Below are 115,343 nucleotides of genomic sequence, written 5' to 3'. Positions count from 1 at the left end.
CCAGGCGCAGGTCATCGCGCAGCTGCGCCTGCACATCCAGCGCCAGCGCCAGGCCGAGGTCGCCGCTGAGATGGCGCTCGTGGAATTCGTCGAACAGGATCGCACCGACCTCTTCCAGCATCGGGTCGTCCTGCAGCATGCGGGTCAGGATGCCTTCGGTGACGACCTCGATGCGCGTGCGCGCCGAAACCTTGTTTTCGAAGCGGATGCGGTAGCCGACCGAGCCACCGACCTCCTCGCCCAGCTGCCGCGCCATGAACAGCGCGGCGCTGCGGGCGGCGACCCGCCGTGGTTCCAGCAGGATGATCTTGCGGCCCTGCAGCCACGGTGCGTCGAGCAGTGCCAGTGGCACCTGGGTGGTCTTGCCGGCACCGGGCGGGGCCTCCAGCACCAGTCGCTGCTGCGCGGCCAGGTGTTGCTGGATCTGCGGCAGCAGCGGGGAAATCGGGAAGAGCGGGGCGGTCATGTGCAAAGGATAAGGGGGCACGGCGGGCGCAGGTACAATGCGCGGGCACTTTTCCCCGCGATGACCATGCACCTGATCGATATCGGCGCCAACCTGACCCACGACTCCTTCGACCGCGACCGCGATGCCGTGCTGGACCGCGCGCGCCAGGCCGGCGTGGTGCAGATGGTCATCACCGGTGCCAGCCGCGAGCACTCGCCACTGGCCCTGCAGTTGGCCCAGCAGCACCCCGGCTTCCTGTACGCCACCGCCGGCGTGCACCCGCACCACGCGGTGGAATACACCGAGGAATGCGATGCCGAGATGCGCGCGCTGCACGCGCATCCGGAAGTGGTGGCGGTGGGGGAGTGCGGGCTGGACTACTTCCGTGACTTCTCGCCGCGCCCGGCGCAGCACCGCGCGTTCGAGCGCCAGCTGCAGCTGGCCGCGGACAACGGCAAGCCGCTGTTCCTGCACCAGCGCGACGCGCACGCCGATTTCATGGCACAGATGAAGAACTTCGAAGGCCGCATCGGCCCGGCGGTGGTGCATTGCTTCACCGGCGAACGCGATGAGCTGTTCGATTACCTGGACCAGGACTGGTACATCGGCATCACCGGTTGGCTGTGCGACGAACGCCGTGGCGCGCACCTGCGCGAACTGGTGAAGAGCATCCCGGCCAACCGCCTGATGATCGAGACCGACGCGCCGTACCTGCTGCCGCGCACGCTGAAGCCGATGCCGAAGGACCGGCGCAACGAGCCGATGTTCCTGTCGCACATCGTGGAAGAGCTGGCACGTGACCGTGGCGAGGACGTTGCGGTGACCGCGGCCAATGCCACGGCCGCCGCCCGCGCGTTCTTCCGCCTGCCCGACGCGGGTTGATGGTAGTGCCGGCCGCTGGCCGGCAGCACATCTTGATTGCCGGCCAGCGGCCGGCACTACCGGAGCAGGTCGCGCAGGCCCTCACGGTAGCTGGGGAACCTCGGCTCCCAGCCCAATGCTTCACGCGTGCCCCGGCTGTCGATGCGCTTGTTGCTTTCGTAGAAGCGCCGCAGCGTCGGGCTCAGTGCCGGGTCATCCCAGGCCACGGCGGGCGGCAGCGCAAACCCGCCCAGCTTCGCGGCGAAGGCCAGCACATCCTGCGGCGGTGCAGGCTCGTCGTCGCTGGGCAGGTAGAGACCCTGCCGGGCCGGTCGCCGCATTGCGGCGATGATGACGGTTGCCAGGTCATCCACGTGCAGTCGGTTGAACACCTGGCCCGGGCGAACCACGTGGCGCGCACGCCCCTGCGCCAACTGCACCAGCGCATTGCGACCCGGCCCGTACAGGCCGGGCAGGCGGAACACCGCCGAGGCGATGCTGCGTTGTCCGGCCAGTGCACGCCACTGTGCTTCCGCGAGCAGGCGCTGCACACCAGCCGCTTCAGTGGCGTCGGCCGCGCTGCGCTCGTCGATCCAACCGCCGGCGCGGTCGGCATACACCGAGGTCGACGACAGATAGCCGACCCAGCGCAATGCCGGGCTGGCCTGCAGCGCGGGCAGCAGCAGGCGCAGTGCCGGGTCGCCCTCCGCGTCGGGCGGCACGCTGCACAGCACGGCATCGGCCTGCGCGATCTCTTCGAGCAGGGCAGGTGACGGTGCGGTGTCAGCTCGAAGCGGGTGTCGCAGCAGGCCATCGTGCGGTGCCGCAGACGGGTCGCGCACCGTGCCGGCCACGCCTACGCCGTGCGCCTGCAGCTGCGCGGCCAGCACGCGTCCGCTCCAGCCCAGCCCGAGAATCAGTACCCGCGCGGGCAATGGGCTGGCCTGCAAGGCGGGACTCACGCGACCCGCAGTGCCTGGTAGGCCTGCAGGCTGCTGTAGGCAACCTGCAGCAGCAGGGCTTCCTGATCAGCCCTGCGCGCACGCACCAGCATGTCGCCAACAATCTGTTCGGCCTCCACCTGCTGGCCGGCCTCCAGATCACGCAGCATCGAGGCCTTCAACGCCGAGCCGGCCTGGGTCAGCGTGCCGCGCGCAGTGTCCTTCGCTGCCTCCGGAACCGGTTCACCGGCGGCTTCGGCGACGGCCAGGCACTCGTCGTAAAGGCCACGTACGATCGCCTCGCCATCATCGGTGGCGACGATGGTGCCGATATCCGCACGCAGCAGGCAGGTGGCTGCGGCCAGCGCGGTCAGGAAGGTGTACTTGATCCACTGTTCCTGGCCGATGCGCTCGCTGGCCAGGTGATCAAGGTTGGCCTTCGCGCAGACCGTAGCGAAGGCGCGCACGCGCGCGGAGATCGCGCCGCCGTCGCGCTCGCCGAAGGTGAGCTTGGCCGGCTTGCCCAGATGCAGCACCGCGCCATCGGGCGCCTTGGTGGCGCTGATGAAGCACAGGCCGCCGAGCACCGCGTCGCGGCCAAAGCGCAGGTCCAGTGCGTTGTAGTGGTGCAGGCCGTTGAGGATCGGCAGCACGGTGGTGTTCGCGCCGACTGCCGGGGCGATGGCATCGATCGAACTGTCCAGGTCGTAGGCCTTGCAGCTGAGGATGACCAGGTCGAAGGGCTTCTGCGCGGCCAGTGCGGGCAGTGCATCAGCCGTGACGTGCTGAACCGGGAAACGCGCATCACCCAGTGGGCTGCGGATGACCAGGCCATCATGGTCCAGCTGCGCGGCGCGCGCGGGGCGCACGAGGAAGGTCACGTCCACGCCGGCCTGGGCCAGGCGGCCACCGAAGTAACCGCCGGTACCGCCGGCGCCGAGGATCAGGATGCGCATTGCACGTTCACCGTTTTCTGGGGGAATCAGAACTGCGATTGTGCCGGAGATTGCAGGCAAAAAAGAGCCGAGCATAGGCTCGGCTCTACAGACTGCTGCATCCACGCATGGCGTGGATCTGGTGTTGCCGGCCAGCGGCCGGCACTACCACGCAGGTCTCAGCTGCGCATACCCACGCCACGGCGCAGCAGCCACAGGGCCAGCGCCGTCAGCACCACCACGAAACCGATCATCAGGCCGTAGGCCACCGGCAGCGGCACATCGCTGCTGCCCAGCAGGCCATAGCGGAACGCGTTGACCATGTAGAAGATCGGGTTCGCGTGCGTGGCCGCTTCGGCCCAGCCTGGCAGCAGCTTCACCGAATAGAACACGCCACCCAGGTAGGTCAGCGGGGTCAGGATGAAGGTCGGCACGATCGCCACGTCATCGAACTTCTTCGCATACACCGCATTGATGAATCCGGCCAGCGAGAAGATCGTCGCGCCGAGGATCACCGTGGTCAGCATCACGATCGGATGCGGGATTCGCACCGGGGTGAAGAACATCGCGATGATCAGCACGATCACGCCGACCATCAGGCCGCGCAGCACGGCACCGGCCACGTAGCCCCACAGGATCACCCAGTTCGGCATCGGGCTGACCAGCAGTTCTTCGACGTGGCGGCCGAACTTGGCACCGAAGAACGAGGAACTGATGTTGCCGTAGCTGTTCTGGATCACGCTCATCATCACCAGGCCCGGCACGATGAACTGCATGTAGGTGTAGCCGCCCATGTCACCCACGCGCGACCCGATCAGGTTGCCGAAGATGAGGAAGTACAGGGTCATGGTGATCGCCGGCGGCACCAGGGTCTGGCCCCAGATGCGCATGATGCGGGCGACTTCGCGGCGCACGATGGTCATCAGCGCGATGCGGTTGCGCTGGCCGTCGGTCAGCTCGGTGGTGCTCATGCAGGCTTCTCCATGTTGCCGGTGAGGCGCACGAACAGCTCCTCCAGGCGGTTGCTCTTGGTACGCATCGAACGCACGCGGATGCCGGACTCGTTCAGCGTAGCGAACACGCGGTTGAGGTCCATCGCGCGTGGCATGTCGATGTCCAGCGTGTGCGGGTCCGGCGCGGTCAGCGTCGCGCCCTCGATCACCGGCAGCTGCGCCGGCAGGTCACCGTCGATGTCCAGCAGGAAGCCTTCCACGTCCAGCTTGGCCAGCAGGGTGCGCATCGGCCCCTGCTCGACGATCTGGCCATGGTTGATGATCGCCAGGTGGCGGCACAGGTACTCGGCTTCTTCCAGGTAGTGCGTGGTGAGGATGATCGTGGTGCCGGCAGCGTTGATCTCCTTCAGCACGCGCCACATGTCGCGGCGGATCTCGATGTCCACGCCGGCGGTCGGCTCATCCAGGATCAGCAGGCGCGGGCGGGTCATCATCGCGCGGGCGATCATCAGCCGGCGCTTCATGCCGCCGGACAGCGTGCGGCTCATCACCTGGGCCTTTTCCCACAGGTGCGCGCGCTTCAGCTCTTCCTCGGCGCGCTGCTCGGCTTCCTCGCGCGGCACGCCGTAGAATCCGGCGTAGTTCACCAGGATGTCGAAGGGCTTTTCGAACAGGTTGAAATTGATCTCCTGCGGCACCAGCCCGATCAGGCGCATGGTGGCGCTGCGGTTGCGCACCAGGTCGCTGCCGAACACCTCCACCTGGCCCTCGCTGAGGTTGACCAGGGAGCTGATGATGCCGATCAGGGTCGACTTGCCCGCCCCGTTGGGGCCGAGCAGGGCGAAGAAGTCGCCCGGGGCCACTTCCAGGGAAACGCCCTTCAGGGCCTGGGTGCCGTTGTCATAAGTCTTGCGCAGGTCGCGCACGCGCAGGGCGGGCGCCGTATCGTTCTGGGATGCCAAGCTCGAAGCCTTCGCGCCCATGGGCTGGCGCTGGAGAGGGGCGGGGAGGGGCTATTATAGAAGACCCCGAGGGCTTGCCCCGGCTACACACTGTCCCGAAAAGTCGTGCCTGTTCAATTCCCCCTCAAGCTGGTCGGCTGCCGCATGCTGGCCCCGACCGTCGGCCACTACCAGTTCGTGCGTGACGATGGGCAGCCGCTGGATTTCCAGCCCGGCCAGTTCATCCAGGTCCATTTCAGCTACGCCGACGGCACCGAAACCAAGCGCAGCTACTCGCTGGCGACCATCCACGACCATGCGCTGGGCCCGGGCGAGGCGGTGGACATCGCGGTCAGTTTCGTGCCCGGTGGCGCCGCCACGGCCCTGTTCGAGGCGCTGGAGCAGGGCAGCCAGATCAGTGCGTCCGGCCCCTATGGCCGGTTCTGCCTGAATCCCGGTGACCACAACGCCCGTTACCTGCTGATCGCCACCGGTACCGGCGTTACCCCCTACCGCTCGATGCTGCCGCTGCTGGAGAAGGCCATAGCCGAACGCGGCGTGCAGATCGTGCTGCTGCAGGGCGCGCGCAGTCCGGGCGAGCTGCTGTACAGCGAAGATTTCTACAGCTTCGCCGAAAAGCACGCGAACTTCCGCTATGTTCCGTGCCTGTCGCGCGAACTGCCGGCCGAACCGCACCCGGATGTACAGCACGGCTACGTGCAGCAGGCGCTGGCCGGTTTCACGCCGGACCCGGCCACCGACATCGCCTACCTGTGCGGCAACCCGGACATGGTCGATGCCTGCGCCGAGCTGCTGAAGGCGGCCGGCCTGGGCAACCCGCAGATCCGCCGCGAGAAGTACGTCAGCAGCAAGTAGGCCCGGGTGGTGCCGGCCGTTGGCCGGCAACCCCATGAACCCCGGTAGTGCCGGCCGCTGGCCGGCACCCCCCGCAAACCGGAGGCGGCACCACGCCGCCCCCGGTGCCCGGCCTCAGTACGCGATCCAGGCATCACGCCAGGCAAAGCCGGTGCCCGGGCGATAGGCATCGGCGTTGATGTTGCACCACGCACCTTCCGGGAACGGACGGCAGGCGTACAGCTTGCCGTCGGTGCCCTTCACCACGGTCTCGCCAGGCTTGTAGCTGCCGAGGCCGGCCGGATACACGAAGTCGAAATCGCCACCCGGCGGATCGACCGGATCAACCGGGCCCGGAATCTGGGTTTCCAGTTCAAAGCGGTTGCCTGGCTTCAGGTAGACGCGGTTCTCGGTGGCGGACGCCACCGGCGTGATCACGCCGTTCTTCATCACGCCGACGCGGGCGTGCTGGGCACTGCCGTTGACCTTGCGGGCCAGCGCCATCGGCCACTGTGCCGGAGCGGTCTGGCCAGCAGCCAGGGTGATTTCCGGGCGCTCCAGATCGTTGCCGTTGGCATTGAACACGCGCAGGGTCAGCGTGGTGCCTGCCTCCAGCGCACCGCGGGCGGTGACCGGGCCGGCATCCTGCCACTGCGGCGGCGGAATCACGCCATTGCCGCCTTCGAATCGCACGTCCATGCAGGTGTAGAACGCTTCACCCGAATCCGAACGCTGCCAGGTGTTGTAGATGATGTGCTGGCCACTGCGCTTGGGCAGCGGGCAATCCAGCTTGTAGGTCTTGCCATCCACCGGCACGTTGCCCAGGGTGCAGAACTCCTGCAGGTCGGCCCAGCGCAGCGGGCTGCCCGGCTGCCAGCCCTCACGGGTGACATAGAACTTCCACTCGCGGGTGGCATGCGGGGCCGGGGCATAGAATTCGAAGGTGTAGCGGCCACGCGCGTCGGCGCGGATCGGCGTGGTCGGCCAGTCCGTGCGGTTCAGGTCGAGCCCGCGGTACTTGGGAATGCTGGCACTGCACAGCTCGCCGTCGCGCACCAGTTCACGATGGTTGCCATTGGCATTGCCGTGCGCAATCGCGCTCCAGTCGTAGAACGGCTGCGCGCCGCCAATGGCCTTGGCGGCGGCGCAGGCCGGGTTGGTCGGGTTTTCCGGATTGCCCTCGTGGCACTGCTTCACGCGGCTGAGCGGCTTGGTCATGGTGCCGTGGGCGAAGGCGCTGCCAGACAGGGCGAGGCCGGCAACGACGGACAGTGCGAGGACTGCCCGGTGGGACAGGTGCATGCAGAGACTCCTTTGCGAGGTGTGGGAAACCTCATGGAGTCTTCACATGCAGACGCGCCGTCAACATCGGACAAGTTTGAATTTGATGGCTGTCGTGCCTGATCTGCAGCGCCCTGCTCAAAACACTGCGGCCCAGGCAGAAGGCGGCACGATGCGCACCGCCTTCTACAACGGGTCAGTAGGGCACCCAAGCATCGCGCCATGCACTGCCCACACCGGGGCGATATGCCTCGGCATTGACGTTGCACCACGCCCCTTCCGGGAACGGGCGGCAGGCGTACAGCTTGCCGTCGGTGCCCTTTACCACGGTCTGGCCGGGGACGTAACTGCCAATGCCTGCGGGGTACACGTGGTCGAAATCACCGCCCGGCGACGGCGTGCCCGCGTCGGGCACCCGGGTGTCGAGCTGGAAGCGGTTGCCGTCCTTCAGGTACACACGGTTGTCGGTGGCCGAGGCCGCCGGCGTGATCACGCCGTTGCTGAGCACGCCCACGCGTGCGTGCTGCGCACTGGCATTGACCGTGCGTGCCAGCACCAGCGGCCACTGTGCGGCGGCAGTCTGGCCGCTGGCCAGCGTGGCTTCCACGCGTTCGACATCATTGCCGTTGGCATTGAACACGCGCAGCGCCAACGTGGTGCCGACCGGCAGCTCGCCGCGCGCGGTGACCGGGCCGGCATCCTGCCACTGCGTTGCCGGTGCCGTTCCGCCGCCGCCCTGGAAACGCACATCCATGCAGGTATAGAACGCCTCGGTCGAATCCGAGCGCTGCCAGGTGTTGTAGATCACATGCTGGCCGGTGCGCTGCGGCAACGTGCATTGCAGCTTGTAGGTGCCATCGGCCGACAGCGGTGTATTGCCCAGGGTGCAGAACTCCTGCAGGTCGGCCCAGCGCAGCGGGCTGCCCGGCTGCCAGCCTTCGCGGGTGACGAAGAAGCGCCAGTCACGGGTGGCGTGCGGCGCGGTCGCCTTGAACACGAAGGTGAACCTGCCATTGGCATCGGGCTGGATCGGCGTGGTCTGCCAGTCACTGCGGTTCACGTCCAGGCCGCGGAAGGTCGGGTTGTTGCCGCTGCACAGCTTGCCGTCGGGCACCACGGCCTGGTGGTTGCCGTTGGCATTGGCCTGGTTGATGCCGTTCCAGTCGTAGAACGCCTGCGAACCGCCGATGGCCTTGGCGGCGGCACAGGCCGGGTTGGTCGGGTTCTCGGGGTTGCCCTGGAAACAGGCGTAGACGCGGCTGACCGGCGTGGTCATGGTGCCGTGGGCGAACGCGTTGCCGGCCAGGGACAGGCCCGCAGCCACGAACGAGGTAGCCAGCAGCAGCGGTGTGGATCGGAATGACATGGCGCATCCTTGTGGTCGTCGAAAGGGAACGGTGACCGCAGGCGCTGCGCTGCGCAGTGGACTTCCGGCGGCACCACGGCGAGTATCGAGTCGCGATGCAGGCGACGGAACCATCGCAGTGCCGATCCGTGACTGCGCATGTGAAGCCCTTCCCGCAGGCTTCACGCAGGGCTGAACGGATGCGCTGGACGTCACGTGACCGGCGTGGCATCGATCACGTCATGGGGATCGCGCTACGCAGTCACGGTACCCACCCGATCTGCCTGGCACGAGAAACAGCCATGCGCCGCGTTGTGCAGCTGGACGAACGCCACCGACGGGTCGGCAAACAGTGCATCCAGGTGGTCGGCCACCTCGGTGCCCGCACAGACCTGGGCACCGCACATCAGCGCGGCGTGGTCATAGGCACGCATCGATATCATCCGGCGCTGCACATACGGGGGCACCTCGCCTGGCGGCAGGACGCAACGGGTCACGCCGCGCTGCACGAAGATCGGGCCGGCGGCGCGATACGGTGAATGCAGCGGCAGGTGGACGTGGGACAGCAGGAGCAGCTCGCTGCCAGGCGCGGGATCGCTCAGGCTGATCCGGCAGGGATGGCCGCCGTTGGCGCCGGCCCAGCGACGCTGGATGCCGAGCGCGGCGAGCGCGCTGTCACTCATCTCGAACAGGTGCAGGAAGGGGCGATGGTCGATGCCACCGAGGTACCACGTGTGCATGAGCGTCTCCTGGGTCTGCGGCGGATTCTGCGCGTGCGCCGGCGACCGTGCTCGCCGTTTTCAGACCCCGCATCGCCGCCGGGCCGGTGCACTGGCCCACGGGCCGCCGCCGATGCCGCCCTGTGCCGGCCAAGGCCGAGAGGCGGGACCGCCTGGTCTGCGCGCCGTTGGCTGCGGATTCGTCATTGCCCATCGCCGTCGGCGCGCTGCCCGTGTAAGTTGGGTCACATCTTCCGCGGCAGCCCGTCGTGGTCGACAGGAACGTCCTCCAGGGGAAACGAGCACGATGCAAAGACACCACCTCGCGCTGGCCGGGATGCTGGCCAGCCTGATGCTTGCCGGGTGCAGCCAGCCGACGCCGGCCGACGCCGGAAGCGCCAGCGATGCACCCAGCCGCCGCTTCGGCACGATCGACTTCCAGCCCTGCACACTGTCCACCGAAGGTGCCAGCGCCAACGTGGAGGCGCAGTGCGCCACCCTGCAGGTGCCAGAAGACCGGGCCCAGCCTGACGGTCGCCGGATCGGCCTGCGTGTCGCCTGGCTGGAATCGGGCAGCAGCGGCGCCAGCCAGCCCGACCCGGTGTTCTTCCTGGCCGGCGGCCCCGGCCAAGCGGCCAGCGAGGTGGCGGTCATCGTCGATACTGCACTGCGCCAGGTGCGCAAGCAGCGCGACGTGTTCCTGATCGACCAGCGCGGCACCGGCGGCTCCAACCCGCTCAGCTGCCTGGGCGCGGACGGCAAGCCGCTGCAGGTGGACGAGGATGCCGCGCCTTCCGAGGCATCGCTGCGCGATTACGCCCAGCGCTGCGCCGCATCGCTGCAGGGGCGTGCCGATGCGCGCTTCTACACCACCACCGAGGCGATCGCCGATCTGGATGCGGTGCGTGCGGCGCTCGGTGTGGACCAGCTCAACCTGGTTGGCGGCTCCTACGGTACCCGCGTGGCCCAGCGCTATGCCGGGGCCTATCCGCAGCACACCCGCAGCATCGTCATCGATGGCGTGGTACCGAACGAGCTGGTGGTCGGTGGCGACTTCGCGACCACCTTCGAGGATGCGATCGCCCTGCAGTCGGCGCAGTGCCGCAAGGATGCCGCGTGCAGCAAGCGTTTCCCGACCGATACCCGCGCGCAGCTGCGCAGCGTGGTCGACACCCTGCGCCGTGCACCGGTCTCGGTCGAGTATCGCGACCCGGGTACCAACGCACCCCGGCAGGATGTCCTGACCCCGGACAGCGTGGTCGGCCTTGCCTTCGCCTTCTCCTACGTGCCGCAGTATTCCTCGCTGCTGCCACTGGTGCTGGATGAAGCCGCACACGGGCGCTATGCCCCGTTGGCATCGCTGGCGCGCGGCGCGAACCGCAGCATGGATTTCCAGATCAACCGCGGCATGCAGTGGTCGGTGATCTGCAGCGAGGATGCGCCGCGCTACCACGCGCCGGCCGAGGATCCCGAGCGGCTGTTCGGCAACGAAGTGGCCAGTGCGTTCTTCGCGGCCTGCCCGGTGTGGCCGCACCGTCCGGCGCCGGCAACCGATGCCGTGCCGCTGCGCAGCGACGTGCCGACACTGCTGCTGTCTGGTGAGCTGGACCCGGTGACGCCGCCGCGTTACGCCGCACAGGTGCTCAAGGGCCTGCCCAACGGCCGTGCGCTGGTCGCCCGTGGCCAGGGCCATGGCACGTTGACCGCCGGCTGCATGCCGCGGCTGCTCGGCCAGTTCATCGACAAGACCGATGCCAAGGCGCTGGATGCCGGCTGCCTGGATACGCTGAGCTACGTGCCGGCGTTCACCTCGTTCAACGGATGGGAACCATGATCGTCGCCGACAACCTGCACAAGGCCTTCGATACCCGCACGGGCCGCATCCAGGCGGTCGCCAACGTCGGCTTCCGCGCCGGGGATGGGCTGATCACCGGCCTGCTCGGCCCCAACGGTGCCGGCAAGACCACCACCATGCGCATGCTGTACACACTGATGACGCCCGACCAGGGCAGCATCACTGTCGACGGCATCGATGCGGCGCGCAATCCGGTGGAGGTACGTCGCCACCTTGGCGTGCTGCCCGATGCGCGTGGCGTCTACAAGCGCCTGACCGCGCGCGAGAACATCGCCTACTTCGGCGAACTGCATGGCCTGTCGGCCGAGCGCATCCGCGAACGCATCGAGGTGCTGTCGCACGCGCTGGACATGGGGGACATCCTCGACCGGCAGACCGATGGTTTCTCGCAGGGCCAGCGCACCAAGACCGCGATTGCCCGCGCGCTGGTGCACGACCCGCGCAACGTCATCCTCGACGAACCGACCAACGGCCTGGATGTGATGACCACGCGCGCGCTGCGCCGCTTCCTGCTGGGCCTGCGCGAAGAGGGGCGCTGCGTGATCCTGTCCAGCCACATCATGCAGGAGGTGGGCGCGTTGTGTGACCACATCGTGATCATCGCCAAGGGCACGGTGATGGCTGCCGGCAGCGCCGACGAGCTGCGTGCGCAGGCCGGCGAAGCCAATCTTGAGGACGCGTTCGTGAAACTGATCGGCAGCGAAGAGGGCCTGCACGCATGAGCATGATGTCGACCCTGATGACGGTGATGCGCAAGGAACTGCGCGACCTGTCGCGTGACCGCCGCACGCTGCTGCTGACCCTGCTGTTCGGGCCGCTGCTGTACCCGGTGCTGCTGCTGGGCATGGGCAAGCTGGCCGAGAGCCGGGTACGCACCCAGATCGAAGAGCCGTTGCAGATCCCGACCATCGGCGCCGAAAACGCGCCGAACCTGGTGCGCTTCCTCGCCGCACAGGGCCTTAATGCCGCACCGGCACCGAAGGACCTGGCCGAGGCCATCCGCACCCAGGACATCGATGTGGCGCTGCGCATCAGCGATGATTTCGGCAAGGACTGGGCCGAGGGCAAGCCGGCGCTGGTGGAGGTGATCAAGGACAGCACGCGTCGCGCGGCTGAAGTACCCAGTGCGCGCCTGGAGGCGGCGCTGGCCACCTACAACGGCCAGGTCGGTGCACTGCGCCTGATGGCGCGTGGCATCGACGCACAGGTGGCACGCCCGCTGGACGTGGCGCGCCAGGACCTGGCCAGTGCCGAGGCCAAGCGCGGCATGATCCTGTCGATGCTGCTGCCGGTATTGCTGACGCTGACCTCGTTCATCGGTGGTGCATACCTGGTGATGGACGCCACCGCCGGCGAGCGCGAGCGGCAGTCGCTGGAACCCCTGCTGGCCACGCCGGGCTCGCGCAGCGCGATCGTCAGTGGCAAGATCGCCGCCGCCTGCGTGGTCGGTTTCGTGTCGCTGCTGCTGACCCTAGTCGCGTTCAAGGTGAGCGCGCAGATCGCACCCGGCAACATTGGCCGCCAGTTCAACATGAACGTCGGCTCGATGCTGCAGATGCTGCTGGTGATGTTGCCGATGCTGCTGATCGGTACCTCGCTGCTGACCTTCCTGTCGGCCGCAGCCAAGAGCATGAAGGAAGCGCAAAGCCACATGACCTGGCTGATGCTGCTGCCGATGCTGCCTGGCTATGCACTGGTAGCCTATCCGCTGAAGAGCGAGCTGTGGCAGTACGCCGTGCCGTTCCTGTCGCAGAACCAGATGCTGCTGAAGGTGATCCGCCACGAGATCATCACCCCGGCGGTCTGGGCGATCTACCTCGGCGCCAGCCTCGGCCTCGCCGCCGTGCTGTGGTTCGCCGCCGTGCGCCGCTACCACAACGAGCGCCTGGCGATCTCTGGCTGACTGCAGCTGGTAGCGCCAGGCCATGCCTGGCGGATGGGGAACGAGGCCCGGTCATTCCGGGCCTCGTTGTTCTCAGGTTCGCGTTGCCTGCCAAGCGGCGAAGCGCTGGGCGATCACCGGTGCCAGTCGGTCGAAGTTTTCCCAGGTATCGGCGACGTGGTACAGCGAAAGGACCTCGGCCCCCAACTGTTCCTCATAGTCTTCGAGATACTGGCCATTCTCGAGGTCGTAGTACGAAGCAGTGAACGTGTTGGCTTCATCACTGACCAGGTCATCGACGAATTTGCCGTCGCTGCATTGAAGCAGGAACAGGCCCGGCGTCGTTCTACGTTCCCGCAGCGCCTGCAGGTCTTCTTCTGCGTCCTCGGCGAGCTCTTCGCTTGCCATGCCCTGTAGCAGCAGCCATGCCAGGTACATGCCGATGTGAGTGGCGCCGGCCTCAGCCGGAAGATCCGAAGGGAAGTCACCCCCGGAATGCCAGCTGGCGTCGTCGTACTTCATCTGTTCTCCTCCTGATTCTAGAAAATAGCTTAGGTCGCGAGGGTAGACAGCGGGAGCGTCGAATGCGTCAGCCGCTGGTATACCGCGCAGGCGTCACCCCCATCTCGCGCTTGAACACGGTGATGAACGCGCTCGGGGTGTCGTAGCCCATCGACAGCGCAACGCTGATCACCGGCTCGCCCGCCAGCAGGCGTGGCAGCGACAGCAGCACGCGCAGGCGCTGCCGCCAATGGCCCAGGGTCATGCCTGTTTCGGCCCGCCACCGGCGGGCGAGGCTGCGGCCGGACAGTCCGTTGGCGGCGGCCCACGCTTCGACGCTGCGAAGGTCGTCCGGCGACCGTGCCAGCGCCGCCGCGATCCGCCGCAACCGTCGATCCTGCGGTTGTGGCAAGGCAAGCGGCAAAGGCGTGCTGGCGGCGATCTCATCGGTGATCACGCCGGCCAGGCGTGCCTGCGCGGCGTCCAGCGCCTGATGTGGCCAACTCAGTGCGCGCATCATCGCCGCCTGCAACAGCACGTTCGGCTGGAGAATGCGCGGCACGGCGGGCAGCTCCAGACAGGCTTCTGCGTTGAAGTACAGGCTCCAGCCATCGAATGCCTCTGCCCCTACCAGGGCGTGAGGCAGCAAGGGCGGTATCCAGGCAACATGCCCCGCCGGCAGCAACCAGTGCAGATCGCCGGCCTCGATCCGCAGCAGGCCGTGGTGGGCACCCAGCACTTGGCCGCGCACGTGCTGGTGGCGCGCGGTGCGGCGCCGTCCGGGCACCCGCAGCTGCGAGGCCAGGACGAGTGGACCGCCTTCGGCGTTCGCCAAAGCGGGGTCAATCAACGTGGGTGATGTCTGATCTGCCATATCCAATGGCAGTTATACGGCAGAAGTGCCAATGGCTGGGCGGCACACTGGACTCCCGATCCCACAGGAGCATCACCCATGCAGCCGCAGGACATCCTTCCCGACCATCAGAACGAGGTGCAGATGAACGGCCTCACCGTGCGCAAGGGCAGCGTCGGCGCCTTCCTCGCCAGCGTCCGTGACTGGCAGGACCCCGCCGGCGATGACGCCACCCGCGCCACCGCCGAAGCCGACCTGCGTGCGCTGCTGCCGGGCCTGCATGCGCTGGGCCTGTTCCAGGTGCTGGACGCGCGCGATCCGGAACTGCAGCGCCTGATCGACAGCCTCGCCTGAAACGAACACGGCCCGGACATGCCGGGCCGTGTCGTCATTGCGGGTCGGAAACGACTTAATCCCCTCCGTCCCCTTTTCGCGGTCAGCTGCCGCCCGGGGCGAACACCAGGGTGCGGCGGGTGGTGACCGGTGCGCTGACCGGCTCGAAGCGCCAACGCTTGACCGCGTTCATGGCCTCGCGATCGAAGACGCGCGATGGCGTTGCGCGCAGCACACGGGCGTTGGTCACCGAACCGTCGGTGCCGACGGTGATTTCCACCAGCACTTCGCCGGAGGTGCCTGCGCGCAGCGCCTCGGACGGATAGCGCGGCGCCGGGGTGCTGACCGGGCGCAGGTTCGGCGCCGCAGCGGCCGCCGGTGCGGCGGCCTGGCGTGCGGCGCTGGCCTGCTGGGCGGCAGCCTGCTGCTGCTTCTGCTCGGCGTCGCGGCGGGCCGCAGCCTGGCGCTCGGCTTCCTGGCGCTCGTTGTCGCGGCGGGCGGCGTCCTGCTGGGCAGCGATCTGCTTGGCTGCGTCGGCTTCCTTGGCACGCTGCTCGGCCAGGCGCTGCTGTTCGGTCTGCTGCTTGCTGCGGTCCTCGGCGTCCTTCTTCGCCTTCTCGGCTTCGGCCTCGGTGCGCTTGGCCGCGTTCTGCACGCCCTTGGCCAGCCCGTCCTTCAGGCGCGGCAACGCCGGCGCAGAGGCGTCCACCTTCTCGATCAGTGCCACCAGGCGCTGCGCTTCGGTGTAGTCCTCGCGGCCCAGGTGCTGTTCGGCGGCGATCAGGGTGTACGGCAGCAGGTCGGTCAGCGCGCTCTTCACCGAGGCGTCGTCCGGCGTCTTGTCGCGCAGGGCAAGGTAGTACTCGATGGCGTTGTCGCCGGCCGGCGCGTACATGCGGTTCTCGCGCAGGGCCTGGCTGGCCGACTCACGCAGCTGCTCGGTGCCCATCGACTGCACCTTGGCGGCGACCACCGGTGCGGCCGGTGCAGCGGCGGTGGGTGCGGCGGCCGGGGCCGGTGCGGCGGTTTCCTCCTTGCCCGAGCAGGCAGCCAGTGCCAGTGCCAGGGCAACCGGCAGCCACCGGCGCGCGGCGGTGATCGTTGAGACGTGCGACATCCTGCTCCCCTCTAGAAGACGACGTGACGTAAATCATTGATATGCATGGCCGGGACCAGCGGTCCGGGCGCGGCAGGGTGACGTTTCCCGACGCCACCGCCGGCAACGGCGAGGGTGCAATCTAGCATCCCGGCCGCCGCCGCGTACAAGAGCAGTGGCCGGGATGGGCAACGGCGGCCGTGCCGTTGCCGGCGCCGACCTCAGTGGTCGTGCGCCTTGTCGTGCGACTTGCTGTGGCCGTTGGACATCAGCTTGTCGGTCCAGGCGATGCCGATCGCCGACAGGATGAACACGCAGTGGATGATGGTCTGCCACAGCACGCCTTCCTGAGTCAGCATCGAGCAGCGGGCGACACCGATGTTGGCGGCGGCCACGCTCATCTGCTCCGGCGTGCACAGCGGGATGCCATTCAGTGCGCCACTGGCGATGAAGGTCTTCAGCAGGTGGATCGAGGAGATGCCGATGATCGCCATCGCCAGCTTCACCTTCAGCACGCTGGCATTGACGTGGCTCAGCCATTCCGGCTGGTCCGGGTGGCCTTCCAGGCGCAGGCGCGAGACGAAGGTCTCATAGCCGCCGACGATCACCATCACCAGCAGGTTGGAGATCATCACCACGTCGATCAGGCCCAGCACGATCAGCATGATCTGCTGCTCGCCCATCGACACCGAATGCGAGATCAGGTGCCACAGTTCCTTGCCGAACAGGAACACGTAGACGCACTGCGCCACGATCAGGCCCAGGTACAGCGGCAGCTGCAGCCAGCGCGAGGCGAAGATCAGCGTGGACAACGGGGAGAGCGGCGGGCGGTTTGCACTCATGCGGGGATGCTGCGTTTCGGGGGAGAGGCGAGGTTACCGGCCCGCCATGACGGTGCCAACCCAACTCACGCACTAGACTTCAGGTTCCTTTCCGCACCCCGAGCCGACGCCATGATCGACCTGTATTACTGGCCCACCCCGAACGGCCATAAAGTGACCCTGCTGCTGGAGGAAGCCGGCCTGGAGTACCGCATCCACCCGGTCAACATCGGCTCGGGTGACCAGTTCAAGCCAGAGTTCCTGGCCATTTCGCCCAACAACAAGATGCCGGCCATCGTCGACCACGCCCCGGTCGATGGCGGCGCCCCGCAGAGCGTGTTCGAGTCCGGCGCGATCCTGCTGTACCTGGCCGAGAAGACCGGCCGCTTCCTGCCCAGCGACCCGCGCGGCCGCATCACCACCCTGGAGTGGCTGTTCTGGCAGATGGCGGGCCTGGGTCCGATGAGTGGCCAGATGGGGCATTTCAATGTGTATGCCCCGGAAAAGATCCCGTATGCGATCGAGCGCTATGACAACGAGGTGCGCCGCCTGCACGGGGTGATGGACAAGCGCCTGGCCCAGCACGCCTTCCTGGCCGGCGACGCGTACACCATCGCCGACATGGCCAGCTACCCGTGGATCGGCGCCTACGACAAGCTGCCGGTGGACTTCGCCGCGTTCCCGAACCTCAAGCGCTGGCACGAGACCATCGCCGCGCGCCCGGCCACCCAGCGCGCCTATGCGCTGCGCCAGCAGGTGAACCCGAACGCCGGCAAGCCGCTCAGCGACGAAGAGCGCAAGCATCTGTTCGGCCAGCGCTGACCCCGGCATCTGAAGGTGGGTGCCGACCGTTGGTCGGCACTCGTCCGCACTGCTTATGGGCAGAAGGTCATGCTGCCTTCCCGCACGGGCTTGGTTAGGATGGGGCACGACCGTCCTGCGCCCCGCGTGGAGGCGGACCTGCCGTTTGCCGGGATCCTCCATGCGCCACCTGTTCGCTTCGCTTGCCCTCATGCTCGCCACCAGTACCGCCGCCCACGCCGAAAAGCTGACCCTGGAAGCCATCACCGGCCCCCTGCCGTTGTCCGGCCCGACCCTGATGAAGCCCAAGGTGGCGCCGGACGGTTCGCAGGTCAGCTTCCTGCGCGGCAAGGACAGCGACCGCAACCAGCTGGACCTGTGGACCTACGACATCGGCAGCGGCCAGACCCGCCTGCTGGTTGATTCCAAGGTCGTGCTGCCCGGCACCGAGACCCTCAGCGATGAGGAAAAGGCCCGACGCGAGCGCCAGCGCATCGCCGCGATGACCGGCATCGTCGATTACCAGTGGTCGCCGGACGCGCAGCGCCTGCTGTTCCCGTTGGGCGGCGAACTCTACCTGTACGACCTCAAGCAGCAGGGCCAGGCGGCCGTGCGCCAGCTGACCCACGGTGAAGGCTTCGCCACCGACGCCAAGCTGTCGCCCCAGGGCGGCTTCGTCAGCTTCATCCGCGGCCGCAACCTGTGGGTGATCGACCTGGCCAGTGGCAAGCAGCTGCAGCTGACCCGCGACGGCAGCACCACCATCGGCAACGGCGTGGCCGAGTTCGTCGCCGATGAGGAAATGGATCGCCACACCGGTTACTGGTGGGCGCCGGATGATTCGGCCATCGCCTTCGCCCGCATCGACGAGGCGCCGGTGCCGGTGCAGAAGCGCTACGAGGTCTATGCCGACCGCACCGACGTGATCGAACAGCGTTACCCGGCCGCCGGCGACGCCAACGTGCGCGTGCAGCTGGGCGTGATCGCACCGGCCGCCGATGCGCAGCCGCGCTGGATCGACCTGGGCAAGGAACAGGACATCTACCTGGCCCGCGTCGATTGGCGCGATGCGCAGCACCTGAGTTTCCAGCGCCAGTCGCGTGACCAGAAGCAGCTGGACCTGGTCGAAGTGGCGCTCGACTCCAACCGCCAGCGCGTGCTCGCCCACGAGACCAGCCCGACCTGGGTGCCGCTGCACAACAGCCTGCGCTTCCTTGAAGATGGCAGCGTGCTGTGGTCGTCCGAGCGCACCGGCTTCCAGCACCTGTACCGCATCGATGACAAGGGCAAGGCCACTGCGCTGACCCATGGCAACTGGCCGGTGGACGAACTGCTGGCGGTCGATGAGAAGGCCGGCAAGGCCTACTTCCGTGCTGGCATCGAGACCTCGCGCGAAAGCCAGATCTACGCGGTGTCGCTGCAGGGCGGTGAGCCGCAGCGCCTGTCGAAGGCGCCGGGCATGCACAGCGCCAGCTTCGCCCGCAATGCCAGCGTCTACGTGGACAGCTGGTCCAACAGCACCACGCCGCCGCAGATCGAACTGTTCCGCGCCAACGGCGAGAAGATCGCCACGCTGGTCGAGAACGACCTGACCGATCCCAAGCACCCGTATGCGCGCTACCGCGATGCGCAGCGCCCGGTCGAGTTCGGCACGTTGATGGCTGCCGACGGCAAGACCCCGTTGAACTACAGCCTGATCAAGCCGGCCGGCTTCGATCCGTCCAAGCGCTACCCGGTGGCGGTGTACGTCTACGGCGGCCCGGCCAGCCAGACCGTCACCGACAGCTGGCCCGGCCGCGGCGACCATCTGTTCAACCAGTACCTGGCCCAACAGGGCTACGTGGTGTTCTCGCTGGACAACCGCGGTACTCCGCGCCGTGGCCGCGACTTCGGTGGTGCGCTGTACGGGAAGCAGGGCACGGTGGAAGTGACCGACCAGCTGCGCGGCGTGGCCTGGCTGAAGCAGCAGCCGTGGGTGGACCCGGCGCGCATCGGCGTGCAGGGCTGGTCCAACGGCGGTTACATGACCCTGATGCTGCTGGCCAAGGCATCGAACCAGTACGCCTGTGGCGTGGCCGGCGCACCGGTCACCGATTGGGGCCTGTATGACAGCCACTACACCGAACGCTACATGGACCTGCCGGCGCGCAACGAAGCGGGGTACCGCGAAGCGCGCGTGCTGACCCATATCGACGGCCTGCGTTCGCCGTTGCTGCTGATCCACGGCATGGCCGATGACAACGTGCTGTTCACCAACTCGACCAGCCTGATGAGCGCGCTGCAGAAGCGCGGGCAGCCGTTCGAGCTGATGACCTATCCGGGTGCCAAGCATGGCCTGTCCGGCGCCGATGCCCTGCATCGCTACCGTGTGGCCGAAGCCTTCCTGGGACGCTGCCTGAAGCCCTGATGCACAAACGGGAAGGAGCCCGCCGATGACACTGCCGCCGCCGATTCCCACCCATGGCCCGAAGCCTGCCGGCTGGTGGTCCCGTCACTGGCGCTGGGCGATGCCGCTGGCCGTGCTGCTGGTGTTGGCCGGTGCCGGTGGCGTGGTGGCCTGGAGCGTGCTGCGCTGGAGCGAGGCGGCACGCGAAAGCCCACCGATGCGCGAGGCGATGCGCCGCGCCGGATGCAGCATCGAACTGGTGGAAGCCTTCGGCGAGCCGCTGCGTGCCGAATCGATGCCGCTGGGCAGCATGCAGACCGCGATCAATGGCCAGCGCGACGTCGGCCTGACCGTGGCCCTGGAAGGCCCGCGCGCGCACGGCCGGCTGTTCGTGAAGGGCACCCGCAGCGACGACGTCTGGGACTATCCGGTGATGTATGTGCTGGGCGAGAACAAGCAGACCTTCGACCTGACCGCGCTGGATGATGACGAGGCCGCGCAGGAATGCGAGCTGCAGGCCTGCCGCGAACGCGGCGAATGCCCGCTGGCCGCGGCGTTGTGACCTCCGGCCGATTGTCGCCACAGCGCTGAGCGCGTAGGGTGCGGGCAACCCTGTCCTGGAGTGCACCATGAAGCCGATCGCGTTGGCCGTTGCCCTGGCCCTGACTGCCGCCCCGCTGATGTCCGCACCGCCGGCGCTGGCGGCACCCGCCACCAAGGCCGCTACTCCGGCCAGCCCGGCCTGGGTGGCCCGCAGCAACGCATTGGCGCAGATCCTGCTCGATGCGCAGGGCCCGTTCCAGCCGGAAGAAACCGGCTTCTTCGGCGTGCCCGGCTATGACGACAAGGTGGCCGACCTCGGTGCGGACAACGGCAAGCGCTACCGCGCGGCGATGGCCAAGGCGCGCGACGAACTGAAGGCGAAGCTGGCCACCGAGCAGGATCCCAACGTCCGCCAGGACCTGGAGATCATGATCCACGCCGCCAACCAGAACATCGAAGGCAGTGAGCTCAACGAGAAGTACCTGCTGCCATGGAGTGACGCGCCGCAGACCATCTTCAGCGGCCTCAACCTGCTACTGTCCGACCAGGTGCCGGCCGAGCGCCGGGCCAAGGCGATCGACCGCCTCAAGGCCTACGCCGGGCTGCAGCCGGGTGGCACCGCGTTCACCACGCTGGCCCGCCAGCGTTACGAAGAGCGCTTGAAGGACGGCAGCCTGCTGCAGCCGACGAAGATCGAAGTACAGCAATCGCTGGACAACGTCGAGACGTACATCACCGGCATCGAGTCGCTGCTGAAGAAGTACCAGATCGCCGGCGCCGATGAAGCAATGAAGGCCCTGGCCGGGCAGATGAAGGACTACGCCGCCTGGACCCGCAAGGACGTGCTGCCGAAGGCACGCACCGATGCGCGCCTGCCGGCGCCGCTGTACGCCTACCAGCTCAAGCAGGTCGGCATCGATATCGACCCGAAGCTGCTGATGCAGCGCGCGCAGCTGGAGTTCATGGAAACCCGCTCGGCGATGCAGCAGCTGGCGCCGCTGGTGGTGAAGGACAAGGGCCTGAAGGTGGCCGATCCGAGCGACCCGGTGGCGGTGATCCGCGCGCTGAAGGCCGACAAGATCGCCGACGACCAGCTGGAAGGCCACTACCGCAAGGTGATCGATGCGATCGATCCGCTGATCCGCGAGCATGCCATCGTCGATGTACCCAAGCGCGCCATGCAGATGCGCCTGGGTTCGGCCGCCGAGAGCGCGGCCAGCCCGGCCCCGCATTTCCTGCCGGCGCCGCTGGTCAACAACACCGGGCAGCAGGGCACCTTCGTGCTGCCGCTGGGCAACCCGGCGGCGGGCCCGGGCGCACAATACGACGATTTCAACTTCGGTGCGGCGGCATGGACGCTGAGCGCGCATGAAGGCCGCCCCGGCCACGAGCTGCAGTTCACCGCGATGGTCGAGCGTGGTGTCTCGCTGGCACGCACCATGTTCGCGTTCAATTCGGTGAATGTTGAAGGCTGGGCCCTGTATGCCGAGGCCGAGATGGTGCCGTACGAGCCGCTGGACGGGCAGATGATCGCCCTGCAGTTCCGCCTGCTGCGGGCCGCACGCGCAATGCTTGACCCGATGCTCAACCTCGGCCTGACCGACCGCGCCAACGGCGAACGTGTGCTGATGGAGCAGGTCGGCCTGTCCAAGGCGATGGCCACCCAGGAACTGGACCGTTACATGGTGCGCATGCCGGGCCAGGCGGGCAGCTACTTCTATGGCTACACCCGCATCCTCGAACTGCGCATGCAGACCGAGCTGGCACTGGGCGCGAAGTTCGACCGCCTGGCGTTCAACAACTTCCTGCTCGACCAGGGCCTGCTGCCGCCGGACCAGCTGGCCGACGCGGTGAACAAGGTGTTCGTGCCGAAGTACAAGTGATGCCCGCGCCGGGGTCGGATCCCTTTCCGCAGGAAAGGGCTCTGACCCCGTGCGTCAATGTCCATCCACGCATGGCGTGGATCTACTGCATCACCGCTGCGGCGTGATCACTTGGGTCGGCAACCGTGCCGGCGGTTCCGGATTGGGTACCCAGATCGCCACGCCGGCGGCGCGCTTCTGCGTGGTCGGAATGCCGATGCCGACGCCACCGCCCACATGCGAGCCGAAGGTGCCGGCGCCCACCGACATGCCCACCGGTGAGCCGCTGCTGCCCACGCCCATCAGCACCACGCCATTGGCGCCCAGTGCCGCCGCTTCACGCTTCAGGCGTGCCACCGCAGCATCGGTCTGGCCCTGCGTGCCGAAGCCCACGGCAGATGCCGATTCCAGCTGCGCGATTTCCTGCGAGCCGGCCGGTGGCGTGGAATAGATCTGCACCAGTGCCGGATCGATCGGCGCGCGGGCGCGCCCCAGCATGACCTTGGAGGTGCTGGCACAACCGGCGGCGACCAGCAGGATGGCCGCCAGCGCGGCCCAACGGATGTTCATGGCACGACCCCTGTAGGACTGGTTGCGATCTTCGGTGGGCCACTCTGAATCGGCGCCAACACCCGGGCCCGGGCACCCACGGCAGCACGCTAGCACGCGTCGGGTGACAGCCCCGCCAACGGCAGTAGGCGGCGACCGCGTGAACGACTATGGTGGACAGACAGGAACCAACTGCGGGAGAGCGGAATGGGCGTGATCAGTCTGTTGTGGGGCGTACTGGCGCTGTTGTGGATGATCCTGGCGCTGATTCCGCTGCTTGGCTGGGGCAACTGGTTCCTGATCCCGTTCGCCGCCGTCGGCGCGGTGATCGCCGCGCTGGGCATCCTGTTTACCCACCCGACCAAGCGCGGTCGGGCCTGGGCCGGGCTGGTGCTGAACGGCATCGTGGTGGTGGTCGGCATCCTGCGCCTGGGCCTGGGCGGCGGCGTGATCTGAATCCCGGCACCCGGTGCGACCGGGCGTCGCAGGTACACGGCTGCTGGCCGGGCAGGGGCGTACAATGAGCGGCTGCGCGAGCCCCCCGCGTGCCTGTGATTCCGCGCCTGGCGCGGCTGCCCGATGATCATCCGACCCCGTCCCACGGCTGGCAACTGCTGTACATCCTGCGCGGCTCGATCGTCAAAGCGATCGCGCCGAAGGTGCTGGCCATCCTGATCCTGTCCATTGCCGTGGCGGCCGTGGTGGAACTGGCCCCGCCGACCGGCATCGAACGCGTGTCGGTCACGCCGTTCACCCTGCTCGGCCTGGTCCTGTCGATCTTCCTCAGCTTCCGCAACAGCGCCTGCTATGACCGCTGGTGGGAAGGCCGCAAGCTGTGGGGCCAGCTGGTCTACGAATCACGTTCGCTGGCCCGCCAGGTGCACCTGCTGCTGGCCGATGACAGCGGCCGCCGTCGCCGCATCGCGTACCTCACCACCGCGTTCGCCCATGCGCTGGCCGCGCGCCTGCGTGGACGCATCGTGGCCCTGGCCGCCTTGCCATGGCTGGACAAGCCGCAACGCGAGCAGCTGGGCCAGCGCGAGAACGTGCCGGATGCATTGCTGTCGATGATCGCTGCCGAGCTGGCCCAGGCGCTGCGCGCCGGCGAGCTCGATCCGATTCTCTACACCCAGCTGGAGGAGCGCCTGCACGCGATGTCGTCGATCCAGGCCGGCTGCGAGCGCATCCTCACCACGCCGCTGCCGTTCGCCTACACCCTGCTGCTGCATCGCTGCGCATGGATGTTCTGCGTGCTGCTGCCGTTCGGCCTGGCCAGTTCGCTGGGCTGGGGCACGCCGGTGCTGTCGGCGGTGCTGGCCTATGCCTTCTTCGGCCTGGACCAGCTGGGCGAAGAAATGGAAGACCCGTTCGGCCTGGAGCCGAACGACCTGCCGCTGGACGCGCTGGTGCGCACGATCGAGATCGACCAGCTCGACGCGCTCGGCGAACGCCCCTTGCCCGAACCCCTGCTGCCGCAGGGTTATCTGTTGCAATAGCCACTCCTCGGAGCCTGCCATGTCCCATCCGCTTTACCGCCCGCGCCGCATGCGCCACGACGAGTTTTCGCGCCGCCTGATGCGCGAGAACACGCTGACCACCGACGACCTGATCTACCCGGTGTTCGTGCACGAACTGGCGGGCCGCACCGCAGTGCCGTCGATGCCGGGCGTGGAGCGGCTGTCGATCGAAGAGCTGCTGAAGGTGGCCGAAGAAGCGCTGGAACTTGGCATTCCGGTGATCGACCTGTTCCCGGTGATCGACCCGTCGCTGAAGTCGCTGGACGCGTCGGCGGCGTGGGCCGAGGACGGCCTGGCGCAGCGTGCGATCCGCGCGCTGAAGTCGCGCTTCCCGGAACTGGGCGTGATGACCGACGTGGCGCTGGACCCGTACACCACCCACGGCCAGGACGGCATCATCGACGACAAGGGCTATGTGCTGAACGACATCACGGTCGAAGCGCTGGTCAAGCAGTCGGTGTCGCACGCCGAGGCCGGTGTGGACATCGTCTCGCCGTCGGACATGATGGACGGCCGCATTGGCGCGATCCGCCGTGCGCTGGATGCCGACAACCACATCAACGTGCGCATCATGGCCTACTCGGCCAAGTACGCCTCGGCGTTCTACGGCCCGTTCCGTGATGCGGTGGGCAGCGCGGCCAGCCTCGGCAAGGCCGACAAGAAGACCTACCAGATGGACCCGGCCAACGGCGACGAGGCCCTGCGCGAGATCGCGCTGGACCTGGAAGAGGGCGCCGACATGGTGATGGTCAAGCCGGGCATGCCGTACCTGGACCTGGTGCGCCGGGTGAAGGACACGTTCGGCGTGCCGACCTTCGCCTACCAGGTCAGTGGCGAGTACGCGATGATGAAGGCCGCCTTCGCCAACGGCTGGCTGGACGAGCGTGCCTGCGTGCTGGAGTCGCTGCTGGGCTTCAAGCGGGCCGGTGCCGATGGCGTGCTGACCTATTTCGCGCCGCAGGTGGCGCGATGGCTGCGCGAGCGCTGACAATAGCGCCACGATAGACGGAGGACTGCGGGATGGGACCCGAACTGGGATGGATGCAATGGCTGATCTGGGGCACCGGTGTCCTGGTGTTCGGTGCCATCATCGTCGGTGTCTTCATCGCCGCATGGCGCGCGGGCAAGCGCCCACCGGAGCAGCTCTCCGCCGCCCGCCACGTGGCCCGTGAGCAGGCCCTTCCGGACAGCGTGCAGGCCGAGCTGGCTGCGTTGAACCAGCGCAAGGACAACGGCCAGCTGAGCGAGATGGAGTACGAGCAGTTGCGCGCCAAGGTGCTGTCGCGCTGACGGGCAATGCCCGGGGTCGGATCCCTTTCCGCAGGAAAGGGCTCTGACCCCTTCGCGGGCGCCATCCACGCGCGGCGTGGATCTACCGCACGCACCCGGCCACCGCCGCCACCTTCGGCACCGCCAACCGGTACACGTCCACGCCACCGGCGCGCGGCGCCTTTGCCGCGCTGCTGGCCACCATCATCTCGCCGGGCCTGGCGTTGTCGATCACCGGCGTGCCGGTCCAGCCGCCGGCCTGGTTGAACGATAGTCCCAGCGGCTGCAGCGCCACACCGCTCCACGCACAGCCGCTGCTCCAGACCTGCGCGGTACTGCCGTGGCCGCGGCTGAACACCACGGCGCCGTCATGGCCCAGCCAGTCGCCGTCGGTCTCGTCGTCGGCGCTGTTCAGCGCGCTCAGTGCGGTGGCCGGGCCACGCAGGCCCTGCGCATCCAGCGTCGCTACGAACAGGTCCCAGCCGGCGCCATGGCCCTGCTGGCGGGCAAACAACAGCTGCTTGCCATCCGCGCTCAGGGCCGGTCCGCGCTCTTCCCGGCGCCCGCCGTCACCGCCCAGCGGCTGCGCTGGGCCCAGCCGGCCATCGGTGGCTAGCGCAGCGCGGTACAGCGCCAGCGCGCCCTCGCGGCCGGCCGCGAACAGCAGCCAGCGGCCATCACGGCTGAAGTAGGGATCACGGGCTTCACCGGCCACGCCGACCGGCAGTGCCTGTGCCTGCTGCCAACGACCGTCGACCACGCGTGCCTCCCAGAGGCCCCAGCCGGCTTCGTCGCGGCGGGCGAAAACGATGCGCTGGCCATCGGCGCTGATCGTGGCGCGACCCTCGTCTGCGCGGGTCGAGACCACGCCCATGCCTTCGATGCCGTACTCGTTCAACGCCATCGCCACGGGGGCAGAGAGTAGACTGGCGGCAAGCACCAGCAGGGGCGGGGTGATGCGCATCATCCGGTTCCATGCACGAACAGAGCATCAGTCTAGCCAGCTTGAGGATTCCATGACCGACCGTTACGCCGTCTTCGGACACCCCGTCGCCCATTCGAAGTCGCCGCAGATCCATGCGTCGTTCGGTCGCCAGGAAGGCATCGCCATCGACTATCGCGCGATCGACCTGGCCCCGGAGGCGTTCCTGGCCGGCCTGGAGGCCTTCGCTGCCGAGGGCGGTGTCGGTGCGAACGTCACCCTGCCGCACAAGGAAACCGCGTTCTCGGTGTGCACCACGCTGACCGCACGGGCGCGCCGCGCCGGATCGGTCAACACGCTGCTGCGCAAGGGCGACCGTTGGCACGGCGACACCACCGATGGCATCGGCCTGGTGCGCGACCTGACCGACCGCCACGGCCTGGACCTGCGCGGCCGTCGCGTGCTGATGATCGGTGCCGGTGGCTCGGCGCGCAGCGTCGCCCCGGCGCTGCTCGATGCCGGCATCACCGAACTGGTGGTGGTCAACCGCACGCCGGAACGTGCCGACGAGCTGATCGATGCCATGGGCGAACCGGGCCGCGCGATCAGCCGCTACTGGGAGGACCTGCGCGACCTGGGCGACTTTGAACTGATCGTCAACGCCACCTCGGCGGGCCGCGACCGCGATGTCGAGTTCAAGCTGCCGCTGTCGCTGGTCAACTCGATGACCACCGCCGTCGACCTGAACTACGGCGAGGCGGCGATCGCCTTCCTGGCATGGGCACGCGCGGCGAACTGCCGCAACACCGTGGATGGCCTGGGCATGCTGGTCGAACAGGCCGCCGAGAGCTTCCTGCAGTGGCACGGCGTACGCCCGCAGACCGACGAGGTCTACCAGGCGCTGCGCCAGGGCCCGGCTGTGTTGGCCGGCGAGGACTGATCGATGGACGGCACGACCTTGATGGTGACCGTGCTGAGCATGGTCGGTGTGCGCCTGCCGGTGCTGATCGCGCTGTGCGTCGGCCTGGTCTGGGTGGTCGGTGCGCCGCGCGATGCGACCCGCACCGGCGCCCTGGTCGGCCTGCTGCTGTTGCTGTTGACCAGCCTCGGTGGGATGGCGGCGGGCATCCTGCCGATGTGGATGGTCCGCAGTGGTGATTTCAGTGCCGTGTCGAGCCTGAGCGCCATCCTCGGCGTGCTGCATTTCGCGCTGGCAATGGTCGAGGCCATCGGCGTGGTGCTGCTGGTGTGGGCGCTGGTGCGCCTGCTGCGGCTGCGCGGCAACGCGGTGCAGTGACACCGCGGTGACGGCCCAGGGCCGTCGCCAGCAGCGTCCGGCGTGTTCATCCAGCCGCCGGGCGTCGCCGCTGCCCCGTTCAGGCAGCCAGCGGCGGCGGACATGGCCGGCCATGCGACAATGACCGGCCCGATCCAGCCACGGTAATTCCCGGCGTGACCGAAACCGTCGCCGCTCCGCGCACGCTCGATGACCCCTTGAAGGACGCGATCCGCAAGGCGTACACGACGCTGCAGGCCAATACTCCCGGCTTCTCCACCCGCCGCTCGCAGAGCCAGATGATCGGCGTGGTGTCACGCGCGCTGTCGAAGAGCGGCGGCGTTGGCGTGGTCGAGGCGCCGACCGGCGTCGGCAAGAGCCTGGGTTACCTCACTGCGGGCGTACCGATTGCGCTGGCCAGCAAGAAGAAGCTGGTGATCAGCACCGGCACCGTGGCGCTGCAGTCGCAGCTGGTCGAGCGCGATATCCCGAATTTCCTCAAGGCCACCGGCCTGGAAGCAACCGTGGCGCTGGCCAAGGGCCGTACCCGCTACCTGTGCACGCGTAACGCCGCCGAAGCACAGGGCGAGGGCTCGCAGGGCGGCATGTTCGAGGATGATGCACCACTGTTCGACCGGCCGCTGGCGCCGATCGAGATGGACATCGCCAAGCGCCTGACCGATGCCTTCACCGGCGGCAGCTGGGACGGCGATATCGACAATGCGCCGGAGACCATCAGTCCCGGCCTGCGCAGCCGCATCACCACGCCGGCCTCGGGCTGCGCCGGGCGCCGTTGTGCGTATTCGGCGCAGTGCGCGGTGCTGCGTTCACGCAACACCGTGCGCGATGCGCAGATCGTGGTCACCAACCACGCGCTGCTGCTGTCGGCGCTGTCGATCGGCGACAGCGACAACGGCCAGCCGTTGATCGCGCCGCCGTCGGACATGCTGCTGGTGCTGGACGAAGGCCATCACATCGGCAACGTGGCGATCGACCAGGGCGCGGCCAGCCTGGCGCTGGATGAAATGGCCAAGCGCACCGGGCGCCTGCAGATCCTGATTGCCGGTGCCTACCGCGCGGTTGACAAGGACCGCCTCGGCAACCTGCTGCCGAACGAAGCGATCGAGGTCGCCAGCAACGTCGCCAAGCAGCTGCGCGCGTTCCGCGATCACATCGAGCGGGTGTGGATGCCGGCGCCAGCGGATGAGGAGCCGATGTGGCGCGCGGCCAACGGCCGTTTGCCGGAGGCCTGGCGCGAGCCGATCGAGGCACTGGCCGACGAGACCCGCAGCCTCTACAACTGGGCGCATGCCGCCACCGCGCAGGTGGCCAAGGGCAAGCCGGACGACGCCGCGCGCGAGCGCCTGCAGCGCAACCTGGGCATGGCGCTGGAAATGATCGAGCAACAGTACAACCTGTGGCAGGCCTGGCGCCGCGAGGACAAGGACGGCGCGCCGCCGATGGCGCGCTGGGTCACCGCCACCCGCGACGGCGACCTGGTGCTGCACGGCTCGCCGGTATCGGCCGCGCACGTGCTGCGCAAGCTGCTGTGGGATGAGGTGGACTCGGTGGTGATGACCTCGGCGACGCTGACCGGCGGTGGCGATTTCCAGTCGCTGGCGATCGACAACGGCATTCCGGAAGAGGCCGAGATGGTCTCGCTGTCGTCGCCGTTCGACCTGCCCAACCAGGCCGAGCTGATCGTGCCCAGGTTCCCGGTCACCCCCGACGACCGCGAAGGCCATCCCCGCGAAGTGGCGCGCTACCTCGACACCGAGTTGGATTGGGCCAAGGGCTCGATGGTGCTGTTCACCTCGCGCTGGAAGATGGAAAAGGTGGCCGGGCTGATGCCGGCCGCGCGGCGCAAGCAGGTGCTGGTACAGGGCGAGATGTCCAAGACCCGGCTGATCGAAGAACACCTGCGCCGCGTCGCTGCCGGCGAAGGCTCGGTACTGTTCGGCCTGAACTCGTTCGGTGAAGGCCTCGACCTGCCCGGTGAAGCGTGCACCACGGTGGTGATCACCCAGGTGCCGTTCGCGGTGCCGACCGATCCGCAGACTGCCACCCTCAGCGAATGGTTCGAGGGCCGCGGGCTCAATGCGTTCAACCTGATCGCCATTCCGCACGCGCTGCGCACGTTGACCCAGTTCGCCGGCCGCCTGATCCGCACCTCCACCGACACCGGCCGCGTGATCATCCTCGATTCGCGGCTGCTGACCCGCCGCTACGGCAAGCGCATCATCGACGCGCTGCCGCCGTTCAAGCGCGTGATCGGCTGAGACGGGGTCGGATCCCTTCCGAAGGAAGGGCTCTGACCCGACCACGCCCTCTGTCGCTCAATCGCCCTCCGGATTCCGGCAGGCCTGGTTGCCCATCGCATTGTGGTAATCGCGATCAAAGCAGCGCAGGAAGCCATCGAGCACGTCCAGGTTGGGCGGCCACGGCACATCCACCTTCTGCCCGCCGGCGGTCGTGAAATGATAACGCCCATCCTTCAGCGCCTTGGCAATCTGCTCCGGCGCAGGAATCGCAATCAACCTTGCTCGCGCTTTCTCCAGCGCCGCACGATCACGCTGCAGGAAGGCGATCGTGCCGTCCACGTAGGCGTTCCAGTAACCGGGGTCGGTGGCGGTGGGCTTGTAGGTGCGCTGCATCAGCGCCACCGCCTCCGGGTACTGGCCCGCCTCCGCACGCATCTGGCTTTCATGCCACAGAATCATGGTGTTGCCCGCAGCCTTGGGCAGCACAGCATAGGCGGCGAGCAGATCAGCGGCTTCACGGTGGCAGCCACGGTCGGCCAGCGTGCGCCAGCCACCTTCCAGGTCCTGATCGAACGCATCCGGTTCCATCGCCAGCATCGCTGCACGGTCGTAGCTGCAGTCGGGTGCTTTGGGTGGTTCTGCTGACGTGCCCATGGCAGCGGCCAGTGCAAAGAAAAGCAACATCCTCTCAACCTCCGTGTTGATGACCTCCTGGCCACCATAACGGATCACGACGGGTAGTGCCGGCCGCTGGCCGGCAACCTCAATGATGTGGGACGCGGCGTGCAGATGCCGGCCAGCGGCCGGCACTACCGCGCAGGGATCAATCGCCGAGCAGGGCGGTGTTGCGTACGGCGCCCTTGTCGGCACTGGTGGCGAGCAGGGCGTAGGCCTTCAACGCGCTGGTGACCTTGCGCGGGCGCGGCGCACGCGGTTTCCAGCCGCGTGCATCGGCCTCGCTGCGGCGCTGGACCAGCGTGGCCTCATCCAGCAACAGGTCGATGCGGCGGGCCGGGATGTCGATGCGGATGCGGTCACCGTCTTCCACAAGCCCGATCGCGCCGCCACTGGCCGCTTCCGGCGAAACGTGGCCGATCGACAACCCCGAGGTGCCACCGGAAAAGCGGCCATCGGTGAGCAGCGCGCACTGCTTGCCCAGTCCCTTCGACTTCAGGTAGCTGGTCGGGTACAGCATCTCCTGCATGCCCGGGCCGCCCTTCGGCCCTTCGTAGCGGATCACCACCACCTCGCCCGGCTGCACCTCGTCGGCGAGGATGCCGGCGACGGCGGCGTCCTGGCTTTCGTAGACGCGTGCGGGGCCTTCGAACACATGGATCGATTCATCCACGCCGGCGGTTTTCACCACGCAGCCATCGACGGCCAGATTGCCTCGCAGCACAGCCAGGCCACCTTCCAGCGAATACGCATGTTGCAGCGAACGGATGCAGCCCTCGGCGCGGTCCAGGTCCAGCGCGGGCCAGCGCGTGGCCTGGCTGAAGGCCTCCTGGGTGGGGATGCCGGCCGGGCCGGCCTTGAAGAAGGTATGCAGGGTGTCGTTGTCGCTGCGCGCCACGTCCCAGCGTTCCAGCGCTTCGGCCAGGCTGGCGCTGTGCACGGTCGGCACTGTGGTATCGAGCAGGCCGGCGCGATCCAGTTCACCGAGGATGCCGAACACGCCGCCGGCGCGGTGCACGTCCTCGATGTGGTACTTCGGTGTGTTCGGCGCCACCTTGCACAGCTGCGGGACGCGTCGCGACAGCGCGTCGATGTGGGTCAGGTCGAAGTCGACCTCCGCTTCCTGCGCTGCGGCCAGCAGATGCAGGATGGTGTTGGTGGAGCCGCCCATGGCGATGTCCAGGGTCATCGCGTTGGCGAACGCGGCCTGGGTGGCGATCCCGCGCGGCAGCGCGCTCGGGTCCTCGCCGCCGTACCAGCGATGGCAGAGCTCGACGATCAGGCGGCCGGCGCGGCGGAACAGCGCCTCGCGGTCGGCATGGGTGGCCAGCGTAGTGCCGTTGCCGGGCAGCGACAGGCCCAGCGCTTCGGTCAGGCAGTTCATCGAGTTGGCGGTGAACATGCCCGAGCAGGAGCCGCAGGTGGGGCAGGCGCTGCGTTCAAAGGCCGCGACCTTCTCGTCGGAGGCGCTGTCATCGGCGGCCACCACCATCGCGTCGACCAGGTCCAGCTTGTGCTCGGACAGCTTTGTCTTGCCCGCTTCCATCGGCCCGCCGGAGACGAACACCACCGGGATGTCCAGGCGCAGCGCAGCCATCAGCATGCCGGGGGTGATCTTGTCGCAGTTGCTGATGCACACCAGCGCGTCGGCGCAGTGCGCGTTGACCATGTACTCCACGGCGTCGGCGATGATCTCGCGGCTGGGCAGCGAATACAGCATGCCGTCGTGGCCCATCGCGATGCCGTCGTCCACGGCGATGGTGTTGAATTCCTTGGCGACGCCACCGACCTGTTCGATTTCGCGCGCGACCAGCTGGCCGAGGTCCTTCAGGTGGACGTGGCCGGGCACGAACTGGGTGAAGGAGTTGGCGATGGCAATGATCGGCTTGTGGAAGTCGCCGTCCTTCATGCCGGTGGCACGCCACAGGGCGCGGGCGCCGGCCATGTTGCGGCCGGCGGTGGAGGTGCGGGAACGGTATTCGGGCATGGCGGGCGGAACGGGCGGGCCGTACGACGTGGGGGTCAGCCGATCATGGCCAATTTTTTCGGTTGCTGCTGCAACCACCTTCACCGCTTGCAGCGGCTTGGTGGTCCGCGCATTTCCCCTTATCCCGCGCCTGCGGCGCGCCCCCTTGAACAACAAGGGGGCTTCTCGCCGGAGACTTGGCTGCGCGCGCCGGGCATAGCGCGGCGCCGCGGGGCGTGTGCCAACCAAGGTTGGCACCTACCAGTGCGGTGTGCCGCCCGGGTCGGATCCCATCGCAGCGCGATGGGCTCTGACCCCAATGCCGACGAAAATGAAAGGCCGTTCATCTTTCCCACTTTGCCGATTCCGGTTGCTGGCCCGGATTTGGCATCATTGGGGCATTGATCCGTCGACAGGGCATGAGGCCATGAAACGTTCCCGCACCACCGCGCTGCTGCTGATGAGCGCTGCGCCGCTGCTGTTCACCGCCTGCCAGAAGGAGCCGGAGGTGAAGGTGCAGGAAGGCCTGTATACCTCGGTCGAGGCCTGCACCGAGGCCACCGGTGATCCGTCGTCGTGCCGCAATGCCTTTGCCGAAGCGCAGAAGCAGGCCGCCGATGCGGCGCCGAAGTACGCCAGCAAGGAAGCCTGCGAGAAGGATTACAAGCCGGAGCAGTGCGTGCAGCAGCACACCTCGGCCGGCACCTCGTTCATCGGCCCGATGATGATGGGCTTCTTCATGTCGCAGATGCTGAGCAACCGCGGCGGCCTCGCCCCGCAGGCGCCGGCGTCGGCACCGGCTTACCAGGACAAGAACGCTGGCTGGGCGCGCCCGGCACCGGGCGGCACCGGTGGCCTGAACACCGCCAGCGGCATCGGTGCCGGCAAGGCCGGCCTGGCACCGGTCACCAGCGAACCGAACCGTGCGGTCACTGCCAGCCGTGGTGGCTTCGGCAACACCAGCGCACGCCGCAGCACCAGCGGCAGCTACGGCGGCTGATCGACCCATGCAGCGCATCCGGATTGCCGAGCGTGCCCAGTGGCGGGCACGCGCGGAGGAAGCGGGTTTCCGTTTCCATACCATCGATGGCCAGCCCTACTGGGATGAAAGCGCGTACTACGCGTTCACCCTGCGCCAGATCGAACAGGACATCGAAGACCCCAGTGCCGAGCTGCACCAGATGGCGCTGGATCTGGTCGGTGATGTCATCGGCAGCGAGCGGTTGATGGACCAGCTGGCGATTCCGTCGCATTACCGCGACTGGATCGCCGACAGCTGGCGCCAGCGCCAGCCGCACCTTTACGGCCGCCTGGACCTGGCCTACGACGGCACCGGTCCGGCCAAGCTGTACGAGCTGAACTACGACACGCCGACCTCGCTGTTCGAGGCCAGCTTCTTCCAGTGGCAGTGGCTGGAAGACCAGCGCAACGCCGGCCGCCTGCCGCAGCATGCCGACCAGTTCAATGCGATCCATGAGGCACTGGTCGAGCGCTTCGGCGAACTGGCCACGCAGCTGCCGCCGCCGCTGTACTTCAGCGCGGTGGGAAGCTCGGAAGAAGACCGTGGCACGGTCGAGTACCTGCGCGACTGCGCGTCGCAGGCCGGCCTGCATGGCCAGGCCATCGCGATCGAGGACATCGGCCTGTCCGAGGACGGCCGCTTCACCGCGCTGGATGATTCGGTGATCGGCACGCTGTTCAAGCTGTACCCGCTGGAAGACCTGATGGCCGAAGAGTTCGGCCGCGCGCTGCCCGGTTCGGGCGTGCAGTTGCTGGAACCGGCGTGGAAGGCAGTGCTGAGCAACAAGGGCATCCTGCCGTTGCTGTGGCAGCGCAACGTAGGCCATCCGAACCTGCTGGAGGCGCACTTCGATGACGGCAGCACGCTGGCCCCGGGCTGGGTGCGCAAGCCGCTGTTCTCGCGCGAAGGTGCCAACATCGAGATGCACCTGGCCGATGGCAGCACCCAGCGCAGCGACGGTCCCTACGACGGCCCGGCGATCATCCAGCGCGCCCATCCGCTGACCCGCTTCGAAGGTGGCTACCCGCTGATCGGCAGCTGGGTGGTGGGTGACCACGCCTGCGGCATCGGCATCCGCGAGGACGACAGCGCGATCACCCGCGACAGTGCGCGGTTCGTGCCGCACGCGATCGTCGACGAGGCGCCGACGCGGATCTACGTCTGATGACGGTGCGGCGTTGGCCTGGCCGGCATGGGCGTGCCACGCCCGCGCCGGGCCGGCATTTCGATGACGGGCGCAGCCTGCAGGCCTTCGCGGACCGCGTCGCGGTGCGTTGCCACCGCTGCGATGCCCCCGGTTGGGTGATCGCCCGCTGGGAACCCTATCGATGGACCGCGCGTTTCCGCTGCACCGCTTGCAGCGCTGCATTGGACAGCGGCGACTGGGTGGGTGCGGTCCGCATTCTGGGCCGTCAGCCCTGTGGATTCTGCGGGCATCAGTGGCTGCATGTGTGTCGGCCGATTCCCGCCGGCATCCCCGCGCCTGCATCCTTCCCCGCCCGATGCGCACAGTGCGGTCGCAGCACCGAGGTCACGGTGTTGACGCGTCCCCTGCGTGACGCCGAGCCTGCCGATCCGCATTTCGGTCTGCCGCTGCGCCTGGTCGAATCGACCCGCGCGGGCCTGCTGTGGGCCTACAACGCCGAACATCTGCAGGCACTGCACGAATACGCGGGCGCGACGCTGCGCGAGGGCCGCGGCCATCATCGATCCATGTTCTCGCGCCTGCCGCAGTGGATGAAGCTGGCCCGCAACCGGGCGCTGCTGCAGCGTGCGGTGGAGCGGTTGCAGCGTCGCTTGCTGCAAGGGTAGTGCCGGCCGCTGGCCGACAGCCGAGCATGGGCTCGGCGCTACAGGAATCAGGCCGTCTGTAGAGCCGAGCCCATGCTCGGCGCCGGTCAATCGCAGGGTTACAGCAACCCTTCGCGCTTCACCGCCAGGTAGCGCTCCACCAGCGCGCCCGGCAGGGCGTCGGCGGTGACGTCCAGCACCATCACCTTCTCGCTGCGCAGCGCTTCGTGCGCCTTCGCGCGCTGCTGCAGGTACAGCGCCGCGGCACCGGCCTGGGTGGCGTCCTCCAGCGTCTGCACGTCCCCCTCCAGTACGCCGTCCAGCTCGCGCTCGCGCAGGCTGGCCACGCACACCAGGTGGCGCCGTTGCAGCAGGCGCACCGCCGCCAGCAGGTCTTCGATGTCCTCGTCGCGCACGTTGCTGACCAGCATCACCAGTGCTCGCCGGCGCTGGCGCAGCGACACCTCGGTGGCAGCGGCCAGGTAATCGGTGGCCACCGCGCGTGGCTGCAGGTCGTAGCTGGCGCGCAGCAGGTGCTCGACCGTGCCCATGCCGCGCTGCGGCGCGACCCAGCGGCGTTCGCCACCGGCAGCGAACAGGCCGGCGGCATCGCCCTGGCGCAGCGCCAGGTAGGCCACCACCAGCGAGGCATTCAAGGCATGGTCGAAGTGCGAGAGACCGCCTTCGCTGGCCAGCATGCGCCGGCCACTGTCGAGCATCAGCAGCAACTGCTGGTTCTTCTCGTCCTGGTACTCGCGCGAGATCAGCTTGCGCGCACGCGCGGTGGCCTTCCAGTCCAGCTGGCGCAGGCTGTCGCCGACGCGGTACTCGCGCATCTGGTGGAAGTCGGTGCCTTCACCACGGCGGCGCTTCACGTGTGCACCGACCAGCCGCGAGGCCTGGTCGGCACTGAACAACGCAAAGCGCGTGAGCGGCACGAAATTCGGATAGACCCGCACGTCCAGTGCGGGCGGCAGCGTGCGTTGCTGCCACCACAGGCGCCACGGCGAGCGCATGCGCAGGTGCACGCCTTCGAAGCGGAAGTGCCCACGCTGCAGCGGCTGCAGGTGGTAGTGCAGCGTGGAGGCGCTACTGGCCCGCAGGCGCACGCGCTGTGGCAGCGATTCCAGCGGCCAGCCGCCGGGGACCAGGTCGAACACCTGCACCGTCATCGATTGCTCGGCCTGCAGCCGCAGCGCCGCCTCGCGGCGCACGCCCAGCGCCAGCGCTTCGGGCAGTTCGCGCTGTACCTGCGGCGACGGGCGCTGCGACTGGCGCCACAGGTCGAACAGCGCAGGCAGCGCGATGGCCACGGCGGCCAGCGCCCAGCTCCAGCGCGGCAGCAACCCGCCCAGCACCAGGCCGCCCAGGGCGGCCCAGGCCAGCAGCAGCGCCAGCAGCAGCGGGGCAGGCCTCATCGGCGCGGTGCTTCCACCTTGGCCAGCAGTGCGCCCAGCACGTCGTCGGCGTCCTGGCCTTCGATCTGCAGCTCCGGGGCCAGTGCAATGCGGTGGCGCAGTGCCGGGCGAGCAATGTCGCGCACGTCGTCCGGCGTGACGAAGTCGCGGCCGGCCAGCACCGCCTGCGCACGCGAGGCACGCACCAGCGCGATGCTGCCGCGTGGGCCGGCGCCGACCGCGATGCCCGGCCACTGCCGGGTCGCCGCGACGATGCGTACTGCGTAGTCGATCACTTCGTCATCGACGGTGATCGCCGCGGTGGCGCGCTGCAGTTCCAGCAGTTCGCCGGCACCGAGTACGCGTGGCACCTGGCTCAGGTCGAAATCGCTGGCGGCGCGGCCACTGGTGATCGCGGTCACCATGCGCTTCTCGTCCTCCAGCTGCGGGTAGTCGATCAGCACCTTCAGCAGGAAGCGGTCCAGCTGTGCCTCCGGCAGCGGGTAGGTGCCTTCCTGCTCCAGCGGGTTCTGCGTGGCCAGCGCCATGAACGGCGGCGCCAGGGTGAACGCCTTGCCTTCGATGGTCACCTGGCCTTCCTGCATCACTTCCAGCAGTGCCGACTGGGTCTTGGCCGGCGCACGGTTGATCTCGTCGGCCAACAGCAGGTTGGTGAACACCGGGCCACGGCGGATCTTGAAGCTCTCGCTCTTCGGGTCGTACACCGCATGGCCACTGACGTCGCTGGGCATCAGGTCGGGGGTGAACTGCACGCGGCCGTAATCCAGTTCCAGGGCCTGTGCCAGTGCGCGCACCAGCAGGGTCTTGCCCAGCCCGGGCACGCCCTCGATCAGCACGTGGCCACCGGCCAGCAGCGCCACCAGGATCTGGTCCAGTACATCGGCCTGGCCAATGAAGGCGTGGCCGACGGCATCGCGGATGGCATCGACGCGTTCGATCAGGCGGGCGTTGGCGGCCGCCGGCAGCTCGGGGACTTCGGTCATAGCAGGGATCTCATCTGGAGCAGCAAGCGGATGCGCTCGCGCAGGGCGGAGGAATCGTGCGGCGGAGGGGGCGTGAGCGCGCTGGCAACGCGGCCTTGCGGCCAGGACAGCAGTTCGGCGATGGCCTGTTCGCGCGGCGCGCCGTCCAGTGCGGCGGCCACCGGTGCGCGCAGGCGCAGGCGATGCAGGAACAGGGCGAGCACGGCGTCATACAGGCGCGCGCCTTGGCCGAAGCGCAGCAGCAGCTCGCCGCTGGCACGCACGTGTTCCAGCAGCGAGCGGCGTTCCAGCACCGGCGACGGCAGGCGGCTGCCGAAGCGTTGCGAACGGCCCCACAGCCAGCCCAGCAGGGCCAGCAGCAGCGGCGCCCACACCGGCCAGCCCTGGTAGAACAGGCGCGCCCACAGCGATGGCGGGCGGCTGGCGTAGACCAGCCAGAAAGTGCCCTTGCCGTAGTTCGGATCGAGCAGATAGCGGGTCAGGTCGCGGTGCGAGAGATCGTGCAGGCCGTCGCTGGCCTTGCCCGCAGCCGACGCCAGGCGTGCTGCCGGCGAATCCACCTCGCCGCGCATGAACTCCATGTCGGCCAGCACGCTCACCTTGCCCTGCCCGTGGCGCAGTCGCGCGAACACCAAGTTGCGCTCGTTGCCCCAACGCCGTTCGGCGCGTGTACGGGCGGCAAAGCCCAGCGTGAAGCGACGACCACCGCAGAACTCCACATGGCTGGGATCGTCGATGACGTGGAACGGCTGGCAGTCGCTCTGCTGGTACAGGCTGTCCACGCCCAGCTGGTCCAGCAGCGGTCCCTGCGTACTGCTGGCGTCGTCCTCTGCGGGTGGCGGCGTGCGCACCAGCAGATGGCCACCACCATCGACCCAGGCCAGCAGGGCCCTGGCCGCCGGTGCCGGCAGTTCGCTGCTGTCCTGCAGCAGCACCACCGTGTCGCGCGGACCCAGCGCCATCTGCTGCAGGTCCAGCCGCGGCCGCGAGTGCACGTCGATGCCATCGGCACGCAGGGCCTGTCCAAGCACGTACAGCGGGTTGTAGCCAGCTTCGCCCTGCGGCGGCAGCTGCACGGTCTCGGTCACCCGCTCATGCGTGCGCAGGTAGAGGATCGTCAGCGGTACGCCGAGCAGCACCAGCCCGCCCAGCAACAGCGACCAGAACAGGCGCGGGCTCATGCCAGCCACCGGTACTGCTGGCGCAGAGTGTCGGCCAGTGCATCGAAATCGGCGCGGCTGGGCAGGCGGCCACCGTAGGCGGCGTACTGCCACATGCGCACGATGCGCGCGAACAGGTCACGGTCGGTGGCATCGGGCATGCGCCGCGAGGCGCGAAGGCATTGCGCTTCGGTGGCACCGGGCGGAAGCGCGATGCCGCTGCGCTCGCCCACCGTGCGCACGCTGGCGCGGTACAGCAGGGCCAGCGCCTGACGCGGCCGGCCCTGGTCCCACAGCAGGCCGGCCTGGGTGGCCACGTCCGGCGGCAGCACGACCGGCAGCTCCACCTGTTCCTCCACCACCTGCGGTACAGCGTCGGCCTTGCGCCGGCCACTGCCGCGCAGCCACGGCAGCCACAGCCGTGCGGTCAGCAGCAGCACCAGCAGCAGGACGCCCAGCAGGGCCCACAGGCCCCACTCGGCCAGGCGCGCCAGCCAGGCAATGCCGGCCTTGCGGTTGCTGCGCTCGCCCTTGCTGCTGCCGTCGCTCTGCAGCGCCTTGTCTTCCTTCTTTTTTTCCTCGGCCTGTTCGATCGGCTTCCAGCGCGTGACCTGGCGGGTCGGGCGCTGCAGCGGATCTTCATAGGCGCGGTTCACCGCCTGGCGGAAACCGGCGGTGTCCACCGGCGCCGCACCGAAGATCATCGCCGGCGTATTGGCCGGGTCGTTGGCCGCAGTGGCGGGTTCTTCCGCGCTGTCCTCGTCCCCTTCGGCATCGCCGGCCTGCCCAGCGACCGTCTGCGCGTCCTGCGCATGCACTGGCGCGAAGGCCAGCGGCAGGGCAAGGCACAGCAGCAGCGCCAGCGTCGATGCTGCCGGCAGCAGCCGCTCGCGCAGGCGGCGCAGCGCGATCTCCACGTCCCACGCTTCCATCTGCGTACGCCGGTTCAAGTACAGGCCGAAGCCGGCGCCGACATAGAACGGTCCGATCAGCACCGATGCCAGCCAGCACGCCAGGTTGAAGCCCAGTTGCGCCCAGGCAGGCGTGTCCTGGCCGATCATGTCCCATGCGGCACGCCATGATTCGGACATCAGCTCCAGTGGCATGAACATGAACACCGCGCCGATCGCACCGGACACCAGCACCCCTTCAAAGGCCATGCAGGCCACGGTCAGCACGACGGCGGCGCCCGCAGCACCGGCCGCCACGGCGCGGCGGCGTGCACCGCGCTGGGCCGGCGCGTTGCCTTCCAGCAGGTTCACCGGCAGGCACAGGCTGCGCAGCACGCTGAAGCGGCGCCAGCCCAGGTAGCCCCAGAAGCCTGCATTGCCCCAGCTGCGCTGCGCGCGCAGCGCTGCCAGCGCGCCCACCGGCTCACCGAAGATGCCGCGCGACAGGACGTACAGCGGCGCTCGCTCGAACAGTGGCTTGCACCACCACATCGCCAGCCAGGCCCAGCCGAACGCATCCAGCCACCAGCCCAGCGCGTTGAAGATCACGAACAGCGGTGCACTGGCCAGCAGCCAGCTGCCCCATACCGCACGCGCGTGGCGGCGCGACAGGGCGCTGCCCAGCTCCATTGCTTCCCAGCCACTGCGCGCGCGCAGCGCCACGTCCAGGCGGTCAATGCGCATTGCCGCCTCCGCGCCCGCCGCGCCACAGCCACAGCAGCACGCCGGCCCACAGCACGCCGGCCACGCTGAACTTGCCCCACGCCGGCACTTCGGCAATCGACGACCAGAACGCTTCGATGAACGCGGCCACCAGCAGCATGAACGCCACGCCCAGGCACAGCCGGGCCCCGATGCGGCCGCCTTCGACCAGGGCATCCAGGCGGCTGCGCCGGCCGGGGGCCAGCAGTTTCATGCCCAGCTGCAGGCCGGCACCGCCGGCGATCACTATCGCGGTCAGCTCGAACGCACCATGGCCCGCGACGAAGCGCCAGAATGGATCGCCATGGCCGATGTGCTGCAGGTGGCCGGCCACCGAACCGATGATCACGCCGTTGAACAGCAGCACCAGCAGCGTGCCCAGGCCGGCCAGCAGACCACTGGCGAAGGTACGCAGGGCGATGCTGATGTTGTTCAGGATGTAGTGGCCGAACATCATCCAGTCCGTGCCGCTGTCACGCCCGAGGCGCTCGGCCGCTGGATCGTACATGCGCTCCATCTCGGCGATCTGGCGGTTGTCCATCACCATGTGGATCAGGTCCGGGTAGAGCTGCGCCAGCACGAAGCAGGCCACCGCCGGCAGCGCGAACATCGCCAGTGCCACCCACATGCTGCGCGCCTGGCTGCGCACCAGCAGCGGGAAGTCGGCCACCAGGAATTCAAGTGCACCGCGCCAGCGCGTCGGCGGCGTGCGGTACAGCACGCTGTGGCCCTGCTGCATCAACTGCTGCAGGCGCTGCACCAGCTGCGGGCTGTAGCCGCGCTCGCGGGCCAGTGCCAGCTGCTGGCACAGGCGCCGGTAGCGCTGCGGGAAGGCGGCGTCGTCCACTGCCAGCGCGCTGGCCTTGCGCCGCGTGCGGCGCGCAGCACCAGCACGCAGCAGCAGCCAGTGTTCCAGGTCCTGCCATTCCTGCTGGTAGCGGGCGACGAACTGCTCCTGCTTCATCGCCGCCCCAACAGCCAGTTGGCCATGGCATACAAGCGCAGTACGCCGACCTGGCCGTGGGCGCCGGTCAGCGGTTCGGCGATGCCGGCCAGTTCCTGCTGGCGGGCCGCCGACAGCCGTGGCGCGCGCTCGGCGAAGGCCATCAGCGCGGCCTGCTCTTCCGGTCGCAGCGGCTGCGGCGGGGCCAGCACGCTGTCGATGGTGGGCGGAGGCGGCAGGTACAGCACGGGCGCATGCACCACCACGGTGCCGGCCACCAGATCGCCCAGGCGACGGCCATGGGGATCGAACAGGCTGCTGATCAGGCCCAGTGCATAGCCGAACGGCAGCATGTCCACGGTGCGCAGCAGGTTGCGGGTGATGGCAGGCATCCAGCCTACCGGCGCGCCATCGCGCGCAAGCACGCGCAGGCCCAGCGCGCGCTTGCCGAGGGTACGGCCCCACAGCGCTTCGCAGACGATCGGGTAGGCCCAGTACACCAGGAACATCAGCACCAGGCCGAGCCCGGAGCCGAACGAATCCAGCAGTGCCAGTGGAATCGACATCACCACCAGTACCGCGATGCGCACGCCCAGATCCACCAGCCACGCCATCGCCCGTGGCACCGGGCCGGCTGCCGGCAGCTGCAGCGGCACACCCTCCGGCGTCACCACCTCGCGGTAGGTATCGAGCATCGGTGCGGCCATCAGTGCGATGGCCTTCGTTGTGGGCGCCGGAGTCCTCTCCGGCAGGCAGCCACAGGCATGGGGGTCTCGACAGGTCCTGGTCGGGCCCAGACTTTAACAGAGCCGCATGGCGGCGTTGGCTGCTCAGCCCAGGTATTCGTCCTTCAGCCGCACGTAGTGGTCGGCCGAGTAGTGCAGCGACTCGATCTCCTTGTCGCTCAGCGTGCGCGCCGGGCGGGCCGGATTGCCCACCCACAGCTCGCCTTCGCCGACCACCTTGCCAGGGCCGACCACCGCACCGGCGCCGACGAAGCCATGGCGCTCGACGCGCGCACCGTCGAGGATGCAGGCGCCCATGCCGATCAGGCTGTAGTCGCCGATCGTGCAGGCATGGATGATGCAGCCGTGGCCGACGGTCACGCCTTCGCCGATCAGGGTCGGGTAGCCGGCCTTGTTGTAGGGGCTGTGGTGGCTGACGTGGATGATCGTGCCGTCCTGCACATTGGTGCGCGCCCCGATGCGCACGTAGTTGACGTCGCCGCGGATGACCGTGCCCGGCCACACTGATACGTCCTCGGCCAGCTCCACGTCACCGATGACGGTGCAGGCCGGGTCGATGTACACGCGCTCGCCGAGGATGGGCATCTTGTCGCGGAAGGGGCGCAGCGGGTTCATCGGTGTCTCCGGAAATCAGGGCGTTCGCGACGATGATACGCGTGCGTCCGCTGGGGAAGGTACCGCCCTGGGGCCGCGCGGATACACAGTAGATCCACGCCATGCGTGGATGGTGATCTCGGTGCCGACCAAGGTCGGCAGCTACCAGAAACGGGTGCAACCGCTCAGGACGGCGCGTGCTCGGCCAGCATCCGCCGGAACAGCACGTCCAGCCAGGCGCTGTCGCCCTGTCCGGCCGGCAGCTGCGGGGCCTGCGCCGCGCGAACGGCCATCGCATGGTCAATGTACTCGCTGATGAGCGCGATGCGCGGACGAGCGCTGACCTCGGCGCTGGCGCGCTTGACCACCAGCAATGCGTCGATGGCGTGGCGCACCGGGCCGTCCGGCAGCAACCGGTCCAGCAGATCCTCGAAGGCCATCGGCGGCGGCGTAGGCTCGCTCTCGATCCACTGGCAGGCAAGCAGGGCGCGCAGCACATACAGGTACTTCTTGGTGCTGATGGTGGGCTCACCCAGGTGGCGGCTGTGTGTGGTCCTGGCCATGCTCATGTAGTGCCACCAGCTGCCCAAGGGTGAGTAGAAGCGTTGGGCCGCTTCCCACAGCAGTGCCACCGCAGCGTCATCCTGCCGGTACACGATCGGCGAGCGCAGCCATTCGATCAGTGTCGGATTGGATTTTGAGACCAGCCGCAGTGCCTTGCGCAGGTCCCAGCCGCTGACATCGAGCTCATCGTCGATCGGCAGCTCGATCACATCGCGCTGCGCATCGCCCGGGCCGGTGCTCTCGTTGACGCTGAGATACCACGGCTGGCGATGCACGTAGATGAAGCGTGCATCGTAGTCGCTGTCCGGCGAAGAGAAGCCCCAGCCACGGCTGCCGGATTCGCAGGCCAGCAGCACACGCACATTGTGGCGCTGTTCGATGTCGGTGAGGCTGGAAAGAATGGCGGCGCGCTTGTCCGGCGCGATCGGGTGGATGTCGTCCATGCAGTTGTGTTCTTAATGTCGAGCGTTCTCGACTGTAGCGCAGGTCTGCATCGCTGCGCTCGCCGGGCATGGCCCGGCGCTACCAGAGGGTGACGTTCGTCGACGAGGCATGACGGGGTAGCGCCGGGCCAAGCCCGGCGAACGCGATCACGGCTCGTAGCTGTAGCCCATGCCATACACCGAACGGATCGGTTCGCCTTCCATGCCGGCGTCAGCCAGCTTGCGGCGCAGGTTTCGCACGTGGCTGTCGACGGTGCGGTCGACCACCACGCGATGGTCCAGATAGAGGCGGTCGAGCAGCTCGTCGCGCGCCCAGATCCGGCCCGGCGTGGCCAGCAGCGTGCGCAGCAGGCGGTATTCGACCGGGGTCAGGTCCAGGCCCTTGCCGTTCCAGGTGGCGCGGGCTGCCGGTTCGTCGATATGCAGCCCGCTGTTGGCCCGCGCAGCGGGGTCCGGGCGGTAGCGACGCAGCACCGCCATCACCCGTGCGACCACTTCGCGCGGACTGAACGGCTTGCAGATGTAGTCGTCGGCACCGATGTCCAGGCCCAGCAGGCGGTCGATCTCTTCCACCCGTGCGGTGACCATGATCACCGGTACATCGCTGCTGGCGCGCAGTTCGCGGCACAGGTCCACGCCATCGCGCTGTGGCAGCATCAGGTCCAGCAGCACCAGGTCGGGCTGGTAGCGCGCGAATGCGTCGATCACCTGGCCGCCATCGTCCACCCATTCGCTGGTCATCCCGGCGGCGGCCAGGTAGTCGCGCAGCACCGAGGCCAGGCGTGGCTCATCCTCGACGATCAGGATCTTCGCGGACGCGGCGGGGGACGGGCTCATGCAGGCTCCGGCAGGGTAATGACCACGCGCAGCCCGCCCAGCGGCGATGGCTCGGCGTGGATGAGGCCGTGGTGGGCGAGGATGATGTTGTGGCTGATGGCCAGGCCCAGCCCGCTGCCGCCGCTGGCCCGGTTGCGCGAACTCTCCACCCGGTAGAAGCGCTCGAACAGCAGCGCGCATTTGTCGGCCGGCACGCCTGGCGCGGTGTCTTCCACGATCAGCTGCACGCCGGCAGGCACGCGCGCTGCCTGCACGCGTACGCGGCCCCCGGCGTGGGTGTAGCGCAATGCGTTTTCCAGCAGATTGGCCAGCACCTGCTGCAGGCGTCGTTCGTCACCGGATACCTGCAGCGGTGTGGCGGGCAGGTTCTCCTCCAGTGCCAGCCCCGCCGTGGAGAAGCGCACGCGCATGCCATTGAGCTCGCTGCGCAGCAGCGCCGCCAGGTCCAGCGGTGCGAAGCGGTAGGCCAGGCCGCCGGACTGGGTCATCGACAGGTCGTGCAGGTCGTCGATCAACTTGCCCAGTTGGCGGATCTCGCCCTGCAGGGCACCGAGGTTGGCGCGGTCCAGCGGGCGGATGCCGTCCTCGATGGCTTCCAGTTCGGCACGAACCACCGCCAGCGGCGTGCGCAGTTCGTGCGAGATATCGGCGATGAAGGCACGGCGGTTGCGCTCGGTGTCGTCCAGCGCCTGCGCCATCCGGTTGAAGTCGTTGACCAGTGCATCCAGCTCGTCATCGCTGGTGCGCTCGATGCGGGTGGCGTAGTCGCCAGCGGCGAGCCGGTGGGTGGCCGCCGCCAGTTTGGCAAGGCGCTGGCGCAGCGCGCGCGATACCAGCCAGGCCAGCAGCACCGTCACCAGCAGCAGCGCGATGCCGATCACCCACCACGCACGCATCTGGGTGTTGTAGAAGTTCAGGTCGTTGGTGGCGATGACGGTCTGGAACGGCACCATGCCCAGCCAGCCGACCGTGTGCCCGTCCACCTGCACGGCGTGCGGCTCGTCGTCGCTGGTGGCGTCCGGGTTGCCGGCTACGAACCGATGCTGTGCATCGAACAGGCCCAGGCGGGAGGGAACGCCGGTCTGGTCGGACAGCGGTGGCACGGGCCCCTCGTGCCCATGGGCCAGATCCGGGCGCAGCAGCCGCGCCCAGCGGTCACTGTCGCCGCGCAGGTGCTCCCAGCCGCCGTGCGCACTGTACTCGCGCTGCAGGTGCGGCATCACGCGCTGCATGCGCAGGTCGCCCTGGTCATTGAGGTAGTCCAGGAAGCCGGTCTGGAACGCCACGCGGCTGGCAATACCGTTCACTGCCAGCACCAGCAGGCAGGCGGTGAAGATCGCGAGGAAGGTCTTCGCGGTCAGGCCGAATTTGAGTCGAATCTTCGCCATCGCGGGGCCATTAGCGGCGCATGCGGCGCCGAAAGCAAGCGCCCGCTGAGCCGGTCGCACAATCTCCATATTCTCTGCACAGTTCCACGGCAGCGTGCACGGGTCAACGAAAGGCCCCCACGCCCCCCATGTCACTCCTGCGCCCGCTGTCCCGCTCCCCCCGTCCGCTGTTGCTGCCCCTGCTGCTGGCCCTGGCGGCCTGCTCGGCGGGCAGGCCCGAGGCCCCGGCCACCCCTGAAGTGGGCATCATCACTGCCAGCGTGCAGCCGCTGGCCCTGCAACAGACCCTGCCCGGTCGCGCCGTACCGTTCGAGGTGTCCGAGGTGCGCCCGCAGGTCGGTGGGCTGATCCGCCAGCGGTTGTTCACCGAAGGCCAGCAGGTCAAGGCCGGCCAGCTGCTTTACCAGATCGATCCGGCGCCGTACCAGGCCGCCTTCGATACCGCGCGTGGCCAGCTGGCGCAGGCCGAGGCCACTGTGTTGTCGGCGCAGCCGAAGGCCGAGCGCACCCGCACGCTGCTGGGCATGGATGCGGCCAGCAAGCAGGACGCCGACGATGCCACCTCGGCACTGAAGCAGGCCCAGGCCAATGTGATCGCCGCGCGCGCTGCGCTGCAGGCGGCCCGCATCAACCTCGACTACACCCGGGTTACTGCACCGATCGATGGCCGCATCGGCACGTCCAGTGTCACCGCTGGCGCGCTGGTCGCCGCCGGCCAGGACGCGGCGCTGGCAACCATCCAGCGGTTGGACCCGGTCTATCTGGATGTCACCCAGTCCAGCACGCAGATGCTGGCGCTGCGCAAGCAGCTCGATGCCGGCCGGGTGAAAGCCATCGACGGCAAGGCACAGGTGAAGGTGCTGCTGGAGGACGGCAGCACGTACGCGCATGAAGGCACCCTGGAGTTTGTCGGCAGCGCAGTCGACCCGGGCACCGGCAACGTGGTGCTGCGCGCGGTCATTCCGAACCCGGAGGGCCTGCTGCTGCCGGGCATGTACCTGAGGGCGGTGCTGCCGATGGCCACCGATGCGCGCGCCCTGCTGGTGCCGCAGAAGGCGGTGCTGCGCAATGAACGTGGCGAGCCGCTGCTGCGCCTGCTCGACGCAAAGGACCGCGTGGTCGAGCGCCGGGTCAGCACCGGCCAGGTAGTGGGCAACCAGTGGCAGATCACGCAGGGGCTGAAGGCTGGCGATCGGGTGATCGTCAGCAACGGCAGCGCGGTAGCGCTTGGCCAGCAGGTGCAGGCGGTGGCGGCCACCACCGCGCAGCTGGCCGCAATGCCGGCGATCGACCCGACCGGCAACACCGACGAAACGTCGCACTGAGGCCTGCCGCGCATGGTTCGTTTCTTCATCGACCGGCCGATCTTCGCCTGGGTGATCGCCATCGCGGTCAGCCTGCTCGGCCTGCTCGCGATCCTGATCCTGCCGGTGGACCGCTACCCGCAGATCGCCCCACCCACCATCACCATCCGCGCCACCTACACCGGCGCCTCGTCGCAGACCGTGGAAAACGCGGTCACCCAGGTCATCGAGCAGTCCCAGCAGAGCCTGGACCACCTGATGTACATGACCTCCACCAGCGCCTCCGATGGCTCGGCGCAGGTCAACCTGGTGTTTGCCACCGGCACCAATCCGGACACCGCGCAGGTGCAGGTGCAGAACCAGCTGCAGGCGGCGATGGCGACGCTGCCGCAGGCGGTGCAGCAGAACGGCCTGACCATCACCAAGTCCAGTGGTTCGATCTTCGAGGTGCTGTCGTTCACCAGCGAAGACGGCAGCATGGACAACTTCGATGTCGCCAACTTCATGGAAGCGCGCATCGACGACCAGATCAGCCGCGTCAGTGGTGTCGGCAACATCCAGCCGATCGGCCAGGAATACGCCATGCGCATCTGGCTGGACCCGGAGAAGATGCGCCAGTACGCGCTGATGCCGTCGGACATCGAGACCGCACTGCAGGCGCAGAACACCGACGTCTCGGCCGGTGAGCTGGGTGGCCAGCCGGCACTGAAGGGCCAGCAGCTGGACGCCACGGTCACCGCGCGCAGCCGCCTGCACACGCCCGAACAGTTCGCGCGGGTGGTGCTGAAGGCCGATGCCAACGGCAGCGTAGTGCACCTGGGCGACGTGGCGACGATCGGCCTGGGGCCGGAGAGCTACGACAGCATCAGCACCTTCAACGGCAAGCCGTCGGCGTCGCTGGGCATCGAGCTCAATGCCGGCGCCAATGCCATCGCCGTGTCCAAGGCCATCGAGACCCGCCTGCAGCAGTTGCAGAAGTACTGGCCGCACGGCTACACCTACCACGTGGCGTTCACCACCACGCCGTTCGTGACCATCTCGCTGAAGGAAGTGGTGATCACCCTGATCGAGGCGATCATCCTGGTGGTGCTGGTGATGTACCTGTTCCTGCAGAACTGGCGCGCCACCCTGATCCCGACCATCGCGGTGCCGGTGGTGCTGCTGGGCACCTTCGGCGTGCTGGCGGCATTTGGCTATTCGATCAACACGCTGACCATGTTCGCACTGGTGCTGGCCATCGGCTTGCTGGTGGACGATGCCATCGTGGTGGTGGAGAACGTGGAGCGGGTGATGACCTTCGAAGGGCTGGCGCCGAAGGCGGCCACGTTGAAGGCGATGGGCCAGATCACCGGCGCGCTGGTGGGCATCGTGCTGGTGCTGACCGCCGTGTTCCTGCCGATGGCGTTCTTCAGCGGTGTCACCGGCGTGATCTATCGCCAGTTCTCGGTGACGATTGCCGCCGCGATGGTCCTGTCGGTGCTGGTGGCGATGACCATCACCCCGGCGCTGTGCGGCAGCATCCTGCACCAGATTCCCAAGGGCGGCCATCCGCATGGCGACCACGGCGGCGAGCCGAGCCTGCTGGGCAAGTGCTTCATCTGGTTCAACCACCGTTTCGAGCGCACGTCCAACGGCCTGCGTCGCCGGGTGGATGGCTTCCTTGGCCGGCGCACGCTGGGCGTACTGTTCTACCTGGCGCTGAGCGTGGCCACCGGCCTGCTGCTGTGGCACCTGCCCGGCGCGTTCCTGCCCGACGAGGACCAGGGCATGCTCAACGCGCTGGTGAAGCTGCCGGCCGGTGCCACCCTGGAGCAGACCCGCGCGGTGATGGATCGCCTGAGTGCCGCTGCGGTGAAGGACGACGGCGTGCTGTCGATCCAGGCCACCGCTGGTTTCAGTGTCACCGGCAGCGGCCAGAACGTCGGCCAGGCCTTCATCCGCCTGAAGGACTGGGATGACCGCAAGGATGACGCCGACACCATTGCCGCGCGGTTGACCGCGGCCATGGCCAGCGTGCCCGATGCGCAGGTGTTCATCACCTCGCCACCGGCCATCCTTGGCCTGGGTGACGCGGGCGGTTTCACCCTGGAACTGCAGGACGAAGGCGGCGCCGGCCATGCCGCTGCCGTGGCCGCGCGCAACACGCTGTTGAAGGAGGCCGCCAGGGATCCGAAGCTGGTCAACGTGCGCTACGCCAGCCTGGAAGACGCGCCGGTGTATGCAGTGAAGGTGGACGACGCCAAGGCGCAGGCGATGGGCGTGAATCCGCAGGACATCAATGACACCTTGAATGCGGCCTTGGGCGGCGACTTCGTCAACAACTTCATCTACAAGGGCCGCATCAAGAAGGTGTTCATCCAGGGCACGGCCGAAGCGCGCATGCAGCCGCAGGACATCGAGCGCTGGAGCGTGCGCAACCAGGTTGGGCAGATGGTGCCGCTGTCGTCGCTGGTCAGCGCGCACTGGTCCAGCGCGCCGGCCGCGCTGCAACGCTACAACGGCGTGTCGGCGATGGAGATCACCGGCCAGCCCGCGCCGGGCGTCAGTTCCGGCGAGGCGATGGCCGAGATCGCGCGCCTGGCCGACGCGCTGCCGGAAGGCTTCAGCCATGCCTGGTCGGACATGGCCTACCAGGAACAGCTGTCGGGCAATCAGGCGCCGATGCTGTACGCCATCTCGCTGCTGTTCGTGTTCCTGTGCCTGGCCGCGCTGTATGAAAGCTGGGCGGTGCCGTTCGCGGTGATGCTGGCGGTACCGGTGGGCGTGTTTGGTGCGGTGCTGATGATGAACCTGCGTGGCCTCAACAACGACGTGTACTTCCAGGTCGGCCTGCTGACCACGATTGGCCTGGCGGCCAAGAACGGCATCCTGATCGTCGAGTTCGCGCGCATCCTTGAACAGCAGGGCAGGAGCACCCGCGAGGCGATCCTGCAGGCCGTCTATCTGCGCCTGCGGCCGATCGTGATGACCTCGCTGGCGTTCCTGATGGGTGTGCTGCCGCTGGTGTTCGCCACCGGCGCTGGCTCGGCCGCTCGCCGCTCGCTGGGTACCGGCGTGGCCGGCGGCACGGTCGCCTCGATGGTGCTGGGCATGTTCTTCGTGCCGTTGTTCTACCTGCTCGTGCGCCGCCTGTTCCCGGGCCGCGCGCCTGCCGAAGCCACTGCCCCGGAGGCAAGCCCATGAAGCCGACGCTGCTGCGCGCCATTGCGGTCGCAACGATGACCACCGTGCTGGGCGGCTGCGTGAGCATGGCGCCGCATTACCAGAGGCCCGAGGCGCCGGTGCCGGCACAATTCGGCAATGCCGCCACGGCCGAGGCCGAGCCAGCACTGGCGGTGCCAGCCTGGCGCGAAGTCTTCCTCGAGCCACGCCTGCAGCAGGTGATCGCGCTGGCGCTGCAGAACAACCGCGACCTGCGCGTGGCCGTGCTGCAGGTGGAGAAGGAGCGGGCGCAGTACCGCATCCAGCGCGCGGCGCTGCTGCCGTCGGTGGATGCCAGCGGCAGTGTCACCCGCTCGCGGGTAAGTGATGCCAACAGCGAGACCGGTGCCACCCAGGTAACCGAATCCGATGCCGTGCAGGTGGGTATCAGCAGTTGGGAACTGGATCTGTTCGGACGCATCCGCAGCCTGAAGAACGAGGCCCTGCAGAACTGGCTGGCCAGCGCCGAGAACCAGCGCGCCGCGCGCACCAGCCTGGTGGCCGAAGTGGCCACGGCGTGGCTGGCGTTGGCAGCGGACGAGCAGTCACTGGCGTTCACCCGGCAGACCCTGGACAGCCAGCAGCAGACCCTGCAGCGCACCGAGGCCCGCCACGCCCAAGGCCTGGCCTCGGGCCTGGACCTGTCGCAGGTACAGACCAGCGTCGAAGCCGCGCGCGGTGCGCTCGCCAAGCTGCAGACGCAGCAGGCGCAGGATCGCGATGCATTGCAGTTGCTGGTAGGGGCGCCGCTGGATGCGGCCTTGCTGCCAACCGCGCAGGCGCTGGATGGCAGCGTGGCACTGGCGCCGCTGCCGGCCAACCTGCCGTCCAGCGTGCTGCTGCAGCGCCCGGACGTGTTGTCCGCCGAACACGCACTACAGGCGGCCAATGCCGATATCGGTGCCGCGCGCGCTGCATTCTTCCCGACGCTGACATTGACCGCCAACTACGGCCACAGCTCCACCGCGTTGTCGACGCTGTTCTCGGCCGGCACCCGTGGCTGGTCGTTCGCGCCCAGCATCACCGCGCCGATCTTCCACGCCGGCGCGCTGAAGGCATCGCTGGATGCCTCGAAGATCGGCAAGGACATCGGCATCGGGCAGTACGAGAAGGCGATCCAGCAGGCCTTCAGTGAAGTAGCCGATGCGCTGGCCACGCGCGATCACTTGACCGTGCAGATGGACGCACAGCGCGCGCGGGTGGCCGCCAACCAGCGCAGCTACACGCTGGCCGATGCGCGTTACCGCACCGGGCTGGACGGCTATCTGCAGGCACTGGATGCGCAGCGCAGCCTGTTTGCCGCGCAGCAGGACCTGATCGCGCTGCAGCAGCAGGAGGCGGGCAACCGGGTGACGTTGTTCAAGGTGCTGGGCGGCGGGGCCGACGCACGCTAGCGCGTTCGCCAATGTGGGTGCGTCTTCCGCTCCGGTGGGTGCCGACCTTGGTCGGCACACATGCACGGAGTATCGCTATCGGATGATTCGTGCCGGCCGAGGCCGGCACCCACCAGAAGCGGACGGTCCCGCGTTACGCCACGCGGCCGCGGCGCGCGCGCTCCAGGTGCACCAGCAGCAGTGAGATCGCTGCCGGAGTCATGCCCGGAATACGCTGCGCCTGGCCGATGGTCTGCGGGCGCACCCGCTCCAGTTTCTGCAGTGCTTCGGCCGACAGCCCGCGCACGGTCGCATAGTCGAACGCCTCGGCGATCGGCGTGGCCTCATGCCGCTGCTGGCGCTCGATCTCCTCGCGCTGGCGGTCCAGGTAGCCGGCGTACTTCACGCCGATCTCCACCTGCTCGGCCACCTTGGCGTCGGCCACGGCCGGCCCCAGCGATGGCACCTGCATCAGCTGCGCGTAATCCAGCTCGGGGCGCTTGATCAGGTCCAGCACGTTGGTCTCGCGGCTGACCGCCACGCCCAGCGTGTCCTGCACTTCGCGGCCCAGCGCATTGGCCGGGTCGCCCACAGCGCGCCCAGGCGTGCGCGCTCGGCAGCAACAGCGGCCTGCTTGGTCTCGAACGCACCCCAGCGACGGTCATCCACCAGGCCCATCTCGCGGCCGGTCGGGGTCAGGCGCTGGTCCGCATTGTCCTCGCGCAGCTGCAGGCGGTACTCGGCGCGGCTGGTGAACATGCGGTACGGCTCGTTGGTGCCGTGGGTGATCAGGTCATCCACGAGCACGCCCAGGTAGGCCTCGTCGCGGCGCGGGCACCAACCGTCCAGCCCACGCACCTGGCGTGCGGCGTTGAGGCCGGCCAGCAGGCCCTGCGCGGCGGCTTCTTCATAGCCGGTGGTGCCGTTGATCTGGCCGGCGAAGAACAGGCCGTTGACCAGCTTGGTCTCCAGCGAAGCCTTCAGCCCGCGCGGATCGAAGAAGTCGTACTCGATGGCGTAGCCGGGGCGGGTGATGTGCGCGTTCTCGAAGCCGCGGATGCTGCGCACCATCTCCAGCTGCACGTCGAACGGCAGCGAGGTCGAGATGCCGTTGGGGTAGATCTCGACGATGCCCAAGCCTTCGGGTTCGACGAAGATCTGGTGGCTGGCCTTTTCGGCGAAGCGCACCACCTTGTCCTCGATGGACGGGCAGTAGCGCGGGCCGATGCCTTCGATCTGGCCGCTGTACAGCGGCGATCGGTGCAGCGCGTCGCGGATGATCTGGTGGGTCTGCTCGGTGGTGTGGGTGATCCAGCAGCTGACCTGCTGCGGATGCTCGTCCACCGAGCCGAGGAAGGACATCACCGGCCGCGGCGAATCGCCCGGCTGCTCGTCCATCACGCTGTAGTCCAGCGAGCGGCCATCGATGCGCGGCGGCGTGCCGGTCTTCAGGCGGTCCACCTGGAAAGGACGCTCGCGCAGGCGCGCCGCCAGCGTGGTGGCCGGCGGGTCGCCCATGCGGCCGGCGGCGTACTGGGTCGGGCCGACATGGATCTTGCCGGCCAGGAAGGTGCCGGCGGTCAGCACCACGGCACCGGCGTCGAAGCGCAGGCCGGTCTGGGTCATGACCCCGCGCACGGCGTCGCCTTCAATGACCAGGTCATCGACCGCGGCCTGGAACACGGTCAGGTTGGCCTGGCCTTCGACGATGGCGCGGATCGCCATGCGATACAGGTTGCGGTCGGCCTGGCAGCGGGTGGCGCGCACGGCCGGGCCCTTGGAGGCGTTGAGCGTGCGCCACTGGATGCCGGCGCGGTCGGCGGCATGCGCCATCGCACCGCCCAGGGCGTCGATTTCCTTGACCAGATGGCCCTTGCCGATGCCGCCGATGGCCGGGTTGCAGCTCATCGCGCCCACTGTTTCGATGTTGTGGGTCAGCAGCAGGGTGCGCACGCCGGTACGGGCCGCGGCCAGCGCGGCTTCGGTGCCGGCGTGGCCACCGCCGATGACGATGACGTCGTAACGATGGAAGGACGGGTTCATGGGGCTGTTCAGCTGGGGGCGGGCGCGGCCGGGGCGGCACCGGGGTGGCGATTTTAGCGCCATTCGGGGCCGCGACGTCGGCGCCGGCCGGCTCCCGTCGAAATCAGCCCTAAAGTTGGCAGGATTTTTGCAGATAACCCAATAGCACCCACCGTGGCTGGCGCCGCAGGCGCCCGTGACCGGAATTGGAACAGGGGCCGGTACAGGCGCACGGTGGGGGAGCAGGGGGCCGGCAGTCGGGGGACTGCCCGGCCCTGTTTTTTGGCGCTATCGGGAGGCCGCCATCCACGCATGGCGTGGATCTACGGAAGCTGCGGCCGCCGGTTGACGACCCCGCAAAACAAACGGCCCCGCACTGCGGGGCCGTCTGCTTTCAGAGGTGCCGACATCCGACAGGGCCGGAACAGGGGGGATCCAGATGTTCCTGTCGGATATCGACGTAGAGCTTTTTGCGGCGGCCCGTGTCGTTTTTGTCACTTTGTGACGCGGGCCGTCACTGGCCCCGTAGAGTGCGGCTTGGACCGTGTGAAATGCAAGACGGTTCAGCGCTCAACTGTGCGCTGCGTCCCACGATCCATGTTGCGCCAGGGGGAACCGTTCATTCTTGGCGCACTCGGCGCCGGAGCCGGACGCGCCGGCGGCGGGGCGCAGAGGGCTGGATGTTCGATTGCGGCGGCCGGCGCATCGAGTCCATGTTCCGCCACGGCGAACCGCCGTTGTACGACGGCCGCGACGGCGGTGGCGGGCGGTTCTCGCCGCCGTTGCCGGGTGGGCGCGGTGGCGGGCGGTGGTTGTGCGGCGGGCGGTAGATCGGGCGCGAGTAATACGGATTGCCATAGCCGCCGTAGTAGCCGCCATAGCCGCCGTAGTACGGGTAGCCGTAGTTGTAGGGATAGCCGGCGGGGTAGCGGTACTCCACCGACGGCGCACCGTGGTAGTAGCTGCCGCTGCGGCCACCGCCGACATAGTCGTAGGTGGTGCAGCCGGTCAGGGCCAGCATCAGGCCACCGGCAAGCATCAGGCGCGTTTTCATGGTGGGTCCCCCAGAGGACGGGTTGTACAGTGAGCTTCATGCGCAGGCGTTGAATCGGCCCTTAACTTCACTGTCCAGGATGAATGGAGGTGAAGGCTGCCATGCTGGCATGACCTGTGCCGGGGTCGCCAGCAGGGAGCCATACGTTAATCTTGCGTCATGAGCGATTCACTGTTGCCCCGTGCCGATGATGTCCTGGCTGCCGCTGCGCGGATCGCGCCGCACGCCAGCGTGACCCCGGTGCTGCGCTCGCGCACGCTGGATGCGCTGGCCGGCGCGCAGCTGGCGTTCAAGGCCGAGCATCTGCAGCGCGGTGGCGCATTCAAGTTCCGCGGCGCCTGCAATGCGGTGTGGTCGCTGGATGCCGATCGCGCCGGCGCCGGCGTGGTCACCCATTCCTCCGGCAACCACGGCGCCGCCCTGGCCCTGGCCGCGCGCACCCGTGGCATTCCCTGCCACGTGGTGGTGCCCGAAGGTGCAGTGGCGGCCAAGCTGGCCAACATCGCCCGCCATGGCGCCACGCTCTGGCGCTGCCCGCCAACCATCGCCGACCGTGAGGCCACCTGCGCCAAAGTGCAGGCTGATACCGGCGCGACCTTGGTCCATCCCTATGCGGACCCGGCGGTGATGGCCGGGCAGGGCACCGCGGCACTGGAGCTGCTGCACAGCGACGGCCCGTTCGACGTGCTGGTGGTGCCGGTGGGCGGCGGTGGCCTGGCCAGCGGCACCGCGCGGGCCCTGCAGCTGGCCAGCCCGCAGACCCGGCTGGTGCTGGCCGAGCCGGCCGGCGCTGACGACACCGCGCGCTCGTTGGCCGCTGGCGAGCGCCAGGCGGCGTTCACCCCGGACACGATCTGCGATGGCCTGCGCACCCTGATCGGCGCGTCCAACTTCGAGTTGCTGCGCGCGGCCAGCGCAGAGGTGATCGTGGTCGATGACGCGGCGACGATGGCGGCGATGCGCTTGCTGTGGGAGGTCCTCAAGCAGGTGGTCGAGCCGTCATCGGCGACCGTGCTCGCCGCGGTGCTGGCGCAGCCGCAGCGTTTTGCCGGCCTGCGCGTGGGCCTGGTGCTGTCCGGCGGCAACGTCGACCTGCCGGCACTGCGCTGGGGGCGCCGTGAGCCGCGACCGGCACCGTCATCGCACTGGCCTGCTGGGCTGGCTGTGGCGGTTGTTTGTCCTGCTGGTGATCTGGCTGCTGGGCGTCACTGCCTGGATCGTCTGGGTCGGCGAGCGTGACCAGGCGGCCAAGGCCGACGCCATCATCGTGCTCGGTGCGGCGGCCTATGACGCCAAGCCGTCGCCGGTATTCGAAGAACGCATCCGTCACGGGCTGGATCTCTATGAGGCCCAGTTCGCGCCACTGCTGATCTTCACCGGCGGCTATGGTGGAACCGGCGCGCGCTTTTCCGAGTCACAAGTGGCGCGGCGCTATGCGCTCAAGCACGGCGTGCCGGACGATGCGATCCTGATCGAGACCGCCTCGCGCAACACCGTGCAGAACCTGGTGGAAGCCAAGCGGCTGATGGACCAGCGCAACCTGCACCGGGTGATCATCGTCAGCGACCCGCTGCACATGGCGCGCGCGCTGCGCCTGAGCAAGGCGCTGGGCATCGATGCACTGGCCTCGTCCACGCCCAGCACGCGCTTCCGCAGCTTCCACACCAGCTGGCGTTTCCTGGTGCAGGAAATCTACTTCTTCCACCGCGACCTGGTGCGGCCGCCGCTGAGTTCGCCGGCCAACACCTGAGGCGGAAACCTGATTTGGGCGGGTGCCATGCGGTAGTGCCGGCCGCTGGCCGGCAGACGCCCACCATGGAATCGTGAGGTTGCCGGCACTGTGCCGACCAAGGTCGGCACCCACCAGAGCGATTCGCGTATGGCGTCGCATCTGGTAGTGCCGGCCGCTGGCCGGTAGATGCCCACCATGGAATCGTGAGGTTGCCGACCAGCGGCCGGCACTATCAGACGATCAGGTCTGCTTGCGCCGGATCGGAATCGCCGAAACCGGCACTGAGGCCACGTCACGCCCGCCTTCGCGGATCGGTGCGCCCGGGTCCGGTGCCCAGGCATGGGCATAGATCACTTCCCAGCTGCTGGGCAGCTTGCCGTCGGCGCGCCGCATCGGTTCATACGCCGCTGCCGCCGCAGCGAAACGGCCACGCCCGGTCAGCGTGTGGCGGCGATCCACCCGTGCATTGGTCGCGCCCATCGCGCGCAGCTCGCGCATCAACGAGGGCAGGTCGTCGTAGGTCAGGGTGAACAGATCGCGGTCCAGCACCGGGTCGCGGAAGCCGGCCATCATCAGCGCATCGCCGAACTGGGCGATCTGCGCGAAGCGGCTCACGTGCGGGCGGTCATCGGCGGCCGCGAAGGCCTCGTTGAGTTCGATCAGGGTTTCCGGGCCGAAGGTGGAACACAGCAGCAGGCCACCGGGCTTGAGCACGCGACGGAAGCCTGCGAACACCGCCGGCAGGTCGTCCACCCACTGCAGGCACAGGTTGCTGAAGATCACGTCCACGCTGTTGTCGGCCAGCGGCAGCGCGGCGGCGTCGCCGCACAGGCGCTGGAACGGCTTCCACCAGCCGGCCTGGCGCTTGGCCTGGTCCAGCATCGGCAGTGCCACATCCAGCGCGATCACCTGCGCCTTCGGCCAACGCTTCTTCATCAACGCGCTGGCGTGGCCGGTACCCGCGCCGATGTCCAGCACCACCTCGGGCTTGCGTGCCTCCAGGTAGTCCAACGATTCGATCAGCCGCGACTGCACCTCGCGCTGCAGGGCGGCGGCAGCGTCGTAACTGGTGGCGGCACGCGCGAATGCGCGGCGGACATGGCGGGCATCGAAGTGGGACGGCATTGCGAAAGTCTCTTAGAACGTACCGGGGTAGGCGCCGCCGTCGATCAGCAGGTTCTGCCCGGTGAGGTAACCGGTGTGTGCGCTGCACAGGAAGGCGCAGGCGGCGCCGAACTCGTCCGCCGTGCCGAAGCGGCCGGCGGGAATCTGCTGGCGGCGGCGTTCGGCCACTTCGCCGGCATCGCCGTCCTTGCCCGCAGTGTGGGCGAAGTTGGCGCGCAGGCGGTCGGTGTCGAACTGGCCGGGCAGCAGGTTGTTGATCGTGACGTTGTGCGCGACGGTGCGGCGCGACAGGCCGGCGACGAAACCGGTCAGGCCGCTGCGTGCACCGTTGGACAGCGCCAGGATGTCGATCGGCGCTTTCACCGCCGACGAGGTGATGTTGACGATGCGGCCGAAGCCACGCGCAATCATCGCGTCCACGGTGGCGCGGATCAGCGCGATCGGCGCCAGCATGTTGGCGTCGAGCGCGGCGATCCAGTCGTCGCGCTCGAAAGTGCGGAAGTCGCCTGGCGGCGGGCCACCGGCATTGGTGACCAGGATGTCCACCTGCGGGCACGCGGCCAGCGCCGCGGCACGACCGGCGTCGGTGGTGACGTCGGCGGCGACCGCGCGCACCTCAGCGGCACCGGGCAGTGCACGCAGCTCTTCGGCAGCGACCTGCAGTGCAGCCTCGCCACGGGCCACGATCACCACGTTGACGCCCTCGCGCACCAGCGCACGCGCGCAGCCCAGGCCCAAGCCCTTGCTTGCGCCGCAGACCAGTGCCCAGCGGCCGTTGATACCCAGATCCATGCGTCAATCCCGTGGAATGAGGAAGGCGCTCATTGTCCGCCATCGGCCGGTGACAGGCCGGCAACGAAGTGTTGCAGGGCGCTGGCCACCTCGTCGGCATGGCCGAGGAAGGGCGCGTGGCCGCCATGGGCGATGGTCAGCGCCTGCGCACCCGGGGCCAATGCCGCAGCGGCCTGCATCGCCGCCGGAGACACCAGCCGGTCGCGCTGGCCGGCGATCCACAGGCTGGGTTTGCCCAGTGTTGGCAATGCGCCGCGCAGGTCGGTGCTTTCCAGCAGGCGCAGGCCTTCCAGCAGGGCCCGTTCGGTGGGCGCGCCGCGCTCAACCAGGCGTTGGCGCAGCGTGCGCAGCTCCTCGCGGGCGTGCGCCGAGCCCATCACATCCAGCGCCAGGAAGCGTTCCAGGGTGCCACCGAAATCGGTCGCCAGCTCGCGCCCGAACTGCTCGAAGACCGCCGGCTCCACCGCATGCGGCCAGTCGTCGCCGCGCACGAAGCGCGGCGTGGCCGCGATCATCGCCAGCCCGCGCACTTTCGGAAGCGTTGCGGCGGCGTGCAGTGCGAACAGGCCGCCCAGTGACCAGCCGCACCACACCGCCGGCGGCGTGGCCGCGGCAATGGCGTTCACCACGAACGGCAGGCGCAACGGCGTGGTGTCTTCGCGGCTGTGGCCATGGCCCGGCAGATCAACCAGATGCAGGGTGAACCGGTCGGCCAGGCGCTGCACCAAGGGTGCGAACACACCGCCCTGCAGGGCCCAGCCATGGATCAGTACCAGGTCCGGCCCCTGGCCGGTGACGTCGATATGCATGGGAAAACGACAGCGGGCTCAGGCAAAGACAGGCAATGGCGGTGGCGCGGCGTCACGCACCGCCAGATCCACGCGATCGCGCGCGCTGGCGATCGCGTCCACCAGGCCACGCACCTGTTCCGGCGTGTGCAGGGCGGACAGGGTCACACGCAGGCGCGCCTTGCCTTCGGGCACCGTGGGCGGACGGATCGCGCCGACCAGCCAACCAGCCTGCTCCAGTGCCTTGGACATCGCCACGGCGCGGTGATCGTCACCACACAGCAGCGGTTGGATCGGCGTTTCCGAAGCCATCAGGTCCAGGCCATGGCGGCGTGCCTCGCTGCGGAACAGCGCGATCAGGTCGGTCAGTTTCGAGCGGCGCCAGTTGTCACGGCGTGCCAGGCGCACCGCTTCCAGTGCAGCGGCGGCCAGCGGTGGCGGCATCGCCGTGGTGTAGATGTAGGGGCGTGCGGTTTCAGCCAGGTGCTCGACCAGATCGTCGCGGCCCAGCACCAGCGCGCCGGAACCGCCCAGTGCCTTGCCCAGCGTGACCAGCTGAAGCGGCACATCGTCCACGCCCAGCCCGGCGTCGGCCACGGCACCACGGCCGTCACCGACCACGCCTACGCCGTGCGCATCGTCCACATAGAACAGCGCCTGCTGCAGGCGTGCCACAAGCGACAATGCACGCAGCGGTGCGATGTCGCCATCCATGCTGAAGACACCATCGGTGGCCAGCATCGCCGCGCCGTCGGGCGCGTGCTTGAGCTGGCGCATCGCGCCTTCGGCATCAAGGTGCGGATAACGGCGCAGGCGCGCACCGGCCAGCCGCGTCGCATCCAAGAGGCTGGCGTGGTTGAGCTTGTCCTGCACGCAGACATCACTCTCTTCGCTCAGCAGTGCCTGCTGCACGGCCAGGTTGGCGGCGAAGCCACTACCGAACAGCAGCGCGCGCGGGTAGCCCAGCCACTCCGCCACTTCGCGCTCCAGCGCGTCATGCAGGGCGTGGTGGCCGCAGACCAGATGCGATGCACCGGCGCCGGCGCCTTCGCGTGCAGCGGCATCCTGCAGCGCGTTGACCACGCTGAACTGCTGGGCCAGGCCCAGATAATCATTGCTGCAGAAGCCGGTCAGCCACTGGCCGTCCACTTCCAGGCGGACGCCATCACGACGGTTGACCGTGCGCCGCGCGCGGCGACGGCCTTGGGCATCGCGCAGGGCGCGCTGGGCGTGGAGGCGGGCGGTCAGGTCGGGGCGGGCCATGGCGGCTGAATGCGGCGACGGGGCGGCTAGGGTAGCGCGTTGCCGCGACGCCTGCTTGTACCCCGTCTCAGGCCGCGTGAGCGCAGCCGCAGCCGGGCGCATCGGCGCTGATGTCGGCGTGCACTGTACCGCCGTGATCGTGGCCCTCGGCATCCACCTGCACCGCCATCGGTTGCAGTCCCAGCCGGGCGAACAGGGCCAGGTCGCGCTCACTCTCCGGGTTGCCGGTGGTCAGCAGCTTGTCGCCGTAGAAGATCGAATTGGCACCGGCCAGGAAGCACAGCGCCTGCAGTTCGTCACTCATGGCTTCGCGCCCGGCCGACAGCCGCACCATCGAGCGCGGCATGGCGATGCGTGCCACCGCGATCATGCGCACGAATTCGAACGGGTCCAGCTCCGCGCTGCCATGCAGCGGGGTGCCCGCCACCTGCACCAGCCTGTTGATCGGCACCGAATCGGGATGCGCCGGCAGCGTGGCCAGCGCCAGCAGCAGGCCGACGCGCTGCGCGCGCGTCTCGCCCATGCCGACAATGCCGCCGCAGCAGGTCTTCAGGCCGGCCTCGCGCACGTGCTCCAGCGTGTCCAGGCGGTCCTGGTACTGGCGCGTGTGGATGATCGAATCGTAGTAGTCCGGTGCGGTGTCGAGGTTGTGGTTGTAGTAGTCCAGGCCGGCGTCCTTCAGCGCGCGTGCCTGTTCGCCACTGAGCATGCCCAGCGTGGCGCAGGTCTCCAGGCCCAGCGCCTTCACCCCGGCAATCATCGTCGCTACCTTCGGGATGTCGCGGTCCTTCGGTGATCGCCACGCGGCACCCATGCAGAAACGCGACGCACCGGCGGCCTTGGCCTGGCGGGCCTTGGCCAGCACCGCATCGGTGTCCATCAGCTTCTGAGCGTTCACCCCGGTGCTGTAGCGCTGCGCCTGAGGGCAGTACGCGCAGTCTTCCGGGCAGCCTCCGGTCTTCACCGACAGCAGCGTGGAGACCTGCACCTGCGCCGGGTCGAAGTGCTCACGGTGGACCGCCGCGGCGCGGAACAGCAGCTCGGGCAACGGCAGGTCGAACAGGGCCTGCAGTTCGTCGTGTTGCCAGTCGTGGCGGATGGCAGCAGCCATGGCGGACCTTGGGTACGAGTGGAGCGAGGGCGGCAGTGTGGGTGGGTTGGTGAATGCTGTCAACTAATTGGTAATTAATTCGGTTTACAGAAATCGACTGCCAGAAATGCGCGCTACGGTGTAAGTTCATTGCCGCATACGGACTCGCGAGCACGTGCCATGGACAGCTACCAGCCCTACCCGATCCGCCGCGACGCGGTGCTGTGCAGCCTGGCCGCACTTCCTGACGGCGGCCTGCGCGTGGTGCTGGATGATCTGCGTCAGGCCGATGCGCCGGGGCAGTGGAAGAATCACACCTTCGTGACCTTCAAGGACTACGCGGCGGGGGAGCTCGATCCGGCGATGCTGCCGAAGGAGGAACTTGAAGCATTCGGTCACTATGTCTTGGTTCGCTTGTTGGCGATAAACGGTTGCCTGCGTGATACGGACGAAGGTCCTGACAGCGATGTCCCTCTCACCGACCAGTAGCGGCAAAGCACCGCCGCGCTGACCGATGGAGGCATCGCCCGGATCGATGCGCAACTGCGTTTCCACTGCGATGGACAGTTCCGAACATCGCCTGCATCGTGGGGAACGCGATGTCGCTGGACCCGCAGCGCCGCCCCAGCATTACCGATGTCTTCTACGCCCAGCGTGTGCGCGAACGGGTTGCGCGCGGTGTACTGGAAGCGCGGGGTGAGAAAGCGCCGGTGGCGGGAGCGCCTGCGCGTCCAGCGATGTGCGCACGGGGCAGGCAGTCGGGACGACCCGTATCGGGGCATTTCACCGCATCCTGCAAGGCCTTCAGCCACAGTAGCCGCTGTCCGCTCGCATCCGCCGCATCCAGACTGTCCTGCATGACCGATCTCAATCGCCTTCGCGGCCGCATCACCGCGCTGGTCCTAAGCGAGGCCTGGCGCCGCCGTGCCGCGCTCTGGGCGGGGCTGTGGCCGTAGCGCTGGTGGCCATCCTGTTTGCCAAGGCCAGCGACGCGGCCTTCCATCTGTTCCAGCGCATCACCGCGCACTCGCCGTGGTGGGCCCTGCTGCTCACGCCCGGCATCTTCGCGTTGCTGGCCTGGCTGACCGCGGGTGCGCTCAAACCCACCCGCGGCAGTGGCATTCCGCAGGTCATTGCCGCACTGGACAGGCCGGACGAGTCCTTCCGCAAGACCAACCTGTCGCCCGCGGTCTCGGCGGGCAAGCTGCTGCTGACCTCGCTGTCCCTGCTCGGTGGCGCGTCCGTTGGTCGCGAGGGCCCGACCGTGCATGTGGGCGCGAGCCTGATGTACCTGTTCGGCCGCTGGTTCGGCTTCAAGGACCCGCGCGAACTCTCGCACTTCCTGCTGGCCGGGGGCGCGGCCGGCATCGCGGCGGCGTTCAACACACCGCTGGCCGGCATCGTCTTCGCTATCGAGGAGCTCAGCGGCCGCTTCGAGCATCGCTTCTCCGGTACCCTGCTGACCGCAGTGATCGTCGGTGGCGTGGTCTCGCTGGGCCTGCTCGGCAACTACACCTACTTCGGCCATGTGAGTGCGCGCCTGCCGCTCGGCCAGGGCTGGCTGGCGATCCTGCTGTGCGGCGCAGTGGCCGGATTGCTGGGCGGATTGTTCGCGCGCGCGGTGTTGGCCAGTGCGGCGGGCCGCCCCCGTTGGCTCGGGCAACTACGGCAGCGGCATCCCGTGTTGCTGGCCGCAGGCTGCGGGCTGGTGGTGGTGCTGCTGGCCCTGGCGTTCGGAGAAGGCGCATTCGGCACCGGCTACGAACAGGCGCGCAGCCTGGTGCAGGGGCAGGCGATGGTGGGCCACGAGTTCGGTCTGATGAAGCTGCTGGCGAATCTGGCGTCCTACGTGGCGGGCATCCCCGGCGGCCTGTTCTCGCCGGCGCTGGCGGTCGGTGCCGGCCTTGGCCACAATCTGGCCGTACTGATGCCGGGCGTGGACCCGCGTGCGTTCGTGCTGCTGGGCATGTGTGCCTACCTGACCGGCGTCACCCAGGCCCCGCTGACCTCGGCGGTGATCTCGCTGGAGCTGACCGACAGTGGTGATCTGTTGTTGCCGATCCTGGCCACGGTGCTTATCGCGCGCGGCGTGTCCGGGCTGGTGTGCAGGGTACCGATCTACCGCGGGTTGGCGGAGTTGCTGATGGCGCCGAAAACAGAGCCAGCTGATAGGCCTCACTGATTGCCTTGATCAGCAGGACCAATCATCTCGAATCTTCACTCCAGCAGTGAAGCTGATTCCGCGCTGCACCGTCTACCCGATGCCACGCGCGACGCAGAAGATGCATCGACACCGGGGCTGCACCCGGACCCGCATCGAGAGCACCATGATCAACTGCCGTATCCGCAGCCTGGCGGCTGCCCTCCTGGCTCTGACCAGTTCCCCCGCGCTGGCGATGTCCGGCGCGCCCATGCTGCCCAGCGAGCGCAGCATCGGCACCCTCGAACCGGTGGCGCGTTTCGAAGGTGCCATGCCCACCAGCGTGGCGGTATCAGAAACCGGGCGCATCTTCGTCAACTTCCCGCGCTGGGGCGATGACGTGAGCTACAGCGTGGCCGAATGGCGCGACGGCCGCGCCGTTCCCTATCCGGATGCGCGCATCAACAGCGCGGACGGAGCCGACCCGGCTGCACACTTCATCAGCGTGCAGAGCGTGGTGGCCGATGGCCAAGGCCGGCTGTGGGTGTTGGACACTGCAGCGCCCGGATTCTCCGCACCGCAGGCCGGTGGCGCCAAGCTGGTGGCGATCGATCTGGTTACCAATACCGTGGCCAGGACACTGGTGTTCCCGGCCAACGTCATCGACGCGCGCACCTACGTCAACGATGTGCGCTTCGACTTCCGGGTCGGCCGCGAGGGCGTGGCCTACGTGACCGACTCGTCGCTGAGCGGTATCGGCGGCATCATCGTGATCGACCTCGCTACTGGCGTCGCGTCCAAGCGACTGGTCGGCCACGTATCAACCTCGGCCGATCCCGCCTTCGTGCCGATCGTGGAAGGGCAGCAGATGCGGCTGCGCAACGCGGATGGTTCGACGCAGCCGTTCACCGTGGCCGCCGATGGCATCGCCCTGTCGCCCGATGGCGCCACGCTGTTCTACACGCCCTTGTCCAGCCGTCATCTGTACAGCGTGCCGACCGCGCTGCTGCGCGATCCGAAGGTGAGTGAAGCGGAACTGGCGGCCGCGGTGGTCGACCACGGCGACAAGGGCGCCTCCGATGGCATGGAGATGGACGCCAACGGGCGGTTGTATGCCAGCGACTACGAGCACAACGCGATCCATGCCCGCGACGCGCAGGGGCGATGGACGACCGTGGTTCACGACCCGCGCATCCTGTGGCCGGATACGTTGTCGATGGGGCCGGACGGCTATCTGTACTTCACCGCCAACCAGCTGCACCGCCAAGCCGGATTCAATGGCGGCGTTGATCGGCGGCAGGCGCCGTACATGGTGTACCGCACGCGGTGGATGCCGCGTCGGCGCCCACGAGATGAAGTGATCCGGTAGAGCGGTGAAAGTTCCTACGGCCCACTGGGAACACCGCCGATGGCATCGCGCCATCGAGGTGCTCACGCTGCAACGTATGCCTGCCTTTACCCCCGCCGCCTGGAGCCTGCAGGCCGTGCTTCGCCTGCTGCTGCCATTGCGCTGCCTGGTCTGTGACGACCCAGGCCATGATGGCCTTGACCTATGCCGCGCCTGCCTCGCCGAACTACCCTGGGCCGGCCGCGCCTGCCTGCGTTGCGCGCTGCCGTTGCCGGACGCCGCCCTGATCGTCTGCGGCAGCTGCCGCGAGGAAGCGCCACCGCAGACGGCCACCCATGCCAGCCTGTTGTACCTGCCGCCAGTGGACCAACTGTTGGTGCGCTACAAGTTCCATCAGGACCTGGCGGCTGGCCGCCTGCTGGCGCAGTTGATGCAGCGGGCACCGCCCGCCTGGTCATGCCCACCACTGGCGCCGGTACCCCTGCACCGCCGCCGCCTGCGCCAACGCGGCTACAACCAGGCCGCCGAGCTGTGCCGGCTGCTGCCGTTGCCGGTCTGGCATGGGCTGTACCGGCGGCGGCATACCGCACCGCAGTCCGAACGAACGGCCGAGCAACGCAGGGAAAACCTGTTCGATGCGTTCGATGTCGATGGGCCGGTGCCCACGCGCCTGACCGTGGTCGACGACGTGATGACTACCGGCAGCACGGTGGTGGAAATCGCCGAGACACTGCGCTGCGCAGGCGCAGAAGAAGTGCGCGTGTGGGTCTGCGCGCGCGTGCCGTGATCGCTCTCTTCATCGCCGGGGGCTAGGATGAGGCCGGTACTGGACTGAAGGAGTAGCCATGAATTCCCCCTTGTCTCCCTTGTTGTCGGCGGTGGGTCGCAGCTGGTGGATCCTGCTGCTGTATGGGCTGGTTGCGCTGGGCTTCGGCATCATCGCCATCGGCTGGCCGCTGTCCGCCGCCATGGCATTGGCGTGGACGCTGGGCGTGATGGCCATCGTTGAAGGCGTCATCAGCCTGTTCGCACTGGTCAGCGGCGGCAGCGGCGCGTCGCGTGGCTGGCTGGCACTGTATGCCATCGCCTCGCTGGGTTTCGGCATCCTGGCGGTCATCAATCCGCTGGCCACGGCCAGCGTGCTGGTGCTGTTCCTGGCGGCGTGGCTGCTGGTGGCCGGCATCTATCGCATCGTGTTCGCGATCCGCGTGCGCAAGCAGATCCAGGGTGAGTGGCTGCTGATTCTCAGCGGCGTGCTGGCGGTGGTGCTGGGCCTGCTGTTCGCGGCCAACCCGTACGCGGGCGTGGCGGTGACCACGCTGTGGATCGGCATTGGCAGCCTGCTGTACGGCCTGCTGCAGGTGCTGGTGGCGTTCAAGCTGCGGAAGCTGAAGTGAGAACGGTGCTTGCGTTGTTGCTGGGCGCGGCACTGGCCATGGCCGGATGCACGCCGGGTGCCACGCCCGCGGTGCAGGCGGTCGAGGGACACGTACCGCGCGTGGGTGTGGATGTACGCCTGAGCGCGGTCGATGCGGACGGCAAGGGCAGGCAGGCGCAGTGGCAGGGCGAAACCCTGGCCCTGCGCGAGCCGCCGATCGCCGGCAGCGCCGACATTGCCGATGTGCGCTACGTGCTGGATCAGGACAAGCAACCTGGCCTGCAGATCCGCTATCGACCCGAAGCGCACCAGCGCATCCACGATGGCACGGCAGCACTGGTGGGCCAGCGCGCGGCGCTCAGCGTGGACGGCCGCGTGCTGATGGTGGCGACGGTGAAAGGCCCGTTCGGTGAATCGATGATGCTGAGCGGGCTGCCGAGCATTGCCGAGGCACAGGCGTTGGCGAAGCACATCACCGGTCAGTGACGGGCGCGCCAACACCACCGCGTTACGCGCGGAGGTCGACCAAGGTCGACCGCTACCGGGCGAACCGTGCCTCGATCTCCTCCAGCGACTTGCCCTTGGTCTCCGGCAGCCAGAACGCGGCTACCAAGAAGAACACGAAGGTGCACGCCGCCCAGAACACGAACATGCTGGCGTAGCCGTAGTGGCCCACCGTGGGCAGGAAGATGGCGGCGATGGTGGTCGACACGAACTGGTTGATCAGCAGCGCGATGCTCATGCCATTGGAACGGATGCGGTTCGGCATCAGCTCCGACAGTGCCAGCCACACGCACACGCCGGGGCCGACCGCGAAGAACGCGACGAACACCAGGATGCAGGCGGCCACGGCCCAGCCGTGTGCCGGTGGCGGCACCGGGCCGATGCGGGCCTGTTCGACGCGCAGCGGCGCCTGCGCGGCACTGGCGGGGTCGGCGAACGGGTTCAGATGCAACTTGCGGAAGAATGCGCCGATCACGCTGTCCGGCTGTACGGTGCCGGTGCGGTCGATACGCAGTTCGCGATCAATCAGGTTGTCGCTGCGCACGGCGCGCACATTGGTGAAGTCGCCGTAGGCGTACGACACGGTCAGCTGCAGCGGCCGGCCCTCGCTGTCGATGCCAGCACCGAGGCGCTGCCACTGGGCTTCATCCAGCACCAGCTGCAGGCCATCGCCGTTGACCGCCGCCTGCAACTGCGGCTGCACATCAGCGCGACCGCGCTCGGCCTGGAAGAACAGCGTGGCCGCGGCCAGCAGGGCCACGCAGATACCACCGCTGCCGAGCATCAGCAGGAACTTGCGGCCCTTGCGGTCGACCAGCAGCAACGCGACCACGGTCATCACCGCATTCAGCAGCTTGATCGCCACGTCGGCGCCGTTGGCCACTGAACCGGACAGGCCGGCCTGATTGAGGATGTTCACCGCGTAGGCCAGTACCGAGTTGATGCCGGTGGCCTGGGTGCAGGCCAGCACGACGCAGGCGAGCAGGAACGGCACCACGTAGCGGCGGCTGAGCAGTGGATCGCGCTTGCTGTGGCTGCTGCTCGATTCCGGCGCCTGGATCTGCGCAAGGGTGGGCTCCACATCGGCAGCGGGCAGTACGCGCTGCAGGCTGCGGCGGGCTTCATCAATGCGGCCCCGGCGTACCAGCCAGCGTGGCGATTCGGACAGCCAGAAGATGCCCGCGCAGAACAGCAGGCCCGGCGCCAGGCAGGTCCAGAAGATGGTGCGCCAGGCGTGGTCCTTCACCGTGAACAGCTCCTGCGCCTGCTGTGCCAGCGGCAGCGAGCGCACGGTTTCGGCGGCGGCATCCACGGCGTGGGCGTGGTACAGGCCGATCAGGGCTGCCAGCACCAGGCCAACGGTCAGCAGCAGCTGGAACATCGCGGCGCCGCGCCCGCGTCGCTCGGGCTGAGCACTTCGGCCAGGTACAGCGGAATCACTACACCGATCAAACCGCCACTGATGCCCTGCAGCAGGCGGCCCAGCAGCAGCGGCGTGTAACCGGAGGCCAGCGCCATGATCGGAATCGAGGCGGTGAACAGCAGGCCGGCCAGCAGCATCGCGCCGCGGCGGCCGATCAGGTCGGCGATCATGCCGGCGAACAGCGAGGACAGCACGCTGCCCAGCAGTACCGCGGCCACCACGAAGCCAAGCTGCTGGCTGCTGAGCTGCCAGGCGTGGCTGGCGGTGGCTTCAAGATAGGGCAGGGCGCCGGCGATGATGCCGATGTCGATGCCGTACAGCAGGCCACCGAGGCCGCCGATGAAGAGCAGGTAACGTACGGGCCAGCGCGGAGCGGTGCTTGCAGTCATCGGCAGTTCCTGTGGTAGCGCCGGGCCAGGCCAGGCGGCGGTTCGTCGCAGAGTGCATTCTGTAGAGCCGAGCCATGCTCGGCTGCTTTCCGTTCCGATATCGAGGTTCCCCATGCCGCGCTTCGTGCGGTGAGCCGAGCATGGCTCGGCTCTACAGGGAGCCCGCGCGGCATCCGGGCCGCATCGCTTGCGTCAGGTCAGATCGATCACGCGCCCACCAATGACCACCTGCTGCAGGCGCAGTTCGGCGTCCAGCACCACCAGGTCGGCACGGGCGTCGGGCGCGATGCGGCCGCGATCGCCCAGGCCCAGATAGTCGGCCGGGAAGGTGGAAACGCGCTGCGAGGCATCGGCCAGCTCCAGGCCCACGCGCACCAGGTTGCGCAGCGCCTGGTCCATGGTCAGCGCGCTGCCGGCCAGTGAACCGGTCGCCAGGCGCACGCAGCCGCCGCACTTGTGCACGCGCTGCTCGCCCAGCGCGTACTCGCCGTCGGGCATGCCGGTGGCGGCCGTCGCGTCGGTCACCGCATACAGGCGCGGGATCGCGCGCGCGGCCAGGCGGATCACGCCGGGATGGATGTGCTGCAGGTCGGGAATGATCTCGGCGTACTGTGCATGCGCCAGCGCCGCCGCGGCGATGCCGGGTCGGTAATGGTCGACACCGGTCATGCCATTGAACAGATGGGTGAAGCCGGAGGCGCCGGCCTGCAGCGCGGCTACGCCTTCCTCGTAGGTGCCGGCGCTGTGGCCGAGCTGCACGCGGATGCCCATCGCCGAAAGCGCCGGAATCAGTGCGGTGTGATCGCCGATTTCCGGTGCCAGCGTCATTACCCGGATCGGCGCCAGTGCGTGCAGTTGCTGCACCAGCGCCAGCGTCGCCTCGATCGTACGGTTGGGCTGTGCACCGAGCCGCTGCGGGCTGATGAACGGTCCTTCCAGATGCACGCCGACGATGCGGGCGGCGTCGGCATCGGGCGCCGCCATCGTCGCAGCCACGCCCTGCAGCGCGTGCTCGATCTCAACCAGGCCGGCGGTCATGGTGGTTGCCAGCAGCGTGGTGGTGCCGAAGCGCAGATGCGTGCGCGCGATGGTGCGCGCCACGTCGCCGCCCTGCATCAGATCCACCCCGGCCGCGCCGTGCACATGCAGGTCGATGAAGCCGGGCAGGATCACCGGCAGCTGCAGGTCGTCAGCACCACTGTGGTCATCCACCTGCAGCTGGCGCACGTGTGAATCGAAGTGGACCTGGCCACGCCGCCAGCCCAGCGGGGTGAGGATGCGGCCATGCAGGGAACGGATGTCGGTCATGCGGGAGGCTCGGCAATGATCACTTCGATACCCAGCCGCTGCAGCCCTTCGCGGGTTGCCTCGTCGATGCCGGCGTCGGTGATGATGGCGTGGATCTGGTCGAGGCGGGCGATGCGGTGCAGGCTGACACGGCCGAACTTGGAGGCGTCGGTCAGCACCACGATGCGGCGCGCGCGCTCGACCATGCGGTGGTTGAGGCGGGCTTCGGCCTCGTCGTGGGTGGTCAGGCCGAACTGCAGGTCCAGGCCATCCACGCCAAGGAACAGGGTGTCGAAGCTGTACGAGTTGAGGCTGGCCTCGGCCTGGCTGCCCTGCAGCGACAGCGACTGCTGGCGCAGCAGGCCACCGGTCAGCAGCACGGTGATGCCTGCGGCATTGGCCAGTTCCCAGGCGATGTTCAGGCCATTGGTCATCACCGTCACGTCGCGATGCGCGCGCAGGTGGCGAGCCAGCGTCATCGTGGTCGAGCCGGAATCGATGATGATGTTGTCGCCCGGCTGCACCAGGCGCGCAGCGCGCGCACCGATCGATTCCTTCAACGGCAGGTTCAGCGCGTCCTTCTCATGGATGTCCTGTTCCTGCGGCGGCGTGCGCACCAGGGTGGCGCCGCCGTGGGTGCGGTTGGCCAGGCCCTGCGACTCGAAGTGGGTCAGGTCGGCACGGATGGTCACCGCCGACACGCCGAAACGCTCGACCAGATCGGCCACCTGCACCGAGCCGTGCTCGATCAGCAGCTGCAGGATCTGTTGCCGGCGGGAGCGGGTGTTGCGCATGGCCATTCTCGGTTTCGCGGGGAAAGGTAGAGATTAGCCGTTCGCAGCAACTGCGGCAGCCGAACGTGCGTTCTGCGTGCGGGTTCCGGCCTGGTTGGCGCTGCAGGCGCGCGCGTACTCGCCCAGGCACAGGCCGATGCGGTGCTGCACCAGCGCGGTGGGGGTGTTGGCCAGCGTGCCCTCACGCACGGCGCGGTACTGCTCCGGCAGGTACTGGCTGAGCAGCACCAGTGGCGGCGCGTGCTGTTCCAGGTTGGCGAACAGGGTCTGCACCGCCTGCACCAGCGCGGGCTCGCCCCAGTAGTAACGGCAGCGGTCACTGAAGGAGTAGCTGCGCAGCAGGCGCAGCGCGGCGTCATCGCCCTGGTAATAGGACTGCCAGTACTTCGGCTGCGCCACCATCACCTCGTCCAGCACCTGCGGCAGGCGCGAGCACTGTGCCGCCGGCAGCAGTTCGGCCTCGATCGCGGCCAGCGCGAACAGCGCTTCGCGGTAGGCGAAGGTGGCCGCGGGCCCGACCTTGAGGATGGCGAAGTGGTCGCGCACCAGCGCGTGCAGGCCGCTCTCGCGCTGGTAGTCGGTGGAGTGCGCTTCGAACACGATGCGTGGCTGCTGTTCGAGGAAATCGGCCAGCGTACTGGCAGCGACGGCGTCGTACTCGTGCACGCTGCTGTGGTCGAAGTCCACGCCGGGCTGCACCACCATCGCGATCACACGCTGCCACGCATCGCGCAGCTGCGGGGTATCGAAGGCCTGCCGGTGGATGGCCAGGGTCTGCGCGGCGGCGGCCGGCGTGGTCACCTGCAGGCCTTCGGCCAGCGAGGCTTCGCCTCCGGGAATCGGCACTTCGGTACCGATCACGTAGACCGGCGGCGGCAGGCCATGTTCGGCGGCGGTGCGTTCGGCGATTTCGGCCAGCTCGGCCGAGCGCGCAGCGACGATGGCATCGGGCAGCGGCACCGGATCATCGGCGCAGGACATGCTGCAATCCAGATGGATCTTGTGGAAACCGGCGGCGACGTAGGCTTCGATCAGCACGCGCGCGTGGGTCATGGCTTCGGCCGCCGGGCGCTTCTGCCAGGCATTCGGGCCGAGGTGGTCGCCGCCCAGCATCAGCCGCTCGCGCGGGAAGCCTTCTTCATCGGCCAGCGTGCCCACGTAGTCGCGGTACTGCGGCGGGGTCATGCCGGTGTAGCCGCCGAACTGGTCGACCTGGTTGGAGGTGGCCTCGATCAGCAGCACGGTGCCATGCGCCAGGGCGACGTGCATGGCCGCGCGCAGCACCTGCTCGTTGCTGCAACAGACGCTGTACAGCCCGACGTTGGCGCCGGCGCGGTGGGAAGCAAGCAGGGTCTGCAACGGGGACATGGTCAGGCTCCGGAGATCAGGAAAACGAGGATTGGCAGGCGAGCAGGGCGGCACCACGTGCGCCACCGGCATCGCCGAACCGTGGCGGCACGATCGGCGGGACCTGCACGCCATTGAACAGATGGGTGGCGATGGCGGCCGGCAGCTGCTGGTACAGCGGCGCGTACTGCGAGAGTCCGCCGCCGAGCACGATCACGTGCGGGTCCAGTGCCAGCACCAGCGCGGCCAGGCTGTGGCCGAGCAGGTCACGATGGATGTCCAGCGCCTTGCGCGCGCGGGCATCGCCGGTTTCGGCCAGCGTGATCACCGCACTGGCGTCGACGGCGCTGCCTCCGAGGTGGCGTTCGATCATGGCCAATCCGCTGCCGGACACATAGCGCTCCACGCAGCCCTGCAGGCCGCAGCCGCAGTCCAGCAGCGGCAGGCCATGGCGCTGCAGCAGATGGCCGGGCACGCTCCAGTGGCCCCATTCGCCGGCCAGGCCGTTGAAGCCGGACAGCAGCCGGCCCTGCAGGCAGAAGCCACCGCCGGCACCGGTGCCGAGGATGGCGCCGAACATGCTGGGGTAGCCATCGGCGGCGCCGCCGTGCGCTTCCGACAGGGCAAAGCACTGCAGGTCATTGCCGAAATGCAGCGAGCGTTGCAGCCGCGCCTGCAGATCCTGCGCCACGCATTGGCCGGTCAGTGCGGGCACGTTCGCGCTGAGCTGGCGGCCGCTGCGGCGGTCACGCACGCCGGGCAGGGCAATGCCGATGGCCGCATCATTCCGGCCCAGCGCGGCGTCGGCCTCGGCCACCAGCGTCACCACGGCCTGCAGGAAACCATCGTAGTCGCCCTGCGGCGTGGCCACGCGGCGGCGCCAGGTGACCTGCATCGCCGCATCGCACGCCACCAGCTCGATCTTGGTGCCGCCGATGTCGATGCCATAGCAGGCGTGGGCGATCAGCTCAGCCATGGTGGATGGTGACGCCCTTGACGACGCGGTTGACGGTGCCGTCCGGGAACGGGTTGTCCGGGGTCAGTCCCAGCGCGGCCGAGCGCTGCAGCGCGAACAGCTGCGCGAAGCCCAGCCACACCGGTGCCAGCCACGGATCGTCCAGCGCCGGTACGGTGAGGGTGTAATCGTCATCGGCGCCGATATCCGAATGCGGACCGATAGCCAGCACCTGCCCGGCCACGCCATCGCGGCGCAGTTCTTCCAGCAGGTCCTGCTCGTAGCGGCGCGCGAGCGGCTGCACGCTGCGCAGCACCACCACCAGGGTGTTGCCATCCAGCGTCGACTTGGGACCGTGACGGAAGCCCAGCGGCGTGTTGGCCAGCGCCAGAACGCGGCCAGCGGTCAGCTCCAGCACCTTCAGTGCACACTCGCGGGCCAGCGCTTCCAGCGGGCCGCTGCCAAGGTAGATCACGCGGTTGAACGGGCGCTGCGCAAGCGTTGCCACTGGTGCGTCCCACTGCGCCTGCCCTTCGCGGGCCAGCGCGGCGATCTGCTTCAGGCGCGCCACGCGCGCATCCCACGGCGAGCGATCAAACACCGTCAGTGCCGCCAGCAGCATGCAGGTCAGGCTGCTGGTCATGGCGAAGGCACGGTCGCAGCTGGCCGACGGCATCAGCAGGGTGCACGTATCGCCACGGCCGGCGCCACGGCGGGCCAGTTCGCCATCGGCGTTGCAGGTGATGTCGAGGAAGCGCGCGTCGTCCACGTCGCTGCGCACGCGATCCACCGCTGCCACGCTTTCCGGGCTGGAGCCACTGCGGCCGAACGACACCAGCAGGGTCGGGCGGTCACGCTGCAGGTACATCGCCGGGTGGGTCAGCAGGCTGGTGGTGTGCACCACGCGCACCTCGGCCGCCCACTGTGCGTTGATCGCGTCGGCCACCATCTCGGCGATGAAGCCGGAACTGCCGGCGCCGGTGAACAGCACGCGCTGGTTGGGATCGTTGAGGCTGTCGCCGAGGAAGGCCTGCAGGCGGTCGCGGGCACGCGACAGGTCCTGTGCGAGTGCTTCCCAGAGCGCAGGCTGCTGGGCGATTTCGATTGCGGTATCGGCTCCGCCAAGGCGCTGCCAGGCGGACACATCGGAAAGCAGGGTGACGTCCATTCGGAGGTTCCAGTTGGGCCAGCGCACCATCTGTGTTTTCTTTCGAAATGTCAAACATCGAAAGTAAAAAGAAAGAAAATGGCCGAGTGGCTTTCCCAGTCGCGGCATGACCAGGAAAACGAAAGGACGGCTCAAATGCCGTATCGCACAATGCTTAACAGGCGACTGCAAGCGCTTACACAAAGTATTGCGACGCAACAACTTTCGTTTCAATGGGATATATCTTCCTTTTTCCTTTCAATTTGTTGACATCTTTCGAATCGCTGCCCTAGAGTCGGCCCAATCGCTTTCGAAACGCCCGGTGAACGGGTTGGGAGTCCGCGTGGAAAACTGCGTACGTCGCTCGCCGCTGATGCTGGCCCTGTTGCCGGCCTTGATGCTGGCGTCCATGACGGCCAGGGCCGAGCCGGTCGGAAACCTGCGATCGGTCAGCGCCAGCGCCAGCCGCGATGGCGTGCAGGGCTGGGACCTGCAGACCGACAAGGGAGCGCGCATCCGCATTGAACTGCCGGCGACCGACATCATCCGCGTGCAGGCCGGCCGCAACGGCACGTTGACCGGCGCCGGCGACAAAGCCGCACCGATCGTGCTGCCGCAGCCCAAGGCGAACGTGCAGGCGCAGCTGGAAGAAGATGCGCAGGAAATCCGCGTGCGTACCGACGCACTGGTCCTGCATGTGCAGCGGCAACCGCTGCGCCTGCGCCTGGAACGCCTGGACAACGGCCAGCCCACCGCGCTGTGGCAGGAACTGCAGCCGCTGGACCTGGAGGCCACGCAGAGCGTGCAGGTGCTGTCCTCGCAGGCCGATGAGGGCTACTTCGGTGGCGGCCAGCAGAACGGCCGCTATCAGTTCAAGGGCCGCGAGCTGGAGGTGTCCTATTCCGGCGGCTGGGAAGAGGGCGACCGCCCCAGCCCGGCACCCATGCTGCTGAGCAGCCGTGGCTGGGGCATGCTGCGCAATACGTGGAGCGATGGCAGCTACGATCTGCGCGAGGCCGACCAGGCCACGCTGCTGCATCGCGAAGACCGCTTCGATGCCTATTACTTCGTCGGCGCCGACCTGCCGAAACTGATCGAGCGCTACACCCAGCTGACCGGCCGCCCGAACATGGTGGCGCGCTGGGCGCTGTCCTATGGCGATGCCGACTGCTACAACGACGGCGACAACAGCAAGAAGCCCGGCACCGTGCCCGAAGGCTGGAGCGACGGCCCGACCGGCACCACGCCGGATGTGATCGACAGCGTGGCCAAGCAGTACCGCGCCCACGACATGCCCGGTGGCTGGATCCTGCCCAATGATGGCTACGGCTGCGGCTACAAGCAGTTGCCGGAAACGGTGAAGGGGCTCGCCGGCTACGGCTTCCGCACCGGCCTGTGGACCGAGAACGGCGTCGACAAGATCGCCTGGGAAGTCGGCAAGGCCGGCAGCCGCGTGCAGAAGCTGGACGTGGCCTGGACCGGCAGGGGCTACCAGTTCGCGATGGATGCCAACCGCCAGGCGTTCAACGGCATCCTCGACAACTCCGATTCGCGCCCGTTCCTGTGGACGGTGATGGGCTGGGCCGGTATCCAGCGCTACGCCGTAGCGTGGACCGGCGACCAGAGCAGCAGCTGGGATTACATCCGCTGGCACGTGCCGACCCTGGTCGGTTCGGGCCTGTCCGGCATGGCCTACGCCAGTGGCGACGTTGATGCAATCTTCGGCGGCAGCGCCGAGACCTTCACCCGCGACCTGCAGTGGAAGGCGTTCACCCCGGTGCTGATGGGCATGAGCGGCTGGTCGTCGAACGCGCGCAAGCACCCGTGGTGGTACGACGAGCCGTACCGCAGCATCAACCGCGATTACCTGAAGTTGAAGATGCGCCTGACCCCGTACATGTACGGGCTGGTGCACGAGGCCGCGCAGACCGGCGCACCGCCGGTGCGGGGGCTGATGTGGGACTACCCGCGCGACCCGCATGCACAGGATGAGACCTACAAGTACCAGTTCCTGCTCGGCCGCGATCTGCTGGTGGCGCCGGTGTACCGCAGCCAGGCCGCCAGCCGTGGCTGGCGCCGCGACATCCACCTGCCGGCCGGCGGCTGGATCGACTACTGGGACGGCCGCCGCGTGCAGGCCGGTGCCGACGGCCGCCAGCTGGACCGCCAGGTGGACCTGGCCACGCTGCCGGTGTTCGTGCGCGCCGGTGCGATCCTGCCGATGTACCCGTCGATGCTGTTCGACGGCGAAAAGCCGCTCGATGAAGTGACCTTCGACCTGTACCCGCAGGGCGACTCGCAGTACACGTTGTACGAAGACGATGGCAACACGCGCCGCTACCAGCAGGGTGAGTCGAGCACGCAGGTAATCCGCGTGCAGGCGCCTGCACTGGGCAGTGGCCCGGTGCAGGTGCAGATCGATGCGGTGCAGGGCCAGTACAACGGCCAGCTGGCGCAGCGTCGTTATGGCCTGCGCGTGCTCAGCCGGCAGGCGCCACGTGCAGTGCAGGCCGGTGGCCGCGCGTTGCCAGCGCTGGCCGATGCGGCGGCGTTCAACGGTGCGGCTGAAGGCTGGTACTTCGATGCCAAGGAGCGCCGTGGCACGCTGCACGTGCGTACCGCTGTCCAGGACATCCGCCAGCCGCTGCAGCTGCAGCTGGACTTCGCGGCGGCCGCTGCGGCCGCCGACGATGCCTATCCGGCCGCGCCGGTACTCGGCCGCGAACTGCCCGCAGACAGCCTGCTGGTGGTCAACCGCCCGGCCGAGGAGCCCGGCCATGCGCTGGAGAACGCCTTCGATGACGATCCCAACACCTGGTTCCGCAGCGTGCGCAACCAGGCCGTGCGCACTGGCGCGCACGAGTGGGTGATCGGCTTCGGCGAGCGCAGGATGATCGATGGCATCGACATCGCACCGCGCAACGACAAGAATTGGAAGCACGGCCAGGTGCGCGATTACGAGGTGTACCTGGGCGACAGCAATGGCGAGTGGGGCGAGCCGATCGCCCGTGGCCGCCTGCAGCTGAAGGAAGGCGTGCAACGCATCGACTTCCCGGCCCATGCCGGCCGCCTGCTGCGCTTCCGCGTACTGAGCGTGCAGAACCCCGAAGGCGACGGCGCCAGCAGCACCGACCCGATGGTGACCGCCGCCCAGGGCAGCGCCTGCGCGTTCGATGCACTGCAGCCGCGCGACGTCGGCCCGATCGCACTGTCCACCTTCCACATCCTCGAACACCAGGAACCGGAGCGACCGGCCCGGCAGCGCTATCTCTCCGAGCTGCCGGTGCCGGCCGCGCTGGCCAGCCAGCTGCGTACCGACCAGTCCTTCCGTGGCGACGCCGGCATGCGCATGAACGGCCTGCAGTTCCGCCGTGGCCTGGGGGTCGGCGCCAACAGCCGCATCGACCTGCGCCTGCAGGGCGGCTGGCACCTGCTGCGTGCCGACCTCGGCATCGACGACGCCTGCCGCAACGCCGGCGGCCTGCAGTTCCAGGTATGGGGCGACAACCGCCTGCTGTACGACAGCGGCCTGGTGAAGGCGCCCGGCGTGGTCAAGCCGGAGCTGGACATCCGTGGCCTTTCCACCCTGAGCCTGCGCACGCTGGGTGCGCAGGGCAGCCAACCCGCCCAGGTCTGTGCCAACTGGGCCAACGCCGTACTGATCGGCCAGGAGGGCGACTCCGCCAGCATCGTCGCCCCATGACCCCCACGTAACACCGCTCCTCCCCGCCCCATCCCGACTACGGCCCTCATGGCCGTGGCCCGGGAGCGTTTTGCCCGCCGAACGCCCACGCGCTCACTCAGTTGCGCCGCACCCCTGCCAGGAGAGAACCCGATGTTGCCCGCCCGCCACCACCGCCCCCCTGCCGCCCGATCGCTCCGCTGACGCTGGCCATTGCCGGCGCGCTGTTCTCGCTTGCTGCTCCTGCCTTCGCCCAGGAAAGCAAGGACAACGCCACCGACCTCGCCCGCATCGAGGTCACCGGCTCCAATATCCGCCGCACCGACGTTGAAACCGCCTCGCCGGTGCAGGTGATCAGCAAGCAGGACATCCAGAACATGGGTGCGCGCACGCTGCTGCAGGTGCTCGACAACCTGCCGGCCGCTCGCCCCGCGCAGCAGGATGCGCGCTCGCTGTTCACCGGTTCCGATGGTGCCTCGCAGGCCAACCTGCGCGGGTTGGGCGCACAGGGCACACTGGTGCTGCTGAACGGTCGCCGCCTGTCGTACTACGGCGCACCGGCCGGGTTCCAGACCCAGTTCGTCAACATCGATGCGATCCCGGCGGCGGCCATCGAGCGCATGGAAGTACTGACCGACGGCGCGTCGGCCGTGTACGGTACCGACGCGGTGGCCGGCGTGATCAACGTGATCACCAAGCGCAACTTCCAGGGTGCCGAGATCAGCTTCACCAACGACACCTCCTCGCGCATCGATTCCTACGGTGAGCGCCAGGCCAGCATCACCGCCGGCTTCGGTGACCTGGCCGAGAACCGCTTCAACATCTATGGCGCGGTCAACATGTACCGTCGCGACGCGATTCCGCTGAGCGATTTCTACGACAAGCGTCCGGACCAGTACTACGTCAACAACCCGAACTACCTCAACAACCTGCGCCTGGGCGTGGGCAGCAGGCCGGGCGAGTTCAACCCGGGCACCTACTTCGCCTTCGATCCGGTCACTGGCCGCCGCGTGCAGGAAGCTGCGCCGGGCTGCAAGAACGTGCTGACCAGTGAAGCGGCCGGCCCGCGTTGCGTCTGGGAAACCTGGATGAACAACGAGATCGATGCCGGCGCCAAGTCCGAGCGCAACACCGCCTACCTCAACGGCACCTTCCTGGTCGGTGACAACACCGAGATCTTCGCCGAGGCGACCTACACCGACATCGACCTGCGCGCCAACGGCGGCACGCCGCGCACCTACGGCACCACCACCGGCAACCCGACCAGCTGGTTCTCGCGCAACACCGGCAACACCGTCAACCAGTTCCTGTACCCGTTCCTGGGCCCGAACAACGAGTACAACCACGCCAGCCCGCAGTTGAAGGCCATGATGGGCGGCGTGGTCGGCCTGAACTACCTGCTGCAGGATGCCGGCCCGAACTACTTCGGCCAGCGCAATACCGACAAGAGCTATCGTGTGCTGGCGGGCGCACGTGGCAACGCGGGTGACTGGAACTGGGAAACCGCATTCGCCAGCGCTGGTACCCACTCCACCACCTACCAGACGATCAACGTCAACACCAAGGGTTTCGAGAAGGCGTTCGGGCCGTACACGATCGATCCGGGCACCGGTCGGGTGATCATCTCCGACCACCCGGCGTACAAGTTCGGCGAGATCAGCGAAGCCAACGCCGCGTTGATACGTGAAGCGTTCCCGACCTTCGACATCCAGTCGTGGACCCGCCTGCATACCCTGGACGGCAAGATCGAAGGACCGCTGTTCCAGCTGCCGGCGGGCGAGATGCGCGCCGCGTTCGGCTTCAACGCCAGCCGTGAGACCTTCTACACCCCGGGCAATGCCGATGCAGCCAATGGCCTGATCACCCAGCAGGGCGGCTCGTGGTTCGACGGCAAGCGCAACACCTACGCGCTGTTCGCCGAGACCGTGGCGCCGATCACCGACAAGCTGGAACTGGATGCGGCGGTGCGCGTGGACAAGTACCCGAACTTCAGCGCCAACATCGCGCCGAAGATCGGCTTCAAGTACCAGGCGTTCGATCAGCTGATGTTGCGCGGCACCTATTCCACCGGCTTCCGCGCACCGAGCCTGGCCGAGTCCGGCAACGGCGGCGTATTCGCACAGCTCGGTGGCTTCCGTGACGAACTGCGCTGCGGCGAGACCAACGCCATCGCCAACCTGCTGCTGAAGTCGCAGCGGCCGGGTGACGTCGATCTGGGCAAGACCCTGCTGAACGTCGATTGCAGCCGTACCGTCGCGCGCATGACCCAGCCGAACAAGGATCTGAAGCCGGAGAAGGCGAAGATCGCCACCCTCGGCTTCGTCTACGAGCCGGCGAGCTGGCTGTCGGTGTCGGCCGACTACTGGTTCATCTACCGCAACAATGAAATCGTCGCGCCGGACTATCGCCGCATGGAAGACATCATCTCGATGTCGCGCTCGCCGATCACCGACAGTGACCGCGCCAACCTGGCGCAGTTGGCGGCAATGTGCGCCGATCCGGCCAGCGGCGTGAGCTGCCCGGCCACCCTGCCGGGCTACTCCGCCGGTAACGTGGCCAGCGTGGTCGGCCAGTACAAGAACCGCGGCAAGACGCTGATCGACGGCTTCGACATCGACGCGCGCAGCCGCTTCTCGCTGGGCGACTGGGGCAACCTGAACATCGGCCTGGCCGCCACCATCGCCAACCGCAACCGCTTCTACATGGACGCCGAGAACGGCTGGTACTACGGCGACGTGGTGGGCTACTACAACAATCCGCGCCTGCGTGCCACGCTCAATGCAGACTGGACCTACAAGCAGGTGACCACCAGCATGTTCGTCAACTACGTGGGTGGCACCAAGTGGGCTACCGACCAGATCGACGAAGAGAGCAACAACAAGGAAACCTGCACCGGCGGCTACCTGGCCCTGCAGAAGAGCAAGTGCGATGGTGCACCGTCGTGGTGGACCGCCAACATGAGCGTCACCTGGCGCCCGGATGATGCGTGGAACCTGAGCTTCACCGTCAAGAACCTGTTCAACCGCCTGCCGTTCTACGATCCGAACAGCTTCCTGGGTGACTCCAGTGACTACGCCACCATCTTCGGCCGTGGTTACAGTGTGACCATCGGCTACCGGTTCAAGTAATTCCGTTTGCGTGACCTGGCGTGCCGGCTGCGGCCGGCACGCTGCCAAGAGGAGAGATGTTTGCCATGAAGCGTAGGGAATTCATCGCGGCCAGTGCCGCTGTCGCCGCCAGCAGCCTGCTGCCGCAGACCCCGGCATGGGCACGCGGGCGCAAAGTGCGCCTGGCCATGATCGGTACCGGCATGCGTGGCCTTGTGCTGCTGAAGGAGCTGGTGCGCCGCGACGATGTCGAGGTGGTCGCGCTGTGCGACATCGAACCGATCATGCTCGGCCGTGCCATGGACATGGTGGCCAAGGCCGGCAAGCCGGCCCCGAAGACCTACGGCCAGGACCGCGATACCAACGCCTGGAAGCGCCTGCTGGAACAGAAGGGCATCGATGGCGTGATCATCGCCACGCCGTGGGAGTACCACGCACCGATGGCGATTGCCGCGATGCAGGCCGGCGTGGCCGTGGGCTGTGAAGTGGTGGCCGGCATCACGCTGCAGGACCACTGGGACGTGCTGAAGACCCAGCTGAGCACCGGCACCCCGTACATGCTGCTGGAGAACGTCTGCTATCGCCGCGACGTGATGGCGGCGTTGCAGATGGTGCGCCAGGGCCTGTTCGGCGAACTGGTGCATCTGCAGGCCGGCTACCAGCACGACCTGCGCGGCGTGAAGTTCAATTCCGGCGACCCCAACCAGCCCTACGACAGCGGCGTGGAGTTCGGTCCGAAGGGCTGGAGCGAAGCTCGCTGGCGCACCGAGCATTCGGTGGAACGCAATGGTGAGCTGTACCCCAGCCACGGCATCGGCCCCTGTGCGATGTACACCGGCATCAACCGTGGCAACCGCTTCACCCACATCAACGCCTTCGCGACCAAGGCACGCGGCCTGCACGAATACACCGTGGCCAAGAGTGGTGGCACCACCCACCCCAGCACCCAGGTGAAGTTCAAGCTCGGCGATATCGTCACCACCACGCTGGCCTGCGAGAACGGCGAGACCATCCTGCTGCAGCACGACACCTCGCTGCCGCGCCCGTATTCAATGGGCTTCCGTGTGCAGGGCACCAAGGGCCTGTGGATGGACGTGAACCATTCGATCCACATCGAAGGCCGCAGCCCGCCGCACCAGTGGGAAGAGTTCAAGAAGTACCAGGACGCGTACGAGCACCCGCTGTGGAAACAGAATGCCGACACCGCCGCCGGCGCCGGCCACGGCGGCATGGACTGGTTCGTCATCCATGCATTTGTTGAAGCGCTCAAAGCCAAGGCACCGATGCCGATCGACATCTACGACGCGGTGACCTGGAGTGCGATCACCCCGTTGAGCGAGCAGTCGATCGCCAACGGTTTCCAGACGCTGGAGTTCCCGGACTTTACTGCTGGTGCGTGGAAGACGCGCAAGCCGATCTTCGCGTTCGACGGTAAATACTGAGATTCATCCCTTCCATGCTGTGACGGAAATGCCGGGCGATGCCCGGCGTTTCTGTTTCTGGAGGCATTCGCCTTGTAGAGCCGAGCCCACGCTCGGCTGCTTGTTCGGTCGGCCGCTCGCTTTATCAGAAAACTCTGAAATCCGACCCACTCCACACTTTATGACTTGAATGTGTAAACGACATCGGAGATAACGTCCCCCATGCGGTCAGACCGCATTCCGGACCAGGGACGATCCGAAGCATGACGTGGTGAGGCAACCGCCCCACGTTCTCGTTCCCGCCGGTGCTGTGTTTGTCCAGGAAGGAGAACAGGGATGTTGAAACGACTGAAGACCATTTCGTGTGCCGCACTGGCGATGATCGCGCTGGGGAGCTTGGCTCCTTGGGCTGCGCAGGCGCAGGAGGTGCAGAAGAAGTGGGAGAGCTACCTGTCGATGGGCCAGCCGCGAGCCACCGAAGCGGCGGTGCAGAAGGACATTAAGTCGCTCTTTTCCCAGTACGAAAAGGACAAACCCTTCGATTGGCATGTCAAACGCCAACGCGTCCTTGGAAAGAAGGTCATCTACGATTACCGGGTGAGACCCGAGAAGATCGTTACTACCGACTGGGTCTACATCCACTCAGGGCAGGAGTACTCATCCGAAGATCAGATTCGTAGCGCGATCCTCGCTACCCGCGTCAGCGACCCGCAGTGCCCGGCGACTTCACTCACGGAGGATCCTTGGGTGGAGCTCCTTGGACTTGGCAGGGGCGACGACGGTAGCGTCACCAACGAGGAGAAGGATTTCCATTACACCTTGAACTTCTATCATCAGAGCACTCAAGAATGCTCGTCGATAGTGGGGTGGGAGCGTGTGCGCCGGGCCAGAACGGCGCTTTGTCCGAATCGACCGTCCCTGACGTGGAATGAGGCCCTGCAGATGTGCTCCCTGGTCCAGCAGGACGAGCCGCACATGTCGCCCATGCTCTCCTACACAAGCGGGCCGCTGCCGCCGCAGCAGTGTCCTGTTGGTAACCCGTGTGATCCGACCACTGGCGATAAATCCCAGCCTGAGCCGGATTTCAACCTTGGATGGGTGAGCTTCCAACGCCACTATCACTCCCTGACAAGCACGGCGGGCGGCGCGTTGGGTACGGGCTGGACCCATTCCCACAATCTGCGGCTTACCGCAGGCGTAGACGATTCCACCTTCCCTCCCAGCCCCGAACTGAAAGTTGGGCTGATCGGCGCCGATGGCGGGCAGACCGCATTCCAGAAAGTGGGGGCAAGCTACGAAGCCATGGACGGAAGCGGCGATCGTGCGGTCCAGCAGGGCACCAACTGGCAACTTTCACGTGCCGGAGAGCGCATTTATTTTGATGCTGATGGCTTGATGCAGCGCCGTGATCTCGAAGACGGTACTTCGCTGACCTATGCACACGACAGCCGCGGCCGCCTGCTCAGCATCACCCATTCAACCGGTCGGCGCGTGGACGTCCAGTACCTCGCGCCGGGCGACGATTCACTGATCTCGGCCCTGGTGATCGCCGGCCAGCCTGTGGTGAGCTACGCCTATTCTCCGGCCGGGGAACTGATCACCGCGACCTATGCCGACGGTGCCAGCCGTACCTATCACTATGAGGACGCCCGCTTCCCGGGCTACCTGACCGGCGTGACCGCCGAAGACAACCAGCGCTACAGCTGGTACGGCTATGACACGCAAGGGCGAGTCACCTGCAGCCGCCATTCCGGCGATTGCAGCCAAGCCGACGTGGGCATTGATGGAGTGCGCCTGGAGTACACGCCGGCAGGCACCACCATCGTCACCGACGCACTGGGCAAGCAGAGCACCTACGCCTTGACCGCCAGCGGCACCAGTGGCCTTCCGCGCAAGGTCAATAGCATCACCGAAAGCAACGGCAGCATCACTCGCGCCTATCTGCCCGAGGGCACCGATTTCCGGCGTCGGCTGCAGTCGGTGACCGATCGCCGTGGTGTCGTCACCAGCTACGCCTATGCCGAGGCCAGTGATGCTGCCGCAGGCGCCGTCAGCGTGACCACCACCACCGAAGCGGCCGGTACTCCGGACCAGCGCGTCAGCGAAATGCGCGTGGCCATGGACAGCAATCGGCTGGTGCAGCAGACCATCGGTAACCGTGAGATCCGCATCGCACGCAATGCGCGCCTCCAGCCAACCACCATCACCGTGCGCGACAGGGTGACCGGTGATACCCGCATCACCACGCAGACCTACTGTGAGGCCGAAGGGCCGGAGTGCCCGCTGGTGGGACTGCTGCGTAGCGTGGATGGCCCACGCAGTGATGTGGCGGATGTCTCCACCTATGCCTACTACACCGCGGACGACGCGGGATGCGCGACCAGTGGTGCCTGCAGTTATCGCAAGGGCGACCTGCGCAGCGTGACCAATGCGCTGGGCCAGACGGTCGAGACCTTGGCCTACGACGCGTTCGGGCGGCCGTTGTCGGTCAAGGATGCCAACGGCGTGGTCACCGATTACACCTACCATGCGCGCGGCTGGCCGACCTCGGTCACCGTGCGCGGTGCCACCACAGCCGAGGACCGGGTGACCCAGATCAGCTACTGGCCGACCGGCCAGGTGCAGCAGGTCACCGAGCCGGACGGCAGCAGTGTCACCTATGTCTATGACGCCGCCCAGCGCTTGACCGATATTGCGGACAACAGCGGCAACACGATCCACTACGTATTGGACAACGCCGGCAACCGCCTCAAGGAAGACACGCTGGATGCAGGCGGCACCCTGCGCCGTACCCTGGCGCGGACGTTCAACACGCTTGGCCAGCTGACCGCGCTGAAGGATGCGGGCAACCACGCCACCGGCTTTGCCTACGATGCCAACGGCAACCCACAGACGGTGACCGATGCCCTGCAGCGCGTGACCAGCCAGCAGTACGATCCGTTGAACCGCTTGGCGCAGACCCTGCAGGACGTCGGCGGCGTCGCGGCGGAGATCCGCAGCCAGTACAACGCGCTGGACCAGGTCACCCAGGTCACCGACCCGAAGGGCCTGCATACCACCTACGCCTACAACGGTTTCGGTGATCTGACCGGGCAGGTCAGCCCGGACAGTGGCGCCAGCAGCTACACCGTGGACGCGGCCGGCAATCGCAAGACGGCCACCGATGCACGCGGCGTCACCGCCACCTATCACTACGATGCACTCAACCGCCTGATCGGTATCGCCTATCCGGACCCCAATCTGGACGTGGGCTACAGCTATGACGTGGCACCGGCCGCCTGTGCCGCCGACGAGCGCTTCGCCGAGGGCCGCCTGGGGCAGGTGCTGCACGCCAATGGCAGCACCCAGTACTGCCATGACCGTTTCGGCCAGGTCACCCGCAAGGTGCAGACCGTCAATGGTGTGGCCACCACCCTGCGCTATGCCTACAGTAAGTCGGGTCGCTTGACCGCGTTGACCTACCCCGACGGCAGCGTGGCCGACTACGTGCGCGATATCCAGGGCCGCATCAGCCAGATCGGCCTGACCCGGCCCGGCCAGGCACGCCAGATCGTGGTGAACAACGTGACCTATGCGGCCTTCGGCCCGGCGACCGGCTGGACCTACGGCAACGGCCGCCAGCTGCAGCGTCCGCTGGATCTGGATTACCGCCCGCAGGCGGTACACGACCCGGCCGCAGGTGGCCTGTCACTGGGCTATGGCTATGACCCGGTTGGCTCGATCACCGAGCTGAAGAACGGCGCAGGCTCGGCGGTGCTCGCCAAGTACGCCTACGACGCGCTGGGTCGCCTGACCCAGACCCAGGACGGCGCGACCGGTACGCCGATCGAAACCTATGCCTATGACGCCACCGGCAATCGCACCGCGCTGACCACCTCGGCAGGCACCGCCAGCTACACCTATCCCGCAACCAGCCACCGGCTGACTGCCGTGGATGGCGAGGCACGCAGCCATGACGTGGCGGGCAACACCACCGGCATCGGCAGCAAGACGTTCACCTACAACGACGCCAACCGCATGAACGCGGTGAAGCAGGGCGATGCCGTGCTGGAAAGCTACGGTTACAACCATCGCGGCGAGCGCGTGCTGCGCAGCCCGTCCGGTGGAGCTGCCCAGATCACCCTGTACGACGAAGCAGGGCAATGGCTGGGCAACTACTCGGCCACGGGCCAGGCGCAGCAGCAGGCCATCTGGCTGGACAACTACCCGGTGGCGCTGATCAACGTGCCGGGCACCGGCGTGCCGGAGCTGGCCTATGTCCAGCCGGACCATCTGGGCACGCCGCGCGTGGTGATCGATCCGGTGCGGAATGTCGCGATCTGGGAGTGGAGCAACAAGAGCGAGGTGTTCGGCAACCAGATTCCGAGTGCCGATCCCGATGGCGATGGTGTGGCGTTCGAGCTGGCGTTGCGCTTCCCCGGCCAGCAGGCGACGGATTCGAGTGGGTTGTTCTACAACTACCAGCGCGAGTACGACCCGGCGGTGGGGCGGTATTCGCAGAGTGATCCGATTGGGTTGATGGGGGGAATAAGCACGTTCACCTATGCGGGCGGTGGACCGCTAATGAGCGTGGATTCGCTTGGCCTTCAGTCAAGAGATCTGGAGTACATCTACAAGTATTCCGGCGCAACGCCCCCTCCTCCGAGCGGGTACCCAACGGAGTACAGGCAGGGGGTCCAGGATTTCGTGAGAAACTACATCGACATGAGGCTGGCTAACACGAAGCTCCAGGATAAGTACTTTCATTGCAAGGCAAACTGTGAGGCTGCTCAGCGCGGACAAGGCGGCAAAGCGGCTGCTTGCAATATGAGCAATGCTCGGGAGATATTTGATCAGCGGGTGAAGGGGGATTCATCTGCAGCGTCGGCCGCAGACCAACGGGCCAATTTGTTCGGCCGAAATAACGCGGGCGAGGGGTCATGTTCTGAAGTATGTTCACCATTCAGGCCGAATGGATTGCCGGACAATTATTGAAATGAAAAAACAGTCAAAGACCGTTGTACTTCTCTGTGCAATTGTAGTGATTATTGCTCTTGCTTTTTGGTTTCGGGGGCAAATGGCTATCGATGCCTGTTTAGATGATGGAGGGAGTTGGAACTACTCGACGAGCCAATGCAGCACTGAAGAGTGACAGCTTCAAAGGCTCAGATGGATGCATCTGCAACTGCATCTTCGTTCTTCAATCGTGTGGCTGGACAGTTGGAGGATTGCTGATCTTGTGTGGCGAGAATGAAGTTGCAGAGTTGGAGAGTCTGGCGGAGCAGGCTCCTTCTCTTCGCATGCTGCTGAGCAGGAAATGGCGGAACTTCGTGTGGGAAGACGAGTACAGCATGCTACGTGCGCGAACCCCAGGGCCGCATCAGCCAGATCGGCCTGACCCAGCCCGGCCAGGCGCGCCAGATCGTGGTGAACAACGTGACCCATGCGGCCTTCAGCCCGGCGACCGGCTGGACCTATGGCAACGGCCGCCAGCTACAGCGTCCGCTGGATCTGGACTACCGCCCGCAAGTGGTGCACGACCCGGCCGCAGGTGGCCTCTCGCTGGGCTATGGCTACGACCCGGTCGGTTCGATCACCGAATTGAAGAACGGCGCAGGCTCGACGGTGCTGGCCAAGTACGCCTACGACACGCTGGGCCGCCTGACTCAGACCCAGGACGGCACGACCGGCACCCCGATCGAAACCTATGCCTATGACGCCACCGGCAATCGCACCGCGCTGACCACCTCGGCAGGCACCGCCAGCTATACGTATCCCGCAACCAGCCATCGCCTGACTGCGGTGGACGGCGAAGCGCGCAAACATGACGCAGCGGGCAACACCACCAGCATCGGCAGCAAGACGTTCACCTACAGCGATGCCAACCGCATGAGCGCGGTGAAGCAGGGTGATGCTGTACTGGAAAGCTACAGCTACAACCATCGCGGTGAACGCGTGCTGCGTACCCCGGCCAGTGGCGCGGCTCAGATCACGCTGTACGACGAGGCAGGGCGGTGGCTAGGCAACTACTCGGCCACGGGCCAGGCGCAGCAGCAGGCCATCTGGCTGGACAACTATCCGGTAGCACTGATCAATGTGCCAGGCACCGGCGTGCCGGAACTTGCCTACGTGCAGCCGGATCATCTGGGCACACCGCGCGTGGTGATCGATCCGGTGCGCGATGTGGCGATCTGGGAGTGGAACAACAAGAGCGAGGTGTTCGGCAACCAGATTCCGAGTGCTGACCCGGATGGCGATGGAGTGGCGTTCGAGCTGGCACTGCGCTTCCCGGGCCAGCAGGAGACGGATGCGAGTGGGTTGTTCTACAACTACCAACGCGAGTACGACCCGGCTGTGGGGCGGTATTCGCAGAGTGATCCGATTGGGTTGGCCGGTGGAATAAGTACCTTCAGCTACGCACTAAGTTCCCCGGGCTCACATAGTGACGCAGAGGGTCTGCAAGTCATGCGCAGCGGCGTGCACGCAGGCTCTCGCGCTATGATGAATTCGAACCAAGCTCCTACAGGAGACAATCAATCAAACTTCGCTGCGCCCGCTTCTTGGGGGGAAGTGTCTTCTGGCCTTGCCGCAACGACAAATGCGCTGAACAGCCTTAGCTTAACTCACTCAAGCAGTGTCTTAAATCCGCAAAGTCCCGCGTCAATTCTGACGCGGAACATCATATCCAAGGCGTGCGAGAAAGAAGACGACGATGACTGTAATCGTCTCATAGCAAAGATAGATTCTTTGGTGGTCGAGCTGAGAAAGCGATACTGGGATCTAAAACTGGATAGACGTGGGCTTCTGGCTACCGGTCGTATGTCAATAGATGGGCATGTGCAGCAATTTCAAAACAAGCAGGCACAGTTGAGGCGATTGCTTGCTGAATCTGCAGCAAAGCGCTGTGCAGGTTATAGCAATGAGGCTTGGCAATGGGCCACTATGGCTCAACCAATTTGAGATCTAGACAATGCTTGATAAAGAGTGCATGGAAAAAGTCGCTGAAGCATGGGTTAACTTTAATCGGCTCGCAGTCGATGCGAATGAGCGGGGTCCGCTCACAGGCGTGCTGGATGAAGTTGATGGCATCATCCAGCGAGATCCTGGCGAAGGTTGGAAATTCATTGAGGCTGTCAGGCGAATGGATGTGGATGCGCATCTACTTTCCAATCTTGCTGCCGGACCTTTGGAGGACTACTTGGTTGCCCACGGCGAGACCGAAATCGAGAGGGTTGAAAGCTTGGCAAAGCACGACCCATCTCTTCGGGATCTCCTTGCTCAGACGTGGAAGAACTCGATGTCGGATGAGGTATGGCGGCGGGTACAACTTGCTGCTGCATCAGGTTAGGCTGCCATGGGTAACGCTCGAACGCCTTATGACTACGCTTGGCAGCTTCGCTATCGGCATGTCCCGCGAGGCCGCAGGGGGAGTACAGTGCAATAAATAATAACTGCGGGACGCCGTTGCAGAATTGCATGCGGGAGATTGGCAAGGGGCTTCAGCCTGTGAACATGATTCTTCCGGAATCAATAAACCCCCTGCTTTGGTGGATGTCTGATGACTCAACCATTCAACGCGGGAAAAGGTGATGAAATTTATTCCTGGAATTTTTCTTATCTGCTCAGTCTTAACTATCACCTCTTGCGAACACAAGGGTAGAGAAGTTGTGCCGGAGGGCGTGATCGAAGTTTATGATTCGGCAGAGGGCGGGGGCGTAATTGGTACGAGTACTACTCCGATTCCGGTTGTTGGATATGTTTATCCGGATAAGACTCGTTACGTGCTGAAGGTCTGCTATCTGGGTCACATAGGGTATGTGCGGGATGGAATACGAGAGCTAAGATCAACAGTGGGCCGGAGCTCATCCTGCCCGGAAACCGCGAGAAGCGCGGACTAGAGTTAACTAAGCGAGGCGAAACTGAGATCACCAAGCTGGAGACTGTGGCGAAACAGGAGCTGCCACTGCGTGAATTACCTAGTTGGATATGGGCCAGAGCGTACCCAGCAAGGTTGGGAGGACACAGTGATGGCAGGGCACCTTGGTGCGGTGACGTCTGCTGAGGGATGCACGGGGGCTCGGCGCCCCCGCTACACCCTATCCCGCAACCAGCCATCAGCTGACTGCGGTGGATGTCGAGGCGCGCAGCCATGACGCAGCGGGCAACACCACCAGCATCGGCAGCAAGACGTTCACCTACAACGATGCCAACCGCAACTCGGTTGCCAATGGTCGACTTAATCGGGCTGCAGCGCATCCGGGGAACGCCAATCTCTTGCGGGGTGGGTCGAAGATACTTGGGCCCCTTGGAGCAATCGTGAATTACAGGTCAAACTGCAATAAATGCCAATGTCCGGCGAAGTGATTTTCATAAGGTTCATGAAGGGTGCAGCTGCGGCGGGAGCGCTGGGGATCTGTTGCGCGCTGATCGCGTCCATGTTGAGTATGCGCTGTCCAGTAGCTAGGTACTCTCCGGAAGTTATGTTTGCTCTTTCTTTCGCGTTGCTGATGTTGCTCGTATATTCCAAGTTCGAACTGGCGAGAAGGGGAATTCTGTCGATTGAGGTTGGGCAGGTGCGTTTCGCGTTCGCAATAGCGCTCCTGGCCGAGATGCTGATGATTGGGTTGCTCGTCGCCCGCAACCTCGAATGCGATAGCTTCGTTCGCGCGATTCCCATTCCTGGTGCACTACTTGTTTTCTATACAGCTGTCGCATTCTCATTTGTATTCGGTGATATCTATCTTGGTCCTGCGCGAAAAATCATCAGGCTTGGAGCTCGGCCGAGGAAATTCTTGAGGGAGGAATAGTTGGCACTGGGTGGATTGGAGTGGAGCAGATTGGGTGGCTTCGCCGCCTTTTCTCACTTGAAGATATGAGGCGAGATAAGGTCGGTGGTGGATCCCTTTCGGTCCCTCCACTGCTTGGAGCTGGGTTTGGCGTCATGTCGGGATCTGGCTACACAGTTCCTGGTCAGATAGCTGCGCCGACTGGAAAAGGATGCGGGTGTCCTTGAGATGAGAAAATACAATCGTTTTTTTTGGGGCTTACTACATCATGTTCTTCTGGGCGCTCAGGCTGGTTGCTTGCCTTGGAGTTGCCGTAAATTCAGTGCTCCTTGCCTTTGTGCTGGTTGATATTTCTGATGGTGGACGAGACTACGGATTTGCGGGTTTGGCGTTTGTCGCGCTCTCTCTTTGCACAGCGTTTGCCATGTGGAAAATCGGGTCTGTCGGCCTGCTCCGTCTTCGGCAAAGGAGGGCACCATAGATCTTTCCAGGGATGCTCTGAACAACTGCCGGGGTAGTGCCGGCCGTACGCAGGTGGCGTCCCGTTGTATTTGGTAGATCCACCTGGTCTGTGCCCGTGTGAGTGCGTCGACTACTTGGGCGTGACGTTCGGTGTCGCAGACCTCGCCTTTGGAGGCTTGGAAGCTGTGAATGGCGAAGGAGTCACCATTGCCGGTGTTTTGTCTCCGCAGCCCGAAGTTGCAATCCCCGGATTCCTGGTAATGGTGAATGGTGGAGCAACGGCGTACGATGGAGTGTCAGTGATACAAACCGCTCAGGATGCAAAGGAAAGAGAGTCCATCTATACCGAGGTGGCGGGGGCAGTTGGCGCGAAGACGGGAGAGCTGTCGTCATTCGGCTTGACGTTCAACGGTCACCTTAAGGCCACACGGAACTGTTGCACTTCGTAGCCCCTGACAAGGATGCGCTGGATGCCATGAAGGCGGTGAAGGATGTTTCGGGTGGGTCTGGGTGCAGTTGCATATAATGGAGGTGATATGCATATGCGCAAGAAAATAATGAATTGGCTTGGTTTGTTGTTATTTGCGCTAGTTTTTTTGAGGTCCTCGTCCTATCTTGTATTGAAGGTGTATGCTATTGGTCACCTTGAGAGGGGTGATTATTTTGTAATGTTGCCTGTGGCGCTGGGGTCACTCCTGATTTGCGGCATGTTCATGGCGATTGTGATTAAAGGAATGAAATCCGATCAGTAGGCTGCGCCTGGAGCATCACGCGCGACGTATGGTTCCGACAGGTTATTGCATGGGTATCACTATTCACGATTTCCAGCTGGTTGGAATTCGTCTTGATCCGCTGTCAGGTGTGACTGTTTCTCTGTTCGATGAATCTTCGCGGGCATCCTATGATTTTGTCTTTGGCCAAGTCAGGAGAGCAAGCGTTGATGGTTTCTCTAGCCAGAATGTCGTGCTCGATCTCAAGGTCTTCAATCGAAAGGATGATTACTTTGAATTCAAGCGGTGTTGCTTCCTCCTTGGCCTAGATCCAGTGGCTGCCAGGGAAATTGTCGATGGTGACACCTTGGTCTTCATTGAGGCCTCTGTCGGCGCAGAGATTGCACTTCTAGTAGAGGGCACTTGGGATAGCCGGTTGATTCCTGTCAAGTCATGATTCCTGATCTGTCGAGCGCATCGCTCCAAGACGCACGCACCGCTTGGCTTGTAGGTCGACAGGGATCTGACGGAGAGATGGATTGTGGGACGGACCACCATCGGGCCAACGCAATGGGCTCTACCGTGCGTGCAGCCCGATGAACATCATGGATCCTGTACTCAGCGAACTGCTTTCCCGGCTCGGTGTCGGCACTGACTTCGGCGATACGGTGCTGACTTGTCCGGAGACCCAAGGGGCCTATGAGGACACGCCCCTGCATGTGGTGGCCTATTACAACGATGTGGCCCTCCTCAGCGCATTGATGCCCTTCGTGACTACCATCGATGCGCGTGGTGATCTTGATCTGACGCCGCTGGCAAGAGCTTTGATGATGTGGTGCGTATGGTCGACGCCGCAGATGGAACCTGCTGATGGAAACTTCTGAAAAGAGGTTTTACCGATGCGCCTGATGACCTTCATCTGTCCACTTTGTGGCGCTAGCGGGCAGCGCTTTCCCCTGAGATTTGCTGGGAGGCGTCAAGCAAAGATGTCCTGCCGGAGGTGTCGCGTCGAGCTTCGTTCAGACCCGCGGTTGGGCACGTACACGCTCTATCTTCTGTACACACAGGTCGTCATCCTGGTGGCGGCATTGCCGCTGATCGGGGCCAGTGTCGCGGGTGAATGGGTACGGCTGGGAACGATCTGTCTGGTAGTGCTGGTGCTGTGCTGGTTCCCGGGCGTGATCAGGCACGCACGAAGTCCGATCGTGCGCGCCTGCCGGGATGCCGATTACAATGCGCGCAGGCCAGGTGCTTCGACTGCGCACGCTGCCGCAAATCCGGAGCAGCGTAGCGACACGCCAAGTGCCAGCCCATGATAGGGAAGTCAAGAAATGACATACCATCTTGGGCGCGAGGTGCAGTCCCTGAATCGTTTTGCAGAACGGGTTGCAGATGGTAACTAACATTTGGCCGGCCCTTTCTGGGGCTCTCATGTCCATGCCGAAGGCTGGCATCTTGCGTGCAGCGGTGCTGCTCTTGCCAATGCTAGGGGGCTGCAGCATTCACCAGTTTCAACATACGGAATGGAAGTCGGACTGGGTAGATGTTTCGTCCGGTGCAATTTTCCCTGGCAATTCAACGACTCTGCCGCTTGACCGCGTTTCCATACTTGATCCTGATAGTGAAGCAGCCATTGCGAAGTGGATGTTGGAGCATTCGCTGGTCGTGGTATCGGCATCAGAGGTTGAAGGGAAGATCGGTCCAATGCCGTTGAGTGACCTGAAGCCAGCGCCCGGGGAGAGCGTCTATCTCGTCAGGGCCGCTTCGGATGAAGGTAGGGGCAAGTTCATCGGCTACGTCAACGACTAGGGACTTCTCATCATGTACGGGGTGATGGGGGGCTGCGGCGAGCAGAAGCAACGGGTGGCTGCCGTGAGTCTTCGGGAGAAGCCCGCCAACGTATTCGGCCGATGCTCGGCGGCGCTATAGTGCGCTGAAGCGTCGAGCTCCGCCTACTGCCTGGCGGATGACGCCAGTGTGCGACCAATGGCGCGCTCGGCAACCGCAAGGGAGATCGGTGCAGCGCGACCAATGCGTTCGAGCAGATTGTTCTGGGGAGCTAATGGAAAGCAGTCAAATGAAATCGGGGTTGCTCAGGAGTTCTCTCGATGCCAAAGGCTTCTTCCTACGCGCTTTGTCTTTCGCGTCCGTCTGCGTGCTCGCCCTGAGCGGATGCGAGAATGACCGGTTAGGGGAGCTGCAGCTGAAACCCATCTACGCTGAGCTGAGTAGTGCGTACTACGGTGGGATGTGCGAGGGTGCAGCCGGTCCAGATGCCAGTATCGAGAAGGTTCGTGCGGTGCGCATTGGAACAATCGCTGGTGACTGCGCAGTGCTCTATTTGGATGGAGTAGATAGGAACGGTGAGCCCGTGATCTATGGAGTGAAAACCGGGGATCGGCCTGAATGTGCTGGATTGATACGGAAGCTCGAAGTCGGACGGGCAAGTGCGGCCGTTCTCGGCAGGGCGCGGGAAATATGCAGGTGGTGATTCCCATATCTTCTCCGTATCCTTCTAGCGTGGGGGCGCAGATACCCGCTTTGGGCCGGCAGTCGCAATCTTCTTTTCAGTGCCACCCTGGCCTTATGAAATTCGAATTTGGCGTCTAGTATGAAGATGAATTTGGACACCTTGGAAAAGGTCTCATCAATATTGTTCGACGCGCTGCGCTCCAGGGGCTTGCAAGAGATTGAAGTGGAGGACGTGTTCTACCGCGTGGTGCCATGGTCGGAACGCCACTCCATGGGCGGTGAGCGGGTGGAGCTTGAAGTTGGAAGTCTTTTCGATGACTACTCTGATATTCAAAGAGTAGCGTCGGGGCAGCAGGAGCCACTGGCCTATCATCTATCTGCTTTGGCCTGCCTCCCCTACGAGATAGGGGGGAGGATGAGTGAAGAAGTGTGATTGCAGATAGGCGTGCACGTGCCGGAGCATCCCATGCGCCGCGTGATCGCTTTGAGCTTGAAGAAGAAGCCCACCCGTGTCTTCGCAGGATGTTCTGCAGCGCGCTGACAGCTCTGTTCGTTGTCGCCGCTCCAGAGTAATCAGCGCAAAGGCTGGAATGGGGCGCGTCATTCAAATGACTTGGTTGAATGGACGGTGATTTACCATGGAGCTTGAAGCGAAAAAGGTAATTTTCTTTTCTCAACAGGATGAACGGTTCTTCTTCGAGTGGATTGGTCGAATCGGCTGCATCGGTAATGTGGTCGGCAGAGGGGATGTCATCTATCTATCCCTGGATCCAGATGCGGTTCTGGAGGAGGACGTCTGGGAACTGGCCGCATTGTTCAGGAGGTATCGGATTCCACTGGCCCAGCTGCGAACGCTGGAGGCAGGCAGGTACTCTCGAGCGCTGCGCGATGCCTTGCGCGAGTAGAGTGCCAAGCGGGAGGCAAGGTGCATGAGCTCCCGCACTCCTCCACAAAAGAACGCGATCGGGCTGCACGCCCTCGGAGAGGTACAAGATGAAAGCCAGGCAGATTCTTCGGTACGGGCTGGCCTACGCGGTGTCGTGTGGAGCACTCTGGCTGTTCCTGCACTTTGTGGGCAGGGCGCTTTACGCCTTCGACTCACATCAGGTTTTCTTCTGGCTGTATGCCGTCAGCCTTTTGTTGCTGGGAATCTGCGCACGGGTTCCCGCCGCGGGCCGCCTTACAATCAGGCGGCTTGCCAAGGGGGCTGGCTTGGGGCTGCTCGCGGGCCTTCTGGCCCAGGTCGTGGTGCTTGTACTGGAAGCCTATAGATTCAGCGGATTAAGCCCATCGCTGCTCTGGCAGGTACCGGTTTCGCTGACGGTGATGAGCGTCGTGCTGCTCACGCCGCTCTGGGGCGCAGTGCTGGTTGCCCTCACTGCCGAACACCGCCGCGACAACCACCCACGTCAGGCCTCGAAGCCATGAAGCACCTGAACGCCTTCTGCCTCGTGGTTGCACTGACATCCTGTGCAGCGCATCCGAACCGCACCACAGAGTGTCAGCCGGCCCAATTCACTTACATCGGCACCGAGAGCGTCGACGGGCTGACCTACGGGCGCTTCCAGGTCACCCACAATGCTGATCAGCCGCTTCAGCTGTGGGTGGATGAGAGACGCAGGTTGAACCCAAGGACCGCTCGCGCAGAGATGAGGCGCACAGGCGAGGATGCCTGGCGGCCTTACAACGTGATCCTTGAGGAAATCACACCGGGAGCGATCGGGCTGTCGATCGGGCAGGATGAACAGCAGACCGTTCTGTTCGATGGTGATGGCCTGTTCCTGCCCGGCGCATCCAGCGCGGGCGCGAATTACTCCATCGTGGTACAGGACGCTGCCAGTTGCGAGCATCGCTCGGCAACGTTCATTCCCTGACCTTTCTGGCGGCGCGCCGGCCAGGCAACGAAGGAAAAATGGCGCGCCCGGAGGGATTCGAACCCCCGACCAATGGCTTCGGAAGCCACTACTCTATCCGGCTGAGCTACGGGCGCGTTGTAGAACCGCCGCGCCGTCGGCCAGTGCCGGGGCGGGCATCGCAGCGCCATGAGGCGGTGCGGGACCGGCATTCTATCCAGTTTCGTCGAACAAATCTCCCCCCACCGGCAAAGCCCTGCCAGAGGGGCAGGAGTATCCTATCGCCATGGCTGATACCCCCCTCACTTCGCCGCAGTCGCCGGCGACGCCGCGTTGGCGGCATTACTGGAGTCTGATGCGCGCTGATCGCCCGATCGGCACGTTGCTGCTGCTGTGGCCCACGTGGTGGGCGTTATGGCTGGCTGCCGGCGGCCTGCCGCCGCTGTGGACGCTGTTCGTGTTCACCGCCGGCGTGTGGCTGACCCGCTCGGCCGGTTGCGTCATCAACGACTACGCTGACCGCTGGCTCGACCCGCATGTGGAGCGCACCAAGGCGCGGCCGCTGGCCACCGGCGCGATCAGCGGTCGCGCCGCGCTGGCGCTGTTCGCCGTACTGATGCTGGTGGCCTTCGGCCTGGTGCTGACCCTGAACGGGCTGACCATCGGCCTGAGCTTCATCGGCGTGTTCCTGGCCGCCAGCTATCCGTACCTGAAGCGCTACACCCATCTGCCGCAGGTCTACCTGGGCATGTCGTTCGGCTGGGGCATCCCGATGGCGTTCGCCGCCGTGCAGGGCGAGGTGCCGATGCTGGGCTGGCTGCTGTATGCCGGCAACATCCTGTGGTCGACCGCCTACGACACCTGGTATGCCATGGTCGACCGCGAGGACGACCTGAAGATGGGCTCGCACTCCACCGCGATCCTGTTCGGTGATCTCGATCTGGTCATCCAGGGCGTGCTGTACGCGCTGTTCCTGGCCACCATGGCGCTGGTTGGCGTGCGCGGCGGGCTGGGTGGCTACTACCTGGCCGGCGTGGCCGTGGCCACCGCGCTGGTGGTGTACGAATTCTGGATCTGCCGCAACCGCGAGCGCGGCCCGTGTTTCAAGGCGTTCCTGCACAACAACTGGGTCGGCGCCGCGCTGTTTGCCGGTATCGCCGTGGACCTGGCGCTGCGCTGACCCCAGGGGTTGGTAGAGCCGGCCGCTGGCCGGCTGCACCCGTGCGCGATCCCGAGTTTGCCGGCCAGCGGCCGGCACTACCGCCACCTACGACCAATAGGTGGCAGACAGCCCACACCCCACCGCCCAGAATCGGTCCATCGAACCTGGGAGGGTAGGCGATGGCCTCGACGGCAGCAGTACAGGACGGCTGGATGGCGCGCGCAGCGCTGCGCTCGGCCGCCTGGGCGGAAAAGTGGTTCCCCGATGCGTATGTGTTCGCGGTGCTGGGCGTGGTCATTGTCGCGCTGGCCGCGATGGGCTTCGGTTCGACCCCTCAGGCCACCGCCAGCGCCTTTGGTGACGGCTTCTGGAGCCTGATCCCCTTCACCATGCAGATGGCCTTTGTGGTCATCGGCGGCTACGCCGTGGCGACCGCGCCGGTGGTCGCACGCTTCATCGACTTCCTGGCCCGGGTGCCGCGCACCGGTCGCGGTGCGGTGGTGTACGTGGGCCTGGTCAGCATGCTCGCCTCGCTGCTCAGCTGGGGCTTCTCGCTGGTGTTCGGTGGCCTGCTGGTCCGCGCGCTGGCCCGTCGCACCGAACTGCGCATGGACTACCGCGCCGCCGGTGCGTCGGCCTATCTCGGCCTGGGCGCAGTGTGGGCGATGGGGCTGAGCTCGTCGGCCGCACAGTTGCAGGCCAACCCGGCCAGCATGCCGCCGGGGCTGGTGGAGATCACCGGCGTATTGCCGTTCACCGAAACCATCTTTCTGTGGCAGTCGATCGCCCTGACCGCAGTGCTGATCCTTGTCTCGCTGCTGATCGCCTGGCTGACCGCGCCTGCAGCCGGCAGTGCGCGTACCGCCGAGGAATTTCCCGGCGCTGCGCAGGCCGAGCCGGAACCGCTGCAGCGACGCACGCGCCCGGGCGAATGGCTGGAATACAGCCCGCTGCTGACCGTGCTGCTCTCGCTGCTGGCGTTCGGCTGGCTGTTCAACGAGTTCGCCAACAAGCCGGTGGTGACTGCCATCGCCAACCTCAACACCTACAACTTCCTTTTCATTTCGCTGGGCCTGCTGCTGCACTGGCGCCCGCGCAGCTTCCTCAACGCTGTGGCCAAGGCGGTGCCGAGCACCACCGGCGTGCTGATCCAGTTCCCGCTGTACGGCGGTATCGCGATGATCCTCACCCACGCCGCCGGTGGTGACGGGCAGACCCTGGCGCACCGGCTGTCGAGCCTGTTCGTGCACGTGGCCAGCACCGATAGCTTCGCGCTGGTGATGGGCATCTACTCGGCGGTGCTGGGCTTCTTCGTGCCGTCCGGTGGCGGCAAGTGGATCATCGAGGCGCCGTACGTGATGCAGGCCGCCAACGAGCTGAAGGCGCACCTGGGCTGGGCAGTGCAGGTCTACAACGCGGCCGAAGCGCTGCCGAACCTGATCAACCCGTTCTGGATGCTGCCATTGCTGGGCGTGCTGGGGCTGAAGGCACGCGACATCGTGGGCTTCACCTTCATCCAGTTGCTGGTGCACATCCCGCTGGTGCTGGGCCTGTTGTGGCTGCTGGGCATGACCCTGGCGTATGTGCCGCCGGTGATGCCGTGAGTGCAGGGCTGGCGTCCGTGCGCGAGCAGGACGCCAGCTCCGTTCAGCGCGTGTTTCCAGCAGAGCACGCCATGAATGCGCGCAGTCGCGCTGACGGCATGAGCACATGCCGAACCCATATGAATCCTTCATCGGCTTGTGCCGCAAGGGGCTTTGCCCGTTCATTCACGCGCGTACACACCAATGTAGCCGCCCACCAACGCGCGATTAACTCTTCGCTGCAGACGATGGGCCCGTCCACCGCATTCCGCGTGTGGCTTTGGAGATCGGACATGGCACAGCAGAACCAGAACCCGAACCAGAAGCAGCAGGGCCAGCAGAACCAGCAGGATCAGCAGCAGGGGCGTGGCCGCGACCAGCAGCAGCAACAGCAGCAGGAACAGCAGCAGCGCAACCAGCGCAACCAGCAACAGGGTGGGCAGGACGAGGAGGAGTGACTTCGGTAACCACTTCCTGTGATGCGCGATGCCCCGCCCCGTGCGGGGCTTCGCTTATTCCAGCACGCCAATGCGTTGCAGCACCGGCGCTGCTGACATGTCGTTCGGGTTGGTGCCTGGCTGATCCTGCGGCACCTCCATGCCCATGGCGCGGTAGAGATCGACCCAGTGCTGTGCGATCTGCCCGGTCTTCGGGTTGCGGAAGTTCATCGGCTGCAGTGCGAACACATGGTGCGCACGGAACGCACGTTCGATGAAATCCGAACAGTAGTAGCTGTCCTCATTCAACACATACGACGTGTTGTAGGGCTTGCCCAGCACCATGCGTGCGGTCGCGATCGCATCCTTGATGGCAGCCTGCTGCGATGCGCGCAGCCGATAGACCACGACCTGCCGCTGCTTGCCTCGGGCGTCCTCGCGGAACTGATCCAGCGTCTGCCGGCGCGAGCCTTTCTCATCCGCATGCAGTACCTCCCAGCCGTCTGGCGCCGCAGCGACCAGGGCCACGTGATCGAAGCTGGGTGCACCCTGCTTGCCGGTGGCATCGTCGATGGCCGCGCTCAGGCCGGCATGGCCGGCGGTGACGAACAGCAGATCGCCTTCCCGGACCTCCAGCGCGGCCGCACCACCAGGCCACAGCGTTGGCAGCAGCAGGGAGAGGGCAAGCAGGAATGCGCGCATGGGGCCAGGGTCGAAGCGTGTGCGGCGTAGTCTAACGGCTGCTGCGATGACGTTGATTTCAGAATTAGTGTGATATTAGTCACAATTCGGCATGTCGGGATATTCCTGACAGCGGATGTTGAAACTGAATTGACCGAGGCATGGCTATCCTTGCCTCCCTACCGCGCCGGAACCGCGCGCGACCGCCCGGAATCAGGAGGATCCCGTGAACCAGCTCCGCCCCGTTGCCCTGCTTGCGCTTGCCCTGGGGCTTGCGCTGTCCGGCTGCAAGCCTGCGCCCCAGGCAGCCCCCGCTGACGCCGCCGCACCGGCTCCGACCAGCACGGCCACTGCCACGACGCCGGCCACGCCGGTTGCCGCGGCCCCGGCAGAGGCTTCTGCCAGCTGCCCCCATCCGGTCTTCGACGACTTCCTCAAGCATTTCGGCAACGAGATCGCGCTGCAGGAAACGTCCACTGCCGATCCGCTGCTGGACAGCCACATCGACAGCGAAGCCGAGCCGGAGCCACGCAAGGTGGAGGAGAAGGTGCCGCTTGCCAAGGTCGAATGGCCGGTGATGCCGGACCCGGCCACGCTGCAGCGCCAGGGCCGCGAGATGCAGGTCACCCGCCTGCCCGATGGCCAGGTACAGGTGCAGATGCGCACTCCCGATACCAGTGACCAGCAGATCTACACCTTTGCCCAGAAGCCGTGCTGGCAACTGGTCAAGCGTGAGGACGAATCGATCTGACCCCTGAGCGACCGCCTGCGAGCGGTCGTGTGATTCACCCAAGGAGCCCCGCATGCGTCTGTCTCCCGTTGCCCCCGTACTGGCCCTGATGCTTGCTGCCTGCAGCGGCCCTGAGGCGGCTGCACCGGCGGCCCCTGCTTCCACTGACCCGGCAGCGACGCCGGCCGCACCTGCGGCTGCCGTTGCGGACCATTCCACCTCTCTTACGCGCGACGAGACCGGCATGCATATCGATTGCCAAGGCACCCGCCTGCACCTGGCGGCCCAGCCCACCCAAGACACGGACGCTTCCCGGCTGACCACGCTGGAAATTGAAAAGGACGGCGCACGCCAGGCCATTGCTGCGCCCAAGGAGATGGACGGCTATACCGCCGTTGGCCTGGCCTGCGTGCAGGACCGCAGCGGTACGCCGTACTTCGTCGTGCAGTACGGTGAACTGCCGTTCGGCTGCAGCTTCTGCGAGTGGTACTACCTGTACGACGCCAGTGGCCGCCAGTTGACCCACAGCACACCGCCGCTGCGCGGCGCGGAAGGCGAGGAGCAGGAGCCCAACAACGACGAGTACGAGAAGTTGATCGACTCGCTCGGCATCAAGCACCCGGAGGTGAACTACATCGAAGACTGAGCGCAGCGGCAGGACGTCGCACGCGCGCTGTGAACGCAGCACTGCAGTACCGCAGTACCAGAGGTACCAGGAGCAGTACCCCTTAAGGAAATCCCCCTTTTCATAGAATGGATAGCACACACATGGCAGACATCTACCAGGACATGGTCCAGCCCCGCGGGGCGGCCTACAGCAGTGACCGCATCAAACCGTGGAGCCACTACCGCGAGCCGATCGACCAGAGCGACGGCCGCCTGCATGGCAACTCCCGCCGGTGGGGCGATGCGACCCCGGAAGTACAGTCACGGGTGATCGACACGATCATCGAGTCGGCGCGCGAGAAGGGCCTGACCCCGCGCGAAACGGCGCACGTACTGGCCATCGCCCGCGTTGAATCGGGCTTCAACCCCGATGCCGCCGCTGGCACCACCTCGGCCTCGGGCCTGGGCCAGTTCATCGACAAGACCGGCAACCACTACCACCTCAACAACCGCAACCGCTTCGACGTCGGCGCACAGTCCGATGCACTGGTTGACCATTACATCGATAACCGCACGCTGGCGCACAAGCGCGGCCAGGGTGAGGAGTACATCTACAAATACCATCACGACGGCCCGACCCGCGATTACGGCGGCCTCACCCTGTCTGAAAAGAAGGTGATGCCGTACGTGGACAAGTACGAGCGGTTCGTGGAGCAGCGCCTGGGACTGACCCACGGCCAGTCCCAGGGCAGCCACGCGGCCCCCGCCGTAGCTGCGGCCACGCACGCGCAGGCCAAGCCGGCAGCGGCGCATGCCGAAGGCCAGACCCGCAACTTCGAGCAGACGATGCAGGTGATGCTGCCCCGCAGAACGGGGTCAAGCCGCACATTACCGGTGAGTTCGGCGAACACCGCGCGCACAAGCCGCACGGTGGCACCGACTTCAACTATGTCGGCGGCCAGCACGGCCGTAATCTGCAGCACCCGACCGTCAACGCGCCGATCTCCGGAACGGTGACGTTCGTCGGTGGCGACTACGGTACGGTGAAGATCAGGGATGCACAGGGCAACTCGCACGAGATCCTGCACCTGCAGTCGACCCAGGTGAAGGAAGGCCAGCCGATCAAGGCGGGTGAGCCGATCGGTACCATGGGCGGGCGTGGCCCGGGCGGTGCGGGTCAGTATGCCCAGCACGTGCATTACCAGTTGAAGGATCCGCACGGCAAGCTGATCAGCCCGCAGGACTTCTGGGACCACGGCAAGCTGAAGGAAACCGGCAAGGGTGGCCATTCGCATGACGCCGACCACAACGGTGTGCTGCGCCAGGGGGCCAAGGGCGAGGAAGTGACTGCGCTGCAGAAGGAACTCAACCGCCTGGGCGTGCGCGACGGCCAAGGCAATCCGCTGAGCGAGGACGGCAAGTTCGGTGCCAATACCAGGGACGCACTGATCGCCTACCAGAAGCAGCACGGGCTCTCCGCCGACGGCGTGGCGGGTCCGGCGACGCTGGGCAAGCTGGCCGAAGGCCGCAGCCATGCCGAGGCGGCGCCGAAGGGGCCGCAGCTGGGCGACAAGGCGCATCCGGATACGCCGCTGCACAATGCGATCCGTGGCCACATGCCGGGCATGATCTCCAACGAGATGAGCGCGCATGTGACCGCCCAGGCCAAGGCCGCCGGCATCGATTCGCCGGAAAAGCTGCAGGGCGTCACCGTGCAGGATGGCAAGGCCTTCGTCGTGGGCACCGTTCCCGGCTTCCGTACTGCGGTGGACATGACCCAGGCGGCACCGAGCCTGCAGGAGACCAGCGCTGCAATGCTGGCCAAGCATGAGCCTTCGCAGCAACACGTGCAGGACGAGCAGCAGCGGGTGGCCATGGGCCGTTGACCGCTGCGTGTGAAGAAGTGTGTGGTATAGGAGGCCGGCCGGGGTAATCCGGCCGGCTTTTCCGTTCATGGGGCAAGGACATACACGGATGCCGTTTCGCATGATGCACAGCACCGCCATTGCAAGGCACGGCGTCCACATGAGCCGGGTGCTGCCGTGGCGCAACGCATGGCAGTGGGTAGGGCTGGCACTGCTGCTCTGCCTGCTGCCGCTGCCAGTGCTGGCGGCGGCCCCGATTCCGGCACTGGACGACCCGGTGGTGGACACCGCCAACGCACTGTCCGCCAGCACCCGCGCCACGCTGCGCGAGCAGGCATTGCAGCTGCAGGCACGCAAAGGCGCGCAACTGCAGGTGCTGGTGGTGCCCAGTGTTGGCGATGACGGCATCGAAGCCTATGCACAGCGTGTCTTCGACCAGTGGCAGCTGGGCCGCGCCGGTGTCGATGACGGGGTGTTGCTGCTGGTGGCGGTGCAGGACAGGCGCGTACGCATCCAGACCGGCTATGGCCTGGAAGGCACCATTCCCGATGCCTATGCCGCGCGCATCATCGACAAAGCGATCGTGCCGCGCCTGCGCGAAGGAGACCTGGACCGGGGCATGCTGGACGGCAGCAAGGTGCTGGTGGCGCTGATCGATGGCGAGCCGCTGCCGCCCGAGCAGGATTCATCCGCACGCAACCTGTTGCCAGCGGATTGGCGTACAGGGGATTCGGTCGTTGCCCTGACGTTGCTGGTGGGGTTCCTGGCCGGTCTGTGGCGATCACCGCCGCGCCTGCTGGCCATCAGGACCGAGGCCGAGTCCAGCGGTAAACGCCGTGAGCGGCGGCGCAAGGCACTGGCAGCCAATGCGGCAGTGCCCAGACCGAATTGGCCGACCTTGCCTGCCTGGGGCAGGCCGTTGCTGGTAACGGCGGTGATGGCCGCTGGGTTGGTTTCGGCGACGCTGCTGCTGCCGCGGCATGTGCTGCCTGCGCTGTTCTTCGTGCTGTTACCGGCCGTACCGGTGGCGGCGCTGCTGGGGTGGTGCTGGCGTCGCAGCCGTGGTGTGCGCATCGTGCTGTCCGGCATGTTGGCCGTCAGTATCGGTTTCTTCATGGTGATGCTGGTCCGTGGTCAGTTGCCGCCCAGCCTTGCCCTGCACACGTTGCTGAACCTGGCGGTCGCCATTGCCGCCATGCTGGTGTTCTTCCTGGTGCAGGCCGGCCGCGCGCGCTGGCGGAAGAACCGCAACAGCTTCGCCGTGCGCCTGGTGGTGCTGGTGCTGTTGACCGGCGGCTATGCGCTGGGCGCGCTGCTGGCCATCGACCGGGCCGGCGACGAGAACGCACGCGTTTTGGCGACGATCGTGTCCTGCGCAAGCACGCTGTTCCTGTACTTCATCTGGGTGTTCACCCTGCTGCCCGGCGAAAAAGCACGCAGCGGACAAAGGTCGTCCCAAGGCTACCGTTCCTCGTCCAGCACCTCGTCGTCGAGTTCGTCCTCGAGCAGTTCCGGCGGCTGGTCCGGTGGCGGTGGTCGCAGCGGCGGTGGCGGCGCTTCGGGCAGCTGGTAGCTCAGGCCGCCCACACCCGCCAGCCCAGCGTCGCATCGCGCAGCTCGCCGCTGCCGCTCACATCACCCATCTGCAGCTGCACGCCCTGCGCATTGGGCAGGTCTTTCTGCTCGGGGAACCAACGACGGTCGGCGGCGACGATGATCAGCAGGCCCTCGTCGTCGCCCACCGGTGCGAACTGCGGCGAAGGCGGGCTGATCGGCTGCAGGCCGAAGCGCTGGCTGGACTGTTCGCGCACCGCATCGACATCGTGGCTGGGCAGGCCAACCTCGCTCAGGCAGGTCAGCTCGCTGCCATGGAAAGCGCCTGCGCGCGTGCTGACTGGCAGACGGCGCCGGCCGATCAACTCGAGGATCAGGCCGTCGGGACCGGTGAAGTACACCGACTGCGACTGCCAGCTGCTCTCCAGCGCAAAGTAATCCAGGCCCTCAGGATTACGTTGCAGCGGGGTACGTTCGCGCAACCAGGCCATCGCCTCGCTGAAGCGGTTGTCCGGTACGTTGAAGGCCAGGTGCACGCCACCGATGGGGTGATCACCCGCCGCCTGCAGTTCGATCGTGCTCCAGCCGATGTGCACATGGTTGCCGACCACGCGCTGCTGCAGCACATCGTGGAAATACGCGGCGACGGTGGCGACGTCGGACACCGGCAGGGTGAGGTGAAGCAGGCGCATGACCGATTCTCCATGGACGCGCTCACTGTAACGCTGGGGCCTGCCCGGCGGCCACTAGCGCAGTGAATGGTTGAAGAATCGTATTGCTGCGTCCACTGCCTGCGCGTGGGTCTGCGCCTTCGGCACCGACGTCCTGCACAGGTCCTGCAGCCGCCGCTGTCCGGTCGGGGTGCATGCGGCGAGGAAATCGTAATGGCCGACACCGGGCAGCGCCTGCAGTGCAGCGCCCGCAATCACCGCACGCGCAGCCTCGCCATTGCTCTGCGGTGGCGCAACCGTGTCAGCCTCGCCCAGTACGATCGACACGGGCTGTTCCAGCGAGGAGAGCTGCTCGGGCGCAAAGGCCTGCACGATTGCCGGTGCCAGCAGGAACACCGCGCGCACGCCGGGAATGGCGCGCGCGTCGTTGGCGTGGGACATCCACGGCGACAGCTCGGGCGACGCCGCAGCGGCAACACGCGCCTCCATCGTGTGCGTGGCCGCTTCCTGCTGGGGCCGGCAGACGCCGTCATCCGGATGCGCCGTGCAGAAGGCCAGCAGTCGCTGCAGGTCCGGTCGCGCACCGGCCGCCACCAGTGCGGTGTAGCCGCCGGCCGAGAATCCGGCGACCCCCAGGCGCTCAGGATCGACATGCGGGCCCAGCACCGGATCGGCCTGGACAGCCGCCAGTGCGGCACGCAGGTCATCGGCGCGCAGCCAGGTCAGTACGCTGCCGGGCAGGGTCATGCTGTCAACCCCGTTGTTGCCCGGATGATCGACTGCGATCACCAGATAGCCTGCCCGCGCCAACGCGGTGCCCAGCCAGCCCATCATGCGCGCGCTGCCGCCGTTGCCATGCGAGAGCAGCAAGGTCGGCAGGCGATCACCGGCGACCGGCGCATCCTTGGACGACCGGCCGACGTCGAACAGCGGCGCGTCGGGTGGACCGATGGTCAGCGCGGTTTCCCGGCTGCCTGCAGGTGCCGGATACCAGACCGTGTAGCGCAGCGCGTCACGGTGCTCTGCGTCGCGCACGGCGGCGCTGGCCAGCGTCGTCGTGCCGTGGCGCTCGCCGGCGACGCCGCTTTCGCGGGCGGCGCCGACGCTCGCGAACGCCAGCAGCATTCCTCCCAGCACAGCAGCGGTCATGCGCATCTTCAACTCCTTGTCAGTGGTGACGGTCGTCGACGGGCAGCCAGATCTCCACGCCGCCGTTGCCGCTGTGCTCGTCGAACCGGGCGTCGTAGCGCTCCAGGTCCGGCGCATCGGCAAGGCTCAGGTTGGACGCAGGGAGATAATGATCCAGCAACCAGAACCAGGTCGAGCGGATGGCCGAGATGTGTCCGCCGTGCCAAGCCACCAGGTAGCGGCGCGCCGGAATGTCCACGCGTCGCCAGTGCGCAGGCACGCTCGGCACCGTGCTTGCCGGTAGTGCCGCAATGTAGTCGAAGCCACCATCGTCATCACTGTTGCAGCACACGCCGAAGCTGATCGGCGCCGGCATCGGCCATTCGCGGTTGAGCTGCGCCCACTGGCCAGGAATCGCGCCACCACTGTCGCGGGTATGCCGCATGCTGATGCCGGCCACCTGGAACGCGGGCGTCTCAAGCAGGCGGGGCGCTTCAATGCAGGCGGACGGGGCCTCGTCCACGCGGATCGCCTGCACCAGCGCCAGCCCATCGGTGCCCTGTTCGCGTACGCGCTCCGGCGTCTGTCCGAACTGTTCGCTGAAGGCACGCGTGAAGGCTGCATGGGTGGTATAGCCGGCACCCAGCGCCACCTGCAGGATGTCGTTGGCGCCGTTGGCCAACTGCTGCGCGGCAGCGGTCAGGCGGCGCCCGCGCAGGTAGCGCACCACCGGGGTGCCGGTGCGGGCCTGGAACAGACGTGACAGATGAAACGGCGACAGGCCGGCCGCAGCGGCAATGTCGGCCAGCGCCAAGGGCTGGTCCGCATGGGTTTCGATGTACCACAACGCCTTGCCTGCCGCGCTCATCCTGCCGTTCCCCGGATCCAATGCCGGCACAGTAGCGGATCGGCAGGCGCGGCGTTTAGCAGTTCTTGCGCCTGTGCGGATTCAAGCTGTCGTACTGACGTCATGCCTCCTTCACACATCGCGCCGAGACTGCGCGCCTTGTCCAGGCCTGTTGTGTGCGCACAGGTGCTGGCCCTGTCGCGTCCTCCCGGAGCCCTGCCGTGCATCGTTCGAAGCTTTCGCGTTCCATCCTCCTTGCCCTTTCCATGGCCAGCGCAGGAGGCGCGATCGCAGCGGAAGCCGATGCGGTCGATGCCGCCGGCGGCAGCCGCGCCGCGCCCACCCAGCTCGACGCGATGCTGGTCACCGGTACCCGCGCGTCCAACCGCACCCAGTTCGAAACGCTGGCGCCGGTGGACGTGTTCAGCAAGGAAGACATCACGTCCGTCGAATCCACCGACCTGAAGGACGTGCTGGCCCAGCTGGTGCCGTCGTTCGTGGTGCAGCGCCTGCCGATGGCGGACGGCCAGGTGTTCGTGCGTCCGGCCACGCTGCGTGGCCTGTCGCCGGACCAGACCCTGGTGCTGGTCAACGGTCGCCGCTTCCATCGCAGCGCGCTGCTCGGCAACCGCGGTGCGCAGGCGGCTGATCTGGCACAGATTCCCACCAGCGCGATCAAGCGCATCGAGGTGCTGCGTGATGGCGCGTCGGCGCAGTACGGCTCGGATGCCATCGCCGGTGTCATCAACATCATCCTCGAAGAGGGGCCCGGCACCGAGATCACCGCCGGCTATTCGCAGTACGCGCAGGGCGACGGTGCCTCGCGCGATTTCAGTGCGCGCACCGGCTGGTCGCTGGGCGACTATGGCAGCCTGGTGCTGTTCGCCGAATCGTCCAACTCAGACGCCACCTCGCGCACGCGCCAGCGCCCGGATGCGATCGCCTTCCAGGCTGCACATCCGGAGCTGGACGTGCCCAATCCGGTGCAGCGCTGGGGCCAGCCGGAACTGGAAAGCCGCCGCGTCGGCTTCAACGTGAAGGCCCATGCCAGCGAGACGCTGGAGTTCTATGCCTTCGGCCTGTACAGCCACAGCGATGGCGTCAGTGATTTCAACTGGCGCAATCCGGACACTACCACCGGTGCGTACCGCACCACCGCCATCTTCCCGGGCTGGAACCTGCGCTCGATCTATCCGGTGGGCTTCAGCCCGCAGTACGGCAACACGCAGAACGACCTGCAGCTGGTCGGTGGCCTGCGCGGCGAGATCACGCCCAAGCTGCGCTGGGATGTCAGCGCCTCGTATGGCCGCAACGCCATCGACTACAGCTTGAAGAACTCGATCAATGCCTCGCTCGGCCCGGCCAGCCCGACCGCGTTCGATCTTGGCCGCCTGACCCAGACCGAGAAGAACGCCAACGCAGACTTCAACTACGAGTGGGACGTGGCCGCGCTGTCCCAGCCGGTCAACGTCGCCTTCGGTGGCGAGTTCCGCCAGGAGACCTACCAGGTGCGTGCCGGCGACCCGGCCTCGTACGCGGTGGGTCCGGGCGCTGCGGCGGGCCTGGAGGCCAATTCCAATGGCGCGCCCGGCTTCTCGGCCAGCCAGGCCGGGCAGTGGAGCCAGCGCAGCAGGGCCGCCTACGTGGACATGGAAGTGCCGCTGGGCGAGCGCTGGAGCATCGGTGCGGCCAGCCGCTACGAGGACTTCTCCAGCTTCGGCAGCACGCTGGACGGCAAGCTCTCGGCGCGCTTCGCGATCACCCCGGACGTGGCCCTGCGCGGCACCGTGTCCAGCGGCTTCCGTGCACCGACGCCGGCGCAGCTCAACACCACCAGCACCACCCAGGGGTTGGATACGCGCACGCTGCAGATCTTCACCAGTGGCCGCCTGTGGCCGAACGATCCGCTGGCGCAGCTGCTCGGCGCCAGGCCGCTGAAGCCGGAAGAATCGCGGACCGCGTCGCTGGGCCTGACCTGGCGCACCGACCTGGGCCTGTCCGGCTCGGTGGATGTCTACCAGATCAAGCTCAGCGACCGCTTCAGCCAGTCGGCCAGTTTCGCCATTCCGGCCGGTACGCCCAATCCGCTGGGCTATACCTCGGTGAACTATTTCACCAACGACTTCGATACCACCACCACCGGGGTGGACGTGGTCGGCAACTACCTGCGCGACCTCGGCGCCGGCCGCATGACGCTGACCCTGGCCTACAACTACAACCGCACCCGCGTGGACAATGGCAGCACCTCGGTGGCCACCAACGAGACCCAGCGCGTGCTGTTCGAGGATCGCCTGCCCGAGCACAAGGGCAGCCTGACCGGCAGCTGGGACATCGGCGCCTGGTCGCTGATGGCACGCATGCGCTACTACGGCGCCTGGACCGATTCCAGCGGCAATGCAGTGGGCGATATCTACCAGCGCTTCGGCGCGATGAGCTTCCTCGACCTGGCCGTCGGCTATCGCATCAACGAACATCACAGCCTGCGCGTCGGTGCCGACAACGTATTCGACCGCTATCCGGACGAAGCCACCTTCCAGGCCAGTCGCGGCCTGGTCTACTCGCGCAACGCGCCATACGACACCGACGGTGCCAACCTGTACGCACAGTACCGGCTGAGCTTCTGATGGACCCGGCCCGCCGCTCCCTGTTGCGTGCCGGCGCCTTGCTGCCGGCCGCAGCCGCACTTTCTTCACTGCCGGCCATGGCTGCCACGCGTTACGCTGCGTCCATGCAGATTCCCGCAACGACCGTGGCGCCGGACGTGCTGGCCCGCGATGAAAACTACTGGGCCGCCGTGGCCAGCCACTTCGATGTCACCGACGAAGTGAACCATCTGGAGAACGGCTACTGGGGCGCGATGGGCCGCGAGACGCTGGCCAGCTACCAGCGCCACACCGCTGAAGTGAACCGAGGCAATGCCTGGTATGGCCGTCATGCGTTCCCGGCGCAGTACATGGCGGTGCAGCGGCAGGTGGCCGAACTGCTGGGCGTGGGCGCCGACGAGATCGCACTCACCCGCGGTGCCACCGAGGCGATGCTGGCGCTGATCGGCGGCTACAACCGCCTGCAGCCTGGCGACCAGGTGCTGTACGCCGATATCGACTACGACAGCATGATCGGCGCAATGCGCTGGCTGCAGCAGCGCCGCGGCGTGCAGGTCGAGCGCATCGCGCTGCCGGCCGTGCCCGACCATGCGCAGATCCTGCAGGCCTACGAGGCCGCGTTCGCGCGGCTGCCACGCCTGAAACTGGTGCTGCTGACCCAGGTCAGCCATCGCCATGGGCTGGTGCTGCCGGTGGCCGAAATCGCTGAACGTGCGCGCGCACGCGGCATCGACGTGATCGTTGATGCAGCACACGGGTTTGGCCAGATCGACTACGCGGTGCCGCAGCTGAAGTCTGATTTCGTCGGCATCAACCTGCATAAGTGGATCGGTGCGCCGGTCGGCGTCGGCGCGATGTATGTGCGCAAGGGCCGCGTTGCGGACCTGGACCCGTACATGGGCGAGACCGACGATGGCCGCGTGGGCAGCCGTGTGCACACCGGTACGGTCAACTTCGCCGCTTACCTGGCGCTGCCGGAAGCGATCGCGCTGCACCAGCGCATCGGCGCAGCCAACAAGCAGGCGCGCCTGCGCTACCTGCGCGAGCGCTGGACCGTGCCTGCGCGGCAGATGGCGCATATCGAAGTGCTGTCGTCGCCTGATCCGGCGCTGGCCAGCGCATTGGCCAGCTTCCGCCTGCGCGGGCGCACCTCGGTAGAACAGAATCAGGCACTGCAGAAGCGCTTGCTGGATGAGCATCGGATCTTCACCACCCATCGCGATGGCCTGGAGTCGGGTGCCTGCGTGCGGGTGACACCGTCGGTGTTCACCCGACCGGCGCAGATGGATGTGCTGGTACAGGCGCTGGTGGCATTGGGGTAGTGCCGGCCGCTGGCCGGCAACCTCATGATCCGTGCACGCCGTTGCCGGCCAGCGGCCGGCACTACCAGGGCTACCGCTCGATCGCCGGCAGCGCGTCCGACAACAACAACCGGTCAATCCGCCGCAACGCGCTCTCCAGCTGCCGTCGGTCCGCCGCCAGCCCCAACGACAGCCGCACGCCGTGCTGATGCTGCACCCCGGGCGGACAGAACGCCGATGAAGGAGCGATGGCCAGCCCCTGCAGCTGCGCGGTACGCACCAGCGTGGCGTCGGTCCATGGCGCTGGTACCCTGCACCAGGCGTGCAGGCCTTCGGCGCGCAGCAGCAGCGACGGCGCCAGCAGGCAGCGGGCCATGCGCACGCGCTCGCGCGCCTCGGCACGCACCTGCGCCAGCAGCGATTGTGCCGAACCATCCAGCAACAGTTGGCTGGCCAGCGCCGACACCAATGGATGGCCCATCAGCCGCGTCGCCCGCAGCGCGGCGGTCATCGCCTCGGCATGCGCGGCACTCGGGCAGCGCACGAAGGCGGTGCGCAGGCCCGGGCTGATCACCTTCGACAGCGTCGCCACATGGAACACATGGCGCGGTGCCAGCATCGCCAGGGGTACCGGCGCCTCTTCGGCAAGGTGCCAGTACGGATCATCCTCGATCGCCAGTAGGCCTTCACTCTCCAGCACACGCGCCAGCGCTTCGAGCCGCTGCAACGGCAACGTCAGCGCGGTCGGGTTCTGGCAGGTGGGGTTGAGATAGAGCAGCCGCGCGCCACTCCCGCGTGCCTGCCGCAGCAGCGCTTCAGGGCACATGCCGTGTTCGTCGCAGTCCACCGGCAACAGCCGCCGGCCAAGCGCCGCTGCGGCCTGCAGCAGGCCCGGATAGACCAGCGCATCGCACAGGATCGCGTCGCCATCGCGGCCCTGGCTGAGCAGGATCGCGGCCAGCGCCACCTGGGCGCCTTCGGTCAGTAGCAGGCAGGCATCGTCCACCGTGCCCAGCATCGGTTGCAGCCAGCGCGCTGCCGCATGGCGGTCGGTCGGGTTACCGCCGCCCAGGTGGTAGGTCATCAGGTTCGGTGCATTGCTGCGCGCAAGCACGGCGGCGGCGCCGCGGCGCAGGGTCTCGGCCAGCGCGTCGGCATCGGGTACCGGTGGCACGTTCATGCTCAGGTCCACCACCTGGTCGAAGCCAGCCTTGGGTGGTGCGATGAAACTGCCTTGTGGCCCACGCGCTTCGATCAGGCCGCGCTTGCGCGCTTCATCGAATGCCCGCGTTACCGTGGTCAGGTCGACGCCGAGCTGCTGCGCCAACGCGCGCTGCGAGGGAAGGCGCTGCCCCGGTGCAAGACCACCGCGACGCACCGTGCGCTCCAGCGAATTGACGATGCGCAGATAGATCGGCCCGTTGTGCGCGAGCACGTCCTGCACCCATTCGCGCGCTGCGACATCCGGTCGCGGCATGTACGGAGCATGTCGGGGCGTATCGTTGCTTCCAACGGCGGGAGCCTGTCCATAACCATCGGTCGGTTCGGACAGGTGACCGCCGTTGTTGTTTGCGGCGGCCACGCCACCCAGAGCCAGTGATGTCATTGCGCGTCCTCAGCGCTTGGCCTGCCACGGGCAGTAACAGCCCACGGCAAGCAGTCCTTTCGGGCGCACGGATTCGCCGCGCACCAGTCTGTCCAGCAGCGGTTCGACGAAACTGTTGGCCGAGTTGCAGACCATGCCGATGCTGTACGGCCCGGCGTAGGCCAGATGGCCCTGCCGGTCCCAGATCGCCACGGCAGGGCTGGCCGGAATGTGCTCGATGCCATCGATGGTCGGCAGGTTGATCACCTTGTTGCGCAGCGGCTCGGGCAGTTCGCCCTGCGTGCCAGGGCGACGGATCGCGTAGAAGTCGATGCCGGCGCGGCGGTACATGCTGATCAGGTAGCTCAGGTGCGCACCAGTCTCGCGGTTGCACACGCCGCAGGCCGGGTCCCAGAAATGCACCACGCGGATGCGGCCGGTATTACCGGCCAGATCGGCCGGCAGGCGCAGCTGCGAGTCGTCGAAGACGATGGCCTGTTCGGTGAACGTGGACTGCGCGCTGTAGCCGAAGTACTGCCACAGCGCCGCCGCCACGCCGGCCATGAACAGGCAGGCGAGGGCGATCATCGTCGGCAGCAACCAGCGGCGACGCGGCGCGGCTGCGCCCATCAGGACGCGTCCCCGCCGAACTTGTGTACGTACTGCTTGCGCATCTCGCGGCAGGAATCGGCCTGCGCCCGGCGCTGGATCTCGCTACGCGACGGATCCTCGCTGCGCTGCACGCATTGCTCGATGGCGTGGCGTTCGGCGGCCTGCACATCCACGGTCTGCGGCTGCAGGCAGACCCAGGCCAGCACAGCCAGCATAAACACCACAAAGCCACCGCAGCCGGCCATCACCAGGTGGAACTTCAGTTTCTCCGCGCGCATCGAGGCACGTCCCTTCATCCATACATTGCATACAAAATATCATTTTGTATGGATTTGGGGCCATGCGTCCGGTTCAGACGATGGCGTTGTGCCGGGCCTCGGGGGCTTCCGACAGGATTTCATTCAGCTTGGCCAGGGCCCCGGCCAGCGCGCCCTGGTCGACCGCGCCGCCCAGTGACAGGCGGATCGCGTTGCCCGGAGGCGGTTCTTCCACGCTGAAGGCGTCGGAACTGGCGATGCCCAGCCCCTGTTCCTGCGCGGCCTGGATCAGCCGGTACTGGTCCAGCCGTGGCGGCAGCGGCAGCCACACATGCAGGCCGGCCGGATGGGCCTGGGCACGGGACGGCAAGTACTGCGCAGCAATCGCCTGGCGCTCGCGCAGCTCCTGCTGGAAGCGCTGCACCATGTCCTGGGCCTTGCCGCTGCGGATCCACTGCGAGGCCACCGCCACCATCGACTGGGTCGGCATCAGCGCGATCGCACGCAGGGCGTCCAGCACCGGTTCCATCGGTTCGCCGGCCGGCACCACCAGGTAGGCGGTGCGCAGGCCCGGTGCCAGGCACTTGGACAGGGTGGAGATGTAAT

General features: G+C 66.7%; 94 protein-coding genes, 1 tRNA gene and 9 pseudogenes (2 of these 104 only partly in view). 56 read left to right on the top strand and 48 right to left on the bottom strand.

The window, feature by feature from the left end; translation table 11 throughout:
• Positions 1-466, bottom strand: a pseudogene (hrpB, locus tag DL544_RS20380) (ATP-dependent helicase HrpB); it reaches 2,038 nt to the left of the window's first position.
• A 66-nt stretch (positions 467-532) separates the two neighbouring features.
• Here hrpB and DL544_RS20375 point away from each other — a divergent pair.
• Positions 533-1,330 (top strand): TatD family hydrolase, encoded by a 798-nt coding sequence (locus DL544_RS20375; RefSeq protein WP_138953465.1) that lies wholly within the window; start codon positions 533-535, stop codon positions 1,328-1,330.
• A 56-nt stretch (positions 1,331-1,386) separates the two neighbouring features.
• On the opposite strand, the gene DL544_RS20370 is transcribed toward DL544_RS20375, so the two are convergent.
• From DL544_RS20370 to DL544_RS20355, 4 genes are all read right to left on the bottom strand, one after another.
• A complete protein-coding gene (locus DL544_RS20370) occupies positions 1,387-2,271 on the bottom strand; it encodes an NAD-dependent epimerase/dehydratase family protein (RefSeq protein ID WP_065177860.1) in 885 nt (294 codons plus the stop codon).
• The gene (gene panE, locus DL544_RS20365; RefSeq protein ID WP_065177861.1) at positions 2,268-3,206 is read right to left on the bottom strand and encodes a 2-dehydropantoate 2-reductase; all 939 of its coding nucleotides are present in this window, start codon (positions 3,204-3,206) and stop codon (positions 2,268-2,270) included. Before panE ends, DL544_RS20370 begins: the two co-directional genes overlap by 4 nt.
• Positions 3,207-3,364: 158 nt before the next feature.
• Positions 3,365-4,156, bottom strand: coding sequence for an ABC transporter permease (locus DL544_RS20360; protein ID WP_005420226.1), 792 nt, complete (start codon positions 4,154-4,156; stop codon positions 3,365-3,367).
• Positions 4,153-5,121 (bottom strand): ABC transporter ATP-binding protein, encoded by a 969-nt coding sequence (locus tag DL544_RS20355; RefSeq protein ID WP_005420224.1) that lies wholly within the window; start codon positions 5,119-5,121, stop codon positions 4,153-4,155. Before DL544_RS20355 ends, DL544_RS20360 begins: the two co-directional genes overlap by 4 nt.
• 84 nt (positions 5,122-5,205) lie before the next feature.
• Here DL544_RS20355 and DL544_RS20350 point away from each other — a divergent pair, with 84 nt between their 5' ends.
• Positions 5,206-5,955: a ferredoxin--NADP reductase gene (locus DL544_RS20350; RefSeq protein WP_081280473.1), complete on the top strand. Its 750-nt coding sequence runs from the start codon at positions 5,206-5,208 to the stop codon at positions 5,953-5,955.
• A gap of 114 nt (positions 5,956-6,069) precedes the next feature.
• On the opposite strand, the gene DL544_RS20345 is transcribed toward DL544_RS20350, so the two are convergent.
• The 3 genes from DL544_RS20345 to DL544_RS20335 all read right to left on the bottom strand — a co-directional run bounded on the left by DL544_RS20345 (position 6,070) and on the right by DL544_RS20335 (position 9,300).
• Positions 6,070-7,236, bottom strand: a complete 1,167-nt coding sequence (locus DL544_RS20345; RefSeq protein ID WP_065177863.1) for a lytic polysaccharide monooxygenase — start codon at positions 7,234-7,236, stop codon at positions 6,070-6,072.
• 175 nt (positions 7,237-7,411) lie between these two features.
• Positions 7,412-8,581 (bottom strand): lytic polysaccharide monooxygenase, encoded by a 1,170-nt coding sequence (locus DL544_RS20340; protein WP_065177864.1) that lies wholly within the window; start codon positions 8,579-8,581, stop codon positions 7,412-7,414.
• 233 nt (positions 8,582-8,814) lie between these two features.
• Positions 8,815-9,300, bottom strand: a complete 486-nt coding sequence (locus DL544_RS20335; protein WP_005420217.1) for a DUF1203 domain-containing protein — start codon at positions 9,298-9,300, stop codon at positions 8,815-8,817.
• 286 nt (positions 9,301-9,586) lie between these two features.
• Here DL544_RS20335 and DL544_RS20330 point away from each other — a divergent pair, with 286 nt between their 5' ends.
• From DL544_RS20330 to DL544_RS20320, 3 genes are read left to right on the top strand one after another with little or no spacing between them, the layout of a single operon-like run.
• Positions 9,587-11,113 carry an alpha/beta hydrolase gene (locus DL544_RS20330; RefSeq protein ID WP_139727976.1) on the top strand — a complete coding sequence of 509 codons (1,527 nt, stop codon included), beginning with the start codon at positions 9,587-9,589 and terminating at the stop codon, positions 11,111-11,113.
• Positions 11,110-11,856 carry an ABC transporter ATP-binding protein gene (locus DL544_RS20325; RefSeq protein ID WP_065177866.1) on the top strand — a complete coding sequence of 249 codons (747 nt, stop codon included), beginning with the start codon at positions 11,110-11,112 and terminating at the stop codon, positions 11,854-11,856. The genes DL544_RS20330 and DL544_RS20325 overlap by 4 nt, the downstream gene beginning before the upstream one ends.
• Positions 11,853-13,037 (top strand): ABC transporter permease, encoded by a 1,185-nt coding sequence (locus tag DL544_RS20320; protein WP_053496786.1) that lies wholly within the window; start codon positions 11,853-11,855, stop codon positions 13,035-13,037. The genes DL544_RS20325 and DL544_RS20320 overlap by 4 nt, the downstream gene beginning before the upstream one ends.
• 72 nt (positions 13,038-13,109) lie before the next feature.
• On the opposite strand, the gene DL544_RS20315 is transcribed toward DL544_RS20320, so the two are convergent.
• Positions 13,110-13,538 carry a DUF7832 domain-containing protein gene (locus DL544_RS20315; RefSeq protein WP_005420206.1) on the bottom strand — a complete coding sequence of 143 codons (429 nt, stop codon included), beginning with the start codon at positions 13,536-13,538 and terminating at the stop codon, positions 13,110-13,112.
• A gap of 67 nt (positions 13,539-13,605) precedes the next feature.
• Positions 13,606-14,391 (bottom strand): AraC family transcriptional regulator, encoded by a 786-nt coding sequence (locus tag DL544_RS20310; protein ID WP_139727974.1) that lies wholly within the window; start codon positions 14,389-14,391, stop codon positions 13,606-13,608.
• Positions 14,392-14,469: 78 nt separating this feature from the next.
• On the opposite strand from DL544_RS20310, the gene DL544_RS20305 reads away from it, so the two are divergent.
• A complete protein-coding gene (locus tag DL544_RS20305; RefSeq protein ID WP_095378230.1) occupies positions 14,470-14,724 on the top strand; it encodes a hypothetical protein in 255 nt (84 codons plus the stop codon).
• Between the two features lie 82 nt (positions 14,725-14,806).
• Here DL544_RS20305 and DL544_RS20300 read toward each other — a convergent pair whose 3' ends face one another.
• Together DL544_RS20300 and DL544_RS20295 are read right to left on the bottom strand one after the other, a co-directional pair.
• Positions 14,807-15,820, bottom strand: a complete 1,014-nt coding sequence (locus DL544_RS20300; protein WP_139727972.1) for an energy transducer TonB — start codon at positions 15,818-15,820, stop codon at positions 14,807-14,809.
• A gap of 200 nt (positions 15,821-16,020) precedes the next feature.
• A complete protein-coding gene (locus DL544_RS20295; RefSeq protein WP_065177871.1) occupies positions 16,021-16,641 on the bottom strand; it encodes a TIGR00645 family protein in 621 nt (206 codons plus the stop codon).
• Positions 16,642-16,752: 111 nt separating this feature from the next.
• On the opposite strand from DL544_RS20295, the gene DL544_RS20290 reads away from it, so the two are divergent.
• The 4 genes from DL544_RS20290 (at position 16,753) to DL544_RS20275 (ending at position 22,233) form a co-directional block, all read left to right on the top strand.
• Positions 16,753-17,442, top strand: a complete 690-nt coding sequence (locus tag DL544_RS20290; RefSeq protein ID WP_053496792.1) for a glutathione binding-like protein — start codon at positions 16,753-16,755, stop codon at positions 17,440-17,442.
• 160 nt (positions 17,443-17,602) lie between these two features.
• Positions 17,603-19,828, top strand: a complete 2,226-nt coding sequence (locus DL544_RS20285; RefSeq protein WP_139727969.1) for a S9 family peptidase — start codon at positions 17,603-17,605, stop codon at positions 19,826-19,828.
• 25 nt (positions 19,829-19,853) lie between these two features.
• A complete protein-coding gene (locus DL544_RS20280) occupies positions 19,854-20,369 on the top strand; it encodes a cytochrome c oxidase assembly factor Coa1 family protein (protein ID WP_049414402.1) in 516 nt (171 codons plus the stop codon).
• 67 nt (positions 20,370-20,436) lie between these two features.
• Complete coding sequence (locus DL544_RS20275; RefSeq protein WP_139727967.1) at positions 20,437-22,233, top strand: DUF885 domain-containing protein; 1,797 nt, start codon at positions 20,437-20,439, stop codon at positions 22,231-22,233.
• Positions 22,234-22,323: 90 nt separating this feature from the next.
• Here DL544_RS20275 and DL544_RS20270 read toward each other — a convergent pair whose 3' ends face one another.
• The gene (locus DL544_RS20270) at positions 22,324-22,782 is read right to left on the bottom strand and encodes a hypothetical protein (protein ID WP_005420187.1); all 459 of its coding nucleotides are present in this window, start codon (positions 22,780-22,782) and stop codon (positions 22,324-22,326) included.
• A 186-nt stretch (positions 22,783-22,968) separates the two neighbouring features.
• On the opposite strand from DL544_RS20270, the gene DL544_RS20265 reads away from it, so the two are divergent.
• The 4 genes and pseudogenes from DL544_RS20265 (at position 22,969) to DL544_RS20250 (ending at position 25,568) form a co-directional block, all read left to right on the top strand.
• Positions 22,969-23,217, top strand: coding sequence for a hypothetical protein (locus tag DL544_RS20265; RefSeq protein WP_005420185.1), 249 nt, complete (start codon positions 22,969-22,971; stop codon positions 23,215-23,217).
• Positions 23,218-23,340: 123 nt separating this feature from the next.
• Positions 23,341-24,257 (top strand): annotated as a pseudogene (locus DL544_RS20260) (bestrophin family protein).
• A gap of 19 nt (positions 24,258-24,276) precedes the next feature.
• Positions 24,277-25,266: a porphobilinogen synthase gene (gene hemB / locus DL544_RS20255; RefSeq protein WP_005420181.1), complete on the top strand. Its 990-nt coding sequence runs from the start codon at positions 24,277-24,279 to the stop codon at positions 25,264-25,266.
• A 32-nt stretch (positions 25,267-25,298) separates the two neighbouring features.
• On the top strand, positions 25,299-25,568 hold the full coding sequence (locus DL544_RS20250; protein WP_005420179.1) for a hypothetical protein: 270 nt from the start codon (positions 25,299-25,301) through the stop codon (positions 25,566-25,568).
• Between the two features lie 82 nt (positions 25,569-25,650).
• Here the strand turns inward: DL544_RS20250 and DL544_RS20245 are convergent, their stop codons facing one another.
• Positions 25,651-26,514: a TolB family protein gene (locus DL544_RS20245; RefSeq protein ID WP_065185881.1), complete on the bottom strand. Its 864-nt coding sequence runs from the start codon at positions 26,512-26,514 to the stop codon at positions 25,651-25,653.
• A gap of 49 nt (positions 26,515-26,563) precedes the next feature.
• Here DL544_RS20245 and aroE point away from each other — a divergent pair, with 49 nt between their 5' ends.
• From aroE to dinG, 3 genes are all read left to right on the top strand, one after another.
• A complete protein-coding gene (gene aroE, locus DL544_RS20240) occupies positions 26,564-27,409 on the top strand; it encodes a shikimate dehydrogenase (protein ID WP_005420177.1) in 846 nt (281 codons plus the stop codon).
• 3 nt (positions 27,410-27,412) lie between these two features.
• On the top strand, positions 27,413-27,766 hold the full coding sequence (locus tag DL544_RS20235; RefSeq protein ID WP_005420176.1) for a hypothetical protein: 354 nt from the start codon (positions 27,413-27,415) through the stop codon (positions 27,764-27,766).
• A gap of 155 nt (positions 27,767-27,921) precedes the next feature.
• Positions 27,922-30,024 (top strand): ATP-dependent DNA helicase DinG, encoded by a 2,103-nt coding sequence (gene dinG, locus DL544_RS20230; RefSeq protein ID WP_005420175.1) that lies wholly within the window; start codon positions 27,922-27,924, stop codon positions 30,022-30,024.
• A gap of 57 nt (positions 30,025-30,081) precedes the next feature.
• Here dinG and DL544_RS20225 read toward each other — a convergent pair whose 3' ends face one another.
• Together DL544_RS20225 and ilvD are read right to left on the bottom strand one after the other, a co-directional pair.
• A complete protein-coding gene (locus DL544_RS20225) occupies positions 30,082-30,690 on the bottom strand; it encodes a hypothetical protein (RefSeq protein WP_058979311.1) in 609 nt (202 codons plus the stop codon).
• Positions 30,691-30,829: 139 nt separating this feature from the next.
• Positions 30,830-32,668 (bottom strand): dihydroxy-acid dehydratase, encoded by a 1,839-nt coding sequence (gene ilvD / locus DL544_RS20220; protein WP_065185880.1) that lies wholly within the window; start codon positions 32,666-32,668, stop codon positions 30,830-30,832.
• Between the two features lie 406 nt (positions 32,669-33,074).
• Here ilvD and DL544_RS20210 point away from each other — a divergent pair, with 406 nt between their 5' ends.
• From DL544_RS20210 to DL544_RS22650, 3 genes are read left to right on the top strand one after another with little or no spacing between them, the layout of a single operon-like run.
• Entirely contained in the window at positions 33,075-33,647 is a 573-nt protein-coding gene (locus DL544_RS20210; RefSeq protein ID WP_005420172.1) for a DUF1190 domain-containing protein, read from the top strand.
• A 7-nt stretch (positions 33,648-33,654) separates the two neighbouring features.
• Positions 33,655-34,833 (top strand): glutathionylspermidine synthase family protein, encoded by a 1,179-nt coding sequence (locus tag DL544_RS20205; RefSeq protein WP_139727962.1) that lies wholly within the window; start codon positions 33,655-33,657, stop codon positions 34,831-34,833.
• The gene (locus DL544_RS22650) at positions 34,833-35,480 is read left to right on the top strand and encodes a hypothetical protein (RefSeq protein WP_005420170.1); all 648 of its coding nucleotides are present in this window, start codon (positions 34,833-34,835) and stop codon (positions 35,478-35,480) included. Before DL544_RS20205 ends, DL544_RS22650 begins: the two co-directional genes overlap by 1 nt.
• A gap of 98 nt (positions 35,481-35,578) precedes the next feature.
• Here the strand turns inward: DL544_RS22650 and DL544_RS20195 are convergent, their stop codons facing one another.
• From DL544_RS20195 to baeS, 10 genes are all read right to left on the bottom strand, one after another.
• Positions 35,579-36,877: a DUF58 domain-containing protein gene (locus DL544_RS20195; RefSeq protein ID WP_005420169.1), complete on the bottom strand. Its 1,299-nt coding sequence runs from the start codon at positions 36,875-36,877 to the stop codon at positions 35,579-35,581.
• Positions 36,874-37,860, bottom strand: a complete 987-nt coding sequence (locus tag DL544_RS20190; RefSeq protein WP_005411535.1) for an AAA family ATPase — start codon at positions 37,858-37,860, stop codon at positions 36,874-36,876. Before DL544_RS20190 ends, DL544_RS20195 begins: the two co-directional genes overlap by 4 nt.
• On the bottom strand, positions 37,857-39,041 hold the full coding sequence (locus DL544_RS20185; RefSeq protein WP_065196823.1) for a DUF4350 domain-containing protein: 1,185 nt from the start codon (positions 39,039-39,041) through the stop codon (positions 37,857-37,859). Before DL544_RS20185 ends, DL544_RS20190 begins: the two co-directional genes overlap by 4 nt.
• The gene (locus tag DL544_RS20180) at positions 39,038-40,654 is read right to left on the bottom strand and encodes a DUF4129 domain-containing protein (protein WP_139727960.1); all 1,617 of its coding nucleotides are present in this window, start codon (positions 40,652-40,654) and stop codon (positions 39,038-39,040) included. The genes DL544_RS20185 and DL544_RS20180 overlap by 4 nt, the downstream gene beginning before the upstream one ends.
• A complete protein-coding gene (locus DL544_RS20175; RefSeq protein ID WP_065177881.1) occupies positions 40,644-41,636 on the bottom strand; it encodes a stage II sporulation protein M in 993 nt (330 codons plus the stop codon). Before DL544_RS20175 ends, DL544_RS20180 begins: the two co-directional genes overlap by 11 nt.
• Positions 41,633-42,322 (bottom strand): RDD family protein, encoded by a 690-nt coding sequence (locus DL544_RS20170; protein ID WP_065196825.1) that lies wholly within the window; start codon positions 42,320-42,322, stop codon positions 41,633-41,635. The genes DL544_RS20175 and DL544_RS20170 overlap by 4 nt, the downstream gene beginning before the upstream one ends.
• Positions 42,323-42,445: 123 nt before the next feature.
• Positions 42,446-42,976, bottom strand: a complete 531-nt coding sequence (locus DL544_RS20165; RefSeq protein ID WP_005420152.1) for a gamma carbonic anhydrase family protein — start codon at positions 42,974-42,976, stop codon at positions 42,446-42,448.
• Between the two features lie 164 nt (positions 42,977-43,140).
• The gene (locus DL544_RS20160; RefSeq protein WP_139727958.1) at positions 43,141-43,962 is read right to left on the bottom strand and encodes a nucleotidyltransferase domain-containing protein; all 822 of its coding nucleotides are present in this window, start codon (positions 43,960-43,962) and stop codon (positions 43,141-43,143) included.
• A 147-nt stretch (positions 43,963-44,109) separates the two neighbouring features.
• Positions 44,110-44,799 (bottom strand): response regulator, encoded by a 690-nt coding sequence (locus DL544_RS20155; protein WP_065196827.1) that lies wholly within the window; start codon positions 44,797-44,799, stop codon positions 44,110-44,112.
• Positions 44,796-46,187: a sensor histidine kinase efflux regulator BaeS gene (baeS, locus tag DL544_RS20150; protein WP_053496809.1), complete on the bottom strand. Its 1,392-nt coding sequence runs from the start codon at positions 46,185-46,187 to the stop codon at positions 44,796-44,798. Before baeS ends, DL544_RS20155 begins: the two co-directional genes overlap by 4 nt.
• Before the next feature lie 128 nt (positions 46,188-46,315).
• Between baeS and smeA the strand changes: the two genes are divergently transcribed.
• Genes smeA through smeC form a run of 3 tightly spaced genes read left to right on the top strand, consistent with a single transcriptional unit; the run spans position 46,316 to position 52,086 of the window.
• Entirely contained in the window at positions 46,316-47,512 is a 1,197-nt protein-coding gene (smeA, locus tag DL544_RS20145; RefSeq protein WP_139727956.1) for a multidrug efflux RND transporter periplasmic adaptor subunit SmeA, read from the top strand.
• Positions 47,513-47,524: 12 nt separating this feature from the next.
• The gene (gene smeB / locus DL544_RS20140) at positions 47,525-50,674 is read left to right on the top strand and encodes a multidrug efflux RND transporter permease subunit SmeB (RefSeq protein ID WP_139727953.1); all 3,150 of its coding nucleotides are present in this window, start codon (positions 47,525-47,527) and stop codon (positions 50,672-50,674) included.
• On the top strand, positions 50,671-52,086 hold the full coding sequence (smeC, locus tag DL544_RS20135; protein ID WP_139727951.1) for a multidrug efflux transporter outer membrane subunit SmeC: 1,416 nt from the start codon (positions 50,671-50,673) through the stop codon (positions 52,084-52,086). The genes smeB and smeC overlap by 4 nt, the downstream gene beginning before the upstream one ends.
• Positions 52,087-52,219: 133 nt before the next feature.
• On the opposite strand, the pseudogene mnmG reads toward smeC, so the two are convergent.
• A pseudogene (mnmG, locus tag DL544_RS20130) lies at positions 52,220-54,108 on the bottom strand (tRNA uridine-5-carboxymethylaminomethyl(34) synthesis enzyme MnmG).
• A gap of 542 nt (positions 54,109-54,650) precedes the next feature.
• A pseudogene (locus DL544_RS20120) lies at positions 54,651-55,141 on the bottom strand (hypothetical protein).
• A gap of 159 nt (positions 55,142-55,300) precedes the next feature.
• Here DL544_RS20120 and DL544_RS20115 point away from each other — a divergent pair.
• Together DL544_RS20115 and DL544_RS20110 are read left to right on the top strand one after the other, a co-directional pair.
• Positions 55,301-56,251: pseudogene (locus tag DL544_RS20115) on the top strand (pyridoxal-phosphate dependent enzyme); the annotation flags it as partial.
• Between the two features lie 7 nt (positions 56,252-56,258).
• Positions 56,259-56,891, top strand: coding sequence for a YdcF family protein (locus tag DL544_RS20110; protein ID WP_005420132.1), 633 nt, complete (start codon positions 56,259-56,261; stop codon positions 56,889-56,891).
• A 222-nt stretch (positions 56,892-57,113) separates the two neighbouring features.
• Here DL544_RS20110 and bioC read toward each other — a convergent pair whose 3' ends face one another.
• From bioC to bioB, 5 genes are all read right to left on the bottom strand, one after another.
• The gene (bioC, locus tag DL544_RS20105) at positions 57,114-57,998 is read right to left on the bottom strand and encodes a malonyl-ACP O-methyltransferase BioC (protein ID WP_139727949.1); all 885 of its coding nucleotides are present in this window, start codon (positions 57,996-57,998) and stop codon (positions 57,114-57,116) included.
• 12 nt (positions 57,999-58,010) lie between these two features.
• Positions 58,011-58,790 carry an SDR family oxidoreductase gene (locus tag DL544_RS20100; protein WP_005420130.1) on the bottom strand — a complete coding sequence of 260 codons (780 nt, stop codon included), beginning with the start codon at positions 58,788-58,790 and terminating at the stop codon, positions 58,011-58,013.
• A gap of 29 nt (positions 58,791-58,819) precedes the next feature.
• The gene (gene bioH, locus DL544_RS20095; RefSeq protein ID WP_053496815.1) at positions 58,820-59,599 is read right to left on the bottom strand and encodes a pimeloyl-ACP methyl ester esterase BioH; all 780 of its coding nucleotides are present in this window, start codon (positions 59,597-59,599) and stop codon (positions 58,820-58,822) included.
• 18 nt (positions 59,600-59,617) lie between these two features.
• Positions 59,618-60,841 carry an 8-amino-7-oxononanoate synthase gene (bioF, locus tag DL544_RS20090; protein WP_139727947.1) on the bottom strand — a complete coding sequence of 408 codons (1,224 nt, stop codon included), beginning with the start codon at positions 60,839-60,841 and terminating at the stop codon, positions 59,618-59,620.
• 67 nt (positions 60,842-60,908) lie between these two features.
• On the bottom strand, positions 60,909-61,952 hold the full coding sequence (bioB, locus tag DL544_RS20085) for a biotin synthase BioB (RefSeq protein ID WP_065197294.1): 1,044 nt from the start codon (positions 61,950-61,952) through the stop codon (positions 60,909-60,911).
• A 159-nt stretch (positions 61,953-62,111) separates the two neighbouring features.
• Here bioB and DL544_RS20080 point away from each other — a divergent pair, with 159 nt between their 5' ends.
• The 6 genes and pseudogenes from DL544_RS20080 (at position 62,112) to DL544_RS20055 (ending at position 67,283) form a co-directional block, all read left to right on the top strand.
• Entirely contained in the window at positions 62,112-62,420 is a 309-nt protein-coding gene (locus DL544_RS20080; RefSeq protein WP_065197293.1) for a hypothetical protein, read from the top strand.
• Between the two features lie 368 nt (positions 62,421-62,788).
• Positions 62,789-64,113 (top strand): annotated as a pseudogene (locus DL544_RS20075) (chloride channel protein).
• 145 nt (positions 64,114-64,258) lie between these two features.
• Positions 64,259-65,440, top strand: coding sequence for an L-dopachrome tautomerase-related protein (locus tag DL544_RS20070; RefSeq protein ID WP_139727946.1), 1,182 nt, complete (start codon positions 64,259-64,261; stop codon positions 65,438-65,440).
• A gap of 76 nt (positions 65,441-65,516) precedes the next feature.
• Entirely contained in the window at positions 65,517-66,206 is a 690-nt protein-coding gene (locus DL544_RS20065; RefSeq protein WP_139727944.1) for a ComF family protein, read from the top strand.
• Positions 66,207-66,264: 58 nt separating this feature from the next.
• Positions 66,265-66,816, top strand: a complete 552-nt coding sequence (locus DL544_RS20060; protein WP_049400854.1) for an HdeD family acid-resistance protein — start codon at positions 66,265-66,267, stop codon at positions 66,814-66,816.
• Between the two features lie 38 nt (positions 66,817-66,854).
• Complete coding sequence (locus tag DL544_RS20055) at positions 66,855-67,283, top strand: SecDF P1 head subdomain-containing protein (RefSeq protein WP_050562723.1); 429 nt, start codon at positions 66,855-66,857, stop codon at positions 67,281-67,283.
• Between the two features lie 52 nt (positions 67,284-67,335).
• On the opposite strand, the pseudogene DL544_RS20050 reads toward DL544_RS20055, so the two are convergent.
• The 6 genes and pseudogenes from DL544_RS20050 to DL544_RS20025 all read right to left on the bottom strand — a co-directional run bounded on the left by DL544_RS20050 (position 67,336) and on the right by DL544_RS20025 (position 74,664).
• Positions 67,336-69,113 (bottom strand): annotated as a pseudogene (locus DL544_RS20050) (MFS transporter).
• A 192-nt stretch (positions 69,114-69,305) separates the two neighbouring features.
• The gene (locus tag DL544_RS20045) at positions 69,306-70,421 is read right to left on the bottom strand and encodes an N-acetylglucosamine-6-phosphate deacetylase (RefSeq protein ID WP_139727942.1); all 1,116 of its coding nucleotides are present in this window, start codon (positions 70,419-70,421) and stop codon (positions 69,306-69,308) included.
• Complete coding sequence (locus DL544_RS20040; RefSeq protein ID WP_005420109.1) at positions 70,418-71,194, bottom strand: DeoR family transcriptional regulator; 777 nt, start codon at positions 71,192-71,194, stop codon at positions 70,418-70,420. The genes DL544_RS20045 and DL544_RS20040 overlap by 4 nt, the downstream gene beginning before the upstream one ends.
• A 33-nt stretch (positions 71,195-71,227) precedes the next feature.
• Positions 71,228-72,562 (bottom strand): D-tagatose-bisphosphate aldolase, class II, non-catalytic subunit, encoded by a 1,335-nt coding sequence (locus tag DL544_RS20035; RefSeq protein ID WP_139727940.1) that lies wholly within the window; start codon positions 72,560-72,562, stop codon positions 71,228-71,230.
• 16 nt (positions 72,563-72,578) lie between these two features.
• Positions 72,579-73,517: an ROK family protein gene (locus DL544_RS20030; RefSeq protein WP_139727938.1), complete on the bottom strand. Its 939-nt coding sequence runs from the start codon at positions 73,515-73,517 to the stop codon at positions 72,579-72,581.
• Entirely contained in the window at positions 73,510-74,664 is a 1,155-nt protein-coding gene (locus DL544_RS20025) for an SIS domain-containing protein (RefSeq protein ID WP_139727935.1), read from the bottom strand. Before DL544_RS20025 ends, DL544_RS20030 begins: the two co-directional genes overlap by 8 nt.
• A 322-nt stretch (positions 74,665-74,986) precedes the next feature.
• On the opposite strand from DL544_RS20025, the gene DL544_RS20020 reads away from it, so the two are divergent.
• The 15 genes and pseudogenes from DL544_RS20020 (at position 74,987) to DL544_RS19945 (ending at position 97,136) form a co-directional block, all read left to right on the top strand.
• Positions 74,987-78,346 (top strand): TIM-barrel domain-containing protein, encoded by a 3,360-nt coding sequence (locus tag DL544_RS20020; RefSeq protein ID WP_139727933.1) that lies wholly within the window; start codon positions 74,987-74,989, stop codon positions 78,344-78,346.
• Between the two features lie 101 nt (positions 78,347-78,447).
• Complete coding sequence (locus DL544_RS20015; protein ID WP_255313004.1) at positions 78,448-81,453, top strand: TonB-dependent receptor domain-containing protein; 3,006 nt, start codon at positions 78,448-78,450, stop codon at positions 81,451-81,453.
• A gap of 65 nt (positions 81,454-81,518) precedes the next feature.
• Positions 81,519-82,874 carry a Gfo/Idh/MocA family protein gene (locus DL544_RS20010; RefSeq protein ID WP_139727931.1) on the top strand — a complete coding sequence of 452 codons (1,356 nt, stop codon included), beginning with the start codon at positions 81,519-81,521 and terminating at the stop codon, positions 82,872-82,874.
• A 315-nt stretch (positions 82,875-83,189) separates the two neighbouring features.
• Positions 83,190-87,827, top strand: coding sequence for an RHS repeat-associated core domain-containing protein (locus tag DL544_RS20005; RefSeq protein ID WP_139727929.1), 4,638 nt, complete (start codon positions 83,190-83,192; stop codon positions 87,825-87,827).
• 348 nt (positions 87,828-88,175) lie between these two features.
• Positions 88,176-89,291, top strand: a pseudogene (locus tag DL544_RS20000) (RHS repeat-associated core domain-containing protein); the annotation flags it as partial.
• A 529-nt stretch (positions 89,292-89,820) separates the two neighbouring features.
• On the top strand, positions 89,821-90,180 hold the full coding sequence (locus DL544_RS19995) for a DUF6869 domain-containing protein (protein ID WP_139727927.1): 360 nt from the start codon (positions 89,821-89,823) through the stop codon (positions 90,178-90,180).
• 1,000 nt (positions 90,181-91,180) lie between these two features.
• Positions 91,181-91,639: a hypothetical protein gene (locus DL544_RS19990; RefSeq protein ID WP_139727925.1), complete on the top strand. Its 459-nt coding sequence runs from the start codon at positions 91,181-91,183 to the stop codon at positions 91,637-91,639.
• A gap of 977 nt (positions 91,640-92,616) precedes the next feature.
• The gene (locus tag DL544_RS19985; protein ID WP_139727923.1) at positions 92,617-92,832 is read left to right on the top strand and encodes a hypothetical protein; all 216 of its coding nucleotides are present in this window, start codon (positions 92,617-92,619) and stop codon (positions 92,830-92,832) included.
• A 49-nt stretch (positions 92,833-92,881) separates the two neighbouring features.
• Positions 92,882-93,247 carry a hypothetical protein gene (locus tag DL544_RS19980; protein WP_139727921.1) on the top strand — a complete coding sequence of 122 codons (366 nt, stop codon included), beginning with the start codon at positions 92,882-92,884 and terminating at the stop codon, positions 93,245-93,247.
• 148 nt (positions 93,248-93,395) lie between these two features.
• Positions 93,396-93,674: a hypothetical protein gene (locus tag DL544_RS19975; protein WP_139727919.1), complete on the top strand. Its 279-nt coding sequence runs from the start codon at positions 93,396-93,398 to the stop codon at positions 93,672-93,674.
• 547 nt (positions 93,675-94,221) lie between these two features.
• Positions 94,222-94,599, top strand: coding sequence for a hypothetical protein (locus tag DL544_RS19965; protein ID WP_139727915.1), 378 nt, complete (start codon positions 94,222-94,224; stop codon positions 94,597-94,599).
• A gap of 802 nt (positions 94,600-95,401) precedes the next feature.
• Positions 95,402-95,695 carry a hypothetical protein gene (locus DL544_RS19960; RefSeq protein ID WP_005420077.1) on the top strand — a complete coding sequence of 98 codons (294 nt, stop codon included), beginning with the start codon at positions 95,402-95,404 and terminating at the stop codon, positions 95,693-95,695.
• A gap of 205 nt (positions 95,696-95,900) precedes the next feature.
• Positions 95,901-96,167 carry a hypothetical protein gene (locus DL544_RS19955; protein ID WP_139727913.1) on the top strand — a complete coding sequence of 89 codons (267 nt, stop codon included), beginning with the start codon at positions 95,901-95,903 and terminating at the stop codon, positions 96,165-96,167.
• Between the two features lie 88 nt (positions 96,168-96,255).
• Positions 96,256-96,690 (top strand): hypothetical protein, encoded by a 435-nt coding sequence (locus DL544_RS19950; protein ID WP_139727911.1) that lies wholly within the window; start codon positions 96,256-96,258, stop codon positions 96,688-96,690.
• The gene (locus DL544_RS19945) at positions 96,687-97,136 is read left to right on the top strand and encodes a Rossmann-fold NAD(P)-binding domain-containing protein (protein ID WP_139727909.1); all 450 of its coding nucleotides are present in this window, start codon (positions 96,687-96,689) and stop codon (positions 97,134-97,136) included. Before DL544_RS19950 ends, DL544_RS19945 begins: the two co-directional genes overlap by 4 nt.
• Positions 97,137-97,175: 39 nt before the next feature.
• On the opposite strand, the gene DL544_RS19940 is transcribed toward DL544_RS19945, so the two are convergent.
• Positions 97,176-97,252: transfer RNA gene (locus DL544_RS19940), tRNA-Arg, on the bottom strand.
• A 149-nt stretch (positions 97,253-97,401) separates the two neighbouring features.
• Here DL544_RS19940 and ubiA point away from each other — a divergent pair.
• From ubiA to DL544_RS21370, 3 genes are all read left to right on the top strand, one after another.
• A complete protein-coding gene (gene ubiA / locus DL544_RS19935; RefSeq protein ID WP_005411493.1) occupies positions 97,402-98,295 on the top strand; it encodes a 4-hydroxybenzoate octaprenyltransferase in 894 nt (297 codons plus the stop codon).
• A gap of 161 nt (positions 98,296-98,456) precedes the next feature.
• Positions 98,457-99,881 carry a short-chain fatty acid transporter gene (locus DL544_RS19930; RefSeq protein WP_170944951.1) on the top strand — a complete coding sequence of 475 codons (1,425 nt, stop codon included), beginning with the start codon at positions 98,457-98,459 and terminating at the stop codon, positions 99,879-99,881.
• A gap of 272 nt (positions 99,882-100,153) precedes the next feature.
• Positions 100,154-100,318 carry a hypothetical protein gene (locus tag DL544_RS21370; RefSeq protein ID WP_005414774.1) on the top strand — a complete coding sequence of 55 codons (165 nt, stop codon included), beginning with the start codon at positions 100,154-100,156 and terminating at the stop codon, positions 100,316-100,318.
• Positions 100,319-100,372: 54 nt separating this feature from the next.
• Here the strand turns inward: DL544_RS21370 and DL544_RS19925 are convergent, their stop codons facing one another.
• Complete coding sequence (locus tag DL544_RS19925) at positions 100,373-100,999, bottom strand: YiiX/YebB-like N1pC/P60 family cysteine hydrolase (RefSeq protein WP_139727906.1); 627 nt, start codon at positions 100,997-100,999, stop codon at positions 100,373-100,375.
• A gap of 205 nt (positions 101,000-101,204) precedes the next feature.
• Between DL544_RS19925 and DL544_RS19920 the strand changes: the two genes are divergently transcribed.
• From DL544_RS19920 to DL544_RS19905, 5 genes and pseudogenes are all read left to right on the top strand, one after another.
• Positions 101,205-101,729: a hypothetical protein gene (locus tag DL544_RS19920; RefSeq protein ID WP_139727904.1), complete on the top strand. Its 525-nt coding sequence runs from the start codon at positions 101,205-101,207 to the stop codon at positions 101,727-101,729.
• A gap of 52 nt (positions 101,730-101,781) precedes the next feature.
• On the top strand, positions 101,782-102,354 hold the full coding sequence (locus DL544_RS19915; protein WP_227836791.1) for a hypothetical protein: 573 nt from the start codon (positions 101,782-101,784) through the stop codon (positions 102,352-102,354).
• A gap of 107 nt (positions 102,355-102,461) precedes the next feature.
• Positions 102,462-102,812 (top strand): annotated as a pseudogene (locus DL544_RS22150) (transglycosylase SLT domain-containing protein); the annotation flags it as partial.
• A gap of 389 nt (positions 102,813-103,201) precedes the next feature.
• On the top strand, positions 103,202-104,200 hold the full coding sequence (locus tag DL544_RS21365; RefSeq protein WP_176556947.1) for a peptidoglycan-binding protein: 999 nt from the start codon (positions 103,202-103,204) through the stop codon (positions 104,198-104,200).
• Positions 104,201-104,339: 139 nt separating this feature from the next.
• Complete coding sequence (locus DL544_RS19905; RefSeq protein ID WP_139728167.1) at positions 104,340-105,752, top strand: TPM domain-containing protein; 1,413 nt, start codon at positions 104,340-104,342, stop codon at positions 105,750-105,752.
• Position 105,753: 1 nt separating this feature from the next.
• Here DL544_RS19905 and DL544_RS19900 read toward each other — a convergent pair whose 3' ends face one another.
• The 3 genes from DL544_RS19900 to DL544_RS19890 are packed head-to-tail and all read right to left on the bottom strand — an operon-like array spanning position 105,754 to position 108,400.
• Positions 105,754-106,425 carry a VOC family protein gene (locus tag DL544_RS19900; protein ID WP_139727902.1) on the bottom strand — a complete coding sequence of 224 codons (672 nt, stop codon included), beginning with the start codon at positions 106,423-106,425 and terminating at the stop codon, positions 105,754-105,756.
• Between the two features lie 54 nt (positions 106,426-106,479).
• On the bottom strand, positions 106,480-107,559 hold the full coding sequence (locus tag DL544_RS19895) for an alpha/beta hydrolase family protein (protein ID WP_065186579.1): 1,080 nt from the start codon (positions 107,557-107,559) through the stop codon (positions 106,480-106,482).
• 13 nt (positions 107,560-107,572) lie between these two features.
• On the bottom strand, positions 107,573-108,400 hold the full coding sequence (locus DL544_RS19890; protein ID WP_139727899.1) for an AraC family transcriptional regulator: 828 nt from the start codon (positions 108,398-108,400) through the stop codon (positions 107,573-107,575).
• A gap of 200 nt (positions 108,401-108,600) precedes the next feature.
• Here DL544_RS19890 and DL544_RS19885 point away from each other — a divergent pair, with 200 nt between their 5' ends.
• Both DL544_RS19885 and DL544_RS19880 read left to right on the top strand, forming a co-directional pair.
• Positions 108,601-111,003, top strand: coding sequence for a TonB-dependent receptor plug domain-containing protein (locus DL544_RS19885; protein ID WP_139727897.1), 2,403 nt, complete (start codon positions 108,601-108,603; stop codon positions 111,001-111,003).
• Positions 111,003-112,304, top strand: coding sequence for an aminotransferase class V-fold PLP-dependent enzyme (locus tag DL544_RS19880; RefSeq protein WP_139727895.1), 1,302 nt, complete (start codon positions 111,003-111,005; stop codon positions 112,302-112,304). Before DL544_RS19885 ends, DL544_RS19880 begins: the two co-directional genes overlap by 1 nt.
• A gap of 70 nt (positions 112,305-112,374) precedes the next feature.
• Here DL544_RS19880 and DL544_RS19875 read toward each other — a convergent pair whose 3' ends face one another.
• The 4 genes in view from DL544_RS19875 to DL544_RS19860 are tightly spaced (at most 55 nt apart) and all read right to left on the bottom strand, a layout consistent with a single transcriptional unit that may run on beyond the window.
• Positions 112,375-113,889, bottom strand: coding sequence for an aminotransferase-like domain-containing protein (locus DL544_RS19875; RefSeq protein WP_139727893.1), 1,515 nt, complete (start codon positions 113,887-113,889; stop codon positions 112,375-112,377).
• A 9-nt stretch (positions 113,890-113,898) separates the two neighbouring features.
• Positions 113,899-114,498 (bottom strand): DUF6436 domain-containing protein, encoded by a 600-nt coding sequence (locus tag DL544_RS19870; protein ID WP_053497371.1) that lies wholly within the window; start codon positions 114,496-114,498, stop codon positions 113,899-113,901.
• Complete coding sequence (locus DL544_RS19865; RefSeq protein ID WP_235646037.1) at positions 114,498-114,776, bottom strand: hypothetical protein; 279 nt, start codon at positions 114,774-114,776, stop codon at positions 114,498-114,500. The genes DL544_RS19870 and DL544_RS19865 overlap by 1 nt, the downstream gene beginning before the upstream one ends.
• A 55-nt stretch (positions 114,777-114,831) precedes the next feature.
• Positions 114,832-115,343: the end of an aminotransferase-like domain-containing protein gene (locus tag DL544_RS19860; RefSeq protein WP_065179383.1), read on the bottom strand. It continues 904 nt past the right edge of the window; only the last 512 of its 1,416 coding nucleotides appear in the window; the start codon falls outside the window, past its right edge; it ends in the stop codon at positions 114,832-114,834.

It is taken from the genome of Stenotrophomonas sp. pho, from assembly GCF_006228405.1.
GTDB lineage: Bacteria > Pseudomonadota > Gammaproteobacteria > Xanthomonadales > Xanthomonadaceae > Stenotrophomonas > Stenotrophomonas sepilia.
Note: the sequence above shows the minus strand (reverse complement) of the source record. Positions and strands in the feature narration are given on the sequence as shown.

Bases quoted from the DNA above. Each gene is read 5' to 3' on its own strand.
- DL544_RS20375 (WP_138953465.1), top strand. From the start codon at position 533: ATGCACCTGATCGATATCGGCGCCAACCTGACCCACGACTCCTTCGAC.
- panE (WP_065177861.1), bottom strand. From the start codon at position 3,206: ATGCGCATCCTGATCCTCGGCGCCGGCGGTACCGGCGGTTACTTCGGT.
- DL544_RS20360 (WP_005420226.1), bottom strand. From the start codon at position 4,156: ATGAGCACCACCGAGCTGACCGACGGCCAGCGCAACCGCATCGCGCTG.
- DL544_RS20355 (WP_005420224.1), bottom strand. From the start codon at position 5,121: ATGGGCGCGAAGGCTTCGAGCTTGGCATCCCAGAACGATACGGCGCCC.
- DL544_RS20345 (WP_065177863.1), bottom strand. From the start codon at position 7,236: ATGCACCTGTCCCACCGGGCAGTCCTCGCACTGTCCGTCGTTGCCGGC.
- DL544_RS20340 (WP_065177864.1), bottom strand. From the start codon at position 8,581: ATGTCATTCCGATCCACACCGCTGCTGCTGGCTACCTCGTTCGTGGCT.
- DL544_RS20335 (WP_005420217.1), bottom strand. From the start codon at position 9,300: ATGCACACGTGGTACCTCGGTGGCATCGACCATCGCCCCTTCCTGCAC.
- DL544_RS20330 (WP_139727976.1), top strand. From the start codon at position 9,587: ATGCAAAGACACCACCTCGCGCTGGCCGGGATGCTGGCCAGCCTGATG.
- DL544_RS20325 (WP_065177866.1), top strand. From the start codon at position 11,110: ATGATCGTCGCCGACAACCTGCACAAGGCCTTCGATACCCGCACGGGC.
- DL544_RS20320 (WP_053496786.1), top strand. From the start codon at position 11,853: ATGAGCATGATGTCGACCCTGATGACGGTGATGCGCAAGGAACTGCGC.
- DL544_RS20315 (WP_005420206.1), bottom strand. From the start codon at position 13,538: ATGAAGTACGACGACGCCAGCTGGCATTCCGGGGGTGACTTCCCTTCG.
- DL544_RS20310 (WP_139727974.1), bottom strand. From the start codon at position 14,391: ATGGCAGATCAGACATCACCCACGTTGATTGACCCCGCTTTGGCGAAC.
- DL544_RS20305 (WP_095378230.1), top strand. From the start codon at position 14,470: ATGCAGCCGCAGGACATCCTTCCCGACCATCAGAACGAGGTGCAGATG.
- DL544_RS20300 (WP_139727972.1), bottom strand. From the start codon at position 15,820: ATGTCGCACGTCTCAACGATCACCGCCGCGCGCCGGTGGCTGCCGGTT.
- DL544_RS20295 (WP_065177871.1), bottom strand. From the start codon at position 16,641: ATGAGTGCAAACCGCCCGCCGCTCTCCCCGTTGTCCACGCTGATCTTC.
- DL544_RS20290 (WP_053496792.1), top strand. From the start codon at position 16,753: ATGATCGACCTGTATTACTGGCCCACCCCGAACGGCCATAAAGTGACC.
- DL544_RS20285 (WP_139727969.1), top strand. From the start codon at position 17,603: ATGCGCCACCTGTTCGCTTCGCTTGCCCTCATGCTCGCCACCAGTACC.
- DL544_RS20280 (WP_049414402.1), top strand. From the start codon at position 19,854: ATGACACTGCCGCCGCCGATTCCCACCCATGGCCCGAAGCCTGCCGGC.
- DL544_RS20275 (WP_139727967.1), top strand. From the start codon at position 20,437: ATGAAGCCGATCGCGTTGGCCGTTGCCCTGGCCCTGACTGCCGCCCCG.
- DL544_RS20270 (WP_005420187.1), bottom strand. From the start codon at position 22,782: ATGAACATCCGTTGGGCCGCGCTGGCGGCCATCCTGCTGGTCGCCGCC.
- DL544_RS20265 (WP_005420185.1), top strand. From the start codon at position 22,969: ATGGGCGTGATCAGTCTGTTGTGGGGCGTACTGGCGCTGTTGTGGATG.
- hemB (WP_005420181.1), top strand. From the start codon at position 24,277: ATGTCCCATCCGCTTTACCGCCCGCGCCGCATGCGCCACGACGAGTTT.
- DL544_RS20250 (WP_005420179.1), top strand. From the start codon at position 25,299: ATGGGACCCGAACTGGGATGGATGCAATGGCTGATCTGGGGCACCGGT.
- DL544_RS20245 (WP_065185881.1), bottom strand. From the start codon at position 26,514: ATGATGCGCATCACCCCGCCCCTGCTGGTGCTTGCCGCCAGTCTACTC.
- aroE (WP_005420177.1), top strand. From the start codon at position 26,564: ATGACCGACCGTTACGCCGTCTTCGGACACCCCGTCGCCCATTCGAAG.
- DL544_RS20235 (WP_005420176.1), top strand. From the start codon at position 27,413: ATGGACGGCACGACCTTGATGGTGACCGTGCTGAGCATGGTCGGTGTG.
- DL544_RS20225 (WP_058979311.1), bottom strand. From the start codon at position 30,690: ATGTTGCTTTTCTTTGCACTGGCCGCTGCCATGGGCACGTCAGCAGAA.
- ilvD (WP_065185880.1), bottom strand. From the start codon at position 32,668: ATGCCCGAATACCGTTCCCGCACCTCCACCGCCGGCCGCAACATGGCC.
- DL544_RS20210 (WP_005420172.1), top strand. From the start codon at position 33,075: ATGAAACGTTCCCGCACCACCGCGCTGCTGCTGATGAGCGCTGCGCCG.
- DL544_RS20205 (WP_139727962.1), top strand. From the start codon at position 33,655: ATGCAGCGCATCCGGATTGCCGAGCGTGCCCAGTGGCGGGCACGCGCG.
- DL544_RS22650 (WP_005420170.1), top strand. From the start codon at position 34,833: ATGACGGTGCGGCGTTGGCCTGGCCGGCATGGGCGTGCCACGCCCGCG.
- DL544_RS20195 (WP_005420169.1), bottom strand. From the start codon at position 36,877: ATGAGGCCTGCCCCGCTGCTGCTGGCGCTGCTGCTGGCCTGGGCCGCC.
- DL544_RS20190 (WP_005411535.1), bottom strand. From the start codon at position 37,860: ATGACCGAAGTCCCCGAGCTGCCGGCGGCCGCCAACGCCCGCCTGATC.
- DL544_RS20185 (WP_065196823.1), bottom strand. From the start codon at position 39,041: ATGAGCCCGCGCCTGTTCTGGTCGCTGTTGCTGGGCGGGCTGGTGCTG.
- DL544_RS20180 (WP_139727960.1), bottom strand. From the start codon at position 40,654: ATGCGCATTGACCGCCTGGACGTGGCGCTGCGCGCGCGCAGTGGCTGG.
- DL544_RS20175 (WP_065177881.1), bottom strand. From the start codon at position 41,636: ATGAAGCAGGAGCAGTTCGTCGCCCGCTACCAGCAGGAATGGCAGGAC.
- DL544_RS20170 (WP_065196825.1), bottom strand. From the start codon at position 42,322: ATGGCCGCACCGATGCTCGATACCTACCGCGAGGTGGTGACGCCGGAG.
- DL544_RS20165 (WP_005420152.1), bottom strand. From the start codon at position 42,976: ATGAACCCGCTGCGCCCCTTCCGCGACAAGATGCCCATCCTCGGCGAG.
- DL544_RS20160 (WP_139727958.1), bottom strand. From the start codon at position 43,962: ATGGACGACATCCACCCGATCGCGCCGGACAAGCGCGCCGCCATTCTT.
- DL544_RS20155 (WP_065196827.1), bottom strand. From the start codon at position 44,799: ATGAGCCCGTCCCCCGCCGCGTCCGCGAAGATCCTGATCGTCGAGGAT.
- baeS (WP_053496809.1), bottom strand. From the start codon at position 46,187: ATGGCGAAGATTCGACTCAAATTCGGCCTGACCGCGAAGACCTTCCTC.
- smeA (WP_139727956.1), top strand. From the start codon at position 46,316: ATGTCACTCCTGCGCCCGCTGTCCCGCTCCCCCCGTCCGCTGTTGCTG.
- smeB (WP_139727953.1), top strand. From the start codon at position 47,525: ATGGTTCGTTTCTTCATCGACCGGCCGATCTTCGCCTGGGTGATCGCC.
- smeC (WP_139727951.1), top strand. From the start codon at position 50,671: ATGAAGCCGACGCTGCTGCGCGCCATTGCGGTCGCAACGATGACCACC.
- bioC (WP_139727949.1), bottom strand. From the start codon at position 57,998: ATGCCGTCCCACTTCGATGCCCGCCATGTCCGCCGCGCATTCGCGCGT.
- DL544_RS20100 (WP_005420130.1), bottom strand. From the start codon at position 58,790: ATGGATCTGGGTATCAACGGCCGCTGGGCACTGGTCTGCGGCGCAAGC.
- bioH (WP_053496815.1), bottom strand. From the start codon at position 59,599: ATGCATATCGACGTCACCGGCCAGGGGCCGGACCTGGTACTGATCCAT.
- bioF (WP_139727947.1), bottom strand. From the start codon at position 60,841: ATGGCCCGCCCCGACCTGACCGCCCGCCTCCACGCCCAGCGCGCCCTG.
- bioB (WP_065197294.1), bottom strand. From the start codon at position 61,952: ATGGCTGCTGCCATCCGCCACGACTGGCAACACGACGAACTGCAGGCC.
- DL544_RS20080 (WP_065197293.1), top strand. From the start codon at position 62,112: ATGGACAGCTACCAGCCCTACCCGATCCGCCGCGACGCGGTGCTGTGC.
- DL544_RS20070 (WP_139727946.1), top strand. From the start codon at position 64,259: ATGATCAACTGCCGTATCCGCAGCCTGGCGGCTGCCCTCCTGGCTCTG.
- DL544_RS20065 (WP_139727944.1), top strand. From the start codon at position 65,517: ATGCCTGCCTTTACCCCCGCCGCCTGGAGCCTGCAGGCCGTGCTTCGC.
- DL544_RS20060 (WP_049400854.1), top strand. From the start codon at position 66,265: ATGAATTCCCCCTTGTCTCCCTTGTTGTCGGCGGTGGGTCGCAGCTGG.
- DL544_RS20055 (WP_050562723.1), top strand. From the start codon at position 66,855: ATGGCCGGATGCACGCCGGGTGCCACGCCCGCGGTGCAGGCGGTCGAG.
- DL544_RS20045 (WP_139727942.1), bottom strand. From the start codon at position 70,421: ATGACCGACATCCGTTCCCTGCATGGCCGCATCCTCACCCCGCTGGGC.
- DL544_RS20040 (WP_005420109.1), bottom strand. From the start codon at position 71,194: ATGCGCAACACCCGCTCCCGCCGGCAACAGATCCTGCAGCTGCTGATC.
- DL544_RS20035 (WP_139727940.1), bottom strand. From the start codon at position 72,562: ATGTCCCCGTTGCAGACCCTGCTTGCTTCCCACCGCGCCGGCGCCAAC.
- DL544_RS20030 (WP_139727938.1), bottom strand. From the start codon at position 73,517: ATGGCTGAGCTGATCGCCCACGCCTGCTATGGCATCGACATCGGCGGC.
- DL544_RS20025 (WP_139727935.1), bottom strand. From the start codon at position 74,664: ATGGACGTCACCCTGCTTTCCGATGTGTCCGCCTGGCAGCGCCTTGGC.
- DL544_RS20010 (WP_139727931.1), top strand. From the start codon at position 81,519: ATGAAGCGTAGGGAATTCATCGCGGCCAGTGCCGCTGTCGCCGCCAGC.
- DL544_RS20005 (WP_139727929.1), top strand. From the start codon at position 83,190: ATGTTGAAACGACTGAAGACCATTTCGTGTGCCGCACTGGCGATGATC.
- DL544_RS19995 (WP_139727927.1), top strand. From the start codon at position 89,821: ATGGAAAAAGTCGCTGAAGCATGGGTTAACTTTAATCGGCTCGCAGTC.
- DL544_RS19990 (WP_139727925.1), top strand. From the start codon at position 91,181: ATGTCCGGCGAAGTGATTTTCATAAGGTTCATGAAGGGTGCAGCTGCG.
- DL544_RS19985 (WP_139727923.1), top strand. From the start codon at position 92,617: ATGCATATGCGCAAGAAAATAATGAATTGGCTTGGTTTGTTGTTATTT.
- DL544_RS19980 (WP_139727921.1), top strand. From the start codon at position 92,882: ATGGGTATCACTATTCACGATTTCCAGCTGGTTGGAATTCGTCTTGAT.
- DL544_RS19975 (WP_139727919.1), top strand. From the start codon at position 93,396: ATGGATCCTGTACTCAGCGAACTGCTTTCCCGGCTCGGTGTCGGCACT.
- DL544_RS19965 (WP_139727915.1), top strand. From the start codon at position 94,222: ATGTCCATGCCGAAGGCTGGCATCTTGCGTGCAGCGGTGCTGCTCTTG.
- DL544_RS19960 (WP_005420077.1), top strand. From the start codon at position 95,402: ATGAAGATGAATTTGGACACCTTGGAAAAGGTCTCATCAATATTGTTC.
- DL544_RS19955 (WP_139727913.1), top strand. From the start codon at position 95,901: ATGGAGCTTGAAGCGAAAAAGGTAATTTTCTTTTCTCAACAGGATGAA.
- DL544_RS19950 (WP_139727911.1), top strand. From the start codon at position 96,256: ATGAAAGCCAGGCAGATTCTTCGGTACGGGCTGGCCTACGCGGTGTCG.
- DL544_RS19945 (WP_139727909.1), top strand. From the start codon at position 96,687: ATGAAGCACCTGAACGCCTTCTGCCTCGTGGTTGCACTGACATCCTGT.
- ubiA (WP_005411493.1), top strand. From the start codon at position 97,402: ATGGCTGATACCCCCCTCACTTCGCCGCAGTCGCCGGCGACGCCGCGT.
- DL544_RS19930 (WP_170944951.1), top strand. From the start codon at position 98,457: ATGGCCTCGACGGCAGCAGTACAGGACGGCTGGATGGCGCGCGCAGCG.
- DL544_RS21370 (WP_005414774.1), top strand. From the start codon at position 100,154: ATGGCACAGCAGAACCAGAACCCGAACCAGAAGCAGCAGGGCCAGCAG.
- DL544_RS19925 (WP_139727906.1), bottom strand. From the start codon at position 100,999: ATGCGCGCATTCCTGCTTGCCCTCTCCCTGCTGCTGCCAACGCTGTGG.
- DL544_RS19915 (WP_227836791.1), top strand. From the start codon at position 101,782: ATGCGTCTGTCTCCCGTTGCCCCCGTACTGGCCCTGATGCTTGCTGCC.
- DL544_RS19905 (WP_139728167.1), top strand. From the start codon at position 104,340: ATGAGCCGGGTGCTGCCGTGGCGCAACGCATGGCAGTGGGTAGGGCTG.
- DL544_RS19900 (WP_139727902.1), bottom strand. From the start codon at position 106,425: ATGCGCCTGCTTCACCTCACCCTGCCGGTGTCCGACGTCGCCACCGTC.
- DL544_RS19895 (WP_065186579.1), bottom strand. From the start codon at position 107,559: ATGCGCATGACCGCTGCTGTGCTGGGAGGAATGCTGCTGGCGTTCGCG.
- DL544_RS19890 (WP_139727899.1), bottom strand. From the start codon at position 108,400: ATGAGCGCGGCAGGCAAGGCGTTGTGGTACATCGAAACCCATGCGGAC.
- DL544_RS19880 (WP_139727895.1), top strand. From the start codon at position 111,003: ATGGACCCGGCCCGCCGCTCCCTGTTGCGTGCCGGCGCCTTGCTGCCG.
- DL544_RS19875 (WP_139727893.1), bottom strand. From the start codon at position 113,889: ATGACATCACTGGCTCTGGGTGGCGTGGCCGCCGCAAACAACAACGGC.
- DL544_RS19870 (WP_053497371.1), bottom strand. From the start codon at position 114,498: ATGGGCGCAGCCGCGCCGCGTCGCCGCTGGTTGCTGCCGACGATGATC.
- DL544_RS19865 (WP_235646037.1), bottom strand. From the start codon at position 114,776: ATGAAGGGACGTGCCTCGATGCGCGCGGAGAAACTGAAGTTCCACCTG.